At 72.1% G+C, this 81,625-nt stretch carries 77 protein-coding genes, 1 pseudogene and 2 riboswitches (1 of these 80 cut by a window edge); of the genes and pseudogenes, 34 read left to right on the top strand and 44 right to left on the bottom strand.

Annotated features, from left to right (window positions below):
- The 3 genes from ACGFRB_RS18330 to ACGFRB_RS18320 form a co-directional block, all read left to right on the top strand.
- On the top strand, positions 1-83 hold an 83-nt coding region (locus ACGFRB_RS18330; RefSeq protein WP_393244172.1), incomplete at its 5' end, for a DUF397 domain-containing protein.
- 47 nt (positions 84-130) lie between these two features.
- On the top strand, positions 131-340 hold the full coding sequence (locus tag ACGFRB_RS18325; RefSeq protein WP_393244117.1) for a DUF397 domain-containing protein: 210 nt from the start codon (positions 131-133) through the stop codon (positions 338-340).
- Positions 337-1,500, top strand: coding sequence for a DUF1266 domain-containing protein (locus tag ACGFRB_RS18320; RefSeq protein WP_393244115.1), 1,164 nt, complete (start codon positions 337-339; stop codon positions 1,498-1,500). Before ACGFRB_RS18325 ends, ACGFRB_RS18320 begins: the two co-directional genes overlap by 4 nt.
- 4 nt (positions 1,501-1,504) lie before the next feature.
- On the opposite strand, the gene ACGFRB_RS18315 is transcribed toward ACGFRB_RS18320, so the two are convergent.
- The 9 genes from ACGFRB_RS18315 to ACGFRB_RS18275 all read right to left on the bottom strand — a co-directional run bounded on the left by ACGFRB_RS18315 (position 1,505) and on the right by ACGFRB_RS18275 (position 11,620).
- Complete coding sequence (locus tag ACGFRB_RS18315; protein ID WP_393244113.1) at positions 1,505-1,894, bottom strand: hypothetical protein; 390 nt, start codon at positions 1,892-1,894, stop codon at positions 1,505-1,507.
- Between the two features lie 44 nt (positions 1,895-1,938).
- Positions 1,939-3,105 (bottom strand): colicin immunity domain-containing protein, encoded by a 1,167-nt coding sequence (locus ACGFRB_RS18310; protein WP_393244111.1) that lies wholly within the window; start codon positions 3,103-3,105, stop codon positions 1,939-1,941.
- 185 nt (positions 3,106-3,290) lie between these two features.
- Entirely contained in the window at positions 3,291-4,898 is a 1,608-nt protein-coding gene (gene metG, locus ACGFRB_RS18305; RefSeq protein ID WP_393244109.1) for a methionine--tRNA ligase, read from the bottom strand.
- Positions 4,899-5,145: 247 nt separating this feature from the next.
- Entirely contained in the window at positions 5,146-6,774 is a 1,629-nt protein-coding gene (locus tag ACGFRB_RS18300) for a VWA domain-containing protein (protein ID WP_393244107.1), read from the bottom strand.
- A 207-nt stretch (positions 6,775-6,981) separates the two neighbouring features.
- Entirely contained in the window at positions 6,982-8,040 is a 1,059-nt protein-coding gene (locus ACGFRB_RS18295; protein ID WP_393244105.1) for a hypothetical protein, read from the bottom strand.
- 352 nt (positions 8,041-8,392) lie between these two features.
- Positions 8,393-9,904, bottom strand: a complete 1,512-nt coding sequence (locus ACGFRB_RS18290; protein ID WP_393244103.1) for an APC family permease — start codon at positions 9,902-9,904, stop codon at positions 8,393-8,395.
- A 396-nt stretch (positions 9,905-10,300) separates the two neighbouring features.
- A complete protein-coding gene (locus ACGFRB_RS18285) occupies positions 10,301-10,537 on the bottom strand; it encodes a DUF2630 family protein (RefSeq protein WP_361229038.1) in 237 nt (78 codons plus the stop codon).
- Between the two features lie 142 nt (positions 10,538-10,679).
- Positions 10,680-11,168 carry a hypothetical protein gene (locus ACGFRB_RS18280; RefSeq protein ID WP_393244100.1) on the bottom strand — a complete coding sequence of 163 codons (489 nt, stop codon included), beginning with the start codon at positions 11,166-11,168 and terminating at the stop codon, positions 10,680-10,682.
- A complete protein-coding gene (locus ACGFRB_RS18275) occupies positions 11,165-11,620 on the bottom strand; it encodes a hypothetical protein (RefSeq protein WP_393244099.1) in 456 nt (151 codons plus the stop codon). Before ACGFRB_RS18275 ends, ACGFRB_RS18280 begins: the two co-directional genes overlap by 4 nt.
- Positions 11,621-11,796: 176 nt before the next feature.
- On the opposite strand from ACGFRB_RS18275, the gene ACGFRB_RS18270 reads away from it, so the two are divergent.
- Entirely contained in the window at positions 11,797-12,255 is a 459-nt protein-coding gene (locus ACGFRB_RS18270) for a hypothetical protein (RefSeq protein ID WP_393244097.1), read from the top strand.
- Between the two features lie 24 nt (positions 12,256-12,279).
- Here the strand turns inward: ACGFRB_RS18270 and ACGFRB_RS18265 are convergent, their stop codons facing one another.
- The gene (locus tag ACGFRB_RS18265) at positions 12,280-12,777 is read right to left on the bottom strand and encodes a hypothetical protein (protein WP_393244095.1); all 498 of its coding nucleotides are present in this window, start codon (positions 12,775-12,777) and stop codon (positions 12,280-12,282) included.
- 314 nt (positions 12,778-13,091) lie between these two features.
- Between ACGFRB_RS18265 and ACGFRB_RS18260 the strand changes: the two genes are divergently transcribed.
- Entirely contained in the window at positions 13,092-14,252 is a 1,161-nt protein-coding gene (locus ACGFRB_RS18260) for a MerR family transcriptional regulator (protein ID WP_393244093.1), read from the top strand.
- A gap of 171 nt (positions 14,253-14,423) precedes the next feature.
- On the opposite strand, the gene ACGFRB_RS18255 is transcribed toward ACGFRB_RS18260, so the two are convergent.
- The 3 genes from ACGFRB_RS18255 to ACGFRB_RS18245 all read right to left on the bottom strand — a co-directional run bounded on the left by ACGFRB_RS18255 (position 14,424) and on the right by ACGFRB_RS18245 (position 16,701).
- Complete coding sequence (locus tag ACGFRB_RS18255) at positions 14,424-14,894, bottom strand: universal stress protein (protein WP_393244091.1); 471 nt, start codon at positions 14,892-14,894, stop codon at positions 14,424-14,426.
- Positions 14,895-14,958: 64 nt separating this feature from the next.
- Positions 14,959-15,582, bottom strand: coding sequence for an FMN reductase (locus tag ACGFRB_RS18250; protein ID WP_363005758.1), 624 nt, complete (start codon positions 15,580-15,582; stop codon positions 14,959-14,961).
- A gap of 6 nt (positions 15,583-15,588) precedes the next feature.
- A complete protein-coding gene (locus tag ACGFRB_RS18245) occupies positions 15,589-16,701 on the bottom strand; it encodes an LLM class flavin-dependent oxidoreductase (RefSeq protein WP_393244089.1) in 1,113 nt (370 codons plus the stop codon).
- 215 nt (positions 16,702-16,916) lie between these two features.
- Between ACGFRB_RS18245 and ACGFRB_RS18240 the strand changes: the two genes are divergently transcribed.
- The 3 genes from ACGFRB_RS18240 to cobM all read left to right on the top strand — a co-directional run bounded on the left by ACGFRB_RS18240 (position 16,917) and on the right by cobM (position 19,267).
- Positions 16,917-17,048, top strand: a complete 132-nt coding sequence (locus ACGFRB_RS18240; protein ID WP_361229012.1) for a DUF6126 family protein — start codon at positions 16,917-16,919, stop codon at positions 17,046-17,048.
- Positions 17,049-17,315: 267 nt separating this feature from the next.
- Positions 17,316-18,521 (top strand): precorrin-6y C5,15-methyltransferase (decarboxylating) subunit CbiE, encoded by a 1,206-nt coding sequence (gene cbiE, locus ACGFRB_RS18235; protein ID WP_393244170.1) that lies wholly within the window; start codon positions 17,316-17,318, stop codon positions 18,519-18,521.
- Complete coding sequence (gene cobM / locus ACGFRB_RS18230) at positions 18,518-19,267, top strand: precorrin-4 C(11)-methyltransferase (RefSeq protein WP_393244086.1); 750 nt, start codon at positions 18,518-18,520, stop codon at positions 19,265-19,267. The genes cbiE and cobM overlap by 4 nt, the downstream gene beginning before the upstream one ends.
- A 120-nt stretch (positions 19,268-19,387) precedes the next feature.
- On the opposite strand, the gene ACGFRB_RS18225 is transcribed toward cobM, so the two are convergent.
- From ACGFRB_RS18225 to ACGFRB_RS18215, 3 genes are all read right to left on the bottom strand, one after another.
- A complete protein-coding gene (locus ACGFRB_RS18225; RefSeq protein WP_381671703.1) occupies positions 19,388-19,462 on the bottom strand; it encodes a 50S ribosomal protein bL37 in 75 nt (24 codons plus the stop codon).
- A 273-nt stretch (positions 19,463-19,735) separates the two neighbouring features.
- Positions 19,736-20,542 carry a CbtA family protein gene (locus tag ACGFRB_RS18220; protein WP_393244168.1) on the bottom strand — a complete coding sequence of 269 codons (807 nt, stop codon included), beginning with the start codon at positions 20,540-20,542 and terminating at the stop codon, positions 19,736-19,738.
- A 108-nt stretch (positions 20,543-20,650) separates the two neighbouring features.
- On the bottom strand, positions 20,651-20,884 hold the full coding sequence (locus ACGFRB_RS18215; protein ID WP_393244084.1) for a CbtB-domain containing protein: 234 nt from the start codon (positions 20,882-20,884) through the stop codon (positions 20,651-20,653).
- Between the two features lie 35 nt (positions 20,885-20,919).
- Positions 20,920-21,102: riboswitch (cobalamin riboswitch) on the bottom strand.
- Positions 21,103-21,159: 57 nt separating this feature from the next.
- Between ACGFRB_RS18215 and ACGFRB_RS18210 the strand changes: the two genes are divergently transcribed.
- The gene (locus tag ACGFRB_RS18210; protein WP_393244082.1) at positions 21,160-21,717 is read left to right on the top strand and encodes a histidine phosphatase family protein; all 558 of its coding nucleotides are present in this window, start codon (positions 21,160-21,162) and stop codon (positions 21,715-21,717) included.
- A gap of 23 nt (positions 21,718-21,740) precedes the next feature.
- Here the strand turns inward: ACGFRB_RS18210 and ACGFRB_RS18205 are convergent, their stop codons facing one another.
- Together ACGFRB_RS18205 and ACGFRB_RS18200 are read right to left on the bottom strand one after the other, a co-directional pair.
- Complete coding sequence (locus ACGFRB_RS18205) at positions 21,741-22,097, bottom strand: GntR family transcriptional regulator (protein WP_361229003.1); 357 nt, start codon at positions 22,095-22,097, stop codon at positions 21,741-21,743.
- Between the two features lie 2 nt (positions 22,098-22,099).
- Positions 22,100-23,089, bottom strand: coding sequence for a hypothetical protein (locus ACGFRB_RS18200; protein WP_393244080.1), 990 nt, complete (start codon positions 23,087-23,089; stop codon positions 22,100-22,102).
- Positions 23,090-23,264: 175 nt separating this feature from the next.
- Here ACGFRB_RS18200 and ACGFRB_RS18195 point away from each other — a divergent pair, with 175 nt between their 5' ends.
- On the top strand, positions 23,265-24,977 hold the full coding sequence (locus ACGFRB_RS18195; RefSeq protein WP_393244166.1) for an ATP-binding cassette domain-containing protein: 1,713 nt from the start codon (positions 23,265-23,267) through the stop codon (positions 24,975-24,977).
- Here ACGFRB_RS18195 and ACGFRB_RS18190 read toward each other — a convergent pair.
- Complete coding sequence (locus tag ACGFRB_RS18190; RefSeq protein WP_393244078.1) at positions 24,961-25,317, bottom strand: hypothetical protein; 357 nt, start codon at positions 25,315-25,317, stop codon at positions 24,961-24,963. The two genes, ACGFRB_RS18195 and ACGFRB_RS18190, sit on opposite strands and share 17 nt — an antisense overlap.
- Positions 25,318-25,456: 139 nt before the next feature.
- On the bottom strand, positions 25,457-29,245 hold the full coding sequence (cobN, locus tag ACGFRB_RS18185; RefSeq protein ID WP_393244076.1) for a cobaltochelatase subunit CobN: 3,789 nt from the start codon (positions 29,243-29,245) through the stop codon (positions 25,457-25,459).
- Between the two features lie 38 nt (positions 29,246-29,283).
- Positions 29,284-29,420: riboswitch (cobalamin riboswitch) on the bottom strand.
- 240 nt (positions 29,421-29,660) lie between these two features.
- Between cobN and ACGFRB_RS18180 the strand changes: the two genes are divergently transcribed.
- From ACGFRB_RS18180 to ACGFRB_RS18165, 4 genes are all read left to right on the top strand, one after another.
- Positions 29,661-30,893 carry a cobalamin biosynthesis protein CobG gene (locus ACGFRB_RS18180; protein ID WP_393244074.1) on the top strand — a complete coding sequence of 411 codons (1,233 nt, stop codon included), beginning with the start codon at positions 29,661-29,663 and terminating at the stop codon, positions 30,891-30,893.
- Positions 30,890-31,549, top strand: coding sequence for a precorrin-8X methylmutase (locus tag ACGFRB_RS18175; protein ID WP_363005739.1), 660 nt, complete (start codon positions 30,890-30,892; stop codon positions 31,547-31,549). Before ACGFRB_RS18180 ends, ACGFRB_RS18175 begins: the two co-directional genes overlap by 4 nt.
- The gene (locus ACGFRB_RS18170) at positions 31,546-33,051 is read left to right on the top strand and encodes a precorrin-2 C(20)-methyltransferase (RefSeq protein WP_393244072.1); all 1,506 of its coding nucleotides are present in this window, start codon (positions 31,546-31,548) and stop codon (positions 33,049-33,051) included. The genes ACGFRB_RS18175 and ACGFRB_RS18170 overlap by 4 nt, the downstream gene beginning before the upstream one ends.
- Positions 33,052-33,330: 279 nt before the next feature.
- Positions 33,331-35,109: a PA14 domain-containing protein gene (locus ACGFRB_RS18165; protein WP_393244070.1), complete on the top strand. Its 1,779-nt coding sequence runs from the start codon at positions 33,331-33,333 to the stop codon at positions 35,107-35,109.
- A gap of 44 nt (positions 35,110-35,153) precedes the next feature.
- On the opposite strand, the gene ACGFRB_RS18160 is transcribed toward ACGFRB_RS18165, so the two are convergent.
- Positions 35,154-35,861, bottom strand: coding sequence for a cobalt-precorrin-6A reductase (locus ACGFRB_RS18160; RefSeq protein WP_393244068.1), 708 nt, complete (start codon positions 35,859-35,861; stop codon positions 35,154-35,156).
- Positions 35,862-36,131: 270 nt separating this feature from the next.
- On the opposite strand from ACGFRB_RS18160, the gene ACGFRB_RS18155 reads away from it, so the two are divergent.
- The 4 genes from ACGFRB_RS18155 (at position 36,132) to ACGFRB_RS18140 (ending at position 39,532) form a co-directional block, all read left to right on the top strand.
- Positions 36,132-37,286, top strand: coding sequence for a cobalt-precorrin-5B (C(1))-methyltransferase (locus ACGFRB_RS18155; protein ID WP_393244164.1), 1,155 nt, complete (start codon positions 36,132-36,134; stop codon positions 37,284-37,286).
- Positions 37,287-37,449: 163 nt separating this feature from the next.
- On the top strand, positions 37,450-38,004 hold the full coding sequence (locus ACGFRB_RS18150; protein WP_393244066.1) for a GNAT family N-acetyltransferase: 555 nt from the start codon (positions 37,450-37,452) through the stop codon (positions 38,002-38,004).
- A gap of 199 nt (positions 38,005-38,203) precedes the next feature.
- A complete protein-coding gene (locus ACGFRB_RS18145; RefSeq protein ID WP_393244064.1) occupies positions 38,204-38,980 on the top strand; it encodes a hypothetical protein in 777 nt (258 codons plus the stop codon).
- A 147-nt stretch (positions 38,981-39,127) separates the two neighbouring features.
- Positions 39,128-39,532: an SHOCT domain-containing protein gene (locus ACGFRB_RS18140; RefSeq protein WP_393244062.1), complete on the top strand. Its 405-nt coding sequence runs from the start codon at positions 39,128-39,130 to the stop codon at positions 39,530-39,532.
- Positions 39,533-39,631: 99 nt separating this feature from the next.
- Here ACGFRB_RS18140 and ACGFRB_RS18135 read toward each other — a convergent pair whose 3' ends face one another.
- Positions 39,632-41,008 (bottom strand): cation:proton antiporter, encoded by a 1,377-nt coding sequence (locus ACGFRB_RS18135; protein WP_393244060.1) that lies wholly within the window; start codon positions 41,006-41,008, stop codon positions 39,632-39,634.
- A 290-nt stretch (positions 41,009-41,298) separates the two neighbouring features.
- On the opposite strand from ACGFRB_RS18135, the gene ACGFRB_RS18130 reads away from it, so the two are divergent.
- Entirely contained in the window at positions 41,299-42,519 is a 1,221-nt protein-coding gene (locus ACGFRB_RS18130; RefSeq protein WP_393244058.1) for a hypothetical protein, read from the top strand.
- Here ACGFRB_RS18130 and ACGFRB_RS18125 read toward each other — a convergent pair.
- A complete protein-coding gene (locus ACGFRB_RS18125) occupies positions 42,464-43,018 on the bottom strand; it encodes a hypothetical protein (protein ID WP_393244056.1) in 555 nt (184 codons plus the stop codon). The two genes, ACGFRB_RS18130 and ACGFRB_RS18125, sit on opposite strands and share 56 nt — an antisense overlap.
- Positions 43,019-43,276: 258 nt before the next feature.
- Between ACGFRB_RS18125 and ACGFRB_RS18120 the strand changes: the two genes are divergently transcribed.
- The gene (locus ACGFRB_RS18120) at positions 43,277-43,399 is read left to right on the top strand and encodes a hypothetical protein (protein WP_393244054.1); all 123 of its coding nucleotides are present in this window, start codon (positions 43,277-43,279) and stop codon (positions 43,397-43,399) included.
- Positions 43,400-43,594: 195 nt separating this feature from the next.
- On the opposite strand, the gene ACGFRB_RS18115 is transcribed toward ACGFRB_RS18120, so the two are convergent.
- Positions 43,595-44,218, bottom strand: coding sequence for a LysE/ArgO family amino acid transporter (locus ACGFRB_RS18115; RefSeq protein ID WP_393244052.1), 624 nt, complete (start codon positions 44,216-44,218; stop codon positions 43,595-43,597).
- 70 nt (positions 44,219-44,288) lie between these two features.
- Here ACGFRB_RS18115 and ACGFRB_RS18110 point away from each other — a divergent pair, with 70 nt between their 5' ends.
- A complete protein-coding gene (locus tag ACGFRB_RS18110; RefSeq protein WP_393244051.1) occupies positions 44,289-45,275 on the top strand; it encodes a LysR family transcriptional regulator ArgP in 987 nt (328 codons plus the stop codon).
- 90 nt (positions 45,276-45,365) lie between these two features.
- On the opposite strand, the gene ACGFRB_RS18105 is transcribed toward ACGFRB_RS18110, so the two are convergent.
- Complete coding sequence (locus ACGFRB_RS18105) at positions 45,366-46,883, bottom strand: RICIN domain-containing protein (RefSeq protein WP_393244050.1); 1,518 nt, start codon at positions 46,881-46,883, stop codon at positions 45,366-45,368.
- A gap of 589 nt (positions 46,884-47,472) precedes the next feature.
- Here ACGFRB_RS18105 and ACGFRB_RS18100 point away from each other — a divergent pair.
- The 7 genes from ACGFRB_RS18100 to metC all read left to right on the top strand — a co-directional run bounded on the left by ACGFRB_RS18100 (position 47,473) and on the right by metC (position 55,491).
- Positions 47,473-47,691: a DUF6243 family protein gene (locus tag ACGFRB_RS18100; RefSeq protein ID WP_393244048.1), complete on the top strand. Its 219-nt coding sequence runs from the start codon at positions 47,473-47,475 to the stop codon at positions 47,689-47,691.
- A gap of 522 nt (positions 47,692-48,213) precedes the next feature.
- On the top strand, positions 48,214-49,386 hold the full coding sequence (locus ACGFRB_RS18095; RefSeq protein WP_393244046.1) for an ATP-grasp domain-containing protein: 1,173 nt from the start codon (positions 48,214-48,216) through the stop codon (positions 49,384-49,386).
- 163 nt (positions 49,387-49,549) lie between these two features.
- Positions 49,550-50,746, top strand: a complete 1,197-nt coding sequence (locus ACGFRB_RS18090; RefSeq protein WP_393244044.1) for a radical SAM protein — start codon at positions 49,550-49,552, stop codon at positions 50,744-50,746.
- 20 nt (positions 50,747-50,766) lie between these two features.
- On the top strand, positions 50,767-51,993 hold the full coding sequence (locus ACGFRB_RS18085; RefSeq protein ID WP_393244042.1) for an acetyl-CoA carboxylase biotin carboxylase subunit family protein: 1,227 nt from the start codon (positions 50,767-50,769) through the stop codon (positions 51,991-51,993).
- Positions 51,990-52,952, top strand: coding sequence for a sulfurtransferase (locus tag ACGFRB_RS18080; RefSeq protein ID WP_393244040.1), 963 nt, complete (start codon positions 51,990-51,992; stop codon positions 52,950-52,952). Before ACGFRB_RS18085 ends, ACGFRB_RS18080 begins: the two co-directional genes overlap by 4 nt.
- A gap of 74 nt (positions 52,953-53,026) precedes the next feature.
- A complete protein-coding gene (locus tag ACGFRB_RS18075; RefSeq protein ID WP_393244038.1) occupies positions 53,027-54,298 on the top strand; it encodes an MFS transporter in 1,272 nt (423 codons plus the stop codon).
- Positions 54,295-55,491, top strand: a complete 1,197-nt coding sequence (gene metC, locus ACGFRB_RS18070; RefSeq protein ID WP_363005699.1) for a cystathionine beta-lyase — start codon at positions 54,295-54,297, stop codon at positions 55,489-55,491. The genes ACGFRB_RS18075 and metC overlap by 4 nt, the downstream gene beginning before the upstream one ends.
- A 276-nt stretch (positions 55,492-55,767) precedes the next feature.
- Here the strand turns inward: metC and ACGFRB_RS18065 are convergent, their stop codons facing one another.
- The 3 genes from ACGFRB_RS18065 to ACGFRB_RS18055 all read right to left on the bottom strand — a co-directional run bounded on the left by ACGFRB_RS18065 (position 55,768) and on the right by ACGFRB_RS18055 (position 57,207).
- Complete coding sequence (locus ACGFRB_RS18065; protein WP_393244036.1) at positions 55,768-56,211, bottom strand: DUF2267 domain-containing protein; 444 nt, start codon at positions 56,209-56,211, stop codon at positions 55,768-55,770.
- A 64-nt stretch (positions 56,212-56,275) separates the two neighbouring features.
- Positions 56,276-56,671 (bottom strand): DUF2267 domain-containing protein, encoded by a 396-nt coding sequence (locus tag ACGFRB_RS18060; RefSeq protein ID WP_363005695.1) that lies wholly within the window; start codon positions 56,669-56,671, stop codon positions 56,276-56,278.
- Between the two features lie 101 nt (positions 56,672-56,772).
- Positions 56,773-57,207, bottom strand: a complete 435-nt coding sequence (locus ACGFRB_RS18055; RefSeq protein WP_363005693.1) for an Hsp20/alpha crystallin family protein — start codon at positions 57,205-57,207, stop codon at positions 56,773-56,775.
- 127 nt (positions 57,208-57,334) lie between these two features.
- Here ACGFRB_RS18055 and ACGFRB_RS18050 point away from each other — a divergent pair, with 127 nt between their 5' ends.
- A complete protein-coding gene (locus ACGFRB_RS18050) occupies positions 57,335-58,006 on the top strand; it encodes an HSP18 transcriptional regulator (RefSeq protein ID WP_393244034.1) in 672 nt (223 codons plus the stop codon).
- A gap of 195 nt (positions 58,007-58,201) precedes the next feature.
- Here ACGFRB_RS18050 and ACGFRB_RS18045 read toward each other — a convergent pair whose 3' ends face one another.
- The 4 genes from ACGFRB_RS18045 to ACGFRB_RS18030 form a co-directional block, all read right to left on the bottom strand.
- Entirely contained in the window at positions 58,202-58,804 is a 603-nt protein-coding gene (locus ACGFRB_RS18045) for a TetR/AcrR family transcriptional regulator (protein ID WP_393244032.1), read from the bottom strand.
- Between the two features lie 61 nt (positions 58,805-58,865).
- Positions 58,866-59,582, bottom strand: coding sequence for an ABC transporter ATP-binding protein (locus ACGFRB_RS18040; RefSeq protein WP_393244030.1), 717 nt, complete (start codon positions 59,580-59,582; stop codon positions 58,866-58,868).
- Positions 59,579-60,706, bottom strand: coding sequence for an ABC transporter permease (locus ACGFRB_RS18035; protein WP_393244028.1), 1,128 nt, complete (start codon positions 60,704-60,706; stop codon positions 59,579-59,581). Before ACGFRB_RS18035 ends, ACGFRB_RS18040 begins: the two co-directional genes overlap by 4 nt.
- Before the next feature lie 647 nt (positions 60,707-61,353).
- Positions 61,354-61,692 (bottom strand): MerR family transcriptional regulator, encoded by a 339-nt coding sequence (locus ACGFRB_RS18030; protein ID WP_393244026.1) that lies wholly within the window; start codon positions 61,690-61,692, stop codon positions 61,354-61,356.
- Positions 61,693-62,494: 802 nt separating this feature from the next.
- Here ACGFRB_RS18030 and ACGFRB_RS18025 point away from each other — a divergent pair.
- Together ACGFRB_RS18025 and ACGFRB_RS18020 are read left to right on the top strand one after the other, a co-directional pair.
- Positions 62,495-62,851 (top strand): hypothetical protein, encoded by a 357-nt coding sequence (locus ACGFRB_RS18025; protein ID WP_363005689.1) that lies wholly within the window; start codon positions 62,495-62,497, stop codon positions 62,849-62,851.
- 288 nt (positions 62,852-63,139) lie between these two features.
- Positions 63,140-63,276, top strand: a pseudogene (locus ACGFRB_RS18020) (SCO5918 family protein); the annotation flags it as partial.
- 77 nt (positions 63,277-63,353) lie between these two features.
- On the opposite strand, the gene ACGFRB_RS18015 reads toward ACGFRB_RS18020, so the two are convergent.
- From ACGFRB_RS18015 to cseB, 7 genes are all read right to left on the bottom strand, one after another.
- Positions 63,354-63,632 carry a CBS domain-containing protein gene (locus ACGFRB_RS18015; RefSeq protein WP_363005687.1) on the bottom strand — a complete coding sequence of 93 codons (279 nt, stop codon included), beginning with the start codon at positions 63,630-63,632 and terminating at the stop codon, positions 63,354-63,356.
- A 522-nt stretch (positions 63,633-64,154) separates the two neighbouring features.
- The gene (locus ACGFRB_RS18010; protein ID WP_335939352.1) at positions 64,155-64,358 is read right to left on the bottom strand and encodes a cold-shock protein; all 204 of its coding nucleotides are present in this window, start codon (positions 64,356-64,358) and stop codon (positions 64,155-64,157) included.
- Positions 64,359-64,622: 264 nt separating this feature from the next.
- Positions 64,623-64,784: a hypothetical protein gene (locus tag ACGFRB_RS18005; protein WP_393244023.1), complete on the bottom strand. Its 162-nt coding sequence runs from the start codon at positions 64,782-64,784 to the stop codon at positions 64,623-64,625.
- Between the two features lie 542 nt (positions 64,785-65,326).
- On the bottom strand, positions 65,327-67,888 hold the full coding sequence (locus ACGFRB_RS18000; protein ID WP_393244021.1) for an ABC transporter permease: 2,562 nt from the start codon (positions 67,886-67,888) through the stop codon (positions 65,327-65,329).
- Positions 67,889-67,958: 70 nt separating this feature from the next.
- A complete protein-coding gene (locus ACGFRB_RS17995) occupies positions 67,959-68,732 on the bottom strand; it encodes an ABC transporter ATP-binding protein (protein WP_393244019.1) in 774 nt (257 codons plus the stop codon).
- A 299-nt stretch (positions 68,733-69,031) separates the two neighbouring features.
- Complete coding sequence (locus tag ACGFRB_RS17990; protein ID WP_393244017.1) at positions 69,032-70,294, bottom strand: sensor histidine kinase; 1,263 nt, start codon at positions 70,292-70,294, stop codon at positions 69,032-69,034.
- Positions 70,291-70,983 carry a two-component system response regulator CseB gene (cseB, locus tag ACGFRB_RS17985; protein WP_393244162.1) on the bottom strand — a complete coding sequence of 231 codons (693 nt, stop codon included), beginning with the start codon at positions 70,981-70,983 and terminating at the stop codon, positions 70,291-70,293. Before cseB ends, ACGFRB_RS17990 begins: the two co-directional genes overlap by 4 nt.
- A gap of 748 nt (positions 70,984-71,731) precedes the next feature.
- Here cseB and ACGFRB_RS17980 point away from each other — a divergent pair.
- Positions 71,732-74,047 carry an N-6 DNA methylase gene (locus ACGFRB_RS17980; RefSeq protein WP_393244015.1) on the top strand — a complete coding sequence of 772 codons (2,316 nt, stop codon included), beginning with the start codon at positions 71,732-71,734 and terminating at the stop codon, positions 74,045-74,047.
- Between the two features lie 74 nt (positions 74,048-74,121).
- Positions 74,122-74,343: a hypothetical protein gene (locus ACGFRB_RS17975; RefSeq protein ID WP_363005669.1), complete on the top strand. Its 222-nt coding sequence runs from the start codon at positions 74,122-74,124 to the stop codon at positions 74,341-74,343.
- A 131-nt stretch (positions 74,344-74,474) separates the two neighbouring features.
- Here the strand turns inward: ACGFRB_RS17975 and ACGFRB_RS17970 are convergent, their stop codons facing one another.
- The 5 genes from ACGFRB_RS17970 to ACGFRB_RS17950 form a co-directional block, all read right to left on the bottom strand.
- Positions 74,475-75,761 carry a PE-PGRS family protein gene (locus ACGFRB_RS17970; protein WP_393244013.1) on the bottom strand — a complete coding sequence of 429 codons (1,287 nt, stop codon included), beginning with the start codon at positions 75,759-75,761 and terminating at the stop codon, positions 74,475-74,477.
- A 4-nt stretch (positions 75,762-75,765) separates the two neighbouring features.
- A complete protein-coding gene (locus tag ACGFRB_RS17965) occupies positions 75,766-78,048 on the bottom strand; it encodes an McrB family protein (protein ID WP_393244011.1) in 2,283 nt (760 codons plus the stop codon).
- Between the two features lie 307 nt (positions 78,049-78,355).
- Positions 78,356-79,285, bottom strand: a complete 930-nt coding sequence (locus ACGFRB_RS17960; protein ID WP_393244009.1) for a phosphatase PAP2 family protein — start codon at positions 79,283-79,285, stop codon at positions 78,356-78,358.
- A complete protein-coding gene (locus ACGFRB_RS17955; protein WP_393244007.1) occupies positions 79,282-80,133 on the bottom strand; it encodes a polyphosphate polymerase domain-containing protein in 852 nt (283 codons plus the stop codon). The genes ACGFRB_RS17960 and ACGFRB_RS17955 overlap by 4 nt, the downstream gene beginning before the upstream one ends.
- Complete coding sequence (locus tag ACGFRB_RS17950) at positions 80,130-80,786, bottom strand: DUF4956 domain-containing protein (RefSeq protein WP_393244005.1); 657 nt, start codon at positions 80,784-80,786, stop codon at positions 80,130-80,132. The genes ACGFRB_RS17955 and ACGFRB_RS17950 overlap by 4 nt, the downstream gene beginning before the upstream one ends.
- Before the next feature lie 185 nt (positions 80,787-80,971).
- Between ACGFRB_RS17950 and ACGFRB_RS17945 the strand changes: the two genes are divergently transcribed.
- On the top strand, positions 80,972-81,625 hold the 5' portion of the coding sequence (locus ACGFRB_RS17945; protein WP_393244003.1) for a response regulator transcription factor. 18 nt of this gene lie beyond the right edge of the window; 654 of the gene's 672 nt are visible here — the first part of the coding sequence; it begins with the start codon at positions 80,972-80,974; its stop codon lies beyond the right edge, outside the window.

The raw sequence follows: 81,625 nt of genomic DNA, 5'->3' as shown, positions 1-81,625 counted from the left end.
ATTCGAAGAACCTCCCGGGCCCGCAGCTGGCCCTCGCGCCCGCCGCTTGGTCGGACTTCGTCTCGTACGCCTCGACGCGTTGACGAAGTCGCCGAGCGACATCCCGTCGCGAGCAACTGCTAGGAGAGACGTGATCGACAACCTCTCGGCCGGGGAAGTTTCCGAACTCGCGTGGTTCAAGAGCAGCTACAGCAGTGGCAGCGAGGGCGACTCCTGTGTGGAGGTCGCCACCACCGCCGCCGCGATCCACATCCGCGATTCGAAGAACCTCCCGGGCCCGCAGCTGGCCCTCGCGCCCGCCGCTTGGTCGGACTTCGTCTCGTACGCCTCGACGCGTTGACGAAGTCGCCGAGCCCGATACCCCCCGCCTGGTATCCGCCGAGCTCCATCGAGCACGGCCTCCACCAGGCACGGCTGCGCGGGGACGTGTCCGCCTACTACGACCTGGTCGCCCAGGCGGACCTGTACCTCGCGCAGCCGCGCGCCTATGCCGACGCGAACCCCGACTCGTCACAGTTCGCGCCTCGTTGGAATCCGCGGACGCGGACGATGTGCATCGACGTCTACACCGCCGGAATGCTTCCGCTGCCCGTACCGGACCCGGTGTTCAAGGCCCACAGCCTCGCCTGGTTCGCCGAGGTCTGGGACTTCGGCGATCCCCCGTACCTCATCGTGAACCCGGGCAGCCCGTGCGAGGGCGTCCTGCACGCCGGACCGGAGGGCCGGGCCCACTGGCTGGCGTCGGACGCGCGGCGCCAACGACCGGTCGGCATGCCCCAGCCCGGCGTCCACACCCTGATGGTGGGCGGCGCCCTCCACGGAGAGGTCGCCTTCGGTCTGGCCACCGGCGCGCACATCTTCGTGAACAACGCGGAGTTCTGGAACTCGATGGCGTACCACGGCGCCGGCTACACCCGCGAGAAGGAGATGCTCGAAGAGTGGTGGGGCGTCACCACGCGGACCAAGTGGCTTGAGTACGTGGACCAGTTGCTGCGGGCCGACATGGTGAGCGAACTCTGGGAGTACGCCCTCGGCCTGCGCCACACCACCGGCCCTCTCACCCCCGACGAGTGGCACGAGGCCGCCGACCGCGCCCTCCAGGTCCGCCACGTGGGCGCGTCCGCCGCGTACCTCCACCGGACCATCGACAGCATCGTCACCTACGAGACCCGCTTCCGCGCCGACGGCTTCCTCGCGGGCGACGCGATCGTCCGTACGGTCAAGGCATGGGACTACGGCCGCGCGTCCGCGATGGCCCGCTGGGGCGTCTCCACCCGGCTCGGCACCCTCGCCGAGGCCGAGGTAGCCGTCCACCGCGCCGGTCGCCTCGTCCACTCCACCTACACCTCTTGGGCCGACTTCTCGGCCGCCTACGCCCTCGGCCGCTGTCTCCACTTCGACGAGGGCGAATTCGGCAAGTGGTACGACAGCATCCTCGCCACCCACCGCCTCCTCACCACGGACCCCACCAGCCCCTGGCTCAACCTCCCCTGGGTCTGACCGGCTAAGACGGTTCATTCGGGAGAGTCGTCAGGTCTCTCAGCGCGCGGATAAGGGAATCGAGATCGTCCAGCGCCTCGACACAGAACTCCTGATCTCGCATTGCCATCTCGACCCGCTCGTCGAACCCCCCCTGGGCAGGGAGAATCCGTAAGGGTGCCAGGAGCCAGTTTCGGCGGGAGGCGTCGAGGCCCCAACCCCAGGTCGTTTCGGCAGCCTGAATGGCAGCTTCGACGATGCGGGCATGCTCTTCCTTGCGGTTGGTGAACCGCCAGCCCAGGAAGGGGACTTGGTGGTAGCCGAAATTGGGGTGTATTCCTCCGCTCAATCGCAGCCACTCCAAGGTGTCCAGCCCGCTGAGAGTCTTGGCTGCTGCTTCGAAACGTGCCGACATTGTCCAGGTGCCTTTCGGGAGCGTTGGCGAAGTGTCTCTTCCCGCTAGGGACGGAAGATCTGGCGCAGCGAATCGCGCAGTTGCGCATCGGTCAGATCGCCGGGCTCTCTCAGGGAGGGGTCCGGGGTGTAGTCCTCCAAGGTCATGAAGACGCGGTGGAGGAGGGCGGCGAGTTCGCCGTCCACACGTTCGCCGGCGGCCTTGGCGGCGCGGCGGGTCCGGTGCCAGGCATCGGCGAAGTCCGCTGCCGCGAGGGTGCCGGAGGTGAAGTCCGTGAGCAGGGACAGGTGGCGGGCGGTCGCGGTGCCGGAGGTGACGGCGGCGGCCCGGGACCAGGCGTGGTGCGTGACGGGGTGGACGGCGGCCACGGCGGTCAGGTGGGGGTGTCGGTGCGCGAGGGCTCGGGCGTAGCGGGCGAAGCGGGCGCGGGCCTCGTCGACGCCCTCGGGGACGGCGGCGGCCATGAAGCGGGCGGTTCCTTCGACGAGCGCGTATCCGGGCTCGGTGAAGCGGATGGTTCCCTGTTCGTCCGGCGTGGAGAGCAGACACGGCGGGTGGGCACCCTCGGGCCCGGCACCGGCACCGGTGCCCGCACCAGCGTCCGCATCGAGCGAGAGCAGATCCGCTCGCAATCGGGAGCCCTGGCGTCGTACGTACGACGCCCCTACGGCCCGTGCCCCCGCCGTCATCCGTCGGGCCAGAGCGGCGTCCACCCGCGCCCCCACCGGCACCGGAGCGACCTGCCAGCGTTCCGGGCCCGTCGTCGCCATGTGCGTGACGATGATCCAGTAGTCGTACTCCTCCTCGTTCACCGCGCACACCACCCGGCCGTCGGGCGACATCGCGAGGAAGTCCAGCCCCTGGTGCGGCTCCGCGAGTGCCGAGGCGAGCCCGGTCCCCGGCAGCCAGCGGAGCACGGCCCACCTGGACCGCGTCGGGCCGGCCTCCGCGCCGAAGAGACCCAGGAGGAAGGAGCCGTCGACATCGAACAACCCGTTCTGCTCGGCGTGGAGGAGCCACAGCCGGTCCACCTCGCGCAACGCGTCGGGACGGCTCAGCGGCACGGTGGCCGTGGGCCGGACCTCGTATCCGACCACCGTCTTCAGAGCCCTGAGAGGAGACGGCACGTCCTGGGGCGCGGCTTCGTCCGGGACGGTCAGGCCCAGGGTGGTGACCCGGTCCAGTCGGCTCGTCCCTGGTGCGTCGGTCATGTGGCCCCCGTATTCCGTGCGCCTGCGCTTCCGCGGGCCCGTGCTTCCGCGCGCCTGCGCTTCCGCGTGCGGGGCACATCCTCGTACGGAGGCGATGCCGTCCGCCTGCCCTTTTGGCCGGAAACGGCGGTGGCCGCCGGTCTCCCGAGGGAGAGCGGCGGCCACCGGGGCGTCCCTGGGGGACGTCAGTCCTTCTTCGGGTCCTCCAGGCGCGGGAAGAGCACCGCGCCCTTCGTCACCGTCGCGCCCGCCGGGAGCAGGCCCCAGCTGCCCGCGTCCTGGACCGGCTGGGCCGCCAGGGCGCCCAGGGCGGCCTCGGCGCCGAGCGAGTCCCAGAGCTTCTGGGAGGTCTCCGGCATGATCGGGTTCAGCAGGACCGCGACCCCGCGCAGCGCCTCGGCGGCCGTGTACAGGATGGTCGCCAGACGGGCCTGGCCCGCCTCCGACTCGTCCTTCGCGACCTTCCAGGGCTCCTGCTCGGTGATGTAGCCGTTGACCTGCTTCACGAAGTCGAAGATCGCCAGGATGCCGGCCTGGAAGTCCAGCTCCTCGCCGATCTTGGCGTCGGCGAGGGCCACGGCCCGCGCGAGGCCCTCCTGGACCGCCTTCTCCGCGTCGCCGTCGGCCGTGGCCGCCGGCAGCGCGCCGCCGAAGTACTTGCCGACCATGGCCGCCACGCGCGAGGCGAGGTTGCCGTAGTCGTTGGCGAGCTCGGAGGTGTAGCGGGCGGAGAAGTCCTCCCACGAGAACGAGCCGTCCTGGCCGAACGCGATCGCGCGCAGGAAGTACCAGCGGTACGCGTCCACGCCGAAGTGCGAGGTCAGGTCCTGCGGCTTGATGCCGGTCAGGTTCGACTTCGACATCTTCTCGCCGCCGACCATCAGCCAGCCGTTCGCCGCGACCCGCCCCGGCACCGGCAGACCCTGCGCCATCAGCATCGCCGGCCAGATCACCGCGTGGAAGCGCAGGATGTCCTTGCCGATGAGGTGGACGTCGGCCGGGAACGTCTCCTCGAACTTCGCCGGGTTCTCGTTGTAGCCGACGGCCGTCGCGTAGTTCAGGAGCGCGTCGACCCACACGTAGATGACGTGCTTGTCGTCCCACGGGATCGGCACGCCCCAGTCGAACGTCGAACGCGAGATCGACAGGTCCTGGAGACCCTGCTTGACGAAGTTCACGACCTCGTTGCGGGCGCTCTCCGGCTGGATGAAGCCCGGGTTCGACTCGTAGAACTCGATCAGCTTCGGGCCGTACTCGCTCAGCTTGAAGAAGTAGTTCTCCTCCTTGAGGATCTCCACCGGCTTCTTGTGGACGGAGCACAGCTTGGTGCCGTCCTCGGCCTCGATGAGGTCGCCGGGGAGCTTGTACTCCTCGCAGCCCACGCAGTACGGGCCCTCGTAGCCGCCCTTGTAGATCTCGCCCTTGTCGTACAGGTCCTGCACGAACTCCTGGACGCGGTCCGTGTGACGCTTCTGGGTGGTGCGGATGAAGTCGTCGTTGGCGATGTTCAGGTGCTCCCAGAGGGGCTTCCAGGCCTCCTCGACGAGCTTGTCGCACCACTCCTGGGGGCTGACGCCGTTCGCCTCCGCGGTGCGCATGATCTTCTGACCGTGCTCGTCCGTGCCGGTGAGGTACCACACCTTCTCACCACGCTGGCGGTGCCAGCGGGTGAGCACGTCGCCTGCGACGGTCGTATAGGCGTGGCCCAGGTGAGGAGCGTCGTTGACGTAGTAAATGGGGGTCGTGACGTAGAACGCCTTCGAGCCCTGCTTCTCGGATCCAGTGGCCGCCATGCTGCGAATTTTAACGGCCGGATCGTGCCCTTCTCACATGCTTAAGCCCAAGGCCGGGCGGGTACGGCCACCGGCCCCTGATCCGGGGTTCCGATCTGGGGTTCCGATCCGGGACGGGTCAGGGGTGGCTCAGGGGCGGTCGGGGGTGGCTCGGGAGGGGCGCCAGACGGATCCGGCCGACCCTGACGGGGTCGTCAGGGCCGGCCGGGTCGGGTCAGTCGGGTCGGGTCAGTCGGATCGGTCGGGATCAGAGGGACCAGTCGGCGAGCAGTCCGCGGTAGAAGGCGGTGTGCGCGGTCGCGGCCGGCGCCGGGCCCGCGAAGTGGACGGCGGTACGGGGAGCGGCCAGCTTGCGGTGGTAGTCGAAGGCCTTCGTCTCCTCCTCGCCCCACACCGTGAACCGCCAGTGCACCTCGTACGGGCGTTCCGCCGCCTCCGCCAGCGCCTGGGCGGCCGCGGTCTTCGACTCGGGCGCGCCGTCCGTCTGGAACACGACCAGGGCCGGCCGGGCCGGGTCCGCGCTCTTCTCGTGCAGGGCCAGGACCTCCTCCACGGCGCGGTGGTACGTGGTGCGGCCCATCCGGCCGTACGTCGCGTTCAGCTCGTCGACCCGGGTCGGGGTGAGGTCGGCCGGACGCAGCTCGGCGGTGCCGTCGATGTCGGTGGAGAAGAAGACGACGGTCGCCGTCGCGTCCTCGGACAGATGGGCCGCCAGCGCGACCGTCTGCTCGGCCAGCCGCTGGACCGAGCCGTCCTTGAAGTACGGACGCATCGACCCGGACCGGTCGACCACCAGGTACACCGCCGCCCGCGCGCCCGTCAGGCCCTGCTTCTTCAGGACCGTGCCGGCCGCCTTGTACGCGTCGGCGAGATGCGGCGCCGCCGCCTTCACCCGCGCGAGGGAAACGGCGGGACGGGCCTGCGGCTCCTCGGGAGCGGGGGAGGCCGACTCCTCGGTGGCCTGGGGCTCGGTGATCTCCGGCTCGGTGGCCTCCGGCTCGGTCGGCTCGGCGGCCTCCGGCTCGGTGGCCGCGAGGGGTTCCGGCTCGGACTCCGGCTGCGGCTGCGGCTGCGGCTGCGGCTCGGGTGCGGGCTCGGTCTCGGCCTGGGGCTCGGTTGCCTCGGGCTCCTCGGTCACGTCAGCCGAGGCCTGCGGCTCGGGCTCCGCCGCGGTCGACGCCTCCGGCTCGGGCTCCTCGGCCGGGGCCGCCTGCTCGGTGGTCTCGGTCGCGGCCTCGGTCGCGGACGCCTCGGCGGCCGTCGTCTCCGTCTCCGTCTCCGCTTCGGCCGCCGGTTCCGGCTCGGGCTCCGGGGTCTCCTGGCGGGCGCGGGGGATCTGGGGGTTGTCGAAGGACGCCGCCACCAGGTCCGCGGCGGCGCGCTCGGCGGCGGACTGGGCGGGGACCCCCGGCTTCACGGGCTCGGCGGACGCCTCCGGCTCCGCGGGGCTCTCGGGCTCGGCGCGGCGCTCCGGCTCCGGGGCGGCCGTCGTCGGCTCCTCGGCCGGCTCTTCGACGGGCGGCTCGACGGGCGCCTCGGCGCTCTTCTCCGTCACCTGCTCCGTCGCCTCGGGCTGCTCCGGCTGCTCCAGCCGCTCGGACTTCTCGGGCGACGCGGGTGCCTCGGCGGCCTCGGCCGTCTCGGTCGGCTCCGTCGACTTGGCGGCCTCGGTCACCGTCTCGGTGACGGACGTCGCCTCCGGAGCCGCCGCCGGCTCGGCGGCCGTGCCCTTCGGCTCGGCCCCCGTCTCCGTCGGCGCCTCCGTCGTCGTCTCCGCCTCCGGGGACTCCGCCTGGGCCGGTACAAGGGCGGCCGGGGTGGTGTCGGTCGTGCGGTCGCGGCCGAAAACCTTGCGCAGCAAGCTCCGGATACCCATGGGCGTACCCCTTCGGATGAGTCGGGTGCGGTGTGCGTCCTCGTCCCGGCATCCATGGCCAGGGCGGACACGTAAGGTTATCGGCCACCTCGGCCCACCCCTACGACCCGCCCCGTGACCCGCCTCCGTGCCGTCCGGGCGGCGCCGCATGTGGCACGTTCGTACGGTCGTGTCGTATGACGCCCGTACCGGAGTCTTCCGGGGCCCTCAACCCGACCCCGACCCCGGGCCCGTTTCCCCGCCCCGCGGCGTGCTCCACGGTCCGAAATCCCCGCCCGCTCCCGTCCTCAGGCTTTCCCGGAAGCGTACGAGCTGCTCCTCCGGCTCGCCCGTGTACACCCACGGCACCCAGGCCGCCTGCTTGCCGAGCAGCCCCAGGACGTTCCACGCTACCTCCGCCTGTCCCGCGTAACAGGCCGCATGAGCCAGGTAGTTGAGCTCCGCCACCTCCTCCGGGGCCGCCGGTGCGCCCGGCGGGCGGCCGCCGACCCAGCGGGCGTACGTCCGGCGCAGCTCCGTCACCGCCAGTTCGTGTTTCCAGTGCTGGTCGAACCCGCGCACCGGACCCCGGCCGAGTGCCCCGTCCACGATGTAGCGGTACTCCTCGACCCGGGCGATCTGGACGAGCACCGGCAGCGGCGATCCGGGCGGGGCCACACCCGCCGCGTCCCGCGCGAAGTCGTACATGGCGCCGTGCGTGCCGTGCCAGCGGGCCGACCAGTAGCGCAGCAACTGGGTGTGACCTTCCAGGTGGTACGGGTCGCGGCGGCGCAACTCATCGAACCAGCATCGCAGTTCGCGGCGCGGCACACCGCCCTCGTACAGTCGCGCGACCGACAGCAGCGACGCCCACGGCATGGGGTCGGCGGGCGCCGCCTTCGTCGCCGCCAGGCAGATGTCGGCGGCGGCGTCGATCCGGCCACGGTCGACCTTCGCACCCCGGCCCGCGGCGATGGCCGTGTCGAAGACCCGCACCACCTCGGTCGCGGCGCGCAGCACCGTCATGTCCGGGTTCCCCGGTTCGGCCGCCCGCCACGCCTCGACGGCCGAGGTGCCGGCGGCGGCGTGCGAGAGCAGGCGCACCCGGTGGGTCCGGCGGGCCCAGTCGTTCCCGGTGGCGGCGAGCAGGTCGCGGATGCCCTGCCAGCGGCCGATGACCAGGTCGTGCCGGGCCTGGGTGAGCGGCCGGTCGCCGAAGTCCGGGTCGAAGTCCGGCACGAGACGGCTCTGTCGGGCCGTGCGCGATGGGCGGCGGAGAGCGGCCATCCGGATCCCCCCTCGGGGACGGAACCGCGTGAGTGCGGTCCGTCGGATCGTCGGAATCGGGTGCGTGCGGTGGGTAGTCGGTGGAGGTCGGCGGTAGTCGGTGGAAGTCGGCGGACAAGCGGGCGGTGAAGGAGGTCGGATGATCCGACGCCTGCGTCGAATGTCTTATGGGGGACGCCTGTTGTGGAAAGCCCGCCCGTGGAAAGCCGTGGGCCGGCTCCCCGCCCTCGGCCATCGGATCACGAGGGGCCGGTGTTCTGGCAAGAGGGGGAAATCGCCCGGCGGGTTCCGCCGGACCCCAGGGTGAGTTGACGGGATGAGACGACGGGGTCGGGTGACGGGACCGGCGGGCTCAGAAGTCGGTCGCGAGCGACTTCTCCTCGCGGCGCCCACGGGGCGAGTGCGGCGCGCCGGAGGATTCCGCCGCCGCGAGCACGTCGACCGCGTCGAGCCGGGCCGGCCGGTAGTACGAGCTGCCCTTGCGCCAGTACAGGAGCATCAGCGGTACTCCCGCCGCGAGCCCGCCGAGGCCGATGACCAGGGCGGCGCCCGACAGTTCGCCCAGCGACTGGAAGAAGACCCAGAGCATGAACGCCGAGCCGAGCAGCGGCCAGGCCGCGCCGAGCACGAACTCCCGTACGGAGGTCAGCACCAGCTTCCGGTAGGCCACCACGGCCGCGAACCCCGCGAGGGCGTAATAGAGCGCGATCTGAAGGCCGATGGCGCTCACGCCGGTCTGCAGCGCCTCGGTGACCGACCCGGCGGCCGTCGCGGCCGCGAACATGCCGAGTGCGACGACGCCGACGGTGACGATCGCGACCCACGGGGTGTTCCAGCGGCGGTGCACGGTGCCCAGGGCCGACGGCAGGGTGCGGTCGCGGCCCATCGCGAACAGCGAGCGGGTGGCCTGGAGCAGGGTGGTCTCCAGTGTCGCGACGGTCGACAGCAGCACAGCCAGGACCAGCAGCTTGCCGCCGACGCCCGGCCAGACCTCCTCGCCGAGCACGGCGAGCACGTTCGTGCCGCTCCCCTCGATGCGGTCCGCGCTCAGCAGCACGTTGACCGCCACCGTGAACGCCACGAAGAGAAGGAAGACCACACCGGTGCCGACGAGCGCGGCGAGTCCGGCGGTGCGGCGGCTGTCGCGGGTCTCCTCGCTCAGGTTGCTGGTGACGTCCCAGCCCCAGTAGTAGAACGCGGCGATCAGCGCGCTCGACGCGAAGCCGGAGGCGCCGCCGAAGTGGCCGAAGCCGAACCAGGACCAGTCGAAGGCGGTGGCGTGGCCGCGGTGGGCGAGGATGCCCACGATGAAGACGAGCAGGATCGCCATCTCGACGCCGGACATGAGGAGTTGGGCGCGTACGGTGAGCCGTGCGCCGCCCAGCACGATCAGCAGCATCACCACGAACCAGCCCGCGCCCACCGCGCAGGACAGCAACGTGTCGTCGGCGAGTGTGGGATCGACGAGGGAGAGCGTGAGGGAGCCGGCGGGCAGCGAACCGGCGACCATGAAGACGGTGGCGGCGAAGGCCAGCGCCCAGCCGGACAGGAAGCCGAGGAACGGGTGCAGGGTACGGCCGACCCACGAGTACGCGGCGCCCGCGTTGACGTCGATCCGGCCGAGGCGCGCGTACGCGAGGACGATGCCGAGCATGGGTATCGCGCAGTAGAGCAGCGCAGCGGGTCCGGCCAGGCCGGCCGTGCCGAAGAGGACGGCGGTCGTCGCGGCGAGCGAGTACGCGGGGGCGCTGCCGGCGATGGCCATCAGGGTCGTGTCGAACGTGCCGAGGGCATTGGGCTGCAGACCCCTGCCCGGGCCCTTCGCGGGGCCGCGGCCGGGGCGCCTGCCGGAAGTGGTGCGCATGACGTTGTCCTCGGGGCGCTGGTGGGGGGACGGGCGGGAGAGCGAAGCGCGAGGTGAAGAGGGCGAAGTGACCGTGTCCGTGCCGAACGCCGGGCGGGACGTGAAAGCGGTGTGGATCACGGTGAATTCGAGCGCATCGTAGTCGTCTCCGTGGATTTCGGTAACGGTGGCGAGAAGGTTCCCTCGCGCGACCGTCGCCTCCACGCGTCGGTACGCACCCTTTGGCGAGGTTTGGAGCGAGCCCAGGACAAGCCAGGGGTAAGCCCACGACGAGCCCCCGACAAGCCCCCGACGAGCCCCCGACAAGCCCGGAACAAGCCCGGGGAAAATCAGGGGTGCCCCCGAGGACGGCCTGAATCGGATGCCGGGGCCAGGTGGGCGCGGGCCGCCAGGCTCCTAACTGCGGTAGTTCTCGACCTCGCCCGCGGGGCGGACCGCCGCCGAGTCCGGGTCCTCCCCGTACTCCGTCTTCGCCCTGCGCTGCCGCAACAGGTCCCAGCACTGGTCGAGCCGTACTTCCAGCTCGGAAAGCCGCGACCGCTCCTCGTCCAGCAGTCCGCCGGCGCGCTGCCGCAGGGCCCGTTCCTCCTCGACGAGGGAGCCGATGTCCTGAAGGATCTCGTCGTTGTCCATATTTTCCAGCGTGGCCGATTCCCGCCGAACGCGCAGGTCGGGGCGCCCGTTCAGGGCCCGTTCCCGGCAGAGGGCGAGCGGGGTGGGCGTGGGCGGGTGCCGGTCCGGTGCCGGTCCGGGGCCGGTGGTCAGTGGCGAGTGGTCAGTGGCGCAGGGCCTGGGCGACCTCGGCCTTCGTCGCGCCGGACAGTTTCCGATTGCTCCGGGCCGTGGCCGACTTGAACGCGCCCGGGCCGACCCCGCCGATGTTCAGCACCACCGCGTCGAGCAGTTTGCCGTCCTTGTCACGGAAGTTGACCCAGGCCGTGAAGTCGGCCGTCTTGTCACTCCGGTTGGTCACGGTGATGGCGGCGATCGTCCGGCCGTCGGCGTCCGTGCTGGTCGGACCGGCCTTCACGTCGTCGGTGGCGTCGACGCCGTGGGCGACCTCCCGCATTCGCTGCTGCGCGGACGCCGAGATGTCGCTCGCCTTCTGCTTGGCCTGTGCGCACCCCGTGAGCGGAGCCACGAGCGCGGCGAGCGCGACAAGAGCCATGAGGGTCGCGAGCGGCCCGGGGGCGGACAGCGCGGCGGCGCCGGTGACGGCACCGGCGCCGCGGGCGGGGACGGGGGCGCGCCGCGTCGCGCTCATCCGTGGTGCTTGTCGTGGTTCGCGAACGACGTGTCCGTGGCCAGCGCCCAGATGATGAAGACGGAGACGGCCATGGAGAACAGCGCCCACCATGGCTGGTACGGCAGGAAGAGGAACTGCACCACGATGTTCAGGCCGACGAGCGTCATGCCGATGATCCGGCCCCACGCGGACCGCTTGAGGATCGCGTAACCGGTGATCGCGATGAGGCCGCCGAGGCAGAGGTGGATCCAGCCCCATGTCGTGGTGTTGAACCGGTAGATGTAGTCGCCCACGCGCGCGTAGACGATGTTGTGGGAGATGCCGGCGATGCCCTCGAAGATGTCGATGATGCCGGTGACCACCATGAGGACACCCGCGAAGAGGCTTCCCCCTGAGGCCCAGCCCGACGTGTGGGAGGCGTGGGCGGCCGAAGGGGGCCGCGGCGCCTGCGGTGCGGTGTTCTGGCTCATGGGACCCATCGTCGGAGCGATCGTCCCGGCCACGACGTTTTATTGGTTCATTCAGGTGAGGGGGCGCACGGGGGAGGGGCGGGGCGGAGGCGGGGCCGGCTGATCCACTTGCGGGCGGGTAGGGAGAGGTGTGCGCTGGAGGGTGCAGCAGAAGGCGCGGGAAAGGAGTCTCCGCCATGGCCGCACCACACTCAGCGGCACCCGTCGGCCGGCACACCACCCGGCAGGAGCACCGGCAAGAGCACCGGCAGGAGCATCGGACGGGCAGCCACAAGGGGGGCTGGGTCGTCCCGGTTCTCTTCGGTATCGCCTACGGGCTGTACGCCCCCACGATCGTCCGCCGGGGCGGCGCCCCGAGCTGGGGCCAGTTCTGGCTCGGCGTCATCAGCGGCCTCGCCGTCGCCGGCGCCGTCTACGCGCTCCACCGCTTCGGCCACGTGCTTCCACGCGAACTGCGCGCGGGCGCCTGGGGCGCGCTCGCGGGCTGTGCGATCGGCTTTCTCTACAGCCTCTCCGGCGCGAGCGTCTACGCCTCGGTGATCCTCGGGCTGATCGTCGGCGCCGGCGCGTTCGCCGCCGCGTTCTACCTCTACTACACACACGAGGACGCGGCCGGACACTCCGCGCCCTACTGACGTCCCGCACCTCGCAGCTCCCCCTTACCCCGGCGCCGGGGTCCGCTCGGACCCGCGGCGCCGGCGGTACGCCACGGCCACCGCCGCGAGCAGCGGCGGCCAGGCCAGGAGCGGCGCGTAGCAGGCCACCAGGACCGCCCGCTGCGATGGTGAGGCGGGGATGTGCGGCCCGAGCCCCGCGTACCGGGCGTACGCACCCCAGGCCGCGATCCCGCACAACGCCACCGCCCCGGCCAGCGCGGCCCCCGTCGCGCCCGCCGGGGCGACCCGGCGCCCGCCGAGCAGCGGCAGCCGGCGCGGGAACACCTCGCCCCACGGGCGGACGAGCCCGAGCGTCAGAAACGCGAGCAGCTCGGACACGAGCGTCAGACCCACCGCGTACCCGGACGTCCCGAGCCCCAGGGAGCCCACGCCCGCGTCCCGGGTGACCGGCAGCCCGGCGACCAGCGCGAGCCGCCACAGGCCGGAGGGCAGCACCGCGTACGGCACGGTGTGCGCGGCGACGGCCGCCCAACGGGGCACGGTGGGAAGCGCGTTCAGCTTCGGCAGGAGCCTTGGGAACGGGCCTGGGGGCGGTCCCGGGGGCGAGGTCGTCGGTGCGGACATCGGTGGAGGTGTCGGCGGGCGCGTCGGCATGCGTCCAGGCTCGCCGTCCGGCCCCGCGCCGCGCGTCCTTCCGGCGGTCCGGGCCGCTCCGCCGCGCGGGGGAACGGGTCCCCGCCCGCATACCCTCCAGTCCTCCTTGACCTTCCCCCGGCGGGAAGGCCAAGGATCGGCCGTGCCGGGCGACGCGCCCGGTCCAGAGAGACATCCGGGGCTCGGGGAGGCTTGCGGCCATGTTGCTGACGATCGGGGACTTCGCCCGGGCCTCCGGGCTCTCCGCCAAGGCGCTGCGCCGCTACGACGAGACCGGACTGCTGCCGCCCGCGCGCGTCGACCCGTACACCGGCTACCGCTACTACAGCCCCGACCAGGTCGAACAAGCCCGCCTCGTCCGCTGGCTGCGGCACATCGGGATGCCGCTCGCCGACACCGGGCGGGTCTGCGCGCTGTACGCCACGGACGCGGCGGGCGCGGCCCGCGCGATCCGCGCGTACTGGGCGGAGGTCGAGGCGCGGACGGCGGCGCGGCGTGACCTGGCCGTCTCTCTGGCGGATCGGATGGGAGGACCCTCCACCATGACGCACACGCACACACCCGCGACATCTTCCGGCGCCATTTCCGGCGCCGTCTCCGGTCGGCTGCGGTTCGCCGCCGCTGTACGGCTCGACCGGGGCCTCGTGCGTCCCGTCCAGCAGGACGCCGCGTACGCCGGTCCGTGTCTGCTGGCCGTCGCCGACGGGTACGGGCCGGAGGGCGAGCGGGCCGCGAGCGCGGCGGTCGCCGCGGTGGTGGACGGGGCGGGGGACGTTCCGGGGCCGGGGCCGGGGGCGGCGCCGGTGCGGGCCGGGGATGCCCTCAACGCCCTGGAGGACGGGGTACGGGAGGCGAACCTGCGGGTCGCGGGTTCGGCGGCCGGGTCAGGGGCCGGGTCGGGGGCCACGCTGACCGCCGCGCTGCTCACCGGCAGCCGGCTCACCCTCGCGCACGTCGGCGATTCGCGCGCCTACCTGCTGCGCGACGGCGTCCTCCAGCGGCTGACCCGCGACCACACCGTCGTCCAGGCCCTCGTCGACGCGGGTGAACTCGACCCGGCCGAGGCGGCGGAGCGCCCCGACCGGGCCGTGCTCCTGAAGGCTCTCGACGGCGGGGACGTGCCGCCGGAACCGGAGTTCGGGGTGCGCGAGGTGCGGGTGGGGGATCGGGTGCTGCTGTGCACGGACGGCCTGTCGGCGGTCGTGGGCGCGGAGGCGTTGGGCGCGGCGCTGGGTGGGGCGCCGGGTGGCGTCGGGGTGGAGGAGGCGGTGCGGGCGCTGGTGGAGGCGGCGCGGGGGTGCGGGGGGCCGGACAACGTGGCGTGTGTGGTGGCGGACGTGGTGGACGGGGTCGCGGGGTGAGGGGTGAGGGGTGGGGGCGGCGTGGTGGGGGCGCGTGGGCCCGTCCGGCGCGCCTCACCCCGCCCCCAGTCCTTGAAGGGGGAAAGGGTGGGGGCGCTTCCGCCTGGGGGAAAGGGGTGGCGGGGGTGGTGCTCTTGAGGAGGAGGGTTCAGGGGGAGGGGAGAAGAAGGATTACTTCTTCTCGTCCTCTTCCACCTCGTCCGGGATCCCCGGGATCGAGCCCCGGACCACGACCACCGGGCACGGCGCGTGCTGGGCGACGTTCGAGGAGACCGAGCCCAGGACGGCGGCCTTGAAGCCGCTGCGGCCCCGGTCGCCGACCACCAGCAGGTCGGCGTCCTTGGCCGCGTCGATCAGGGCCTGGGAGGGGTTGCCGCCCACGACCGTGAGCGTGACGGCCGCCGCCTGGTCGGCGGGCAGGGCCTGGGACACGGTCTCGTCGAGGATCTGTTCGGCCAGGTGCTGCGGGTCGAAGCCCGGCGGAACGCCCGGCATCAGCGTCGCCCAGGACGCGGGGTACTCCCAGCTGATCACCGCCTGGACGGTGTCCCCCGTGGCGGCGGCCTGCCGGGCCGCCCACTTCAGCGCCCTCAGCGAAGGCGCCGATCCGTCCACACCCACCACGATCCTGCCGCCGGCCATGGCCGACCTCCGTTCGTTGTCCGGTGAGCCCCGGAAGGGCTTCCCGGACAACGTAACAAACCGATCAATCAAGTCGCAGATCGGCCAATTGCTTCTCGAACGGCACGACCTCTTCGTCCTCGTCCTCGCGGGCCGGCCGGGCCGCGACGAGTTCCGCGAACTCGACGCCCGCCCGGGTGATCCGGGCCGGCAGCCCGTCGGTGTACTCGTCGCCGCCCGAGCCCCAGTCCTCCGACGCCGCGTAGACGGCGGTCGGCGCGACGAAGGCGCGCAGGTAGGCGAAGAGCGGGCGCAGGGCGTGGTCGAGGACGAGGGAGTGGCGGGCGGTGCCGCCGGTCGCGCCGAGCAGGACCGGGACGCCGGTCAGCGCGGCCGGGTCGATCAGGTCGAAGAAGGACTTGAACAGACCGCTGTAGGAGGCCGTGAAGACCGGGGTCACGACGATGACCCCGTCCGCGCCGGTCACCGTGTCGATCGCCTTGCCGAGCGATTCCGACGGGAAGCCGGTGACGAAGTTCTTCGCGATGTCGACGGCGTGGTCGCGCAGTTCGATCACCTCGACCTCGACCGCGTACTCCTGCTCGGCCAGCCGGTAGCGGGCGGCCTGGAGGAGGCGGTCGGCGAGCAGCCGGGTGGAGGAGGGGCTGCTGAGACCGGCCGAGACGGCGACCAGCTTGAGGGTACGCATGGCTGGTTATGCCTCCTGCTTCTGGGTGACGGACGGGTCGGCGGCGGCGGTCTTGTTCCGGACGGCGGGGTGCAGCGGGGCCGTGGCCGGGACGCCGGCCGGGCGCAGGCTCTCGAACTCCTTGCGGAGCACCGGGACGACCTCCTCGCCGAGGATGTCGAGCTGCTCCAGGACCGTCTTCAGCGGCAGTCCGGCGTGGTCGACCAGGAACAGCTGGCGCTGGTAGTCGCCGACGTAGTCGCGGAAGGACAGGGTCCGCTCGATGACCTCCTGCGGCGAGCCGACGGTCAGCGGGGTCTCGCGGGTGAACTCCTCCAGGGACGGGCCGTGGCCGTACACCGGGGCGTTGTCGAAGTACGGGCGGAACTCCCGTACCGCGTCCTGCGAGTTCTTGCGCATGAAGACCTGGCCGCCGAGGCCGACGATGGCCTGCTCGGCGGTGCCGTGGCCGTAGTGGGCGTAGCGCTGGCGGTAGAGCCGGACCATCTTCTCGGTGTGCTGCTTGGGCCAGAAGATGTGGTTGGCGAAGAAACCGTCGCCGTAGTAGGCCGCCTGCTCGGCGATCTCGGGCGAGCGGATGGAGCCGTGCCACACGAACGGCGGTACGTCGTCGAGCGGGCGCGGGGTGGCCGTGAAGCCCTGGAGCGCGCTGCGGAACTTGCCCTCCCAGTCGACCACGTCCTCCCTCCACAGCCTGTGGAGCAGCGCGTAGTTCTCGATGGCGAGCGGGATGCCCTGGCGGATGTCCTGGCCGAACCACGGGTAGACCGGGCCGGTGTTGCCCCGGCCCATCATCAGGTCGACGCGGCCGTCGGCGAGGTGCTGGAGGGTCGCGTAGTCCTCGGCGATCTTCACCGGGTCGTTGGTGGTGATGAGGGTCGTGGAGGTGGACAGGATCAGGTTCTCGGTGCGCGCGGCGATGTGCCCGAGGAGGGTGGTGGGGGAGGACGGCACGAACGGCGGGTTGTGGTGCTCGCCGGTCGCGAAGACGTCCAGGCCGACTTCCTCGGCCTTGAGCGCGATCGCGACCGTGTCCTTGATCCGCTGGTTCTCGGAGGGGGTACGGCCGGTGGTGGGGTCGGTCGTGACGTCGCCGACGGTGAAGATCCCGAACTGCATCGCGCTCACCTCTCGCCTTTCTCTGCCTGGAGGCTGCTGGGTGGTTCCCGGTCTCCGGTCGTCCCGGCTCCCGCTTTTGGTTGAACCTTAAACCATCTCGCTCAACGGCGCACCCCTCGGCCCTATTCCCGGCCGTCCCGGTTCCCGGCCGTCCCGGTTCCCGGCCGCCCCGGCCGCCCCGGCCGCCCCGGCCGCCCCGGCCGTACCCTGAAGGAATGACCCAGGACCTGGAACGCTGGAAGGAGCGGGGCGTGATGCTCCGCGTCTTCGTCTACGTGTTCGCCACGCATCTCTTCGCGGGGTTCATCGGGCTGCTCTTCTGGGTCGGCGGCCACGCCTCGAAGTAGAGCGGGCCCGGGGGCTGGAACATGGCCTCCCCCGGGAGTGAGGAGGAGCACTGCGGGCGCGCGGGGGGCTCACGTAGAGTCGCGGATGTGAACGCTGAGATACCGGCGCCGGACGCCGCGCCCCCGGTGAAGCCCGTGACGGCTCCCGCGTCCACCCCCACGGCCCCCGTACCCACGGCTGCGGCCGAACCCTCGGCCCCCGCACTCACCCCCGCGGCCCGCGCGCTCCGTGCCTCCCGTCGCCCCGAACCCGTCGCCGTCGTCGGCATCGGCGCCGACGGCTGGCCCGGGCTCGCCGCCGCCGCGCGCCGCATCCTGTGCGCCGCCCACGTGCTGATCGGCGGCCCCCGCCAGCTCGACCTGCTGCCCGAGGACGCCTGCCCCGGCGAACGTGTCCCCTGGCCGAGCCCGCTGCGCCCCGCCGTCCCCGGGCTGATCGAGGGGTACGCGCGCGAGGGCCGCCGGATCGCGGTCCTGGCCAGCGGCGACCCGTTCTTCCACGGCATCGGCCGCACCCTCACCGAGCTGATCGGCCACGACCGGCTGTACATCCAGCCGCACCCGTCGTCCGTGTCGTACGCCTGCGCCCGGCTCGGCTGGCCCCTGGAGGCCACCGAGACCATCTCCCTGGTGGGCAGGCCCCTCGACGCGCTCACCGCCGCTCTGCACGACGGCCGCCGGCTGCTGCTGCTCGGCGAGGGGCCCGAGAGCCCGGCGCGGGTCGCGGCGCTGCTGCGCGAGCGCGGCTGGGGCGGCACCCGGATCCGGGTCCTGGAGCAGCTCGGCGGGCCCACCGAACGGATCGTCGACGGCGCCGCCGCCGACTGGCCGTACGCGCGCGTGGACGCGCTCCACGTCCTCGCCCTCGACTGCGTCCGCGACCCGGACGCGCTGCGGCTCGGCGCCGTACCGGGGCTGCCGGACGAGGCGTACGAGCACGACGGGCAGCTCACCAAGCGGTACGTGCGGGCCGCCACCCTCGCCGCTCTCGCGCCCGCCCCCGGCGAACTCCTCTGGGACGTCGGCGGCGGCTCCGGCTCCATCGGCGTCGAATGGATGCGGGCCCACCGCTCCTGCCGCGCGATCACGATCGAGAAGTCGCCCGAGCGCGCCGCCCGTATCGCGCGCAACGCGGCGGCGCTCGGCGTACCGGCGCTGGAGGTCGTCACCGGCCCCGCGCCCGCCTCCCTCGCCGGGCTGCCCGCCCCCGACGCGATCTTCATCGGCGGCGGGCTCACCGCCCCCGGCCTCCTCGACGCCTGCTGGGACGCGCTCCCGGCGGGCGGCCGGCTGGTCGCCAACACCGTCACCCTGGAGTCCGAGGCCCTGCTCGCCGACCACTACCGGCGGTTCGGCGGCGAACTGGTCCGGCTCGCGGTCGCCGCGGCCGTGCCGGTCGGCGGCTTCACCGGCTGGCGCCAGGCGATGCCCGTCACCCAGTGGTCCGTAACGAAGGGTTCCCCCGCAGCATGACCGTCTACTTCATCGGCGCGGGCCCCGGCGCCGCCGACCTCATCACCGTGCGCGGCGCGCGCACCCTCGCGGCGTGCGGGGTGTGCCTGTACGCGGGCTCGCTCGTGCCGCGCGAACTGCTGGCCGAGTGCCCGCCGGACGCGCGGCTCGTCGACACCGCGCGCATGGACCTCGACCAGATCGTCGCCGAGATCGCCACCGCCCACGCGGCCGGCCTGGACGTGGCCCGGCTGCACTCCGGCGACCCGTCCGTCTTCAGCGCCATGGCCGAGCAGATGCGCCGCCTGGACGCGGCGGGCATCCCGTACGAGGTCGTGCCCGGCGTCCCGGCCTTCGCCGCCGCCGCGGCGGCGCTCAAGCGGGAACTGACCGTGCCGACCGTCGGCCAGACCGTCGTCCTCACCCGGATCGCGCAGCAGGCCACGCCCATGCCCGAGGGCGAGGACCTGGCCACCCTCGGCAGGAGCGGTGCGCTGCTCGTCCTGCACCTGGGCGCGCGGTACGCCGAGCGGATCGTCTCCGAGCTGCTGCCGCACTATGGCGCGGACTGTCCCGCCGCCGTCGTCGCGATGGCCAGCCGGCCGGACGAGATCGTGCTGCGCGGCACCCTCGCGGATATCGCGCAGCAGGTGGAGGCGGCCGGGATCACCAAGACCGCCGTGATTCTGGTGGGGCGCACGCTGGCCGCGTCGGAGTTCCGCGACAGCCATCTGTACGACCCGGCCCGGGACCGCCACACCTGCTGATCCCTGGCACCGGGCCCCTGATCCCTGGCACCGGGCCCCTGGCCGCCGGCCCCTGACATCCGGGGCCTGGGCGGTCACCGGGGGCCCAGTCCAGGGGAGCCCGGGTGTCCGGCTCGTGGCTCAGGTATTGGGCCGCTTGCCGTGGTTGGCCTTCTTCTTCTTGCGCGCACGGCGCTTGTTGCCTCGCGTCGACATGGCGTCCTCCCTGCGTCGGGACCACGGACGATGAGCGGGGTGGACCGCCCGGCCCACCCCCGGCCAGCGTAGGTGCGGGGCATGGCGTCCGCATGTCGGCTGCGGGGGGCGGTCGCGATCCGGCATATGACCGTCCGCGCGCTGGTCGGGCCGGCATATGACTGGTCGCAGCCGGTCGCGGCCCGGCATATGACACGACGGCCCCGGTCCCGTACCCGTGAAGGGGTACGGGACCGGGGCCGTCGTGCCGATGCCGATCAGGCCGTCAAGCCATCAGGCCGCCGGTGCCGGGGCCGGAGTACGGGTGCCGACCGAGGCCAGCAGCCGTTCGGCGAGCAGGCCGAACGCGAGCGCGAACACCACCCACAGCGTCGCCTGGACGCCGAGGCTCGCGACCCGGAACTCCCACAGCACCGCCGCGGGGAAGTCCGGCTGGACCGCGTCCCCGTTGTCGGGCAGGAACACACAGGCGAGCACGGTCGCGGCGACGAAGCCCGCGCCCGCCACGACCGTCGCGTTCCAGTTGCCGAGGCGCGGGGCGAGCCGGCGGCCCGCGACGACGGCGGCGATGCCGAGTAGCACGCTCAGCAGGATCATCAGGAAGTACAGCGTGGTGCGCTGCCCGATGGTGTCCGGATTGCCGACGGCGGGCGGGGTGGCCGGGTACTTCAGGAACGGCACCAGGGTGACCGTCGTGAAGGCCGTCGCCGCGACGAGCGTGGCGGTGGCCTTCGGGCCGAAGCGGCCGGCCCGGCCGAGCACGAAGCAGAACGCGAGGGAGGTGATGCCGCCGAGGGCGACACCGTAGACGAGGACGCCGGTGGCGAGACCCGCCGTGGACTGGAGGTCACGGCTGACGATCTCCTCCTCGTCCGTCTTTTCAGTGCCTGCTTCCGCCGGGCCCGCACCCCCGTGGGTGTGGGCGGCGGTGTGTTCGTGCGCGGAGGCCGCTTCCTCGACGGCGATGGAGGCGTCGACGGACGGCTCACCGGCGACATAGGCGACACCGAAGGCGAACAGTCCGGCGAGCAGGCCCGCGAGCATGCCGCGGGCCAGTAGCTTCCCGACGAGGGAGCCCAGCGGGGTACCGGCACCGCTCTTCGCACCGTCGGCGGAAGACGGGGCGGAAGAGGTCGAAGGGGCGGGGGGCGAAGGTGATGACGAGGACGACATGTGCGTGAAGTCCCGTCAGTGGCAGGGGAATCCGAGCAGATGACGCCCGTCGTGCACCCACTCGTGCACGTCGCTGCCCGCGAACACGGACGTCGCGCCCTGCTCGGCGCCGACGAAGTAGAGCGCGACGAGCAACAGCAGCCCGCCGAACAGAGCCCAGGGCAGCACGGAGCGGAGCGGCAGGGACACCGGAACGGTGACGGCGGGGGTGGACGGAACGGCGGTGGACGCCGCGATGGCCTCGGCCATGGTGGAACCTCCTCGGGAACTCGCGTCCCATACGGTGGTGCGCGACGACGGTCGTCGGGTCTGACTCACCGCCGTCGGGCGCACGGTTCGGGATGCCGGAGGGGGCATACCGGGCGCGTGGTCCGGGAGCGGCTCACAGTGGCGCGACCGTGCCGGATTCACACCGGACTTCCGTCTCGCCGTCGTCGTTCTATGGAAATGTCAACCGACCGTACCGTGCCGGACACCGTGCGCCAAGAGCACCTGGGAAGCCGGACGTTGAGGGATGGATCACCATGGCCGTCCAGCTTTTTCTGATAGCCCCGGGTATGAACGAGGCGCTGCGCGAGGCCCGGTTCGACGACGCGGGGCCGGTGGAGACGCGGGCGGAGCCGCTGTGCGTCGGGCCGAGGGCGCGGGTGGTCTGTTCGCCGTCCGGGCGGTGCCGGGCGACGGCCGCCGCGTTCGGTCTGGAGCGGTACGAGGAGGTGCCGGCGCTCGCCGGGTGCGCGATGGGGCGCTGGCGGGGACGCCGGCTCGACGAGGTGGCCGCCGCCGAACCGGAGGCCGTGGCCGCCTGGCTCGGCGACCCGGGCTCAGCGCCGCACGGCGGCGAGTCGCTGCGCCAGGTGCGCGCCCGGGTCGCCGAGTGGATGGACGCTCTGGCCGCGAACGACCCGGGGGCGCGGGTGTGGGCGGTCGTCGAGCCGGATGTGATCCGTGCGGCGATCGCCCACGCGCTCGGCGCGCCGGAGGAGGTCTTCTGGCGGCTGGACGTACGCCCAGCCTCGCGCGTCTCGCTCACCGGCCGGGCCGGCCGGTGGAATCTCCAACTCGACACCCAAGTGGCCTGACTTCGCACGAAGGTGACGCACAGTCAATTCAAGCTGGTACGCGTGAGATCGAGGAACTCCTCGTCCGTCACGCCCAGTCGGCGGGCCTCGCCGACCAAGGCGCGCAGCCGCTCCACGAGATGGGCGCGGTCGGGAGCCTCGGCGCCCTGCATGATCACGGCGCCACGACCTCGGCGCAGCTCGATCAGTCCCTCCTCGCGCAGCCGCTGGTAGCCGCGCAACACGGTGTGGACGTTGACGCCCAGCGAATCGGCGAGTTCGCGGGCGGCGGGCAGGCGTTCACCGGGTTCGGCGCTGCCGTCGGCGAGGGCGCCGCGGACACAGGCGGCGATCTGGTCGCCGAGCGGGACGGCGGAGGCGGGGTCGACCCTGAAGAGCACGGTCAGATCCTCTCGTCGTCAGCGGCCGGGCCCATCGGCCCGCCGGTCGGCCCGTGATCGGAAGCGGCGCGCTCGCGAAGGGTGTTGAGCAGCGCCGCCGCCGTCCCGGCGTCCGGCACCGTCACGGCGAACTCGCGGCCGCTCGGCCGCCGTATGACCAGCGCCTCGCCGCCGCGCAGCACGAGGCCCGTCCGGTGCGGACGGACTCGGTAGCCCCAACCCCCGAAATCCGCTACGGGGTTGATGTCGCGGGCGATCGCCGCGGTGATGTCGGAGAGCGGGACACGGATCCGGGGCCGGGGGAGCACGGAGGAGACGACCGTCAGGCCGCGCCGGTCGACCGTCACCCTGATCCGGGCCAGGGCGAGCCCGGGCACACCGATGACCGGGCCGAGCAGGCCGAGCGGGGCGGACGGCCAGGGAGTAAGGGCGAGGGCGCCGAGCCCGGCGACGATGAAGGCGACAGCGAGCAGGCTCAGGAAGGGGGAGGCGACGCCGCGCGACCAGCCCGCCACCTCGCCTGTGCCCAGGTCGATCCGGTCCGCCGCCGGGGCGTCGGCGGACCCGGCGGCCGGGTCCTTGGGGACGAGTCGGGTCAGGCCGAGGCCCACGAGCGCGGCGAGAGCGCCGGCGACGGTGCCGAGGCTGACCAGGGTGAACGGGAAGTCGGCCCCGGCCGCGTCGGCGACATCGAGATTGCCCCGGAGGAGCAGGGGGGCCAGCGTGCCGGTGAACCCGGCCGTGGCCCAGGCGCCCCAGAGCGAGAAGCGCCGCACCCACAGCACCCAGCCGGCGCCGAACGCGAGCAGCACGACCGTGCTGCCGACGGCGTAGGCGCCGAGTCCGGTGAATCCGTCGGGGCGATCGCCGGCCCCGGAGAAGTGGGTGGCCAGCGGGTCCGGCAGGCGGTCGTACCAGGTGGCGAGGAGTGACAGATAGACGGCGAGCACGAGCGCGAACGGCGCGGCGGCGAGCACGCGGAGACGGTTCACGAGACCCTCCCTTGGTTCTAGTTGTTAGCACTCTACTAGAACAAGTAGGTGTTGTGCGGGTGGGTTTCCCCCTTGTGGGGGAGTGGGGGTGGGCGTACGGTGTCCTGCGTGATGAGACGAGACGTCTCGTCGCATCTCATGCGTCTCATGCGCCGCACACCCCTGTCGCCCAGCCCTGGAGGTCGCTCTGTTCCGCGTCCAACTCGCCGATGTCACCCAGCGCTACGACGACCGGCACGTTCACGACCGGATCGTCCTCGACCGGGTCTCCCTCTCTCTCCACGCGGGCGAACGCGTCGGCGTCGTCGGGGACAACGGCGCCGGAAAGTCCACCCTGTTGCGCCTGCTCGCGGGCCGCGAGACACCCGTCCACGGCACCGTCACCGTCGAGTCCCCCGGCGGACTCGGCTATCTCCCGCAGACCTTGGAGCTGCCTGCCGCCGCCGACCCCGGCGCCGCGACCGTCGGCGACGTGATCGACCACGCGCTCAGTGAGATACGGGAGTTGGAGGCGCGCATCCGGGCGGCGGAGGCCGCTCTCGCCACAGCCGAAGACGACGTCACGGCCGATGCCCTCGACGCGTACGCCGCCCTGACCGCCGCCTACGAAGCGCGCGGCGGCGTGGACGCCGACCGGCGGGTCGATATCGTGTTGCGCCGGCTCGGCGCGCGCGAACCCCTCGACCGCGCCCGCCCGCTCGCCCCCCTCTCCGGCGGTCTGCGCTCCCGGCTCGCCCTCGCCGCGACCCTCGCCGCCGACCCCGAACTCCTCCTTCTCGACGAGCCGACCAACGATCTCGACGACGAGGCCGTGGCCTGGCTGGAGGAGCGGCTGCGCGGACACCGCGGCACGGTCGTCGCCGTCACCCACGACCGCGCCTTCCTCGACCGGGTCACCACCGCGATCCTGGAAGTCGACCACGAGACCCGCACGGTGCGCCGCTACGGCAACGGCTACCCCGGCTATCTCGCGGGCCGCGCCGCCGACCGGGCGCGGCGGGAGCGGGAGTACGAGGAGTGGCGCGCCGAACGGGAACGGGGAGCCGCACTCGCCGAACGCGACACCGGGCGTCTTGCCGCCATCCCCCGCAAGGGACCGCGTGGCTTCAGCGGCGCCGGTGCGTTCCGGGCCCGGTCACGGACCCATGGGGCGATGAGCCGGATCCGTACCGCCCGCACCCGGCTGCGCGTACTCGACGAGAACCCGGTGCCCCGGCCCCCGGACCCGCTGCGCTTCACCGCCCGCTTCGGCACGCCGGGCGCAGGCGGCGACGGCGACGGCGGAGTCGGCGGAGCCGGAGCGACCCCGACTCCGCCGACTGTCATCGACGTCAAGGGAGTTCGGGTCGACGGACGGCTGTGCGTCGACGCGCTTCACCTCGAACCCGCTGAGCGTCTCCTCGTCACCGGACCCAATGGGGCAGGGAAATCAACCTTGTTGGCGCTCCTGGCGGGCGAACTCCTCCCGGACGCCGGAACCGTGACCGCCCCAGGTCCCGAACGGGTCGGGCTGCTCCGTCAGGACACGGCCGGGACCGCCGACCCGCGCCCGCTGGCGATCGCCTTCGGCGCGGGACGGGAGGAGGAACTTCTCGCGCTCGGTCTGTTCGCCGCCCGTGACCTCACCGTCCCGGTCCGCCTGCTGTCCGCCGGACAGCGCCGCAAACTGGCGCTGGCCCGTCTGGTGACCCGGCCCGTCGACCTGCTCCTTCTCGACGAGCCGACCAACCACCTGGCCCCGGGCCTGGTGGAGGAGATGGACGCGGCGTTCGCCGGCTACCCGGGGACGCTCGTGGTGGTCAGCCACGACCGGCGGCTGCGGGCGGGATTCCGGGGCCGCCGCCTGGGCCTCACTCCGGCTCCCGCCGCGCTCACCGCGACTTCGTGACCGGCTTGTACTGCTTGGACGACGTCTTGGACCGCGCCCCGCCCTTCGGCGCGCGCCGGGGTTCGTCCGTCGCCCCCTCCCCGCCCACGTGCGGGCGAGCGGCCTGGGGATCTTCGGCCCGGGCCGGCTCCTCGGACGCGGAAGCCGAGGGAGCGGCCGAGGCGGCCGAGGAGGGTTCCGGGGAGCCGGTCGCGGCAGGTGCCGAGGACGAGGAGTCCGGCTTCGACTCCGGCTTCGTCCCGTCCGTGCCGCCGCCCGGACTCGAACAGGCCCCCAGGACCAGCGTCAGCCCCAGCACCACCATGGCCGTCGTCGCCGTCACCGCGCTTCGGGCACGCATGCCCACCACCCCACCCCTGTCGTCCGCACGCCGTTCGTGCGGCGGGGATCGTAACCCGGTGGCCGGGCCGGCCCGGCCACCGGTGTCCGGACCCGCCCGGCGGTACCGGGCCCGGCCCCGGGCCCGTCAACCACTTCCGTCAGTCGTCCTCGCCGTCCTCCGGGCCGGCCTCCAGGTCGCCCTCCGTCTCCAGGAACACCTGCCGCAGCGCCGCCAGCGTCCCCGGGTCCGGCTTCTCCCACATCCCGCGCGACTCCGCCTCCAGCAGCCGCTCCGCGATCCCGTGCAGCGCCCAGGGGTTGGCCTCCTTCAAGAAGGCCTGGTTCTCCGGGTCGAGCACGTACTCCTGCGTGAGCTTGTCGTACATCCAGTCGGCGACCACGCCCGTCGTCGCGTCGTACCCGAAGAGGTAGTCGACGGTCGCCGCCAGCTCGAAGGCGCCCTTGTAGCCGTGCCGCCGCATCGCCGCGATCCAGCGCGGGTTGACGACTCGGGCGCGGAAGACCCGTGAGGTCTCCTCGACGAGGGTGCGGGTACGGACGGTCTCCGGGCGGGTGGAGTCGCCGATGTACGCCTCCGGGGCCGTGCCGCGCAGCGCGCGCACGGTCGCCACCATGCCGCCGTGATACTGGAAGTAGTCGTCGGAGTCGGCGATGTCGTGCTCGCGCGTGTCCGTGTTCTTCGCGGCGACCGCGATCCGCCGGTACGCCGTCTCCATCTCGGCGCGCGCCGGGCGGCCTTCGAGCCCGCGCCCGTACGCGTAGCCGCCCCACACCGTGTACACCTCGGCGAGATCGGCGTCCGTGCGCCAGTCGCGCGAGTCGATGAGCTGGAGCAGCCCCGCGCCGTACGTACCGGGCCGGGAGCCGAAGATACGGGTGGTGGCGCGCCGTTCGTCACCGTGCTCGGCGAGGTCGGCCTGGGCGTGCGCGCGGACGTGGTTGTCCTCGGCGGACTCCTCCGCGAGCCCCGCGACCAGCCGTACGGCGTCGTCGAGCAGCCCGATGACATGCGGGAACGCGTCACGGAAGAAGCCGGAGATACGCAGGGTCACATCGATCCGGGGCCGGCCGAGCTCGGCGAGCGGGATCGGCTCCAGTCCGCTTACGCGGCGCGAGGCGTCGTCCCACAGCGGCCGGACGCCGAGCAGCGCCAGCGCCTCGGCGACGTCGTCGCCCGCCGTGCGCATCGCGCTCGTCCCCCACAGGGACAGGCCGACGGAGGTGGGCCAGGTGCCGTTGTCCTCGCGGTAGCGGGCGAGCAGGGAGTCGGCGAGGGCCTGGCCGGTCTCCCAGGCGAGCCGGGACGGCACGGCCTTGGGGTCGACGGAGTAGAAGTTACGGCCGGTCGGCAGCACGTTGACCAGGCCGCGCAGCGGCGAGCCGGAGGGCCCGGCGGGCACGAAGCCGCCGTTCAACGCGTGGACACAGTGGGCGAGTTCGTCGGTGGTGGCGGCGAGCCGGGGCACGACCTGCTCGCAGGCGAAGCGCAGTACCGCCGTCACCTGCTCCAGACGACCGTCTGCCGCCAACTCGCCGTCGTCCAGGCCGAGTCGTGCCGCGTCCTCGACCGCGTCCACCGACCAGCCGGCCGCTTCCATGGCCTCGACCACCCGCCGCGCCCGCTCCTCGATGGCGTCGGTGCGGGTCCGGTCGGTCGCCGACTCGTCCAGGCCGAGCGCCTCGCGCAGTCCGGGCAGGGCCTGCGTGCCGCCCCAGATCTGGCGGGCCCGCAGAATGGACAGCACCAGGTTGACCCGCTCCGGCCCGGCCGGCGCCCCGCCGAGGACGTGCAGTCCGTCGCGGATCTGCGCGTCCTTCACCTCGCACAGCCAGCCGTCGACGTGCAGCAGGAAGTCGTCGAAGCCGTCGTCGTCCGGGCGGTCGGCCAGCCCCAGGTCGTGATCGAGCTTCGCGGCCTGGATCAGCGTCCAGATCTGGGCCCGGATCGCGGGCAGCTTCGCCGGGTCCATGCTGCTGATCTGGGCGTACTCGTCGAGGAGTTGCTCAAGGCGGGCGATGTCGCCGTAGCTGTCGGCGCGGGCCATCGGCGGCACGAGATGGTCCACGAGAGTGGCGTGCGCGCGGCGCTTGGCCTGCGTCCCCTCGCCGGGGTCGTTGACGAGGAACGGGTAGACCAGCGGCAGATCGCCGAGCGCCGCGTCCGGCCCGCAGGCGGCGGACAGGCCCGCGTTCTTGCCGGGCAGCCACTCCAGGTTGCCGTGCTTGCCGAGGTGGATCATCGCGTCGGCGCCGAAGCCGCCGTCGTCGGCGCGCGCCGCGATCCAGCGGTAGGCGGCGAGATAGTGGTGCGAGGGCGGCAGATCCGGGTCGTGGTAGATCGCGATCGGGTTCTCGCCGAAGCCGCGCGGCGGCTGGATGAGGACCAGCAGATTCCCGCGCCGCAGCGCGGCGAGCACGATGTCGCCGTCGGGGTCGCCGCCCTGGGCCGCCCGGGAGCGGTCCAGGAACATCTCGCCGGGCGCCGGGCCCCAGTGCTCCTCGACCCCGGCGCGCAGCTCGGCGGGCAGCGCCGCGTACCAGCGCCGGTAGTCGGCGGCCGGGATCCGTACCGGGTTCGCGGCCAACTGCTCCTCGGTCAGCCAGTCCTGGTCGTGGCCGCCCGCGTCGATCAGCGCGCGGATCAGCTCGTCGCCGTCGCCGGAGATCAGGCCCGGGATGTCCTTCGCTGGCCCGAAGTCGTACCCCTCGGCGATGAGCCGGCGCAGCAGCGCGACGGCCGAGGCGGGAGTGTCGAGGCCGACCGCGTTGCCGATCCGGGAGTGCTTGGTCGGGTACGCGGAGAGGACCAGGGCCACCCTCTTCTCCGCGTTCGGGATGTGGCGCAGCCGGGCGTGCCGGACGGCGATCCCCGCGACCCGTGCGGCGCGTTCGGCGTCCGCCACGTACGCGGGCAGACCGTCCTCGTCGATCTCCTTGAAGGAGAACGGGACGGTGATCAGCCGGCCGTCGAACTCCGGTACGGCGACCTGGCTCGCGGCGTCCAGCGGCGACAGACCCTCGTCGTTCTCCTCCCAGGACGCCCGGGAGCCGGTCAGGCACAGCGCCTGGAGGACCGGTACGTCGAGCGCGGCGAGCGCGCCCGCGTCCCACGCCTCCTCGTCCCCGCCGGCCTGCGCCTCGGCGGGCCGGGTGCCGCCCGCCGCGAGGACCGTGGTGACGATCGCGTCGGCGTCGCCGAGCGCCGCGAGCAGCTCGGGCTCGGGGGCGCGCAGGGAGGCCACGTACAGCGGGACCGCCCGGCCGCCCGCGTCCTCGATCGCGTCGCAAAGGGCGCCGACGAAGGCGGTGTTGCCGCTCATGTGGTGGGCGCGGTAATAGAGCACCGCGATGGCGGGGGCGTCGGGCGCCGGGGCCGTGCGGGGCGTGCGGTCGAGGGGGCCCCAGGCGGGCGCCGGGGCCGGGGCCTCGAAGCCGTGGCCGGTGAGCAGGACCGTGTCGGAGAGGAACCGGGCCAGCTGGGCGAGGTTGGCGGGGCCACCGTGCGCGAGGTACGCGTGGGCCTCGGTGGCGACCCCGACCGGGACCGTGGACGCGGCCATGAGCTGGGCGTCCGGGGCCTGTTCGCCGCTGAGCACGACCACCGGGAGGCCACTGGCGAGGACCGTGTCCAGGCCCTCCTGCCAGGAGCGCACCCCGCCGAGGAGCCGGACGACGACCAGCGTGGCGCCGTCGAGGAGCGCCGGGAGGTCGGCGAGCGGGAGGCGGGAGGGGTTGGCGAAGCGGTACGTCAGAGGGGCGGCCGAGGCGTCGGCGGCGCCGGATTCGGTGGTGGTTGTGGCGGCCGGGTCGGGACCGGCGGCCGGGGAGGCAGCGGACGTGGACGCGGCGGACACGGCGGACGCGGCGGCGTTCGCCGCACGGGCGCTGAGCAGGTCGGTGTCGGAATGCGACAGCAGAACGAGCATGGCGAGGCTCGGCCCTTCCTCGGGGTATCCGCGCCCCGGGTGGTCGTTGGATGGCGGGAGTTCCTGACTCACCGGACACCCGAGGCTCGGGGCCGGCTCACAGTGGCGGGACCGCGCCGGAATCTCACCGGGCTTCCTCCCCGGGGTCCTGGGACCCCATGCCGGTCTGCATCCTAGAACGAGTGGTCGGCGGAGCGGGAGGGGTGGTCCGTCACCCCCGGTTGCCGGGCCATCGCGCATAGGTATGCTCGCCGCCATGCCGCCCACTCCCGACACCTCACCCAAGCCGGGCGAACCTCCCATACGGGACCGTGGCGACGCGTGCCCCGGGGCGCTCCGGTTGCATGTCGCCGCTGATGGATTTCTTGCCCGACTGCGCTTGCCCGCAGGCAAGTTGACGCATGATCAGATCGAGTTGCTGGCTTCCGTTTCCGAGTCTCTCGGGGACGGCGCCGTCAGCATCACCTCGCGCGGCAACGTGGAGCTGCGCGGCCTGCCGGACGGCTCGGCGAGCACCCTCGCCGACCGCCTCGGACCCGGCGGACTGCTCCCCTCGCCGACCCACGAGCGGGTCCGCAACATCGTCGCCTCACCGGCCGCCGGACTCGACGGAGCCGGCCATGCCGACGTGCACGCCTGGGCCCGTGACCTGGACCGACTGCTGTGCGCGGAGCCCCGCGCGGCCGCCCTCTCGGGGCGTTTCCTGTTCGTCCTGGACGACGGGCGCGGCGATGTCGCCGGACTCGGCGGCGATGTGACCTTGATCGCAGAACCGGGCGGCGCGTCCGCCCTGCTCCGGGTCGGGGACCGGACGCTGCGGATCGCCGCCGGGCACGCGCCCCGGGCCGCCCTCGCCGCCGCCCTCGCCTTCCTCGCCGCCGCCGAGGCGGCCGGCACCGGGGCGTGGCGGGTCGGCGAGTTGCCGGCCGGGGCGGCCGAGGCCGTCGACCTGAGCGGTGCGGGCGGGCAGCCCGTACCCGTACCGCCCCCGCTGCCCTCCGGCCCCCCGCCCGCACCCGGCCCGCTCGGCCCGCGCGCCGTGTCCGTCCTCGCCCCCCTCGGCCGGCTGACCGCCGCGCAGTTGCGGGCGCTGCTGCCCGCGGCGGAGGTACGGCTGACGCCCTGGCGCGGGGCGGTCGTCGTGACCCACGAGCAGGGGGTGGAGCCCGGGCACGTAAGCGAGTCGGAGCCCGCGTCCGCGTCCGAGCGCGCGCCCGAACCGCTCGCGCACCTCGCACGCCTCGCCTCGGCCGGCCTGATCACCCGCCCCGACGCCCCCGGCGCCGGAGTCACCGCCTGCACCGGTCTGCCCGGCTGCGCCAAGTCCCTGGCGGACGTACGGGCGGACGCCGCCCGCGCCCTCGCCGTACCCGCCGGTGCGCTGCCCGTGCACTTCGCCGGCTGCGCCCGGCGCTGCGGGCACCCGCGCGGCACCTGGGTCGACGTCCTCGCGACCGCGTCCGAGGCCGCGCCCGAGACCGCGACCGAGGCCGAGACCACCAGGGACGGCGCGTACCTGGTGGACGGCGCCCCCACCCCCCGTACCGCCCTGCCCGGCGCGGTCGCCACCGCCCGTACCGCCCGTACCGCCGGCGCCGGCCCATCCGCCCTCACCGCCCGCGCGGCTTACACGACCCCCACGAGATGAGCGAGAGCCCCACGATGTTCGAGTACGAGAAGGACGGCGCGGAGATCTACCGTCGTTCCTTCGCCACGATCCGGTCCGAGGCCGCGGCGGATCTCGCGGGCCTGCCCGACGACGTCGCCACGGTCGCCGTCCGGATGATCCACGCCTGCGGCATGACCGACCTCGTCCGGGACATCGCCCACTCGCCCGGCGTCGTCGCCGCCGCGCGCGCCGCACTGCGCGCCGGGGCGCCCATCCTGTGCGACGCGCGGATGGTCGCCAGCGGTGTCACCCGCAAGCGGCTGCCCGCCGACAACGACGTGCTGTGCATGCTCTCCGACCCGGCCGTACCCGCGCTCGCCGCCGAGCTGGGCACGACCCGTTCCGCCGCCGCCCTGGAGCTGTGGCGCGACAAGTTGGCGGGTTCGGTCGTCGCGGTCGGCAACGCGCCCACCGCCCTCTTCCACCTCCTGGAGATGGTCGCGAACGGCGCCGGGAAGCCCGCCGCCGTCCTCGGCATCCCGGTCGGCTTCATCGGCGCCGCCGAGTCCAAGGACGCGCTCGCCGCGAACGAACTCGGCCTCGAATACCTGGTGGTGCGGGGCCGGCGCGGCGGCAGCGCCATGACGGCCGCCGCCCTCAACGCCCTCGCGCACGAAGCGGAGATCCAGGCATGAGCACCCCTGTCCCGTCCACGACTCCCGGCAAGCTGTACGGGGTCGGGCTCGGCCCCGGCGACCCCGACCTGATGACGGTCGCGGCGGTCCGCGCGATAGCGGAGGCCGACGTGGTCGCGTACCACTCGGCCCGGCACGGCCGTTCCATCGCCCGCTCCATCGCGGCCCCGCACCTGCGGCCCGAGCAGGTCGAGGAACAGCTGGTGTACCCGCTCACCGTGGAGAGCACCGACCACCCCGGCGGCTATCGGGGCGCGCTCGACGACTTCTACGAGGAGGCCGCCGCCCGCCTCGCCGCGCACCTGGACGCGGGCCGCACGGTCGCCGTCCTCGCCGAGGGCGACCCGCTGTTCTACGGCTCGTACCAGCACATGCACAAGCGGCTCGCGCACCGCTACGACACCACCGTCATCCCCGGCGTCACCTCCGTGAGCGCCGCCGCCGCCCGGCTCGGCGAGCCGCTGTGCGAGGCCGAGGAGACCCTGACGATCGTCCCCGGCACCCTGTCCGAGGACGAGCTGACCGCGCGGCTCGCGGGCGCCGACTCGGCCGTCGTGATGAAGCTCGGCCGCACCTTCCCCACCGTGCGCCGCGCCCTGGAACGGGCCGGACGCCTCGACGAAGCCCGTTACGTGGAACGGGCGTTCATGGCGGGCGAGCGCACCGGGCGGCTCGCGGACGTCGACCCGTCGACCGTTCCGTACTTCTCCGTGGCCGTCCTGCCGTCGCGGATCGACGAGCGGCCGGCCGTACGGGAGCGGGGCGAGGTCGTGGTCGTCGGCACCGGTCCGGCCGGCGCGCCCTGGCTCACCCCCGAGTCGCGCGGCGCGCTCGTCCAGGCGGACGACCTCGTCGGCTACACCACCTATCTCGACCGCGTCCCGGTGCTGCGGGCCGGCCAGCGGCGGCACGGCTCCGACAACAAAGTCGAGTCCGAGCGCGCCGAGTTCGCCCTCGACCTGGCCCGGCGCGGCCGGCGGGTCGCCGTCGTCTCCGGCGGCGATCCGGGCGTCTTCGCGATGGCGACGGCGGTCCTGGAGGTCGCGGCGGAGGAACGGTACGCCTTCGTCCCCGTACGGGTTCTCCCGGGTGTCACCGCCGCCAACGCCGCCGCTGCCGCCGCGGGCGCGCCCCTCGGCCACGACTACGCGACGATCTCCCTCTCCGACCGCCTCAAGTCCTGGGACGTCATCGCCGGCCGGCTGCGTGCCGCCGCCGAGGCCGATCTGGTCCTCGCCCTCTACAACCCGGGCTCCCGCAGCCGTGCCCACCAGGTGGCCGCCGCCCGGGAGTTGCTTTTGGAGGTGCGCTCGCCCGACACCCCGGTGGTCGTGGCGCGGGACGTCGGCGGGCCGGAGCAGTCGGTGCGCGTGCTGACCCTGAAGACCCTGGACCCCGCCGAGGTCGACATGCGCACCCTCCTCCTCGTCGGCTCCTCCCGGACGCGGGTCACCGAGCGCGCGGACGGACGGACGCTGACCTGGACGCCGCGGCGGTACTGAGGAGCCGGCCTGTCGGGGAGGGCCGGTCTTACGGGGCGGGGCCGCGGTCGTCCGGACCCGACCCCGTACGACCGACCCTCCCCGACCGGGCAACGCACGAGCAACGCCCGGGTAGACGAGGCATCCCGCACAGGCGATCACGGCAGGTAGAGTCGTACGACTTGGTCGCACAACCGTACGCAGGGCCCCACCCCGACGGCTGTCGCGCACCAAGCGTCACCACCCCCACGCCCTCCTGTCCGTTTTTCTCCACGGTCCCGGAAAGGGCCTTACACGCCTGTGAACACGCGTATCCGGACGAGAGTCCCGGCCGCCCTGGCCGGCCTCGTCACCCTTGCCTCCGCCGCCGGTCTCGTCACCGCCGCCGGAGCGCCCGCCGCCGCGGCGACGGTGACCTGCAACTCCCCTGTGTGGAAAGTGCAGTTCTTCGCCAACACGACGTTCGGCGGCACCCCGAGGAAGACCGCCTGCGACGCGGCGATCTCCGAGAACTACGGTTCCGGCCACCCGTCCGGGGTGAGCCTGCCCAACGACAACTTCTCGGTCCGCTGGTCGCTGACCCGCGACTTCGGCTCCGGCGGCCCCTTCACCTTCGCCGCCGAGGCGCAGGACGGCATCCGGGTCTACCTGGACGGCTCCCGCAAGATCGACCTGTGGAAGGACGTCTCCTCCACCAGGAAGAAGTCGGTCAACGTCACCATCCCGAAGGGCAAGCACACCCTGCGCGTCGACTTCGTGGCGTGGAAGGGCAAGGCGAACGTGAAGTTCGCGTACACGCCCCGCACCACCGCCTCGGTCGACAAGGTCAAGCCGCTCGCCCCGTCGGGCGCGTCCGTCGCGTACGACCGGGAGGCCGGCGCCGCGACGCTGCGGTGGACCGCCAACAAGGAGATGGACCTGGCCGGTTACCGGGTCTACCGCCGTCCGTCGCTCGGCACCACGTGGACGAAGGTCAGCGGTACGGGTCTGGTCACCAAGACCGCCTTCACCGACAGGTCCGCCCCGGTCACCGGTGCGAAGTTCGGCTACGAGGTCCGCGCCGTCGACAAGGCGGGCAACGAGTCCGCCGGCTCCGCCGACGTCTATGTCACGACGGTCGACACGATCGGTCCGCCCGCCCCGACCGGGCTCACCGTGCGCTACGACTACCGGATGGCCTACCTGCGCTGGGACGCGCCGCCGGAATCGGGCGTGGTTCGCTGGGAGGTGTGGGCGGCTCTGGACGAGGCCGGCCCGTACCACTTGATCTCGCAGCCGGACGACATCGTGGACGAAGTCAACGCACCCGAGAACAGCACGCGCTACTACCGCGTTCAGGCCTTCGACAGGTTCGACAATCCGTCGCCGTTCTCCGCCGTGGTCGCCGACGACGGCGTCGACCGGACCGGGCCGTGGCTCAGCCCGACCGGCGTGAAGGCCGTCGCCCGCCCGGGCTCGACCGACGTGCACTGGTCGATGCACTCCGCCTTCTTCATGGACTGGGACACCGGCGGCTCGTACCGGCTGTACCGCTCGCCCGGCCACACCCTCGACAAGGCCGCACTCACCCGGGTGACCTGCGCCGAGGGCAGTGACTTTTGGCTGAAGGGCGGCCACTGCGTCGACCTGACCATGGACCAGGGCGCGTACTACACGTACGCCGTCGCGGCCGTGGATCCGAGCGGCAACGAGAGCGCGCTGTCGGCGCCGCTCACCGTCCGTACGGGCGACCAGGTCGCCCCGGCGCCGCTCACCGGTGTGACGGCCACCCCCCGCGCCGACGGCATCCAGCTGAGCTGGGACGCCTCCACCGCCGACGACCGCGACGACAGCTCGCCCTACTGGGTGTGGACCGGCGTTCCGCGGGCAGACGGCACCGTCGAGTGGACCGGCGTGTCCACCTGCGACCCCGTCGGGGGCGCCGCGACCACGGTTGTGTGCAAGCGAGCGGCGGACATGCCGCAGACCCGCGTGTACGCGGTCGTCGCCGACGACCGCTGGTCCAACAGGCTGCGCCCGGACGCCCCGGGCGTCATGACCGTGACCGTCACCGATCCGTACGTTCGTCCCGCCCCGTAGGAACCGAGGGCCGGAAAGCCGGGGGCGCGCCCAGCGCGGGTGGTCTACGCCGACCGCGTCCGACCTCCGCGCAGCTCCCGCACCCAGACGGCCGCCTCCTGTGGGGAGGCGGCCGTCGCCGTGTCCGCCGGCACCGGCGGGCGGCGGACGACGACGACCGGGATGCCCGCCTCGCGGGCGGCCGCGAGCTTGGGGGCGGTGGCGGCCCCGCCGCTGTCCTTCGTCACCAGGACGTCGACGCGGTGCCGGGCGAGGAGTTCGCGCTCGCCCTCCAGGGTGAACGGGCCTCGGTCCAGGAGGACTTCGGTACGGGCGGGCATCGGGCCCTCGGGCGCGTCGACCGAGCGGACCAGGAACCACTGCGGGCAGTCCGCGAAGGCCGCCAGGCCCATCCGGCCGGTGGTGAGGAAGACCCGCTCGCCGAGAGGGGCGGGACGGCCGGGGGCGCCCGCTCCCAGCAGCCGCGCCGCCCCCGCGAGCGAATCCACCTCGTGCCAGACGTCCCCGGCACGCGGGACCCAGCCGGGGCGGCGGAGCGCGAGCAGGGGAACATGGGCGGTGGCGGCCGCCTCGGCCGCGTTGAAACTGATCCGCTCGGCGAAGGGATGAGTGGCGTCGATGACCGCGTCCACGGAGTGCTCCCGTATCCACGCGGCGAGCCCGGCCGGCCCGCCGAAGCCGCCGATCCGCACCTCACCTGCCGGCAGCCGCGGGGCGGCGACCCGCCCGGCGAGGGAACTGGTCACGCGCATTCCCGGGACACCCGGGACACCCGGGACACCCGGGACACCCGGGACACCCGGGACACCCGGGACACCCGGGACACCCGGGACACCCGGGACACCCGGGACACCTGGGACACCCGGGACACCCGGGACACCCGGCGCCCCCGATACCCCCGGGAGCGGCTCGCCCTCGTCCGGCGCGCCGGACCGGTGGAGTCCGGGCTCGTGGAGCAAGCCGGCCAGAACACGGGCCTCGGTCGTCCCGCCGAGGACGAGTACGTGCATGGGAGTTCCTTCGTGAGCGGCGGCGGGCGGGCGGCCCAACTCAAGCACACCGGTCTGCGGCCCGGCTGGACGACCGGCGCCTGCGCGACGGCGGCGACGACCGCCGCGTACACCGCCCTGCTCTCCGGCGAGTTCCCGGACCCGGTGACGATCACCCTGCCCAAGGGCCAGACGCCCGCCTTCGCGCTGGCCGTGGAGGCGACGGGGCCCGGCTTCGCGACGGCCGGGGTGATCAAGGACGCGGGCGACGACCCGGACGTCACCCACGGGGCGCTGATCCGGTCGACGGTACGGGTGCTGCCGCCCGGCTCCGGTGTCGTGTTCCGGGCCGGGGAGGGGGTCGGCACCGTGACCCTGCCCGGACTGCCGCTGGAGGTCGGCGAACCGGCGATCAACCCCGTCCCCCGGCAGCTGATGCGCGAGCACGTGACGGTGGTGGCCGCCGCCCACGGCCACCGGTCCGCCGACGTCGAGATCACGATCTCCGTCGACGACGGCGCCGAGATCGCCCGCTCCACCTGGAACCCGCGCATCGGCATCCTCGGCGGCCTGTCGATCCTCGGGACGACCGGCGTCGTCGTGCCGTACTCCTGCTCGGCGTGGATCGACTCGATCCGGCGCGGGGTCGACGTGGCGCGCGCCGGCGGGATCACCCATGTCGCGGGCTGCACCGGGTCCACCTCGGAGCGGACCGTCGCCGAGCTTTACGAGCTGCCGGAGATCGCCTTGCTCGACATGGGCGACTTCGCGGGGGCCGTCCTCAAGTACCTGCGCCGTCACCCGGTGGACCGGCTCACCGTCTGCGGCGGGTTCGCGAAGCTCTCCAAGCTGGCCGCCGGCCATCTCGACCTGCACTCGGCCCGTTCCCAGGTCGACAAGACCTTCCTCGCCGACCTGGCCCGCGCGGGCGGGGCGGACGGCGCGCTCGCCGCCGAGGTCGCCGCCGCCAACACCGGCCTGGCCGCGCTCCGGCTGTGCGAGGCCGCCGGTGTCCCTCTCGGCGACCTCGTCGCCGCCCGCGCGCGCGACGAGGCGCTGGCGGTGCTGCGCGGCGCGCCGGTCGCGGTGGACGTGGTGTGCGTCGACCGGGCGGGCGTGGTGGTCGGGCGGGCGGCGGCGCGGGGACCGAAGGATCCGGCGGAGGTCGCGGGGGTCCGGCAGGGGTGAGGGCCGAGGGGCGCCGCCGGGGGCGTGTGAGCGCGTGCGTGCGGGAGCCCGTAAGGGGTGGTGGACCCGTACGGGGTGGGGGACCCGCGAGGGACTCGCAGGGGACCCGTAACGGCCGGGAAAATCAGGGGAATTCGTCCCTCCTGCCTTGCAGAATGCCGGGATGACCGACTTCTCGTACAAGCCCACCCTGACCGGCGAGCGCGTCACGTTGCGTCCCGTCACCGAGGACGACGTCCCCGCGCTCCTGCCGCTGTTCTCGGACCCGGAGATCCAGCGGCTGACCGGCTCGCACGCCGACTTCACGGAGGCGGCGCTGCGGCAGTGGTACGCGACGCGCGGCGCGCGCCCCGACCGGCTCGACCTCGCGGTGGTCGAGCGGGCGAGCGGCCGGGTCGTCGGCGAGGCCGTCCTCAACGCGTGGGACCGGCCCAACGAGAGCTGTGGTTTCCGCATCTGCCTGGCCCCGGACGTGCTCGGCCGAGGTCTCGGTACGGAGGCGACCCGGCTGATCGTCGGCCACGCGCTGGAGACGCTGGGGCTGTACCGGGTGTGGCTGGAGGTGTACGCGTTCAACCCGCGCGCCCGCCGCGCCTACGAGAAGGCCGGTTTCCGCGCGGAGGGGGTGCTGCGCGGGGCGCTGCTGTGGAAGGGGGAGCGGGTGGACGCCACGGTGATGTCGGTCATCGCGCCGGAGTGGCCGCCAACGGCCCTTTAGTGGCGGGGTATATGCCGGACGGAGTGGGGCGACGGGGCGGCATATGCCGGACTCTCGCCATCCAAGTGACCTCATATCCCGGCCACTTGCTCCGGCTGTCGCTCAACTCCCGCTTTCCTTGCCGGAACCCGGCAATGACCTTCCGGAATCCGGATGGGAGGGTGAAGGGGCCAACCCCGATCCCCAGGAGAGGTGTTCCATGCGTGACACGCGCGTTCTTCCCCGGTCCACCGCGGTACTGACCCTGCTCGCCGCGACGCTGGCCCTGACGGGGTGCGCAGGTCAGCAGGAAGAACGGTCGGTGTCCGCCGACCCGACGACCGCAGGGATCTCGGGCGGTGGGATCTCGGGCGGAGGTACGTCGGGGGGCGGCTCCGCCGGCGGTCCGGGATCCGCGTCGTCGACGGAGCCGGACTTCATGATCACGTCCACCAACAGCCACATGACGCGCGAGTCCTGGCATGCCTCGGGCGGCACCACGGCCTTCTCGGGCGCCAGGCAGGAGATGTGGTCGGACCCGGCCGACGGATTCCACATGCGGGTCACCGGTTCCCAGTCCGGCGACGTCTACTGCGACAAGGGCACCTCCTACACCAGCGCTCCGCTGTTCGCCGCCGCGCTGAACGAACGCGGCCAGTCCGTCAAGGTCCCCGACCACCTCAAGGACCGGTACGTCTCCACCGTCTTGAACTCGGGCTGCGAGATCTACTACCTGATCCCCGAGTCCGTCCAGCGGGCCAAGGACAAGGACCGCACCGTGGGCGGCCGGGACGCGGAGGCCTACGAGGGCGGCAACGGCGAGACCCAGGAGGTCTACTACATCGGGGGCCTCAACATCCTCCGCCTCGACTCGTCGCGCGGCGGCCGCACGAGCACGACGACGTACGACTCCTTCGGCAAGTCCTTCTCGATCACCATGCCGCCCCAGTCGAAGGTCATGACGGTCAGCGAATTTCGTACCGCTGTCCACGGATGACCTGCGGTTTCACAGGTCCGATGGCCGCCGTTCCCACGGGTGATGCGGCGGCCCGGTTCCGGTCGCAGACTGGGGGAGGAGGGGGGCCGGGCAGCCGTGCGCGTCGGTGAGTGACGCGGCGCACGGGGTCGCGAGAGGAGAGAGACCGTGGACTATCCACTGTTGAACGCCTTCTGGACCATCATGTGGATCTTCCTCTGGGTCCTGTGGTTCATGCTGCTCTTCCGGATCATCGGCGACATCGTCCGCGACGACGATCTGAACGGCTGGGCCAAGGCCGGATGGGCCGTGCTGGTCGTCCTGCTGCCGTTCCTCGGCTGCTTCGTCTACCTCCTGGCCCGCGGCAAGGGCATGGGCACACGCGAACTGAGGCGGGCCCAGGCCAACGAGAAGGAGTTCCAGGAGTACATCCGGGCCGCCGCGACCCCGTCCGGGCTGTCCGGCGGCGGCGGGCACGCCGACCAGCTGTCGAAGCTGGCCGAGCTGAAGTCGCATGGGCATCTCACGGACGAGGAGTATCAGCGGGCGAAGGAGAAGGTGCTCGCGAGCTGACGGGCGGACCCGGTCCCGGTCCCGGACCCGGACCCGGACCCGGGCTCGGTACGGGGCCGGGGCCGCCGGGGTCAGGGCCGGGGCCGGGGCCGGGGGAGGTCACGTCCCGGTCCCGGGTCCCGCACCGGCCGGGTCGGCGGGCGGGCCTTCGCGCATCCCGGGCCGCCGGGCCGAGGCGGCCCGGTGCCAGGCCCCGTACCGGTCGGCGAGGAAGTGGGCCGTCAGACCGTGCAGCAGGATGCTCAGGCCGATGGTCAGGGCGACCGCGCGGCCGATGAGGGCGGTGCCGGGTACGTGCTCCTCCACCACGAGGAGCCCGAAGACGACCGAGGCGAGCCCGCGCGGCCCGAACCACCCGGCGAACAGGACCGTGGGGAGGGCGAGGCCGGTCCCGGCCAGGGAGAGCGCCACGGGCAGCATCCGGACCACGGTGAGACTCAGTACGGCGTAGACCGCGATCCGCCAGTCGAGGTGCTGGAGCTGCGGACCGAGCAGGACGGCCCCGAAGACCAGGAAGCTCAGCGCCGCGAGGAAGTCGCCGAGCCGCGCGGCGGGACGGGCGGTGTCGTCGCCGTTGTCGACCGATTCCGGTCCCGTCCCCGCCGTCCGGCCGCCCGCCGCCGCCTTCACCACGGCCGCTCGCGCGCCCCGCCGCAGCGCGGTCCCGAGGGCGAACCCGGCCACCCAGGCCGCGATGAACCCGCTGCCGTCGATGACGGTCGCCAGCGCGTACGAGCCGGCTGCGACGGCCAGGACGAACACCTGCCGCCACTCCTCGGTGACCCAGCCCCGTGCGCGCGAGGCGGACAGCAGCCACCCGCCGGACCCGCCGATGGCCAGCCCCAGAGCCGTACTGAGGACGAGCGAACGCCAGAACGTGCCCGCGATCCCCTCCGCCGAGGCCGCCGTTCCGGGGATCGCCGCGAGGAAGACCACGAAGAACGGCAGCACCAGCCCGTCGTTCAGACCGCTCTCGACCTTGAGTCCGCCCCGGACCAGCGGCGGGACCCCGGGACCGGCCACCGCCGACTCGCCGAGCGCCGCGTCCGTCGGGGCGAGGACCGCGGCGACCAGGGCGAGTTCCCACAGGGTCAGACCGGGCAGCAGGGGCCAGGCGAGCAGCCAGCCGGCCGCGAGGGTCAGCGGCAGGGCGATGCCGAGCAGCCGGCCGGGCAGAAAGCCGCCGGCCCGCAGATCCCGGCGTCGTACGGACATCGCGTCGGTCAGCAGGACCAGCGTCAGGGTGCCCTCCACCAGGGTGAGGATCGCGCCCGCGTCGTGGTCCAGGCTGATCAGGCCGAGCCCGGCCGGACCGATGGCCACGCCGAAGGCGGTGAACACCATCGGCGCCGACACGACGGTGGTCGCGAGGCGCCGGGACACCAGGGCGTATCCGGCCGTCACGGCGGCCACGGCCGCGACCGCCCACCCGCCGCCGGCGCTCATCGCCCCGCCGCGTCCGTCCGCATCGCTCACCTCACTCGCCTCCAGAGGAACACGCGCCACCCGGGCCCGCCACGCGCGCGTACCCGCGGCGCCACCCGCCGTCATCGCGCTGTGGGGGCGTGGGCTCCGAACGGCCCAGGCCGGGATGCCGTACGCCCGCGCGTGGACGGAAATGGACATGAGCCGGGCGGGAACGCGGCGGGGCGGGCCCCGGCCACCCCGGCCGGCGAGGACCGTCCGCTGAGGGGCGAGTGCGGAGCACGAAGCACGGAGCACGAAGCACGGAGCACGGAGCACGAAGCAGGTCGGACGGAGGACGGATGGCGAGGACGCTGCGGAGTGTGTCGTCGGCGGTGCTGATCGTCCTCGCGTGCGTCCTGGTGCCCGTCAGCGTGCTCACGGTGTGGGTGCACGACATCGTCCTCGACACCGACCGTTACGTCGCCACGATGAAGCCGCTCGCCTCCGACCCGGCGATCGAGGCGGCGGCCCACGACCGGATCGTGCACGCGGTGGACGTACGGGTCGACGGCAAGCAGGTCACCGCCGAGATCGCGGCCTGGCTGCGGTCCCAGGGCCTGCCGCCGCGCGCGGCCGACGCGGTCAAGGGCCTCGCCCCGCAGCTGGACGCCGCCGTGAACGGGGCCGCCGACAAGGTGGCGACCCGGTTCGTGCGGAGCGACCGGTTCGAGAAGGTGTGGGTCACCGCCAACCGCGCCGCCCACACGGCCGTGGTGCACGCCCTGACCGGCAAGGGCCGCGGCGCGCTCGACGTCGCGCAGGGCACGGTCACCCTCGACCTCGGCGCCGCCGTGGACCAGGTCAAGAAGGACCTGGTGGACGCCGGACTGCAACCGGCGGCGAAGATCCCCGAGGTCAAGAAGCAGCTGGTCCTGTTCCACTCCGACCAGCTGAAGAAGCTCCAGGGCGCCGCCCGCGCCCTCGACGCGCTGGGCAACTGGCTGCCCGTGCTCACCGTGCTGCTCGCCGCGGCGGGTGTCGTCCTCGCCCACCGGCGCCGACGCGCCCTGGCCCGTACGGCGCTGGGCGCGGCCTTCGCGTGCCTGGTCGTGGCTCTCGTCCTCGTCGTGGCCCGCCGCTCCTACCTCGACCACCTCCCGCCCGAGGTCCATTCGAAGGCGGCCGCGGCGGCCGCCTTCGACGACCTGGTGCGCTTCCTGCGGGTCGCGCTGCGCACCGCGATCGTGCTCGGTGTGGTCCTCGCCCTCGGCGCCTATTTCACGGGCCCCGGGCGCCTGGCGACCGCCACCCGCTCCGTCTTTGAACGCGCCGCCGACTCCGCGGCCGGCTGGTGGGGCGGCCATGGCGTCACCACCGGCCCCGCGGGCACCTGGACCCGGGACCACCGCCGTTGGCTGACCCTGGGCGTCGTCCTCGTCGTCGCTCTCGTCTTCGCTCTCTGGAACCACCCCACGGTCCTCACGGTGCTGCTCCTGGTCCTGATCCTCCTGGCGGCGCTCGCGATCATCGCCCTCCTCGCGGCCGATGGCCGCCGCCCCGCCCCGCCCGGAGCCCGGTGAACGCCGCCCCCGCCCACAGCACGGCCGCGCAGCCGATGCCCGGCACGGACTGCCAGACGTCCTCGGTCGCCCCCGGCAGCAGCGTGGCCAGCGCCGCGAGGCCGACGGTGGCCAGCATCGCGGCACCGACCCATCGCAGCATCGGGGCGCGCAGGCTCCGGGCCATCGGGAAGAAGTGCGCGCCGACCACCAGCGCGGACCAGGTCAGCATCAGCTCCGGGCGGTGCAGGCTGGTGCGCACGTAGTTGTTGCCGACGCCGAGGACGACCGCCTCGACCAGGACGACGGTGAGGAACTTCGGACCGCCGCCGCCCGGGGGCACCGGCGCGCCCTTCTCCGTCGCGGGGGTGCGCCGGGCCAGGACGAAGAGACGGACCACGGCGGCCGCGCTCGCGGCGAACAGCAGCAGGCCGGCGCCGAGGACGACCGGGCGGGCCGCCCCGTGGACGGCGGACTGGGCCAGGACGAACCACATCGCGCCGAAGGCCGTCCCGATCACTGCCCCCCGGCCACCGTTGCGGAGTTGCTCCTGTCGGGTCCTGAAGACAGGACGGACGGCGGTCTTTTCCACGGGCGTTGCCTCCTGTTGATGTGTGTACGTCACATCTTCTCGTGGCTGCCGCGTGCCGTGCGTCCGTTTGACGACGAGAGATTCTGAGGGCCATCTACCGGAAGATCCCAGCCAGTTCGGCCTTCACGTCTTCCCTGTCTCGCCCACGGGGAAAGCGCCGGTGAACGCGATCCTGCGCGGACTCTTGTGGCGCGCCTGTTCGGCGCCTCCAGCGAGCTGTGCCTGGCCTTCTTCCGCACCCGGCCCTCCGGCCGGGCGCGGACGGCACCACGGCACCGGCTCGGCCCGGAGCAGGCGTACACGGGGTGATCCACGACGGCACCCGGATCGCCGACCGCCACCGCGGTGATCTTCACGCTGCGCCGCCCGCGACACCGGCACCACGAAAGCCCCGGGCCGATGACCCGAGGCTCGGCGGCTTGGGTCCGATGACCCGAGGCTCGGCGGCTTGGGCCCGATGATCCAAGGCTCGGCCGCTTGGGGCGGTCCGCGACCGTGGACGGTCTACGCCCGCGCGACCAGCGTCGCGCCCATCGTCAGCATGGTCGCGGCGACCAGCCCGTCCAGGACCCGCCAGGCCCTGGGCCGTGCCAGGACGCCGGACAGCAGGCGGGCGCCGAAGCCCAGGGCGAAGAACCAGCCCAGGCTGGCCAGGGCGGCGCCCGCGCCGAAGGCCCAGCGCAGGTCGCCGCGGTCCGAGGCGAGCGAGCCCAGCAGGAGGACCGTGTCCAGGTACACGTGCGGGTTCAGCCAGGTCATGGCCAGGCAGGTCAGGACCGCGCGCCGGGCGGATCCCGCGTCCGGGCCGCCGGCCGAGAGTGCCGCCGCCGGATCCGGCCGCAGCACCCGCCGGGCGGCGAGGAATCCGTAGCAGAGCAGGAACGCCCCACCCGCGAGACCGACCGCGGTCAGCGCCGCCGGCCAGGCCGTGACCACCGCGCCCACCCCGGCGACACCGAGCGCGATCAGCACCGCGTCCGAGACGGCGCAGAGGGCGACGACCGCGAGGACGGCGTGGCGGCGGACGCCCTGGCGCAGGACGAAGGCGTTCTGGGCTCCGATGGCCACGATGAGGGAGAGACCCGTACCGAACCCGGCGAGGACGGCGGCGGCGATGCTGCTGATCATGTCTTCGACCGTACGGACCACCCCGTGGATGAGTACAGCTAAGGATTCTTACGTACCCTTAGCCGCACTTATGGACGAGCTTCCCCTGGACCAGGTCAGGACCCTGCTCGCGGTGGTCGACGAGGGCAGTTTCGACGCCGCGGCCGCCGCCCTGCACGTGACCCCGTCCGCCGTCAGCCAGCGGATCAAGGCCCTGGAGCAGCGCACGGGGCGGGTTCTGCTGATGCGTACGAAGCCGGTACGGGCCACCGAGTCCGGCGAGGTGGTGCTGCGGTTCGCCCGGCAGCTGGCCCGGCTGGAGCGGGACGCCCTCGCCGAGCTGGGTCTCGCGGCGGAGCGGGGCCCCGCGCGGATCCCGGTGGCGGTCAACGCGGACTCCCTGGCCACCTGGTTCCTGCCCGCGCTCACCCGGGTGCCCGAGGAGCGGCCGGTCTGCTTCGAGCTCTACCGGGAGGACGAGTCCCACACCACCACGCTGCTGCGGCAGGGGCGGGTGATGGCGGCCGTCACCTCCTCGCCCGATCCGGTGGCCGGCTGCACCGTACGGATGCTGGGGCTCGCCCGCTATCTGGCCGTGGCCACACCCAAGTTCGCGGCCCGGTACCTGACCGGTTCCCTGGCCGAGGACCTGAGTGAGGCCCCCACCGTGGTCTTCGACCGGCGCGACGAACTCCAGGACACCTTCGTCCGCTCCTTGACCCGGGGCCGTTCGGGGGCCGGGCGGATCCGGCACATGGTGCCGGCCTCGGACGCGTTCCGGGACGCGGTGGCAGCGGGGCTCGGCTGGGGCCTGGTTCCCGAACCCCAGGCCGCGCCGCTCCTGCGCACCGGCCGCCTGGTGGAACTCGCCGCCGGCCGGCCCCTGGACGTCCCGCTCTTCTGGCAGCAGTGGAAACTCGACTCGCCCGCCCTGTCGGCGGTCGCGGAGGCGGTCGCGGCGGTTGCCGCCGAGGCCCTGCTGCCCCCGGGGCGGGGCGGCGGACGCGGGGCCCCGGGCGCCCGCCGCGACTCTCGCGGTGCCGTCCCCGAGGCGCGCCCGGTGCACGAGTCGCCGTGAGGCGGGCCCGGCGGGCGGGTCCGTCCGGTGGGTCCGTCCGGAGGGTCTGGTGGGTCCGTCCGGTGGGTCCGACGGGGACGGCGGACACGGTCAGCCGGAGTAGGGCACCCAGGACTGGGAGTTGGCGCCGCTCGGCGTCTTCGCGACCGCCGTGGTGTACGGGTCGATGGCCGGGGTGTCGAGGACCAGTCCGGTGGCCGGGTTGGTGAACCGCAGCGTGCCGTTGCTCTTGGCGATCGTCCACTTCTGGGCGGCGTTGGCCGGGTCGAAGGGCTTGACGGTCACCGTGCCACCCGTGGCGGCGGGGGCGGTGAGGGCCAGGGACTGGGGGCAGTTGTCGGACAGCCGTACCGTGCCGTCCGCGTTCGCCTCGGCCTTCCAGAGTGATCCCGCGTTGGCGGGGCTGAAGTGGTCGATCCGCACATCCACGCTGGTGGCCGTCGTACACACCCCGACGCGTCGCAGCCCCAGGCCGCCGCCGTTGGTCAGGCCGTGCCACTGGCCGTCGCCGGTGATGCCGGGACCGTAGTCGATGGCGCTGCGGTACAGCAGCGAGAGTGCCTCACCGGTGGTGGGCAGCGGCGGATTCGCCGCCGGGCGGGCGGCGTTGAAGTACTGGTTGAACGTGGTCGGCCGGTGCGCGGTCATCGCGGCGAGGGTCCGGGCCCAGCCGCCGTCGGTGTAACGCCAGAGGTTGCGCAGCGAAGCGGCCACGTTGCCCTGAACCTTGTCGCCGACCTGCCATCCCTCGCTGTACTGCAGCATGCGGCTCGCGCCATTGCCCCATACGTAGCGGTAGTCGCCGAGCAGCTGAGCCGCCGTGGCGTCGGCGAAGCCCTCGGCCCACGCGCAGGTCTCGGAACTCGCCAACTGGATGTAGTGCTCTTGACAGTTGTTGATGTCCGGCCACACTCCGTTGTTGAGCCGGTGGTGGAGGAAGTGGCCGGCCTCGTGCAGGATGGTGTGCTCGGAGTCGGCGGCGTCGCCGGTGAGGTATATGGCGTTGCTGCTGGGACTGTAGTGGGCGTTGCTGTCCCCCTCGGCCGTGTTGATGGTGAGCCTGGTGCAGGCGTTGCTGTCCGGTTCGAGGGTGGTCCAGCAGTCGCTCGTCGGGTTCGAGCGATTCCACCATGCGAGGTTGAGGGTGTCGAAGGCGTGCCAGCCCCGGCCGGCGGCCCCCGTGGCCTTGGTGTCGCTCACTCCCCAGAAGCCCGGGCCGATGTCGTTCAGGGTCGTCGACCGCATGCTGACGTACTGGCCGGCTCCGTCGAGCACGCGCCACAGCCTGCGGTTCTCCGCCCACACGGTCACCCAGAGCGAACTCATCGTGGTGACCGTGGTGTTGGTGGAGCACAGATCGTAGGACCCGTTGTACGACGTGAGTCCAGAACCGCCGAGGTAGCGCGGCTGGTCGCCACTCTTCTCGATGCCCCACAGTTCGACGTTGGCGGTCCGGACCGGATTGACGACGGTGGGCTTGTCCGTTCCGCCCTCGGCCGACCGGAACTCGTAGCTGAACGAACCGCTCAGGCAGAACGGGCTCGCGGCCTTCGCGGCGGTGGCGGTGAGCGGGACGAGGGCCAGGGCGATGAACAAGGCCATGGCCAAGGCGGCGACTGGGCGCGATATGCGCACTCTGAGGGTCATTTCCGGTGCCCTTCTGGGAACGTGACGGGTTCCGGGGGCGGGCGACGGCGACGGCAGCGGTGTGGTGAAGGCGAAGCGGAATGCCTCAACGCCCCCTCGTACCTGCGACGTTCACCGCATATCGACCCCGGCGCCCCATGATCGGCAGCGGGGGCACCCCACGACAGGGCGCACGCGAGAGCACGGAGGGGCGCGTGGAAGCAAGTGAGGGAAGGACGGCGTCCGCGTCCTCGGGCGGCGGGACGGCGGTCCGGCGGTCCGGCGGGACGGCGACGTCGGCTCGGGGGGTCCGGGGCCCAGGACCCGGTCACAGCGCCGATGGGGGCGACGCCTCCCCCGGCACCGAAGCCGGTCCGTCACGGGCGGTGACCGGCGACAAGCCGGTGTCCGGAAGCAGGCGGAACCGGGTACCGTCGTTGTCATGTTCTTCCAGCCGCCGATTCCCGAGTGAGAGCGCGACGGGTCCCCGCCGGCGTCCCCGACGCCGCCGCGCCCCGTCGACTCCGCCGATGAATCCGCAGATCACCTCACTTCAGCACCGGGAGAACCCGTGACCGACAGCAAGAACATCAACAACCCCGTGGGCCAGGGTGGCGGCCAGCGCAAGCGGCAGTCCCGCGCCGAGCGGCAGAACAACGGTCCGCACCGCAACCTGGACCGCCAAAACGCCGCCGACCAGAAGGCGGAGCTGCTGCGCAAGATGCGGGAGAAGACGAGCGGCGCCGCCGGGGACGCCGGGCAGGCGGACGACGACACCGCGGAGAGCTGACGTACCGCCGCCGAGGGGCGGCACCGTGCAGGCCAGGGCCCGGACCGCGCGACGCGCGGTCCGGGCCCTGTGCTGTCGTGGTCTGGGTGCCGCCCACTCACGACTTTCCCTCGAAACGAACCTCATCCCACGCCATTTTTCGCCGTGCGGCCCGCCGGACCGCCGCAGTGGCCGAAAATATCTACTGGCTGGTAAGTGATCTGCGGCCTTGTGAACGGAATGTGTCTCAGCGGCCGGAAAGTTGGCTGAAACTATGCAGCCGGGCGGCGTTCGCGCGTCGACCGAGTGCGGGGGTTCTCCCAGCCGTGCGACTCCTTGAGCGGGCCCGCGTGTCACGGGGTGAAGAGGGGGCCGAGTCGCTCGAAACGCCGAATTCCGGCCGCTGGCTCAATGGTTGACAGTTGCTGATCAGGCTTGCGATCTTGTGCTCGCCGTCCAGTCGAACGAGTGGTCGGCGAGGGGGTGGGGGAAGTGGGCGCAGTGGCGGCGGCGGATGGATCGCGGCGGGTCCGGACGACGGACGTGGACGGTGCGACGACCCTGGTGATCGTCGGCGCGAATCCGACGGTGGCCCGGGCGGCGGCGGCCCTGCCCGTCGAGCTGGTCCACGTACAGCTGCCCGGCGCGCCCGCCCTCGACCCCGGCAGCCGCGTCCTCACCGCCGACTTCCTGGACCTGCCCGCCTTCCTCGCCTTCACCGACGAGGTCCTGCGGCCCCTGGCCCCCACCGCCGTCGTCTCGCTCACCGAACTCGGCCTTGAGCCGGCCGCGCTGGCCGCCCGCCGGCTCGGCGTCGCCGGCGTCGATCCGGCCGTCGTACGGGCCACCCGTGACAAGCTGGCGATGCGGCGCATCCTGGAGCGCGAGGCCCCGCACCTGAACCCGGCCTTCGCGGCGGGCGACGACCCGGAGGCGGTGGCGCGCCTGTTCGCCGCCTACGGGCGGGCGGTGGCCAAACCGGTCGACGGGGTCGGCAGCACCTCCATCGCCCTGGTGGAGGGCATCGACGACCTCCCCGCGGACCGCCGCACGGCCGCCACCCTGCTCGAACAGTTCGCCGAGGGACGGGAGTTCAGCGTCGAGGCACTCTCGGCGGGTGGCCGGCACACCGTCCTCGGCATCGCCGAGAAGGGCACCACGGACGGGTTCATCGAGGTCAGCCACATGATGCCGCCGCCCTCCCTGGACCCGCGCCGTCAGGAGCTGGTCGCCCGGGCGGTCGGCGAGCTGCTCGACGCCATCGGTATCACCGACGGCCCCAGCCACACCGAGGTCATGGTCGACGGGGACAAGGTCGTCGTGATCGAGACGCACACCCGGCTCGGCGGCGACGGCATCGCGGACCTGGTTCGCCTCACCACCGGGGTCGAATGGCGGTGCGCCGCCCTCGGCTGGGCGGTCGGTGCGACGGTCGGCCGAGGCCCCGCCACGGCGGCCGCGGCCGCCACCGTCTTCCTCACCGCCGCGCCCGGGCGGGTGACGGCCGTCGCGCCGCCGCCCACCCTCGCCCACGGGCGGATCCACGCCTGGGACCTCTCCGTCCACCCCGGAGACCGGGTCCCTCCCCTGCGCTCCTCCTCGGACCGGCTCGGCATGGCCGTCCTGACCGCGGCGGACACCCACGCGTGCGTGGCGGCCGTCGAGGAACTGATCGGTCACCCGGTGGTCGTCACCGTTCCCGATCCGACCCTCTGAAGCGAACACCGTTCGGAACGCCGATCCACGCACCACGGACCACGCACGGCACACCACACACCTCGCGTACCTCTCATTTGTTCCTTGACCACGTCACGGGGGATACATGTCTATCCAGAACGCTCCCATTTCTTATGATTTCCATGGCGATGCCCCGTTCTCGATGCCCTTCAAGGACATCAAGCCCGAGGACATCCACATCTACCTGGACCTCGACACCAAGGTCGGAAAGAACACCTGCGGCCAGAAGTGCACCCACTGCTGGTTCGTCAACTACGAGAAGGTCTACGACAAGTCCTTCGCCATGGAGGAGGGCCCCCGCATCCTGGAGGGCCTCCAGTCGCACGGCTACCACGTCTACCCCCGCTACGTGGACAGCTTCGCCTACGACGGCGAGTTCATGCGGATCTACGGGCCGGCCAACAACCGTGAATTCCGGCAGGAGTCCGACCACAAGCCCACCGAGACGATGGAGAAGGGCGACGCTTGGACCAGCGGCCGTCCGCTGCTCGCCGACAACTGGACCGAGCTTCTCGACCTCGCCGTCAAGAACGGCTACGGCACCGTCTCGATCACCTACCACGGGGTGATCGACGAAGACCTCAACGTCGTCGACCACAAGACGTACCCCATCAAGGGCGTCTTCTCCGGCGCGGACACCGAGGAAGTGCTGCGCCGCATCGCCGAGTACAACAAGGGCGTCGACCCCGAAGACGCCTTCCGCGTCAACATCGGCGTCACCCTCGGTCGGCACAACCACGGCCGCACCTCCCTGGAGCGCTACGCCCGCTACTTCAACAAGCTGGGCGTGGCCACCGTCCGGTTCAACAACTTCACCGACCACGGCGGTCGCCACCCCGAACTGCGCCTCTCCCGCGAGGAGATCGAGCAGGCGTACCTCGACTTCAAGTGGGTCCACGAGACGATCCCGCTCGGCTTCCAGCTCGGCGTCAGCGAGGACTTCGGCACCTACGGCATCAAGGCCATGGGCTTCCCGGGCCATGTCGGCTGGTGCCGGGCCGGCCGCCAGCTGTTCGCCGCCATCCCCACGCAGGAGGAAGTCCTCTCCGACGGCCCCGAAGGCCGCCGCGAGAAGATCGGCGACATCGTCGGCTGCGTCAACACCTTCGAACCGCACCTGGGGATCCTGGTCCGTACGGTCACCACCGGCGAGGGGGGCGAGTACGCCGCGTACGACGTCGAGTTCGACCACGACGAGATCGAGGCTTTCACCGCCAAGCGGCTCTCCGGGACGTACAAGGACGGCTGCTTCGCCACCGAACTGTCCGAGGAGCTCGGCCTGATCTCCCGCGTCCCCGAGCGGCGCCGGCTGCCGCTCCTTGTCGACTCGCAGTCCTGACCGAGAGGAAGACCGCCGCGATGCGCCATGTCCTCGTCTTCGCCAAGACGCCCTACGCCAAGACCCCGTACGACCAGTGGCTGGCCGGTTCGGGGATCGTCCCGGTCATCGTGACCGCGGCGGAGTACGCGGCGGGCTACTCCCATCTCCCGCACGTGCACGCCTTCGACGCGTACGACACCAACCAGCTGGTCGAGAAGACCGCGCTGCGTCTGGCGCGCGAATTCGCGGTCGACGCGGTCTTCGCCCGTGCCGAGGCCGATGTCGTACGGGCCGCCCAACTGCGGGAGTTGCTCGGCCTGCCGGGCCAGCACACCGCGAGCGCGCTCGCCTTCCGCGACAAGGTGGTCATGAAGGACCACCTCGCGGGCGGTCCCGTCGACGTCCCCGCCTACCGGCGGCTCGACTCGGCGTACACCGCGATCGACTTCGTCGCCGAACACGGCTACCCGGTCGTGATCAAGCCGGTGTCCGAGTCGGGCTCGCTGGGCGCGGCGATTATCCGCGACGAGGGGGAGCTGGACGCGTACCTGGCCAGCCCATGGCGGGGGGCCAGCGAGATCGAGGCGTTCGTGCCCGGCCAGATGTACCACGTGGACGGATTGGTGGCGGGCGGCGAAGTGGTCTTCGTCCACCCCTTCCGTTACCTCAACGACTGCCTGTCCTTCCGCGACAACGACTGGGTGGCCAACCTTCCGCTCACCGTGCACGACCCGTCGTACGACCGCCTGGTCAAGGCGGCGCGCGCGGTCCTCGCGGAGCTGCCGACCCCGCCGCAGACCGCCTTCCACGCCGAGTTCTGGATCACGCCCGACGACCGGCTGGTCTTCTGCGAGATCGCCAGCCGCACCGGCGGCGGCATGATCAGCGCGATGGTCCGGCACGCGTTCGGGATCGACCTGGACAAGGAGTGGCTGTACGCGGAGTGCGGCCTGCCCTCGACGCTCGGCACGCCTGCCTACCGGCCCGCCGGGGCGCTGTGCATCCCGCCGCGGAACGGGGTTCTGGAGCAGTTGCCGCAGGACCGGGCCGGCGCCGAGCGGCCCGGGTGTGTCCGCGAGGTCATGCTGACCGGCGCGGCCGGCCAGGAGTTCCACGGCGGGGTCAAGTCCGGTCTTTTCCTGGCTGGTTACGTGGTCGACGGGGACACGGAGGAGGATGTGGCAGCGAATCTCGAACACGTGGCGGGCTGGTTCTCCGACAACTCCCGGTGGCGGCCCACCGATTCCTCCGGAGACACCGCATGAGCACCAGCACATCCACCACGGCATCCACCACCACGACTACCGCCACCACAACCGCTGCCGCTGCTGCCGCCGCCGGGCTGCCCGGCCCGCTTGTCGGCGCCGACTGGCTGGCGGCGCGGCGCGGGGCGGGCGTCGTCCTCTTCGACGCTTCCGTCGGCGCCCACCGGGGCGCGTCGGCCCGTATCCCCGGGGCCCGGCCCTTCGACCTCGACGGGGAACTGTCCGACCACACCTCCGCCGTACCGCACACCATGCCCGGTGCCCCGGCGTTCACCGAGGCCCTGCGGGCGCTCGGTGTGCACGACACCGACACGGTCGTCGTCTACGACGCGCAGGGCGTCTACTCCAGCGCCCGCGCCTGGTGGATGCTGCGCGCCATGGGCTTCGACCGGGTCGCCGTCCTCGACGGCGGTCTGCCCGCCTGGACCGCCTCGGGCCACCCTGTCGAGCCCGTACCCGCCGCGTACGACGGCCCGCGCGGCACCTTCACCGCCCGGCTCCGGCCCGGCCTGATCGTGGGCGCCGAGGCCGTCGCCACCGCGCTCGCCGACCCGGCCGCCGCCGTCCTCGACGCCCGTACCCGCGCGCGGTACGCCGGAACCGCGCCCGAACCGCGCCCGGGCCTGCGCGGCGGCCACATGCCCGGCTCGGTCAGCCTGCCCTTCGGCGAACTGCAGCGGGACGGCGGCGTGATGCGGCCGGCCGCCGAGCTGCGCACGGCGTTCGAGGCGGCGGCGGGGGACCGTGAACGGCTGTACTTCAGCTGCGGTTCCGGGGTCACCGCCTGCGTCCTCGCCCTCGGCGCCACCCTGGCCGGCTACCGCGACCTCGCCGTGTACGACGGCTCGTGGAGCGAGTGGGGCCTGCCCTCCGACCGGCCGGTGGCCACGGGCGAGGCGCCCGGCGAGGCCATCGGCGGGGTCACCGCCGGGGCCGCCGGCGAGAGCGGCTCACTGTGACCGGGGGGCCGCGTCGCGGCGGGCTCACCGCGAAATGGCGGACCTTCACCGGTCTGCCGGCCGGTCTCAAGGCCTTGATCGGGCTGTCTTTCGTCGTCGCTCTCGGCAGCTACATGGTCACCCCGTTCATCGGGGTGCTCATGGTCAAGGCTGTCGGCCTGGACATCCGGGTGGCCGGCGTCCTGGTGGCGGTGGCCACCTTCATCCAGTTCGGCGGCAGCATCCTCGGCGGCCCGATCGTGGACCGGCTGGGACTCAAGCGGACCATGGTGCTCGCGCTCACCCTGCGCACGGCCGGCCTGGTCCTGCTCGGCCTGGCCGTCCAAGTGCCCTGGATCGCGTACCCGGCCGTCGTCCTCGTGGCGGGCGGTCCGGCGCTGTACCTTCCGGCGAACAAGGCGTACATCGTCACCAGCGTCTCGGACGCGCTGCGCCCGCTCTTCCTCGGGGTGAGCAGTGCCGCCCTCAACGCGGGCATGGGGCTCGGGCCGCTGCTTGCCGCGCTGCTGATCGACGCCGACCCGGTACTGCTGCTCATCAGTCTCGCCGGGCTCTTCGCGCTGATCACCGCGGCCCACCAGGCCGCCCTGAAGCCGGCCCCGCGCCGACCGGCCGCGGCCCCGGCGGCGGCCCCGGCAGGCACCGGAACCGAGGCGGCCGGAACCGAGGCGGGCACCGGGAAGCGGGCGGCGCTGCGCGGCGCGCTCCGCCCGGTCCTCTTCACCGCCCTCGCCTTCTACCTCTACTTCTTCTTCCAGAGCTTCATGGGCCTGTACGCGGCCGGGGTGTCCAACATCCAGGCGCTCGGCTGGGTGATGCTGCTCAACTGCACCATGGTCGTGCTGCTCCAGCCGGCGTTCGCCGACCGCATCGCGCGCGCCGACTACCGCCTGCTGGTGGTCGGTTCGTTCGCCGTGATGGCTCTCGGTATGGCGGCCATGTCCCTCGGTGGCGCCCCGGCCCTGCTGGGTGGCACCGCCCTCTTCACCCTCGGCGAGATCTTCCTCTTCCTGCGCTGCGATCTGGAACTCGTCGACCGCGTGCCCGGAAATCCCGCGTTCGCCTTCGGCGTTCAGCGGCTGACCGCCGGCATCGGCGGACTTCTCGCCGGTGTGGTCGGCGGGTTCGTCTTCGCCCACTACGAAGCCGCAGGCGATCTGGGCGCGTTCTGGCTGGTGGTGGCGGCACAGTGCGCGGGCGCGGCGCTGCTCGCCATGCTGCTGGGCGGCGGCCGACGGCCCGCCGCGCGCGAACTGCCCCTGCCTGAACAGACGCTGCCTGAACAGCAGTTGTCCGGACCACCGTTGGCCGAGTCGGCGGGTGCCGGAGAGGTGGTGGCCCGGTGAACGAGTCGACCCCCTCCCGGGAGACGCGGTTCGTGCACGCCGGCTCCGATCCGCGCCGGCAGGGCGGCTACGTCAACCCGCCCGTGCACCGTGCCTCCACCGCCCTCTACCAGGACACGGCCGAGCTGGACGCCTCCCAGGCGGACCCGCTCAAGCGCGGCACCCCGGTCTACGGCCGCTTCGGCACCCCCACCGGCCGCGCCTTCGAGGAGGCGCTGACCGAACTGGAGGGCGGCCACGCGGCGGTGGCTACCTGCTCCGGCCTCTCGGCGATCACCACGGCGATCCTCGCCTACGTCCGGGCCGGCGACCACATCCTCGTCAGCGACTCCGTCTACCTGCCGACCCGGAAGTTCTGCGACTCGCTCGCCGCGCTGGGAGTGGAGACCGAGTACTACGACCCATGCGCGGGCGGCGCCGAGATCGAGGAGCTGATCCGCCCCCGGACCCGGCTGCTCTACCTGGAGTCCCCCGGCTCGACCACCTTCGAGGTGCAGGACATCCCGGCGATCACCGCCGTCTGCAGGACCCGGGGGGTGGTCACCATCGCGGACAACACCTGGGCCACGCCCGCCTTCTGCCGGCCGCTGGCGCTGGGCGCGGGCGTGGACGCGGTGGTGCACTCCGCGACCAAGTACCTGACCGGGCACGCGGACAGCATCCTTGGCGCGATCGTCTGCACTAAGGAGAGCTACCCGGTCATCCGGGGCGCGGCCATCCGGCTCGGCCAGTGCGCGAGCGCCGACGACGTCTACCTGGGCCTGCGCGGGTTGCGCACCTTGAACGTACGGCTCGGCCGACACCAGGAGCAGGGGCTGGAACTGGCCCGATGGGCGGCCGAGCAGGACGGTGTGGCAGCCGTTCTGCACCCGGGGCTGCCCGAGGACCCGGGCCACGACCTGTGGCGCCGCGACTTCACCGGTGCGGCGGGCTTGTTCGGGGTGGAACTGGAGCCGGGCCTCGGCAAGCCGGCCGTCGACGCGATGCTCGACCGGCTGCGGATCTTCGGCCTCGGCCACAGCTACGGCGGCTACGAGAGCCTCATCGTGCCCGCCGACCCGGTCTCCCACCGCCTCCCGGGCACCTGGGCGGGACGCGGACCGCTGGTCCGGGTGCATGTCGGCTTCGAGGGGCTGGAGGACCTGAAGGAGGACCTGAAGGCGGGCCTCGAAGCCCTGCTGGGAGGTGGGTAGGGGCGGTTCGCTCCCCTGAGGGCGGGACGATCCGTACCGGGTGGTCCGCCGGCGAGGGCGGCGGCGGAGCGGGTGCGCGGCCCCTGATCCGTCTGGACAACGACGAGCGAAGGCCCAGGTCGCTGACCTGGGCCTTCGCTCACGAGCGGACGACGGGAGTCGAATCCGCGCCATGAGCTTGGGAATCACCCGGCGCTTGGGCTCTCGGAAGAGCGCTGACCTGCGGAAATGGGCTTCGCGGCAAGGTGAGTGCAGGCGACGCTTCCGGTCACCGCGTCACGCGGCGGGCTGACACCGGCGCGGTTCCGCCTGGCCGAAGAGGACCGCGTAGCCGGCGGGGAGCTGCTGAAGAATTCGGGCGAGAAGGTCGGGTCCGGCGAGCCGGGCGACGACGGTGAGTACGGCGCCGGTGTCCCAGCGGGCGATGGCGGGGGTGGTCTCGGCGCGGATGGCCAGGTCCCTGACGAAGCCCCATCCGGTGAGTTGCTCGGCGGCGGGGATCTGAGCGGTCAGGACGAGGGCGGCCTCCACGGGAAGCCGCTGTGCGAGGTCGACCCGCTCGTCTCCGACGAGCTGTCGGCCCAGAGCGGCCAGCACGGTGTGGACGGCCTCTTCCGCCCGTTCGCGGGTGGGGTAGGCGCCTTCATGGCGCACGCGCTCCAGCATCTGCTCGGACGTCATGGCGCTCTGGAGCCGGTGGAGCCGAGGCTGGTCGGACATGGTGCTGCGGACGCCTTTCTCTTCGACGGTTCGGTGGATGGCCGGTGCCGGTGCCGGCGGGAGGTCAGGTGTGTTCGGGGCGGCCGAAGAGGAGGTCGTAACCGGGCGGAAGCTGGAACAACGCCTCCCGGGTGAGGGCCTCTCCCGCCGCGGTGGCCACGGTGGACAGGACCGCGCCGATGTCCCACAGGGCCGTTTTCTCGGTGGCCCCCTCGATCCAGGCGGCGGTGGCGCGGACGAAGCGTTCGGGGGAGAGCGGTTCCGCGGCCTGCAAGGGGTTCAGCAGGATCAGCGCGTAGGACTCGGGGAGGCAGGCGGCGAGTTCCGCTCGTACGCGGCCGACCAGGTGCGCACCCAGCAGGGCGAGGACCACCCGGGCCGAGCGGTCGGCCGCTTCCCGGGTCTGGTATTCGCCGTGCGCCTTGACGTGCTCCAGGAAGACTTCCGGGCGCATCGACATCTCACGTCACCTCCAGGGAGGGGGGAGGAGAAGCGGGGTGCGGAGGGCGGGTACGGGAGGGGAACCGGTGCCCCGCCCTCCGCGGGTGTGTGCCGCAGCGGTCAGCCGGAGATCTGCTTGCGGTCGGATCCGCCGCTGATGACGATCTTCCGCGGCTTGGCGCGCTCGGCGATCGGGATCCGCAGGGTCAGAACGCCCGCGTCGTAGTCGGCTTCGATGCGCTCGGTGTCGAGGGTGTCGGCCAGCACGACCTGTCGGGAGAAGACACCGAGAGGCCGTTCCGACAGTTCCATCTGCACGCTGTCGGACTTCTCCGCCGGCCGGCGTTCGGCCTTCACGGTCAGCATGTTCCGCTCGACGTCGATGTCGATGGCGTCGGCGCTCACGCCGGGGATGTCGAAAGCGATCACGTACTCGTCGCCCTGGCGGTACGCGTCCATCGGCATCACGGACGGCTTCGACCATGTGCCCGACGTACCGGCCAGCTGCTGGACGATCCGGTCCATCTCGCGGAACGGGTCAGTGCGCATCAACATCGCGAAACACCTCCAGTTGTTCGGGCAGTGACTGCCAATGCGCTTCGGCGTACTCCCGTTGTAACATGTCATCGGAACGATGACAAACCTCATGTCGTCGAAAGGATGACAACACGGGAGGCCGGACATGGACGAGCCCGCGGAATCGACCGCGCAGACCCCCTTCCTCGCCGCGGCGGCGGCGCTGGAGGTCATCAGGGAGGCCGTCAAGGACGCGGAGCAGGCCTTCGACCGGGGAGAGCCGGCCGGCGGCGCGGCAGCCACGCCGGGCGAGGGCCCGCATGCGGCCCTGGCCGCCCTGCTGATGCTGCGCGAGGCCCGCGAACAGCTCGCCGGCTGGGAAACAGGGCTGATCGAGGCCGCCCGTGGACAGGGAGCCAGCTGGGCCGACCTCGCCGCGCCCCTCGGGGTCGCCAGCCGTCAGGCGGCCGAACGCCGCTACCTCCGGCTGCGCCCCGGCAGAGCCGGAAGTACCGGAGAAGAACGAGTCCAGGCCACCCGCGACACCCGCGCCGCCGACCGCGACGTGAACGCCTGGGCCCGCGACAACGCGGCCAGCCTGCGCCGGCTCGCCGGCCAGATCACCGCTCTCGACGGCCTGCCGGCCGACGCCGAAGCCGCCATCGGCGACCTGAACCTCGCCCTCGCCGACAACGACGCCGCCCGCCTGGTGCGCCCGCTGTCCGACGCCCGGGCCCACCTGCGCCCCGAGGACGCCGACCTCACCGAGCGCATCGACGCGCTGACCCGCCACACCGACCAGCTTCGACGGGCCACCCACGACCGGCGCGGCGGCTGACCGAGGAGACGGGACAACGACGAAGGCCCAGGTCGCCGACCTGGGCCTTCGTTCGAGAGCGGAAGGCGGGAATCGAACCCGCGCCACAGGCGCGTGGGAATCACCCGGCACTTGGGTGTGTATATGCCCTCTCACCTGCGGGACATTCGCCGGTGGATCCGTCCCGGCTGCCTCTGGGGCCCCTGTGACGACTGTTCACCGCTCCTGCCGACGCGTTGTGGCACGGCTGCCGAGGCAGCGGCGCACGAGTGCGAGGGTGCGCTGTGTGACCGTGTCGAGAGGGGTGCCGTTCTCGACGGCGGCCAGTGCGGTGTGCAGCATTCCGGCGATCAGGTCGGCGGTGAGCGCGGGCTCGGGAACGCCGAGCTCCCGGACGGCGGCGCGGAACGGTTCGACCTGTTCCAGGTGGAGTTCCATCAGCCTCTGCTGGCAGGCCGGAGGAAGGCCGGCGTTCATAAGGGCGACGGCGGGCTGGTGTGCGCCCTCGGCACCGAGGCGGAGGCTTTCTTGGAAGAACGCCTCGACGCGTTCCAACGGCCCGTTCGCGGCGGCCAGGGCTCGGCTGAGCGCTTCGTCGGAGCGGCGGAAGGCTTCTTCCGTGATGGTGGCCAGGAGGGCTGCCGAGGAGTCGAAGTACTGGTAGACGCTTGAGCGGGCCAGGCCCGCGCGGGCGCCGACCGCCGCCGGTGTGACAGCGGCGGCGCCCTCGTTGACCAGGATGTCGATCGCTGCCCGGATCAGCGCCTCGCGTTGCTGGGCACGGTGCTCGGCGACGGTGGAGGCGTTGATCTTCGGCATGCGGCGTGGGCTCCTGGAAGGCGGGCGGGGCCGGGAGCGGGATTCCGGCCCGCGGCCACCGTCAGGACAGGCGGCCGTCGACCATCTCGTACACCCGGTCGGCAGCGTCCATTATCGCCGTGTCATGGGTGACCATGACCGTGGCAGTACCGCGTTCGTGGGTCTGCTCGGCGATCAGCCGTACCGCCTCGGCCGAACGCACCCGGTCCAGCGCGGACGTGGGTTCGTCCACCAGCAGGACGGCGGGGGAGGTCATCAGCGCGCGGGCCAGGCCCGCGCGCTGGCGCTCGCCGCCGGACAGCTGGTGTGGACGGGAGCCGGCGCGGTGGGCCAGTCCGACGGCTTCGATGAGTTCGTCAGCGCGGGCCCGGCCACTGGTGTCGAGGCGTCCGTCGATGTGCAGGGGCAGCAGGAGCTGTTCCCTGACGGTGAGGGAGGCCAGCAGGTTCGACTGCTGGAAGACGAAGCCGATGTGGCGAAGACGGGCGGCGGTGCGTTCCTTGTCCGAAAGGGCGGTCAGCTCGGTGCCGGCGATGTGCACGGTGCCCGAGGTGGGCCGCTGGAGGCCGCCGGCGACGGCGAGGAGGCTGGACTTGCCGGACCCGGAGGGGCCGACCACGGCGACGAACTCACCAGGGGCGACGGTCAGGCCGACGTGGCCGAGGGCGGTGACGGCGGTATCGCCGTCTCCGAGGGTGAGGGTCACGCCGTCCAGGCGCAGCCCACCGGAGCGGTTGGTGTCGGCGGCGGCCCGGTGGCCGGTGGCGGGTGTGGTCATCGGGCGGCTCCGAGAGCGGTCAGGGGGTCGACGGCGGTGATGCGGCGGACGGCGACGACGGCGCCCACGGTCCCGAGGACGATGAGGAGGCCGGCGGAGGTGGCGATGGCCGGGGCCGAGAGGGAGAAGGGGGCCTTACCGATCATCGCGCTGCCCAGGGCCAGGCCGGCGGCGGTGCCGAGGGCCGTGGCTCCGACGAGCACGGCGACGACCTGGGCGAGCGCGTCGCGCAGGATGTATCCGGTGGGGGCGCCGAGCGCCTTCAGCAGGGCGATCTCGGCCTTGCGCTGCACGGTCCAGACGGTGAAGAACGCGCCGACGACCAGGGCGGAGATGGCGTAGAGGAAGCCCTGGATCAGGGCCATGGTGCTCGACTCGGCCGAGTAGCCGGGGGACGCGCCGAAGGTGCTCTCCTTGGTGTCGGCGCGGGTTGCGGTCGCCTTCTCCACGGTGGCGACGGCGGCACCCGGCTCCAGGGTCAGGGCGACGGCCGTGGCCTGCCGGCGCGCTGCCTCGGGCAGGTCGCCGGGCAGGCCGTAGTGGAGGTGACGCCAGGTGTCGAGGTCGGCGTAGACGACGCCGATGTGGCCGTAGGAGACGGCCTCGTCCACGAGGCCCACGACCTTCAGCCGCACCTCGCTCTTGTCGGCGGTCAGGACGTCCCCGACCGCCACGCCCAGGTCGGCGATCTCCTGGGTGATCACGATGCCCGCGCCGCCCTCTTCCAGGCCCTTCCCCTCGCCGGGACTGGGGGCCAGGGGGGAATCCGGCGCCATACCGAAGACGGCGAGGTTGACTTGCTCGCCCTTCTTGGCCCCCTGGGTCACCACGGCATTGGCCAGGGTGCTCCCGAACGGCTCCGCCCGCTTCACCCCCGGGGCCTTGGACCACGTCTGCCAGTCCTCCTCTTCCACGGTCGAGCGGGAGAACTGCTCGCTGGTCGCCTTCTCGTCGAAGGCCATGTGGGTCACGGGCAGCGCACGCAGACCGGATATGCCGGCGTCCGCCAGGCCGGAGGCCAGTCCGGACAGCAGGACACCGAGCACGGCGATGAGCGCGACCACCGCACCCATCAGGGCGAAGCGACCGCGAGCGAAGCGCAGATCGCGTAGGGCAAGGAACACGGAGTTCTCCGAGCGGTGAGCGGTGAGCGGTGGGTGGGGGCGAGGGCACGACGACTGGACCCGCCGACCTTTGCCTAAACTTGACGACGCGTGTGTCGGTATCTTATCCACTGCCATGGACGCGCCTGTCGGTACGTTGTGGCGCGTCTGTGCCGCCGGCCGCTCTCCACGAGGCTCTCGCCCGGCTGGGCGACCTGGATCCGCAGGGGATTCGCGCCGCCGTCGTCTCACCGTGCCGGAGTCGACGGAGGCGACTTCCGGAGGGGGCGGAGGGCGACTTCCGTAGGGGACGCGCGCGGCAGCTGCGCGGGCGGCCGTCGAGAGGTCCGTCATCCGCTCATGAGCGAAGGCCCAGGTCGCCGACCTGGGCCTTCGCTCATGAGCGGATGACGGGAATCGAACCCGCGCCATGAGCCTGGGCATCACCGGTGCCCAGAGCGGCGATTGGGTGCCTGACCTGCATGAATGAGGTTCTGGGGGCGCTTCGGGGCAGGTCTGTGGAAGCGCGTGGTGACCGCTGCGCACCGCTTCGAAGGGCACGGCTGGGGGCGACCGTCACAGCGGCGGCCCGCCGACCGCCCGGCGCTTCGGGCGGGTGGCGTCGACCTGGTCGGGCCCCGGCTGCAGCCGGCATCGGCGTCCTTGTCTCAGACCTTCTCCGGGGGCGTGCCCGATTCGGCGGCACGCCGGTACTCGGCGTTGATGCGCTGGGCCTCCTCGAGCTGGTCCTCAAGGATGATGATGCGGCAGGCGGCCTCGATCGGGGTTCCCTGGTCGACGAGTTCGCGGGCGCGGGCGGCGATGCGGAGCTGATAGCGGGAGTAGCGACGGTGGCCACCCTCGGAGCGCAACGGCGTGATCAGGCGCGCTTCGCCGATCGCACGGAGAAAGCCCTGGGTGGCGCCGATCATCTCGGCAGCTCTGCCCATGGTGTAGGCGGGGTAATCGTCGTCGTCGAGACGGTCGTACGAGTCATCTGCTGTCATTTGCACCTCTCCGTGAAACGCATAGAGGGGCCCTGGTGCCGGTACTGGCACCAGGGCCCTGAAGGAACTACTACACCACCTGCCGGCCCTGATGAAGCGCCGGCCTTCTGTGTCCGCTCACCCGGTCTGTTCGCTGCCGGGGTGCGGGGATCGCGGTTGCTTGACCGAAGACCACCTCACTATCGATGTCCTGCGGTACCCGGACTCGAGACTTCCGTCCGGGCGATCCTGATGGCGCCGCGTTCCTCCACTTCCCTCGGTGATCGACTTCTTGCGGGCGGATACCGCGCACCGCTGATGACGCGTACGACGCAACGGCCTGAGCCAGCGCCGCTGTTGCCGCGCCCCCGGTGCGCGCGTCCGCAGCTCGACGCCTTCACCAGGGGTACCGCCCTGCCGTCCTCACGGGTACCGCTTCTGCCATGACCGCGGTCCCGCTCATGGCGGCCCCTGCTCACTCCGGGCCGCCCAGTCCGGCCGCCAGTTCCGTCGCCATCCCACAAAGCCCTGGCTTCGAAACTCCACCGCCGCACTGTCCTGCGCGCTGCGACTACCTGTACCGCTTGCCGGCAGTTCATCTCTGCCGACCCCATTGTCTCCGTGGGTTACGAGAAAAAACATAGACCAACACCTCGCCAATGTCTACCTTGGCCGCGCTAGATATTCGCGTTCCCGGCCAGGAGGCCTGGGAGGGGGCGGGGGCGTCCGGCGATCGCGAAGGCGCGCCGCCGCCGCGATGTGCGCCTCCCGGCACGGGGGGAGGACCGGCGGGCGGGTGGAGAAGGTTCGTAGGATCGCTCTCATGTCGAAGACTGACGAGCTGCTTGTTGAAGTCGCCAGACTGATCGAGTCCGGGCAGAGCAATCAGATGTCCCTGACCGTGGTCACCGGGGGCGCTGTCATCACGGGCCGACTGGCGCCCGAAGCGGTGTGGCGGCAGCGGGTCTCGGAGGTTCTGGCGGATTCCGAACGCCTGACCGAGTTCTCCGCCGCCTTCGCCGCCGGGGGCGGACATGAGCCGCCCACGCACCTGCACTTTCACATGGCCCGCATCCTGCAGGGCACGGTGGGGATCCCCGAGACGGGCGGAATGTACCGGGTCTCGATCGCGGACATCAGCGCCTGGACCATGGGCGATGTCGCGTACTTCGATCACTGACCTCGCCGGAGAGGCAGTCCCGTGAGGGGCCGTACTCGCTTGAAGGCGCCGATATGTCCGTCCGCGATCGGGAGCGCCTCGGCGCGGTCGCGGACGGACTCCATGGCCGCCCGGTGGGTCACCGTCAGGCCGCAGGGGCGCCGAGGGGCGCGGAGGCATGCCGGGCGAGGCCGGCGCCATGGGGAGGCGTGGTGCTGTGCGGGAGGCCGCGACAGGCGAAGCCGAGTTCGGTCCTCGCGTGTACCGCTCGCGACGGGGGAGGAGCATCCCCTCCCTCTGCGAGGCATCATGCGCTGTGTCATCGCGCGCTTCCCCTCGAGCGCGCCAAGAGCGGAGTCCTGGACTCCAGGCACGGCGTCCAGCCCGAGGGGATCACCGGGGAGTCCGTCACCATCGGGCGCGGTACCCATCCCGTCAAGCGGGTCTGGGGGCCCCAGGCGCCGTTTTGTTCACCCGCGAGGGGTGAGGCGGGGCCCGGGGAGACGCCGCTGCCGCCAGGACGTCACAGGGGCCGCCGAGGCGAACGGCCGCGGTCGTCGGAGAGGTCGCGCAACTGGACCCGGTCCGTGTACGCGGGACTGTCGCGGACGGTGGTGAGCTGGGTTCGGGTGACGAGGCCGGTGCGCTGATCGTCGTTGTCACAGACGAGGAGAAGTTCGGTGCGTGCTCCGGCCATGACGGCCAGGGCCACCTCCACAGTCATGTCGTCGCGGACCTGCGGTCCGGGCGGGTCCGCGGTGTCGGTGCCCGTCGGGCGGGTCTGTGTCCGGGCCAGTGTCACAACGTGCCTCCTGAGGAGATGAGTCGGCTTCCGGGTCACGCGGCGCTCGCTCGCCGGAGCGGGCCGGGGAGGTCCCGGGCACGCGATGCCGGCGGCTGTCACTGAGGCGCGTCCTGTCGCGGCGCGGGTGGGGGGCCACCGGGGCGGGGAGACAGCCCGAAGTTCCGGCCCGCGCGGTACGGCCGCTGCGGTGGGGGTGATCCGTACGGCCGGCCGGCAGGTCCACGTTGACGACGAGGTCGAGCTGACGGCCGTCTGTGCACGCGAGGTTCATTTCAGAACCATCCCGATACGGGCGGGTAGCAAGAATTTCGGCAGAGAATGCATGGTGCCGAAATTTCCGGTCCGTACGAATAGGCGTGACGAAATCAGGCGGCGTGGTCCGTGGGCAGAAAGCCGATCGGCGGCGGACAGGAGTGCCGCCAAGCTGCCGGCGGTGCGTACGGAGGCCGCGTAAAATGAATGCAGCTGGGGCCCGCACCCCGAAGGATGCGGGCCCCAGCTACGTATTGCGCGTCAGCGTCAGGCGGAGACGATGTTCTCGGCCGTCGGGCCCTTCTGACCCTGCGCGATGTCGAAGGAGACCTTCTGGCCTTCCTGGAGCTCACGGAAGCCCTGGGAGGCGATGTTCGAGTAGTGGGCGAACACGTCGGGGCCGCCACCATCCTGCTCGATGAAGCCGAAGCCCTTTTCCGCGTTGAACCACTTCACGGTGCCAGTAGCCATGTCATTTCTCCTTTGGGCAGTGCAGCGGTATCCGCACTGTGCGGATACCGTGTCGCCGCGATGATTCCCTGCCCGGAAACGACCGGAATGCAAAACGCGTCCCTGCGGCCTGCGGCCGACGGGGCGTCTAGGTTACGGGTACCAAAACTGCAACTGATTCGACAGTAGCACGTCGATGCTTTCCGTGCGTGGTTCGAATTCACCCCCGCGTGGTGCGGGGAGAAACTCTCCCGGTAATGCCGGTGAGAATCTCGCGCGGCGGGATCAGGTATTCGCTCTGCTGAATGCGACGTTCTGGCCGTCCAGCTCGCCCCGGCGCGTCCTCGGAGCGGTCGGCTCCTTGGTGGACCACGGGGTGGACTCGGCGTCGGTGCGGGCGAGTTCGGGGGCCGGTCCGCGAGAGGAGATCGAAGCCTTCACCACCACGACGTCCGTCCTCGTCCGTTGAGAAGGCTGACGTGACCGCGAGAGGGGCCGTCGAGTTCTGAGAGCTTGGCGGGAAGCCGGCGGGTGAATCTGGCGCGGCGGACCTCGGAGATGCCGGGCGTGGCTGCCATGCCTTGAGTATTTCGCAGTCGGCTGGATCGACCAGGTGGAACCTGCGAGGTGGCCCACCTGATTTCGGCTGTTTGACCCCCAGGGCTTGTGAATGCCGTGCGGCGGAAGGCCATGACGGGCTGGGCTCGGGTGGTGCGCAGTCTGTGCGAGGCGTGTCTGGAGAGGTCTGGAGGGCGAAGAAGGCCCAGGTCGCTGACCTGGGCCTTTTTCAAGGGCGGATGACGGGAATCGAACCCGCGCCACAAGCTTGGGAATCACCCGGCGCTTGAGCCTGTGTACCCATGCTGACCAGCGGAAACGTTGGTCTTCGGTGTCGCCTCCACGCTCGTGGCTTCTCCCTTGTTCACCGCTGTCGACCGTCCTTGCCGGCACGTTGTGGCACAGCGGATCGTCGCAGACCCCTTGCGCCGTCAGACGTCCGCGACCGCCTCCAGCGGGCTCAGCGCCGCTGCCCGGCGGGCCGGGACGGCGGCGGCGAGGGTGCCGATGGCGAGGGAGAGGAGGCAGACGAGGAGGAGGGTCCCCCAGGGCAGGACCAGGGTGTACTGGTCGATCGCGCCGTTGGCGAGGGAGCCGACCGCCCAGGCGCCGAACAGGCCGCCCGCCAGGCCGAGGAAAGTGCCGAAGCCCGCGACCGTCAGCGCCTCCAGGCGGATCATGCGGCGGACACCGGAGCGGTCCATGCCGAGGGCCCGCAGCGCGCCGATCTCCCGGGTCCGTTCGGCGACGGACATGGCGAGGGTGTTGACGATGCCGAGCCCGCTGATGACGACGCCGATGCCGAGCATCCCGTACATCACGTTCAGCAGGTCGCCCATGGTGCCCGCGGCTTCCCGGACGAGCCGGCCCCGGTCCTGCACCTTCAGGAGCGGGTTGTTGCCGACGGCGGTGCGCAGGCGGGTCTCCAGCGCCTTGCTCCCCGTGCCGTCGGTGCGCAGCAGGACACGCTGGACCGAGCCGGGCAGGAAGCTGTTCCGCGCGACCTCGGCGCGGGTGCCGAGCGCGTCGCGGGCCACCGGGTTGTCCTTGTAGACGCCGACGATCTCGTACTGGGCGAACTCGCCCTCGCGGCCGAGGCGCGCATGGAGCAGTCCGCCGGTCGTCACCCCGTTCTCGTGCGCGAGGGAGCTGGAGAGGGCGATCCGGCCGGGCGCCAGGTTTTCGACGGAGCCGGAGACGAAGTCGAGCTTCATGGTGTCGTGGACGGTGGCGGGGTCGACGCCGGAGATCTCCCGTACGCCGGAGCCGGTGAACAGGGTGGAGTCGGTGATCGCGGTGGCGGTGCGCACTCCGTCGGTGCCGGCGAGGCGTCGTACGGCGCCGGGGTCGATGCCCGTCATGGTGGAGCGGGTGCTGACGACGTAGTCGGCGCCGAGACCGGCCGCCGCCTGGCGGTCGAGGGCCTGCCCGGTGGAGTTGCCGATGACGGCGAGCCCGGTGACGAGACCGGTGCTGAGGAGCAGGGTGGCGGCGGTGGCGGCGGTGCGGCGCGGGTCGCGCAGGGCGTTCTCGCGGGCGAGGCGGCCGGTGACGCCGAAACGGCCGGTCAGCCGCCCGGTCAGCCGGATCACCGGCGACGCCAGCAGCGGCGCGAGGGCGATCAGGGCGGCGACGAGCAGGCCGCAGCCGACCATGGCGTTCCGCAGGTTCTCCTCGGAGGCGTCCTTCGCGCCGCTGAGCGAGACGAGCCAGGTCACACCGAGCGCGAGGAGGCCGAGGCCGATGGCGCCGCGCAGTCGGAACCGCTGGGCCGCAGGCGGCTGTTCGGCTGTACGCATCGCCTCCACGGGCGCTGTCCTCGCGGCCCGGCGGGAGGGCAGCCAGGCGGCGATGACGGTGACGCCGACGCCCACACCGAGCGCCGCCGCGACCGAGCGCGGGCCGATCTCCAGGGGTCCGCTGGGCAGCGCGTTCCCGGCGGAGCCGAGGACGTGGGGGAGGGCCGCCGCGATGCCGAGACCGAGCAGGAAACCGGCCGCCGAGGCCGCGAGGCCGACCACGAACGCTTCCAGGAGGACGGAGCGGGACACCTGGCGGCGCGAGGCGCCGATCGCCCGCAGCAGTGCCGTCTCACGGCTGCGACGGGCCACCGCCATGGTGAAGGTGTTGACGATGAGGAAGGAGCCGATGAAGAGGGAGACCCCGGCGAAGACCATCGGGATCTTCTGGTAGCCGCGGGTCAGGGTGTCGACGAGGATCGCCTGCTGGGCGGCCTGCGCCTGGCCCGTGGTGGCCTCGGCGCGGTCGGCGGGGAGGACGGCCGTGACCCGGTCGGCGAGGTCGTACGCGCCGGTGCCGGGCGTGGCGGACAGGTCGATGCCGGTGTAGTGGCCCGGGGTCGAGAACAGCTTCTGCGCGGTCGCCTTGTCGAACAGGACGAGGGTGCCGCCCGCCGTCACCCGGGTGTCGCCGGTGGTGACGAGGCCGACGAGCCGTGCGGTCATGACCGGGCCGTCCGTGGCCAGAGTGACCATGTCGCCGACGCGGAGTCCGCCCGCGTCGGCGGCGCCGGTGTCGACGGCGATCTCGCCCGTACGGGCGGGGGCGCGGCCTTCGGCCAGCGGGTGGCGGCTGTCCTCGCCGTCCTTGCCCGGTACGTACGCGGCGGCCAGGTTCGACCAGGCCCGGTCGGCGCGCAGCGGGGTGCCGTCCGCCGCGTTCAAGGTCGCCGAGCCGTCGACCGAGGGGCGTACGGCGGCGACGCCGGGCACCCGGGCCAGCTTCGCGGCGAGCGCGTCGTCGAGCACGCTCACCGGCGGCCCGTCCTGGGCGCCGGACGCGGGGGACTTCTCGGTGACGGTGACGGCGATCCCGGCGAAGCTCTTCGAGGAGGCGGCGCGGTGGGCGGCGGCGGTGGTGTCCGCGAAGACGAGGGTGCCGCTGACGAACGCGACCCCCAGGCAGACGGCCAGCACGGTCATGACCAGCCGGGCCTTGTGGGCCAGGAGGTTGCGCAGGGTTGTTCTCAACATGGGGGTCTTCCAGGGCTTTATGGGAGTGTCCGGGGCGGGATGCGGGGGTGCGGCGGCCGGGAGGCGCGGCTCAGCCGGCGTGGGACCGCGCGCCCAGGCTCTTCATCAGGTCGAGGACGCGGTCCGGAGTGGGGCGGACCATCTCTTCGACGAGGCGTCCGTCGGAGAGGAACACCACGCGGTCGGCGTACCCGGCGGCGACCGGGTCGTGGGTGACCATGACGACGGTCTGGCCCAGCTCGCGCACGGAGCCCCGCAGGAAGCCGAGGACTTCGGCGCCCGCGCGCGAGTCGAGGTTGCCGGTGGGCTCGTCGCCGAAGACGATCGCCGGCCGGGAGGCCAGGGCGCGGGCGACGGCGACGCGCTGCTGCTGGCCGCCGGAGAGCTGGGCGGGCCGGTGGTCCAGGCGCCCGGCGAGGCCGACCATGGAGACGACGCGGTCCAGCCATTCCCCATCGGGGCGGCGCCCGGCGATGTCCAGCGGGAGGGTGATGTTCTCCAGCGCGGTAAGCGTCGGCAGCAGGTTGAAGGCCTGGAAGATGAACCCGATCCGGTCCCGGCGCAGTTGCGTGAGCTGCCGGTCCTTGAGGCCGCCGAGTTCGGTGGTGCCGATGCGCACGGAGCCGGAGGTGGGCGAGTCGAGCCCGGCGGCGCAGTGCATCAGGGTCGACTTGCCGCAGCCGGACGGGCCCATGATCGCGGTGAACTCGCCCTCCCGGAAGGCGAGGCTGACCCGGTCCAGGGCGACGACCCGGGTGTCGCCCTCGCCGTAGACCTTCGACAGGTCGGTGGTGGCGGCCGCGATGCCGGTCAGCGGGGGCGGCGACAGGAGGTCGGCGGACATGGTGCTCCTCTTCTCGTACGGAAAGACGCACGAGAAGCGTGTCGGGGGAACATATCGGGGCCTGGGCGGCCGTGTATCGGCGCCCGCTCGGGCGTGTACCGGTCGTGCGGCAGCGGCGGCAGCGGCGGCAGCGGCGGTACGGGTGAGGGGCGCGACGCGGAAAGGGCCTCCCCCGTGGGGAGGCCCTTCAGAGCGCGTACGTCCGGCGGCGTCACCGGCGCCCGGACGGCTGCTTGGGCCGCCGTGTATCAAGGCCCGCTCCACCGTGTACCGGCCGGGCGACGGTTCCGCCCCTCCCCTCAGCCGGGCAGCCGCAGAGTGGCCACGGCGCCGCCGTCCGGGGCGTTGGACAGCCGGAGTTCGGCGCCGAGGACGCGGGCCTGGCCAAAGGCGATGGTGAGGCCCAAGCCGTGGCCCGAGCCGCGTTCCCGGGCGCCGGTGTGGAAGCGTCGCGGGCCGTGGTCCATCAGGTCGGCCGGGAAGCCGGGGCCGTGGTCGCGGACGACGACCGTCCGGCCGTCGACGGTGACCGCCACGGGGCTGCCCCCGTGGCGGTGCGCGTTGACGACGAGATTGCCGACGATCCGCTCCAGGCGGCGGGGGTCGGTCTCCACGGTCCGCGCGGTCCCCTCGGCGGTGGCGTCGACGACCTCCGCCTCGACGCCGGTACGTGCCACGGCCTCGGTCACCACGGCGGCGAGCGGGACCCGCGCGTGGACCGGCTGTTCGGCTCCGGCGTCCAGGCGGGAGATCTCCAGGAGGTCCTCGACCAGAGCGCGCAGATCGCGGATCCGGGCCCGCAGCAGGTCCTCGGTCTCGCCGGGTGGCAGGAGGTCGGCGGCGGCCAGCAGCCCGCCGACGGGGGTGCGCAGTTCATGGGCCACGTCGGCGGTGAACCGGCGTTCGGTGCGCAGCCGTCGCGCGAGGGTGTCGGCCATCCGGTCGACGGTGGCGGCGATGTCGGCGACCTCGTCGTCTCCCTTGGTGGGTCCCGAGCGGGCGTCCAGGTCTCCGGCGGAGATCCGGGCCGCCGTCTCGGCGACGCGGCCGAGGCGCCGGGCGAGGAGCCCGGCGCCGTACACGGCGAGGGGGGTGGCCGCCGCGAGCGCGAGGAGCGAGGCGACGGCCATGGCCGCGTCGAGGCGGGAGAGGTTGGCGTGGTCCGGGCCGAGATTGATCTGGACGGCGAGGACGGGGCTGCCGGGTCCGCCGGTCCGCTGGGCGGCCCAGGCGCTCGGCCCGACGTTCCCCTCGACGTGGGGGTCGTAGGCCGTGTGCCGGTCGGCGTCGGCGGGGTCGCGCAGCTCGGCGGGCAGGCCGGCGGGGTCGAGCCCGGCGCCGTCGGTGAGGACACCGGTGCGCCGGTAGACGTCCATGGCCGCGTACACGGCGTTGAACGCCCGTGCCTCGCCGCGCCAGCGGATGTCGTGCGCGGTCCACAGATGGACGAGGACGCCGACCGCCGCCACCACGAGCAGGGCCGTGGCGGCGGCGAGCGCGGCGATCTTCCAGCGCAGTGAGGCAGCGCGCGGCCGGATCCGTCCGGCGGAGGGCACGGTCACCGCTTGAGCTTGTATCCGAAGCCCCGGACCGTCTCGATCCGGTCCCGGCCCACCTTGCGGCGCAGCCGCTGGACGCACAGGTCGACGACCCGGCTGTCGCCGTCCCAGCCGTACTCCCAGACGTCCCGCAGGAGGGTGTGCCGCTCCAGGACGACGCCGGGGTGGGCGGCGAACTCCAGGAGGAGCTTGAGTTCGGTCGGGGTGAGGGCGACCGGGCGGCCGGCGACGAAGACCTCCATCCCGGCGGTGTCGATCCGCAGGTCCCCGAACTCCAGCACGTCCTCGCCGTCCGGCCGGTCCCCGCCGGCGGCCGGGCCGCCCCGGGGAGCGGGCGAGTACGTGGCGCGCCGCAGCAGCGAACGCATCCGGGCCACCAGGACGTATGTCTCCACCGGCTTGACGACGTAGTCGTCGGCGCCCGCCTCCAGGCCGGCGACCACGTCGAGACCGTCGCCCCGGGCGGACATCATCAGGACGGGGACCAGGCTGGTCTCCCGGACCCGGCGGCACAGCCCGATCCCGTCGAGGCCGGGCAGCATCACATCGAGGATCAGCAGGTCGAAGCCGTGCTCACGGAAGGCTTCGAGCCCGGCGAGCCCGTCGGCGGCGGTCCGCACCTCGTAGCCGTAGCGCTCCAGGGCGAGGGCGAAGGACCGGCGCATCAGGTCGTCGTCCTCGACCAGCAGCACACGCGCGGTGGACGCGGTGGACGTGGTGGAGTCGGGCGAGGACAAGAGTGCGGCTCCTGTTCGGGCGGCGGACGGTCGGACGCCCCGGCACATGTCCACGACGTGCGCGCGGCCACGCCACGATCGGAACATTACGGCAGGCAACGGACAACGCTCGTACCTCCCGCGGCCTCCCTCTCCCTTTGACGCGATCCCGAGCGCTGCCCGACACACTCCGGATACACGGCCGAACGCGCGGCAGGCCGAGCCGGGTGGTGCGGGGGCGGCGAGGGCGTAGCCGCCTTCGTCCAAGGGGAGGGCCAGCAGTTCATGGAGTTCGCCCACGAGGCGGGCGACCAGGGGGGTGGGTGGTGGCGTAGTCGGAGCCGGCGGCGCCGTGGGGAACGGCTTGATCGACGGACATGCCGAGCCGACCTCTCTCGGCGGGTTGCCAGGACCGCGACTTCGAAGCCCCCCGACCCTGGAGACCCTCTCGGCTGTCGATGATGCCGGGTGTCGACTGCCGACCGGGGTTAACATTGTTAACCCCGGTAAACATTGAATCTGGAGTGTCCTGTAGCTGCGAGACGGTGGCTGAGCAGGAGACTTCCTTGTTTCTGGGGTGAGGCGAGGCTTGAGCGACAGGAATTCTCCGTGCTGCCTCGATGTGAGAAGTGCTGAGCACCGTGAATGCGCACTTGGTTCACACGCTGTCTCCTCGTACGGTTCTCACGTCGAAAGATCACCCGCCTGACCTTGAGGAGTCACGATGGAGCGGGCACACGACGAACAGACTGGTTTGGTTACGCGGGCCCAGATCGCGGACCGCCTGGGCATCAGCCGCCCAGCGGTGTCCAACTGGGCCCGGCGCCACGAGGACTTTCCCGCCCCGGTGCGCTCCGGCGACATGGAGCTCTTCCGGGAGGCCGAGATCGTGCGTTGGGCGGTGAACCACCCCATTCCACGACGGCGGTTGCTGGACGGGGAGCCGCTGGGCGCGACCTATGCCGATCGATTCGGACGGACCAGCGCGAAGGGACAGGAGCCGGCGCGGAAGGTCGCGAGGAGCCCCTCTCCGCAGACCAGGGCCGAGGACAGAAAAGCCGTCGACCAGCTGATGGGCCGGCTCGCGGAGCGGGTGCGGGGCCCGGCTGCGATGGCGGACTTCGTGAACCTCTGCCTCATCGTGATGTACGTGAGGCACGCGGAGCCGGAGCGGTGGCGCCGGATCGAGAGTGCCATGGCAGAGAGGCAAGGTGCCCGCGATGCGCAGTGGCTGCTGCGTTCTCTTGGCGACATGGCCCAGGACACGCTGCGCCGGAACGGCGTGCGGACCGACCTGCGCAGCAGCTTGCTGCAACTCGAACCGCGGAGCTGGGACGACCTCACCAAGGCGGTGAGGACGGCGGCCGGCGCAGGCGTGGGCGCGTTCCAGCTCGTGTGGGAGTCGTTCAGCGCCCGGGAAGGGCTGCAGAGCTCGGAGTTCTGCAGCCCGGTGGGCCTGGCCTCGTTGTCCGCGGCGCTGGTCCTGACTCCGGGACAGAAAGCCACGGTGCTGGACCCCTACGCGAGGGGCGGAGAGATGCTGGCGGCTGCGCACCGGCACATCGGTGCCGCGGGAGGGGCCCTCTACGGCGAGACACTCGACGGGCGTCTGCAGGCGGTCGCGAGCCTGTATCTCCTCCATCTCGGCGTGCGGCCGAGGCTGAGCAGCACTCGGTCGGACCGGTGGCCGCCGCACCACGAGTACGGTGCCGACGTCGTGTTGACCAATCCCCCGTTCAATATGACGGACTCACCTGGTCCCGGCCGGCGGACGGGGAATTGGCCGTACGGAGCACCACCACGGGGCAACGACAATTTCGCCTGGGTGCAGTACGTCCTCAGCGCACTGGTACCCGGCGGTCGAGCAGTGATGGTCATGCCGGTGAAGGCAGGCAACTCGGTGAACGGCGCGGAGCGCGCGATCCGCTCTGCCCTGATCAGCAGTGGAGCTGTGGAGTGCGTCATCACGCTGCCGTCCCACCTGTTCTCCGCGACCCCCGTGCCGGTCTCCCTGTGGTTGCTGCGACGGGTAGAGCGGCCGGTGCGTGAGGACATCCTGTTCGTCGATGCTCAGGAGCTGGGGGAGAAGAGCCGGCGCCGGCGAGTGCTGAGGGATACGGATCGCGCCGCGATCACGGATGTAGTCCGTCCCTGGCTCGACGGAGAGGAGCGGCCGGCCGGCCGGGAGTACGCGCTGCTTGCCGCCGACCGAGGCGTCTCGGCTGCCATAGTGGCACGCGCCGACATCGTCGGCGAGGAGTACTCACTGAGCCCAGCCGACTACCTCGGCGGCGGACACTACGGCGCCGCTCCCGACGCGGCACGGCTGCGCGAAGTCAATGGCGAGGCAGCGGGATACGAGGACCGGCTGCGCCTGCTGGAGTGTCGGATGGCCGGAACGGAGAACGGCTACCGTGCGGGCTCGGGGCCCGACGGCTGGGCGAAGGCAGTTCTTGCGGACCTGTGCGAGATCCAGGCCGGGCCTTCGTACAGCCGTCTTCCAGCAGCGGCCCGCACAGGAGACGACGGGGTCCCCCTCGTCTTCCCGCAGGATCTCGCCGGAGGGAAGATCGCGGACGAACCACGTCAGCGCGTGCGGTGGGAGACGGCCGAGCGCTTCAAGAAGTTCATGATCTGCCAAGACGACATCGTCTGCGTGCGGACGGGTGCGCAACAACAACCCGCGCTGGTCACCGGTGCGCAGGCCGGCTGGCTGCTCAGCTCGAACGTGACGCGTCTGCGTGTACGTCCCTCGGCCGGGATCGATCCCTTGTATCTCCACGCTTACCTCGGTCTCCGGCACGCGAGGGAGTGGATGTCTCACCGTGCCGCAGCCACGGCAGCCCCGTCCATGAGCGCTGCGGCTCTGGGGCATCTTCCCGTGCGCTTCCCGCCCCTTGAGGACCAGCGCCGGTGCGTGGAACTCCTCGGTGAGCTCGGACAGCGCGTCGAGGCACACGCCTCGTACGCATCGGCACTCGACCGTCTGCGGGCTGAACTCGCCGAGCATCTGCTGCACGGCTCCATCGAGCCGCTGTGATGGCCTGTTGCCTGCCGATTCCCCCGAACCGCACTTCCTTCTCCTCGCCCGTGACCCATGAAAGGACCGAGTCCATGCCCGAACCGACAACCTCTTCCGGACGAACGTGGCGGTTGTGGCTTGCGCTGTACGTTGCCTGCTCCATGGTGGTCGGCCTCGTCGTGAGCCTGCTCGTGCTTCGATCGGGCGCCGGCACCACGGAGGTCGTTCTGGCTGGGGGAGGGGGCTTCGCGACCTCCTTCGCCCTCTGCCTCGCGCTGCCCGCGGCCGTGCGCGAGCTCAAGCGACTGGGCTGAATCGGGTCAACCGCCCGGCATCCGTTCCTGTTTGACACGAACCCTCGGACATCGGTCCGAGGGTTCGCGTATCCCGCCTGCGACGAGAAGCGGCTGTGGTCGCGTCAAGGATCGCCCGCTTGAGTCCATGGTCAGTTCGTGGCCATGGACGCGGCGAAGGAGGCGATCGCTTTTCGCAGAGGTTCGGCCGCCTGCTTCGGGTCGGCCCGGGTGTCCAGACCGAGCACAAGGATGCGTCCCACCAGCCCGCGCGGTCCATGGAACTCCAACTGATGGCCGGACGGTCCATTTGGGTCGGGGTGGACCACCAAAGCGAGCGGATTGACGGGGGCGGTGTAGCCGGCGATGTAGGTGAGGAGTTGGTGACGGTCCTCACGGGAGACGTTCTTCTTCGCGTAGTCCTTGTACTTCGCGTCCACTGCCAGGTAGAGCGTGGAGTCCGGGGGTGCGGTAGGCGGAGCGAAGGTCAGCAGGACATCGGGGCGAAAATATGGGGTGCCCCCGTCGGGCCTTCCGTGAGTCCGGATGTGGTGGCCCGAGTCCCGAGCCCGCCGACCGCCCAGGGCAGCCGCGGCGTCGATCGCCATCCGCCGGACGACGCTCTCCCACAGATCGTCGAGCTTGAGCAACAACCCTTGCGCCCCGAAGCCGTACGGGTTCAGCAGATTGTCCGGTCCGCCGCCGCCGAGCACCATGCGGGCCCACGCATGGGCGGGCCGGTAGTGGTCGTTGAGGATGGAGTACCGGCCACGGGCGAGCAACGGCAATGCGTCCGGGGCCCGGAGAGGGACGGGAAAATCCATCGCCGTGACTGTCAACTGGTGTTTGAGATGAGGGTCGTTCACCTGGTCGGCCGCTGCGGCCAGGGCGGCTCCGCAGACCAGGTTTTCCCATCCTCCGTACTCGTACTCGAAAGTCCGGACGTGCAGTTGGTCGACCGCGCCGAAACATTTTGTGGCCTGCGCCGCCACGTCCAGCCGTCCCCGCAGCGTGGTGTCCACACGCTGCCGGCGCACGTAATCCCTGCGCAGCCCGCGGCGTGACAACAGGCGGCATTCGTGCAGCAAGGCGGCGGGCACCAGCCCCGCGTACCCGTCCTTGCCGAGAGGCCAATCGCGCAGTTCCTTGTCGACCGTGCTGTTTTGCCCGTTGGCGTACGAGAGCCAGTCGATCAGTCGATTCCCCGCGATCGGGAACTTGGGGCGGAGCACCAGCCGGATGCGGCTGAGCTCCATGACCCCGGTGATCGTCCGTGCGGTGAGGACCCAGTGGTCCCGCTTCTCGACCACACTGACGGCCTTGAGCGTGCGGAGCCTGTCGAGATCGGCGGAACTCAGATCGGATTTCGGCACATTGCCGGACTTGTACTCGTCGAGCGTGACCTTCCGTCTGGCGGGGCCTGGTGCTCCCTGTGACATCCGGCTACCCCTCGTTCCAATCCGGCTCTATCGACATACCGTCCTCGTCGGCGGATTCGACAGTCCCGGGGGAGACGAAGGCCTTCGCCAGAATGCCCGGAAGGTCCCGCGGGCTGGTCTGGACGACCCGTCCCGTCCGGTTGTCCACCAGTTCACCCAGTACGGCCCGCAGCATTTCCGGACGGCCGAGGCAGTAGTCCGTCACGAGCGGCACGATCTCGTGGTGGAAGGCGTGCGACAACTGCTCCGCGGTGGCGAGCGGGCGGTCGTCGGAGATCAAGTACGCCTGTCCGAGTAGATGGGTCGGGCCGAATTGAGCGTCGAGGCGTTCGTTCAGGCCTTCCAGCAAGGAGGCCAGGCCAAGCCCTTCGATCTCTCCATCCAGACAGTCCAAGTCCGGCGATACGTCGAGGAACGCGAATCTCCGCCGGATGGCGGAGTCGATGTGACCCACGCTGCGGTCGGCGGAGTTCATGGTGCCGATGATGCGGACGTTCGGGGGCACGGTGATCTTCCGCCCACTGGTCGGCAGGGTGACGGAGACCGATCCTCGTTTGTCCAGCTCAAGCAGAGTGATCAACTCGCCGAGGATGCGGGGCAGGTCACCGCGATTGATCTCGTCGATGACCACCAGGAACGTGTGCTCCGGGAAATCCTTGGCCGCCGCGCAGACCCGGAGGAAGACCCCGTCCTTCATCTCCAGATGGAGCCCGGACCCGTCCGCTGCTGTGTCCGGCCTGAAGCCCTCGACGAAGTCCTCGTATCCGTAGGACGGATGGAAGGTCACCATGGTGAGCCGCGCTGCGCCCGGCGCCCCGGACTCTCCGGTCTCCTTGGCCTCGTCTTTCGCCGGGGGTATCGCGGACAGTTCCTTGAGAGCCGCGGACCGCTCACTCGAAGACGCCTCGATCAGCTCCGCGCGGCCGGCGAGTGCGAGGGCCACATTGAGCGCCAGCCGGGTCTTGCCGGTGCCGGGCGGCCCCTGGAGCACAACCTGCCCTTTGTGTTCCAGCAGATCACGTACCTGTCGTACATCATCGGGAAGCTCGGCATCGGGCAGCCCGGTGTTTTCCTCGGCTGCGTCCTTCTCCACCACATCGGTCGCGCCGGCACGTGCGGTGTCGTCGAACCAGTCCCGGGGGGCGTCGTTGCGGCTCTGCCCGCGCCGGATCTCCCGCATCAAGGCGGCGGGAACCCGGGCGAGTGTCTGTTGCCAGGCGTGCCGGGGCGCGTCGAAGAACTGGGCGTAGGACGTGTCCCAGTCCACGCTCACGGTGTGGCGGTGTGTGAGTTCGCTGAGGTCATACGCGTACCCTCCCGTGACGGTGCCCACGGCCAGCACCTCGGATTTCCCTCGGTTGGCGACGATGAGATCGCCGCGTTCCAGGTCACGGAAGGCCAGCATCTGCCGCGCGAGCCGCAGGCTGCCGCCGGTGCGACGGGGCCATTGCCGGTCCAGCGCGGCCTTGAGCTCCTGGTCGCTCTCGTACTGCCCCAGACTGCCGACCTCGTCCCAGGCGATCCGGATGCGACGGTTCTGGTGGCAGTCGGCCCAGAGGGCCGCGCGTTCTCCGGGTGCGATCTTCCAGACCACGCGGTCGTGTGGGCGCGGATCGTGGAAGGTGTACAGGAAGGCCATCACTTCATGTGGACTCCACCCCTGGAACTCCTGGAGCTCACCCAGGAGGGCGAGAAGCTCGCGGTTCGCCCGCCACGTACGCACACCGGAGGAGCGCTCGGGCGCTCTGCCACCCAGTAGCGCGGTGAAGTGGCGGACGTGTGCGGCTGAGAAGACGGGCAGGAACTCTCCCGGGAAGTAGACCGCCAGCGCCTTGGTTGTCAGTGCCTGTCCGTACGACAGCGACTCCAGGTCGTCCAGAAGTTCGTACGCCCCGCTCCTCGCGGCATCGAATGCCGTCACGAACTCGGAACGCAGGTGGGCCCATGCCGCCTCTGCATCGAGCCCGCGCAGAGCGCTGGGCACGATGCGCCACTGCCCCGACCAGTGCTGGTAGATGATGTGCTTTGCCGCACTGCCTCCGCGGATGCTGCCGAAATTGTCGGTGCCGTACTCCAGCAGCCGGCAAAAGGAGAGTCCGCTCCTGCGGCCGTCCGGCCCCAGGGCGTAACGCTCCAGTTCCAGCTCTCCCCAGCTCTCCAGCGGAAAGAAGGTCAGCACCTGCCGCCGTTCCATCTCCGCCTTGGCGGCGGCCTGCCGTGCCCCCTCGCGATCGAAGCGCGCAATGCGCGCCGCGAGGCCTTCCCTGAACCGCTCGCTCTCAGCCATATGCGCATTCTTCGGTATCGGACCAGGCCAGGGCAGCACGAGCGGGAAAATGCCGGCCTCTTGTCCGAGGTCCGTCCGGAGCGCCTCCGGTCTCCCAAGCTCTGGACAACGACGAAGGCCCAGGTCCGCGACCTGGGCCTTCGCGTCTGAGCGGGTGAGGGGAATCGACCCGCGCCACAAGCTTGGGAATCACCCGGCACTTGAGACCACTTACGCCATCTGACCTGGGCGAACGTCCGGCGAAGGCCTGCTTCTGGCCGCCTCGCGGAGTCCCTTGGTGAGCGGTGTTCACCGCCCTGCCGGCACGTTATGGCACAACCATTGCCGGCGTCTTGGTGGCGGCGGACGGTGTCGCGGCTGGGCCGGTAGGGCCGGCGGTCGCCGCCGGCAGCGGGAGGCCGGCGGTGATCAGGGTGTAGTCGGCGACGAGGTCGCCGAGGAGAGCGCCGGCGAGGATGTCGCTGCGGACGTGGCCGGCCATGTAGAGGCGGGAGTAGGCCACCTCGGAATCCATCCACCGGTATTCGGCGGCCCGTCGGGGGGAGCCGGCGGACAGCAGCGTGACGGCGGTGGCCGACAGGGCGGCGTGCTTGGAGGGGTAGGAGCAGGGACAGGTCTGGCCGGGTGCCACCTTCTTGTCGGTGCGCAAGGACGGGTCCAGGACGTAGGGGGCCGGGGCGTCGTACTGGGCGGCCAGGGTCTTGGTCAGGGTGTTCGCCAGCGCCATGGCGGCCTTGAGCCGCGTCTTGTCCGCGGAACCGGTGGCCTTGGAGAGGAGTTCGCGCTGGTCCTTGGCGTAGACCTTCCAGACGTCCTTCTTGCCGTGGACCTCCAGCCAGGTGGCCGCACTGATGCCGCCCGAGGTGCGGGTACGGGCCAGCGTCTGCACCTCGTGCAGCTCGGCGGTGCGGTCGGTGGTGGCGGGCGGCCGGGGGATTTGGGCCTTGACCCAGGCGGTGAAGGCGACGTCGTCCCGGGTGGTGCCGTGCGTGGTCTGCCAGCCGACGATGAGGCGGTCGGCGGTGCGCTGCTGGTCGGCGAGGGCGGCGGCGATCGGGGCGACATCGGCATCGGGGAACAGCGCCGGCGGGGGGTCTGCCTGGATCTTGTCGGCGGCGGACGGCTCGGGGCCGACGGGCAGTCCGAAGGCGGGGCCGATCAGACCGACGCCGGCCACCAGTGCGGCGACGACGGTGACGGCGGCGTAGCGCGCGGGGATGCGGCGGGGCGTTGTCATCGAGCGGGCTCCTTGCTCGTGCTGATGGGCGCGTGGTCGGCGGCGGGGTCGTCGAGGGTGAAGCGGGCGCGGGCCAGGCGCCGGATGTCGTTGTCGGGCAGGTGGGGCACGAGCAGGGCCAGGCCGGTGACGTACTTGCTCAAGGACACCTGGCGGACGCCGAGGCGGTGCAGCAGCCGGTCGGCGGGCGCCGGGCGGGGGCCGCCCTTGGTCTCCACCAGCACCCAGCCGGTGCCGAGGGCGGCGGTGCGCCGTTCGCGCAGGAAGGACAGCTCGCCGTCGATCGTGACGCGGGTCCCCGCGTCGAGGTCGGCGAGGGCGGCGCGCCGGTAGCGCACCTCCGCCGCCGGTTCGAGCCCGGCTGCCGTGTGCGGGATGCCTTCGCGGGCGAGGACCCGGTCGACGAAGTCCGCGGCGGCGCCGTCCAGGCTGCCGTGGGCGCGGTGCGGGACGGCGAGCGCGTGCTTGACGGTCGCACCGCGGCCGTCCTTGGTCTTGACCTCCACACGGCACAGCCCGTCTTCCGCGTAGAGGCGGGTGCGTACCTTCCAGCGACGGCGGCGCCCCTGGGTGTGGGCGCGCCATGAGGCCAGGCCGGGGGTGTCGAAGTACACGGTGCGGTATCCGGTGGAGCGTCGGCCGCCCAGGTCCAGGACCCGGTGGGTGGGGGCCAGTTCGGACACGAGCCGCACCGCGCTCCGCGCCGGCAGCAGGTATTTGCGGTCGGTGCGGTGCTGAAGGGCGGCGGCCGCGTCGACCTCGGCCAGGCTCGCCCCGGACAGCAGGTCGAGGCCCAGCCGGGCGGCCAGTCCCGCCGGAGCGGCCTCCGCCTCCGCGGCGGCGGTCATGCCGCCAGTTCCTGTTCCGGCGAGGACTCCGCGCGCGGCGCGGCTGCCGCGGGGTCTTCCACGGCGTAGCGCACCGAGACCCGGGTCGTCTCGCGTACGTAGTCGACGTCGTCCACGCTCACCGTCAGGGGCTCGACGGCCAGCCGGGTCACCAGGTCGGCGCGGATCTCCTCTGGGTCCCGGTAGAGCCGGTCCAGTGTGACGCGCATCGTCCGGGTGTACGGGTAGGAGCGTGGGTCGTCGACGATCAGCACCGTCAGCAGCAGCGCCGCGTCCAGCCCGGCCACCAGGTACGTGTCGCGCTGCGGCAGCCCGCCGGCCAGCGCGATCACCAAGGCGAGGAAGGTGTAGGCGACATCGCGCAGCGTGAAGGCCGCGCTGCGCAGCCGCACCAGCGACAGGATCCCGAACAGTCCGAAGCCGACCCCGGCGGGGAACTTGCCCGCGCTGATCGTCGTCATCGCCACGAACAGCCCCAGATTCAGCGCCGTCAGCACCAGCGGCATCTCCGCCGCCGCCTTCCGCCGCCGGTACAGCCAGCCGACGAGCAGCAGCAGCGCCAGCACGTCCAGGCCCGCCCGGGCGACCAGATCCAACACGTTCAGCTGCCCGGCCAGCCCCTTGGCCGCCAGCAGCACCGCACCCTCGTGCACGAAGCCTTCTCCTTCCCTGCGGCGCGCTGCGGGATCACTCGGAGAGGAACGGCACGCCGTGAGGTGGCGAACGCTAGAGGTGGTGCATGAAGGCACGATGAAGCTTCGCCGACCGGCGCCCCGGGGCGGGGCGGGGCGGGGCCGCGGCCCACGGCTGACGGCTGACGGCTGGCTATCCTTCCCTGATGCACATCCTGGTCGTGGAGGACGAGACCCGACTTGCCGAGCTGATCGTCCGCTACCTGCGTGAATGCGGCCACACAGCCGAGGCCCGCCACGACGGACCCACCGGCCTGCAGGCCGCCCGCGACCCGCGCCTGGACGCCGCCGTCGTCGATGTGATGCTCCCCGGCCTGGAAGGCACCGAGCTGTGCGCGCGCCTGCGCGGCGAGGGCAGCGACCTGCCCATCGTGCTGCTCACCGCGCGGGGCACCGTCCCCGAGCGCATCGCCGGCCTGGACGCCGGAGCCGACGACTACCTCGTCAAGCCCTTCGCCATGGACGAACTCCACGCCCGCCTGCGCGCCGTCGCCCGGCGCCGTCCACCCGCCACCGGCCGGCTGACCGTCGGCGACCTCGTCCTCGACCCCGAGCAGCAGCGCGCCTGGCGCGCCGGCGTCGAACTCGACCTCTCCCGCCGGGAATTCGCGGTCCTGCGGGTCCTCATGGAGCACCCCGGCCGGGTGGTCGGGCGCCATCGGCTCCTGGAGGAGGTCTGGGACGGCGAACCCGACATCCGCAGCAACGCCATCGACGTCCACATCTCCAAACTCCGCGCCAAGGTCGACCGGCCCTTCGGACGAGCCACCATCACCACACTGCGCGGCCTCGGTTACCGC

The sequence above is a fragment of the Streptomyces sp. NPDC048718 genome, from assembly GCF_043198875.1.
GTDB lineage: Bacteria > Actinomycetota > Actinomycetes > Streptomycetales > Streptomycetaceae > Streptomyces.
Note: the sequence above shows the minus strand (reverse complement) of the source record. Positions and strands in the feature narration are given on the sequence as shown.

Coding starts and splice junctions, on each gene's coding strand:
- ACGFRB_RS18130 (WP_393244058.1), top strand. CDS start 41,299: ATGGCGAGGACGCTGCGGAGTGTGTCGTCGGCGGTGCTGATCGTCCTC.
- ACGFRB_RS18115 (WP_393244052.1), bottom strand. CDS start 44,218: ATGATCAGCAGCATCGCCGCCGCCGTCCTCGCCGGGTTCGGTACGGGT.
- ACGFRB_RS18255 (WP_393244091.1), bottom strand. CDS start 14,894: ATGGCCGGCGGCAGGATCGTGGTGGGTGTGGACGGATCGGCGCCTTCG.
- ACGFRB_RS17960 (WP_393244009.1), bottom strand. CDS start 79,285: ATGACAACGCCCCGCCGCATCCCCGCGCGCTACGCCGCCGTCACCGTC.
- ACGFRB_RS18025 (WP_363005689.1), top strand. CDS start 62,495: ATGTCGAAGACTGACGAGCTGCTTGTTGAAGTCGCCAGACTGATCGAG.
- ACGFRB_RS18030 (WP_393244026.1), bottom strand. CDS start 61,692: ATGACAGCAGATGACTCGTACGACCGTCTCGACGACGACGATTACCCC.
- ACGFRB_RS18040 (WP_393244030.1), bottom strand. CDS start 59,582: ATGACCACACCCGCCACCGGCCACCGGGCCGCCGCCGACACCAACCGC.
- ACGFRB_RS18270 (WP_393244097.1), top strand. CDS start 11,797: ATGGCCGCACCACACTCAGCGGCACCCGTCGGCCGGCACACCACCCGG.
- ACGFRB_RS18150 (WP_393244066.1), top strand. CDS start 37,450: ATGACCGACTTCTCGTACAAGCCCACCCTGACCGGCGAGCGCGTCACG.
- ACGFRB_RS17995 (WP_393244019.1), bottom strand. CDS start 68,732: ATGTCCGCCGACCTCCTGTCGCCGCCCCCGCTGACCGGCATCGCGGCC.
- ACGFRB_RS18085 (WP_393244042.1), top strand. CDS start 50,767: ATGCGCCATGTCCTCGTCTTCGCCAAGACGCCCTACGCCAAGACCCCG.
- ACGFRB_RS18240 (WP_361229012.1), top strand. CDS start 16,917: ATGACCCAGGACCTGGAACGCTGGAAGGAGCGGGGCGTGATGCTCCGC.
- ACGFRB_RS18045 (WP_393244032.1), bottom strand. CDS start 58,804: ATGCCGAAGATCAACGCCTCCACCGTCGCCGAGCACCGTGCCCAGCAA.
- ACGFRB_RS18315 (WP_393244113.1), bottom strand. CDS start 1,894: ATGTCGGCACGTTTCGAAGCAGCAGCCAAGACTCTCAGCGGGCTGGAC.
- metG (WP_393244109.1), bottom strand. CDS start 4,898: ATGGCGGCCACTGGATCCGAGAAGCAGGGCTCGAAGGCGTTCTACGTC.
- ACGFRB_RS17970 (WP_393244013.1), bottom strand. CDS start 75,761: ATGTCACAGGGAGCACCAGGCCCCGCCAGACGGAAGGTCACGCTCGAC.
- ACGFRB_RS18090 (WP_393244044.1), top strand. CDS start 49,550: ATGCCCTTCAAGGACATCAAGCCCGAGGACATCCACATCTACCTGGAC.
- ACGFRB_RS18260 (WP_393244093.1), top strand. CDS start 13,092: ATGTTGCTGACGATCGGGGACTTCGCCCGGGCCTCCGGGCTCTCCGCC.
- ACGFRB_RS18190 (WP_393244078.1), bottom strand. CDS start 25,317: ATGCGTGCCCGAAGCGCGGTGACGGCGACGACGGCCATGGTGGTGCTG.
- ACGFRB_RS18295 (WP_393244105.1), bottom strand. CDS start 8,040: ATGGCCGCTCTCCGCCGCCCATCGCGCACGGCCCGACAGAGCCGTCTC.
- ACGFRB_RS18310 (WP_393244111.1), bottom strand. CDS start 3,105: ATGACCGACGCACCAGGGACGAGCCGACTGGACCGGGTCACCACCCTG.
- ACGFRB_RS18160 (WP_393244068.1), bottom strand. CDS start 35,861: ATGCGCGTGACCAGTTCCCTCGCCGGGCGGGTCGCCGCCCCGCGGCTG.
- ACGFRB_RS18285 (WP_361229038.1), bottom strand. CDS start 10,537: ATGGACAACGACGAGATCCTTCAGGACATCGGCTCCCTCGTCGAGGAG.
- ACGFRB_RS17975 (WP_363005669.1), top strand. CDS start 74,122: ATGCCCGAACCGACAACCTCTTCCGGACGAACGTGGCGGTTGTGGCTT.
- ACGFRB_RS18245 (WP_393244089.1), bottom strand. CDS start 16,701: ATGCAGTTCGGGATCTTCACCGTCGGCGACGTCACGACCGACCCCACC.
- ACGFRB_RS18280 (WP_393244100.1), bottom strand. CDS start 11,168: ATGAGCGCGACGCGGCGCGCCCCCGTCCCCGCCCGCGGCGCCGGTGCC.
- ACGFRB_RS18250 (WP_363005758.1), bottom strand. CDS start 15,582: ATGCGTACCCTCAAGCTGGTCGCCGTCTCGGCCGGTCTCAGCAGCCCC.
- ACGFRB_RS18065 (WP_393244036.1), bottom strand. CDS start 56,211: ATGTCCGACCAGCCTCGGCTCCACCGGCTCCAGAGCGCCATGACGTCC.
- ACGFRB_RS18210 (WP_393244082.1), top strand. CDS start 21,160: ATGGCCGTCCAGCTTTTTCTGATAGCCCCGGGTATGAACGAGGCGCTG.
- ACGFRB_RS18170 (WP_393244072.1), top strand. CDS start 31,546: ATGAGCACCCCTGTCCCGTCCACGACTCCCGGCAAGCTGTACGGGGTC.
- ACGFRB_RS18275 (WP_393244099.1), bottom strand. CDS start 11,620: ATGAGCCAGAACACCGCACCGCAGGCGCCGCGGCCCCCTTCGGCCGCC.
- ACGFRB_RS18080 (WP_393244040.1), top strand. CDS start 51,990: ATGAGCACCAGCACATCCACCACGGCATCCACCACCACGACTACCGCC.
- ACGFRB_RS17955 (WP_393244007.1), bottom strand. CDS start 80,133: ATGACCGCCGCCGCGGAGGCGGAGGCCGCTCCGGCGGGACTGGCCGCC.
- ACGFRB_RS18290 (WP_393244103.1), bottom strand. CDS start 9,904: ATGCGCACCACTTCCGGCAGGCGCCCCGGCCGCGGCCCCGCGAAGGGC.
- ACGFRB_RS18055 (WP_363005693.1), bottom strand. CDS start 57,207: ATGTTGATGCGCACTGACCCGTTCCGCGAGATGGACCGGATCGTCCAG.
- ACGFRB_RS17965 (WP_393244011.1), bottom strand. CDS start 78,048: ATGGCTGAGAGCGAGCGGTTCAGGGAAGGCCTCGCGGCGCGCATTGCG.
- ACGFRB_RS18215 (WP_393244084.1), bottom strand. CDS start 20,884: ATGGCCGAGGCCATCGCGGCGTCCACCGCCGTTCCGTCCACCCCCGCC.
- ACGFRB_RS18000 (WP_393244021.1), bottom strand. CDS start 67,888: ATGTTGAGAACAACCCTGCGCAACCTCCTGGCCCACAAGGCCCGGCTG.
- cobM (WP_393244086.1), top strand. CDS start 18,518: ATGACCGTCTACTTCATCGGCGCGGGCCCCGGCGCCGCCGACCTCATC.
- ACGFRB_RS18050 (WP_393244034.1), top strand. CDS start 57,335: ATGGACGAGCCCGCGGAATCGACCGCGCAGACCCCCTTCCTCGCCGCG.
- ACGFRB_RS18110 (WP_393244051.1), top strand. CDS start 44,289: ATGGACGAGCTTCCCCTGGACCAGGTCAGGACCCTGCTCGCGGTGGTC.
- ACGFRB_RS18060 (WP_363005695.1), bottom strand. CDS start 56,671: ATGTCGATGCGCCCGGAAGTCTTCCTGGAGCACGTCAAGGCGCACGGC.
- ACGFRB_RS18175 (WP_363005739.1), top strand. CDS start 30,890: ATGAGCGAGAGCCCCACGATGTTCGAGTACGAGAAGGACGGCGCGGAG.
- ACGFRB_RS18145 (WP_393244064.1), top strand. CDS start 38,204: ATGCGTGACACGCGCGTTCTTCCCCGGTCCACCGCGGTACTGACCCTG.
- cobN (WP_393244076.1), bottom strand. CDS start 29,245: ATGCTCGTTCTGCTGTCGCATTCCGACACCGACCTGCTCAGCGCCCGT.
- ACGFRB_RS18010 (WP_335939352.1), bottom strand. CDS start 64,358: ATGGCTACTGGCACCGTGAAGTGGTTCAACGCGGAAAAGGGCTTCGGC.
- ACGFRB_RS18300 (WP_393244107.1), bottom strand. CDS start 6,774: ATGGGTATCCGGAGCTTGCTGCGCAAGGTTTTCGGCCGCGACCGCACG.
- ACGFRB_RS17980 (WP_393244015.1), top strand. CDS start 71,732: ATGGAGCGGGCACACGACGAACAGACTGGTTTGGTTACGCGGGCCCAG.